This is a genomic window from Rhodobacteraceae bacterium IMCC1335, assembly GCA_039640495.1.
Lineage (GTDB): Bacteria > Pseudomonadota > Alphaproteobacteria > Rhodobacterales > Rhodobacteraceae > Thalassovivens.
Genome location: CP046864.1, coordinates 1,153,432 through 1,268,774, shown reverse-complemented (window position 1 = coordinate 1,268,774; position 115,343 = coordinate 1,153,432). Strand labels below are relative to the sequence as shown.

The window sequence follows — 115,343 nt, the reverse complement described above, 5'->3', positions numbered from 1 at the left end:
GTCGACTACATCTGTGGTCAACTTGGTGATGCAGGAGAGATATCTTCACGCAAGATGTTTGGTGAGTATGGCGTGTACTGCGGTGGAAAATTCTTTGGTGTGATCTGCCGCAATACCCTGTTTGTGAAAAAGACCAAATCGGGCGGGGCTCTCGCTGCCGAACTGGAACTTGCCGCTCCCTACCCGAGCGCCAAACCTAGTTTTGTCATTCCAGAAGAAAAGCTAGAATATTCAGATTGGCTTACGCGTTTTATCACCGCGACATGCGATGAGCTTCCAAACAAGAAGTAGTGTATAAGGTGCCCAAAAAGAACACATTATACAAGACGTTACGACACTCCATGAGTAAGCGTCCGGTCTGAGCGCCCTATTACGCATTAAACGAAAGTTCAAACTGTCTTGGCGTTGTTAATGCTGCTGAAATGACTGTTCGTTAAAACAGAAAACAGATTCGTCGAGTTTTTAGATCAATGCCTTAGAACTTGGTCGGGACGGCAAGATTCGAACTTGCGACCTACGGTACCCAAAACCGTCGCGCTACCAGGCTGCGCTACGCCCCGACTGGCGTGCCTTCTAACGAGTTCTCAGAAGATTGAAAAGAGGAAAGATCGCTTCAAACAAGCAATTTGGCCAGAAACTGTTAGAAACCGCCGCAACCTGGATCGGCGCCGGGTCCAATGCTGGGATGCGCGCTGCGATCCCCCTCTGATATGCCATATTTTGCTGCGCTTCCAGCATGTACTTCCAAAACATATTGAATATCAGATCCCCCATCAATCAACTGGGTCGAGAACGGGGTTGCACCATGCTTGATGCGCCGAACGATGCCGCCTTGATCAATGAACAGCATATCCAAGCCAAGCGGCGTATTTTTCATCCAAAACGAAACCGATTGCGGATTTGGGTAAACAAACAGCATCCCCGATTGATCTGGTAGATCTGTCACGAACATTAAACCCCGGTTGCGTTGTTCCGGTGTTCTTGCAAGCGTCACCTTAAACGCCGCTTGACCCCAACTGCCACTGATTATGAAATCTGCCTCAGGGCAGCTGGCTTGCGCGAAATTTGTAAAGGGCAGCATTGCAAAGGCGCAGAGCCATATTGCCTTATTCAGAGCTGCCCATTTCCCAAGAACACACATCAGCCGCCATTTTACCCCGCTTACCCTCCATAACGCGCAAAGCGATCGCTTCGCCAGCTTGCAAATTGGACAGGCCAGATCTGCGCAACACTTCGATATGAACAAAAATATCCTCATCATTGCCAAAAATATTGGCGAAGCCAAATCCTTTACCACCATCAAACCACTTGACCCGAGCGGCTTGCAGCGGCAACGATCTGATATCTTCAATATCGACGTCTTCAAAATCCTCTAGCGTGGACAATGAATCTAAAACCGGATCCACCGAGAGTATTTCGACCGCTTGGACGCCGCGCTCCGTGTAATGCGCCATAAACTCAATATGGGTATTTTCTGCGATAGAGCTTTGTCCAAATTTGCGCAGCACATTGGCGTGAATCAAAATATCTTCTTCGGTCTCATCGGATATGATAAAACCAAACCCTTTAACGCGATCAAACCACTTTATGTAGCCCGACTGTTTTTCCATATTCTCGTTGTCGTCGCTCACACGCATACCCACCCGTAAAATCTACCGCGCCGCGATAAAGGAACCGTTTTTTGATAAAAAAGCAAACAATAAAAACCCAGCGCGCAGGCGACAGACCCGAAAAACGATCCGGTCAGCGCTTTACGGGTTCAATCTTTGCACCGACCAAGGCGCAGTTACCTTGTTTCGTCTCCAGACTGCGCGGTCATGCAATCGAAACGCGCCATCTGACCAAAATTCAATCTCAAGCGGCGTGATTCTAAATCCACCCCAAAAAGGTGGCCGTGCTGGGTGGTCGCCCTTTTCATCGCGGATTTCATTTACCCGTTCAATCAACGCCTCTCGAGAGGCGAGTGGCCGCGACTGCTGCGAGGCCCAAGCCCCAATGCGGCTGTCTAGGGCCCGGCTGTTATAATAGGCATCCGCGATCGGCCCATCCTCTTTTTCAACCAGACCCCGCACTCTAATTTGCCGCGCGAGGCTTTTCCAATGCAACACAAAGGCCGCCTTGCCGCTGGCCAACAACTCAGTGCCCTTGGCGCTTTCATAATTGGTGTAAAAAACAAAACTATTCGCCTCGATATCTTTCAACAAAACAGTTCTTACATTCGGCATTCCGAAACGGTCCACGCTTGCTAATGCCATTGCGTTTGGATCGTTAATTTCAGCTGATTCGGCTTCTTTTAGCCAGGATTTTGCCAGCTCAAACGGGTCAGCCTTTGTAAACCCTTCATCCAAATCTAACATTTCCGCTGCTCCTTTTTCCGATCCCTGTTTAATCCTGACTGCCCCTCAGGGCCTCTGGGCTTGATGACGGCTGTGCAATCGCCTAAACCAACGCAACACAGGTAGATCGGAGAGGCAAGATGTCACATAATCTTATGCAGGGCAAACGCGGCTTAATCATGGGGCTGGCAAATGACAAATCGATCGCTTGGGGTATTGCAAAAGCCTGCGCCGAGGCCGGTGCGGAAATGTGTTTTTCATATCAAGGAGACGCGCTAAAAAAGCGGGTAGAGCCTTTGGCAGCGCAAGTTGGCAGCGATTTCGTTGTAGAATGTGATGTTGCGGATGCAAGTTCGATCGATACCTTGTTTGAAGAGATCAAACAGCGCTGGGGCAAGCTTGACTTTATCGTGCATGCGATCGGATTTTCCGACAAAAGCGAGTTGCGCGGCCGCTATGTCGACACAAGCCTGAACAATTTCAGAATGACCATGGATATCTCTGTCTATTCCTTCACCGCAGTGGCGCAGCGGGCCGAAAAGCTGATGACGGAGGGCGGGTCAATGCTCACGCTCACCTATTACGGCGCCGAGCAGGTGATGCCGCATTATAATGTGATGGGGGTGGCAAAAGCAGCCCTTGAAGCCTCTGTAATGTATCTGGCCGAGGATCTTGGCAAAGATAATATTCGCGTCAACGCCATCTCGGCTGGCCCCATTAAAACGCTTGCAGCATCGGGTATCGGTGATTTTCGATATATAATGAAATGGAATGAGTTGAACTCACCTCTGCGCAGAAACGTAACCACAGAGGATGTCGGCAAATCAGCGCTATATTTGTTATCAGATTTAGGGTCAGGGGTCACCGGAGAAACGCTGCACGTAGATGCAGGCTATCATATCGTGGGAATGAAGGCTGTAGATGCTCCGGATATTGATGCCGTAACGGGAAGGAAATGACCATGTCTGAACGTCTCCCCCATGAAAAAGGGTTCCATGTCAGCTGGGACCAGTTGCATCGCGACTCGCGGGCATTGGCCTGGCGGCTTGATGATCCAAAACTAACCGAAAACGGCTGGCGCGCGGTTGTCGCGATCACCCGTGGTGGCATGGCACCTGCAATGATCGTTGCGCGTGAATTGGACATTCGCGTTGTCGATACAATCAGCGTCAAATCCTATAATCACCAAAGCCAAAGTGAACCAAGGGTAATCAAAGCCCCGGATATGGACCATATCGGGGATGGCACCGGCGTTTTGGTGATCGATGATCTCGTGGATACGGGCAAAACCCTGGAAGTCGTGCGCCAACATATGCCCAAAGCGCATGTGGCAACCGTATATGCAAAGCCGCTGGGGCGGTCTCAGGTCGACACGTTTATAACAGAAGTCAGCCAAGACACTTGGATCTTTTTTCCGTGGGATATGGCCCTGCAATATGTTGAGCCGTTTCGCGGAACGGAGTAGCCGCGAATGGTGGCCTCGCCCCCACCTTCAAAACCGGTTTTGGCCGGCGCAACCGCGCGCACGGCACCCGCTCCGATTAAAGCCGCAAAAGCTTGGCTGGCAGGCCATGATCCGGCACCCGGCCTACCGGTATTAGACGTCTCGCAAGCCGCGCCAAGCGACCCGCCCCCTCAAAATATGCGCGATGCGATTGCGGATTTTGTGCGCCACGACCCTGAGGCGCATCTTTATGGCGCAATTTTGGGGGATGCTGAATTGCGCGTGGATTTTGCCGCGCATTGGTCACACGCTTACAAGGCGCAGGTAAGCGCCAGCCAAGTTGCCATAACCTCTGGGTGCAACCAAGCGTTTTGCGCGGTGATCACGGCGCTTTGCTCGGCTGGGGATAATGTGCTTTTGCCCGTACCTTGGTATTTCAACCATAAAATGTGGCTCGATGTGATGGGGGTAGAGGCAACGCCTTTGCCGACTGGGAAAAATTTGCTGCCCGATGCATCATTGGCCCGCCATTTGATCACAAAAAAAACCAAAGCCATTTGTCTGGTCAGCCCGAATAATCCCTCGGGCGTGGAATATCCTGACGCCGTGCTGAATGCATTTTATCAGCTCGCAAAAGACCATGATCTCACGCTTATTATCGATGAAACCTATAAAGATTTTCATAGCAATCCAAAGCGTCCCCACAGCCTTTTGGATGCGCCCGATTGGAAGCAGCATTTGGTGCAGCTCTATTCGTTCTCAAAAGCCTACCGGATGACCGGCCACCGCGTTGGCGCCATCATTGCCAATAAAGCCTTACTGGCCGAGGTTGAAAAATACCTCGACACCACCACAATATGCGCCTCGCGCGTTGGGCAATTCGCGGCGCGCTGGGGGCTTAACCATCTTCAACCCTGGTTGGCCGACCAGCGGAAAGAGATTTTACAGCGTCAAACCTTTCTTAAGCGCAATTTTGAAACGCTTGAAAGGCAAGGCTGGGAGCTGGTGGGCTGCGGCGCATATTTTGCCTATGTAAAGCATCCCTTTGCCAGCTCGGGCGCCGATTTGGCACAAAAATTGGTGGCAGAGGCGGGCGTCTTATGCCTGCCTGGCGATATGTTTGCACCCCCGGGCACTCGCAATGCGGCGAAGCATTTACGGCTGGCATTCGCAAATATCGATCAAACCAACTTGAAAGAGATGATAATACGGCTTTCAAATCTCACCTTCCAGCTTGCCCCCGACTGCTCAGAAGCGTAGACAGGCGGGAAAATATCAAGTCTACGAGGGATCTATGGCGTCACAATCAAAATCCATTTCCAAATATTTCGTTTGGATTCTGTTGGGGCTGCTCATCATTGGCCTGGGTGGGTTTGGCGCGTCGGGGCTGTCTGGCACCATGCGCAGCGTCGGCTCTGTCGGTGATCGCGACATTTCGATCGATGAATATGCGCGGGCCTTGCGCCAAGAGTTGGCGCAAACCGCCCAACAATTTGGTCAAACGCTTACCTTTGAGCAAGCCCAATTATTTGGGCTTCCGCAACAAACGCTCAGCCGCTTGGTACTTCAAAAAGCGATTGAAGTCGAAGCCGACCGGCTTGGCCTTTCCGTGGGCGATGAAGCGGTCCTGGAACAGCTGGTCAAAGTCAGTGCCTTTCGCGGTTCAGATGGTCAATTCAGCCGCGAGGCCTACACGTTTGCGCTAGAGAATAATCGCCTCAGCGAAGCTGAATTTGAAGATGGTATTCGCCAGGAAACAACGCGTAACATCGTGCAAGCTGCCGTGGTGACAGGCAATGTGATGCCTTCAGTGTTTACAGAGAAAATGATTGATTTTCTGTTAGAAACCCGCAGCTTTACCCATGTTCAACTGAACGAGGCAGACCTTGCCACGCCCCTTCAAGAGGCCACAGAGGCGCAACTGCAAGCCTATTATGACGAAAATATTGAGCGCTTCACCGTTCCGGAAAGCAAACAGCTTACCATTGCCTCTTTGGATCTTACCCAGCTTAGCGAAAAGATGACCGTGAGCGATGAGGCTGTTGCTGCTTTTTATGAAAAACAGAACGCGCTTTATAATCAGCCTGAGCGCCGGATCGTTGAAAGACTTGTGTTTTCAGATGCGCAAAGCGCCGATGCTGCCGCGGCAGCGCTGGAGAACGGAACAAGCGATTTCGACGCGCTGCTCGAGCAGCGCGGCCTAAGCGCTGCAGATGTGAGCCTGGGCGCAATAGACCAAAGCTTTTTTGGGCAGGGCACCGGCGCAGCTGTTTTCAATGCAGAATTGAACACGGCCATTGGGCCGTTTTCCGATGATTTGGGCGCTGCTATGTTTCGTGTAACAGAAGTTTTGCCTGCGCAATCTACTCCGCTTGAAGACGTTGCAGATCAATTGCGCCAAGAACTGGCGCTTGAACTGGCCGCGAAAGAAGTAGACGGGGTGAGCGCGCAAGCCGAAGACCTTCTGGCCGCCGGTGCAACTTTGGAAGATCTCGCGCTAGAAACCGATCTGGTGCTAAGCACTCTAAGCTATCACGCTGGTGTGGCTGAGGGCTTGGCCTCAGATCAAGCCTTTCGACAGGCTGCATTTGAAGTAAAAAGCGAGGATTTTCCCGAACTTATCCGCTTGGACAATGGTGGCTTGGCCGCCTTAAGACTGGATGAAACCCAAGCACCGCGCCCCCAACCCCTACCGGAAATACGCGAAGATGCGATGAAGGCTTGGCGCGTCGAAGCTTTGCGCAAAGCACTGCTTGCGCAAGCCGATGATTTGAAATCGCAACTCGAGGCTAAGACGGTGCGCATTGAGGAAATCGGCGGAATGCTGCGTCAGGAAACCGGACTCAACCGTCAAGAGCGCCCAGCCACGACAACCGCAAATGTGATTGAACGCGCCTTCGAACTTGCGCCAGATGCGGTGGATGTTTTTGATGATGCGGGGCAGATAACGCTTATACTTGTCACAGAGATTATGGCCGCAGATCGACAATCCGAGCTTGCCAAAGACATCATGCAAGAGATCACAGCTCAGCTTAGTGATGGCCTGTCACAAGATTTGTTTGAAGCCTATGTGGGACAAATACAGGCGCGCGCCGATGTGTCTTTAAACCAAGCGGCTCTCAATGCCGTTCATGCCAATTTTCAGTAAAGTCGTTGCTATGATAACGCCCGATCTTGATAATTTTTCGTGGCAATATGCGCTAAAGAAAAGCCAGGTTTTATTCACCCGATTGGCGGCTGACTTGGATACGCCCGTGTCTTTAAAGATGAAGCTCGCGGGGGATCAGAAAAATGCGTTCATGCTGGAATCTGTGACCGGCGGAGAAGTGCGCGGGCGTTATTCAATCATCGGTATGAAGCCGGATCTGATTTGGAAGTGCCAAGGCAGCGAAAGTTTTATCAACCGGGATGCGCGTTTCGATGATGAAGCGTTTACAGCGGTTCAAGCGCCCCCCCTAGAGGCGTTACGCGCGCTCTTGGCAGAAAGCTTTATCGACCTGCCCGAGGATTTGCCACAAGCCAGCGCCGGCCTTTTTGGATATCTGGGCTATGACATGATTCGGCTGGTCGAAAATTTGCCAGACATGAATCCCGATCCGCTTGCTTTGCCAGATGCGGTTTTTTTGCGCCCAAGTGTTGTGGCGGTTTTGGATGGCGTAAAAGGCGAAGTGATTTTGGTTGCGCCGGTTTGGTATGATCCAGCGATCTCGGCAAAAGCCGCCTATGCCAAATCAGCGGAACGTATTCAGGATGCGATGCGGGATTTAGAACGCCCCTTGCCCGATCCGCGCAGCCTTGGCGCGCCACAAGAGGCGCCCAATCCAAGGTCCAACTTCAGCAAAGACGCCTATATCGCTGCGGTTGAAAAAGCCAAAGACTATATTCGCGCCGGGGATATCTTTCAAGTGGTGCCAGCCCAGCGCTGGACGCAAGATTTTGCGCTGCCACCGTTTGCGCTCTACCGGTCTTTGCGCCGCACGAACCCCTCTCCCTTCATGTTTTATTTTAATTTTGATGGCTTTCAAGTGATCGGTGCCAGCCCAGAAATCCTAGTGCGTGTCTTTGGCCGTGAGGTGACTGTGCGCCCGATCGCAGGCACCCGTCCGCGCGGCGCGACCAGCGAAGAAGATAACGCCAATGAAGCCGATCTTCTAGCTGATAAAAAAGAATTGGCCGAACATCTAATGCTGCTGGATTTAGGGCGCAATGATGTGGGCCGGGTGGCCAAATTGGGCACGGTCAAACCAACCGAGGAATTTATTATCGAGCGCTACAGCCATGTGATGCATATCGTTTCAAATGTAGTTGGGGAATTGCACGAAAATCAAGACGCGCTATCCGCCTTCTTCGCGGGTATGCCGGCGGGCACCGTATCGGGCGCTCCAAAAGTGCGTGCAATGCAAATCATCGATGAGCTTGAAACCGAAAAGCGCGGGGTATACGGTGGCGGCGTAGGCTATTTCAGCTCTGGCGGGGATATGGATATGTGCATTGCCCTTCGCACCGCCATCGTCAAAGATCAAAAACTCTACATACAAGCGGGCGGCGGCGTGGTCTATGACAGCGATCCCGAAGCCGAATATATGGAAACGGTGCATAAATCCAACGCGATCCGCCGGGCCGCGGCAGATGCGGCGATGTTTGCATCTAAACCATCCTAAAAATCACAGGAAAGCCAGCCATACTGAGAATTTTGGCCGTAGAGCGGCGCATGACGGATCCAAAACCTGCGCTAAATCCAATGCAAAAAAGCGCCCAAGCTAGCGCATCACAACCGGAAGGCAGGCGGTGTTTCTTGCGACAAAGGTTTCGCAAAACGCCGAAGCCTCAGCCAAATCTTCAAGACCAACAACGCGCAAGCGATGAAAAATTCGCCCGTTCACTTCCGCTATTTGCACCACATGCTCCAAGCCGTTCAGCTGCTCTGAAAATTTAGCCGATAGGCGCTGCCATTCCTGTTCGGCAATATCGGCACTGCGGAACGCCCCGAGCTGTGCCAGCACAGTGCCCGAAGGAATGCTCGAGAAAGTTGAAGAGGTTGAGGCCAATGCGGATGCGGTTGGATCGGGATCAGGCGTAGATGAGCGGTTTTTCAAACTCTCCTCTGGCTCAGATTGTAAAACCGCCGCCCTATCAGAACTTGCTTCAGTTTTCGTCGCAATCTCCGGTGCGGGTAAAGATACTTCGGCCTTGGGCACAGCCTTATCCGCAACAGGGGCTGCTACGCTTGATTTATCAATGCTCGGCGCGGTTGACCGATCCAGCCCTGCTTGAGGTTCACTGGGCACGGGCGCGTCTAACATCATCTGGCTGGGAAAAACAGGCTGCGCAGGATCAAGATCAAAATTCAATCCAAAATCCGTGCTCGGAGGACCCGGCTGTACAAAGCCGTCGGCTGAGAGGGTCGGCTTTTCAGCGCTATCCGATAAAACTGGCAAATTGTTTTCGGTTTGTGGCAAGGTGCTCGTGCTTAAGCCTGTGAGCTTGTTTTTTGTGCTTTTAGGCACCGTTGCTGACGCGACATCCTCATTGGGGGCCACATCAGGCGCCACTGGTTGAGGCGCTTCGGCGGGCGTTTTGGCAAGCTGCTGCGGCGCCTCTACCGGCGCAGGTAAACGGGCAGCCTGATCTTCGCGCGAACGGGTGAATTCTGATCCGGCGGGCACCTCGAACGCCTCGGCCTCTGGCATCTGGATGCGCTCATAGCTCTGGAAAACCAGCCCGACAACGATCACAATGACGGCGCTTAACGCCCCCCAGACCAGCCCACTGAAAAATCCCCGCTTCACTACTCTTGCCCTCATTGACGCCGCGATTATTTGGCGTGATATAGACTTGTTTTTGCTTCCCGACCCTTGACGGTGACACCGAAGCCTGAGCAAGTATAGATCGATCTAAGGCGTGGGGGCCAGCCCCATTTAATACAAGGCAAAAGAAACGCAATGCTGCTGCTAATCGACAACTATGACAGCTTTACCTATAATCTGGTTCATTACCTTGGTGAACTTGGCGCGGATGTTATGGTCAAACGCAACGACGCGCTGGATGTTCAAGACGCTATGGCACTGCAACCAGAAGCCATTTTATTGTCACCAGGGCCTTGCGATCCTGATCAAGCCGGGATTTGTTTGGCGCTGATCGGCGCAGCCAGCGAAACCCGAACGCCTTTGATGGGCGTCTGCTTGGGGCATCAGTCAATCGGGCAAGCCTTTGGCGGCAAGGTTATAAGATGCCACGAAATCGTGCATGGAAAAATGGGAACGATGCATCACGAAGGCGAAGGTCTTTTTAAAGATATCCCTACCCCTTTTGAGGCTACCCGCTATCATTCATTAATCGTAGAGCGGGCCACCCTGCCCGCTTGCCTGACAGTCACGGCAGAATTAAGCGATGGCACCATCATGGGGCTTCAGCATAACAGCCTGCCGATCCATGGCGTGCAATTTCATCCAGAATCGATCGCTTCTGAACACGGGCATCATTTGTTGAAAAACTTTCTGAGCATTGCAGGACTGAGCTGATGAGCGATCTTATGAAACCCCTAATCTCGGCGGCTTCTGACCGCGAGTTAACAAAAAATGAAGCCGAGGCCGCCTTCCAGATTTTATTTGAAGGCGCCGCAACGCCAGCCCAAATCGGCGGGTTTCTGATGGCGCTGCGCACGCGCGGAGAAACCGTGACCGAATTTGCGGCCGCCGCCTCGGTTATGCGCGCAAAATGCAACGCGGTGTCGGCGCCCGCCGATGCGATGGATATTGTTGGCACTGGCGGCGATGGAAAAGGCACGCTGAATATCTCAACCGCGACTGCCTTTGTTGTTGCCGGTGCGGGCGTTCCCGTGGCCAAACATGGCAATAAAAATCTTTCTTCAAAATCCGGTGCCGCAGATGCGCTGGGTGAGATGGGCGTGAATGTGATGATCAGCGCCGATAAGGCACAGGCCGCTTTGCGTGATATTGGCATCTGCTTTATGATGGCCCCGATGCATCATCCTGCGATGAAACATGTAGGGCCTGTGCGCGCGGAACTGGGCGCGCGGACGATATTTAATATTTTAGGTCCGCTAACCAACCCGGCGGGCGTAACGCGCCAACTCACCGGCGCCTATAGCGCCGATTTAATTCGGCCCATGGCGGAAACATTAGGGGCATTGGGTGCGCATAACGCTTGGTTGGTTCATGGTGGTGACGGCACCGACGAGCTGGCGATCAGCGCCTCCAGCCACGTTGCAGCGCTTCATCCCGATGGCTCGGTTACGGAATTTGAAGTGCACCCAGAAGAGTTTGGACTACCGACGCACCCGTTTTCGGCGATTCTTGGCGGCGCCCCTGCAGAAAATGCGGTGGCGTTCCGCGCCCTGCTTGAGGGTGAAGCCTCCGCTTATAAAGATGCGGTTCTCCTCAATAGCGCAGCTGCATTGATTGTGGCCGGGCGCAGCACTGACAAACAAGAGGCGGTGGCAATGGCGCGCGAAAGTATCGACAGCCATGCCGCAAAAACAAAATTGACGCAGCTGGCCTCCTTCACATCGGATACCCTATGAGCACAACTATTTTAGACAGAATCAAAGCCTATAAGCTTGAAGAAATCAAAGCCGACAAAGCCAAACGCGCGCAATCAGATGTGGAAGCAGATGCCAAAACCGCAGCGCCCGTTCGCCCATTTGCGCAGCGCATTATTGAAGACAGCAAAACAGGCTATGGGCTGATTACAGAAATCAAAAAGGCCTCGCCGTCCAAAGGATTGATACGGGCTGATTTTAGCCCAGCAGACTTGGCCCAAGCCTATGAGGCTGGCGGTGCATCCTGCCTATCAGTTTTGACAGATAGCCCCAGTTTTCAGGGCGATAAATCCTTCCTGTCCCAAGCCCGGCAGGCCTGCGGGCTGCCGGTTTTACGCAAAGATTTTATGTATGACCCCTATCAAGTTGCCGAAGCGCGCATGTTGGGCGCGGATTGTATTTTATTGATCATGGCCTCGCTCGCGGATAGCCAAGCACAAGAGCTTGAACAGGCTGCATTTGCTTGGGGGATGGATGTTTTAATTGAAGTCCATGATGCAGAAGAATTAGAACGGGCCTTATTGTTAAGCTCACCGCTAATTGGAGTGAATAACCGCAATTTGAAAACCTTTGAAACCTCGCTGCAAACCACCAAAGACCTATCAAAACTGCTTCCAGCTGAGCGCGTTTTGATTTCTGAATCTGGGTTGAAAACGCAAGATGACTTGGCCGATATGGCGCAGCATGGGGCGCGTATCTTCTTAATCGGAGAAAGCCTGATGCGGCAAACGGATGTGGCGGCGGCAACGCGCAGCCTGCTATCGGATCCAAGGTAAGCTCGGATGCCCAAACTCACCCATTTTGACAGCTGCGGAAACGCCCATATGGTTGATGTTTCGCAAAAACAAAACACGGATCGCATCGCTGTGGCAAAAGGCTGGATCAGCATGCAGCCTGAAACGCTGGATCTCATCACCCAAGGCCTTGCCAAAAAAGGCGATGTGTTGGGCGTGGCGCGTCTTGCAGGGATCATGGCCGCTAAAAAAACCGCTGAGATCATTCCCCTTTGTCATCCATTGGCAATCACAAAAATCGCTGTCGACCTGGAGGTCGATCCCGATTTGCCGGGGGTGCGCATTGAGGCAACGGTAAAAACATCAGGGCAAACCGGTGTGGAAATGGAAGCGCTTTGCGCAGTGAATGGCGCGGCGCTGACTGTCTATGATATGTTAAAAGCCGCAGATCGGGCGATGCAGATCGGGGGCGTTCATTTGGCCTTAAAAGATGGCGGTAAATCGGGCCGCTACGAAGCGACATGATCTCTGTCCAAGCGGCATTAGATGCTCTTTTCGCGCTGGTCCAGAAACCGAATGTGGAAACGGTCGATCTCACCAAAGCCATGGGCCGCGTTTTAGCGCGTCCGATGAAGGCCTCGCGCGATCAACCGCCATTTGATGCCGCAGCCATGGATGGCTACGCGATCGCGCAGCCAGCAGCGAAACGCGGGGATAGTTATCAGGTGATCGGAGAAGCCGCAGCAGGACGCCGATTTGAAGGTGATTTGACACCCGATACCGCGGTGCGCATTTTCACCGGTGCCCCTGTGCCTGCAGGCACCAGCGCTATCATTATTCAAGAAAATGCGATCCGCATCGCAGATAGGATCGAACTGAGCGAAGATCCCAATGCCCAAAGCCATATCCGGCCAGCCGGCAATGATTTTAAAACCGGCAGTTGCCTAGATGCACCCAAACGGCTTAATGCGGCGGATATTGCCCTTTTGGCCTCAATGAATATGGCGCAGATCCCCGTGTATAAACGACCAACAATTGCTCTTCTGTCAACGGGTGATGAATTGGTAATGCCAGGAGAGCAGCCGGGCCAAGATCAAATTTTAGCGTCAAACACATATGGTCTGGCCGCTCTTTTGAACAGCCATGGCGCCGACTGTCGGATTTTACCGATTGCGCGCGACACTCGCGCCAGTTTGAAAGCCACCTTCGCGCTGGCTGCAGGCAGCGACATGGTCCTTACGATTGGCGGCGCGTCGGTCGGAGATCATGATTTGGTGGCGCAAGTTGCTGCTGATATCGGCATAAAACAAAGCTTTTACAAAATCGCCATGCGCCCGGGCAAACCTTTAATGGCCGGAGCTTGGGACGATACGATTATGATCGGCCTGCCCGGAAACCCGGTTTCAGCCTTGGTCTGCGGCCATATTTTTGTCATTCCAGTTGTGAACGCGCTTTTGGGTTTACCAAGATCCGCGCAGATCCGGCAATCCGCGCCCTTGGCGCAAGACGTCGCAGCCAACGGCCCCCGCGAACATTATATGCGGGCAAAGTTTCATGAGGGGCGCGTACATGTGTTTGAACGCCAAGACAGCGCTTTGCTAAGCGTTCTGGCAAAAGCCAATATTTTGGCCATTCGTCCAGCTTTTGCCGCCCCCGCAAAGCAAGGTGACAGGATCGAATATATCCCGCTTTAAAGCGGCAGCCGCGCAAGAAGCGGCCTCTTTCGCGGCAATAACTTGACACAAACCAAGAACATCTATAGAACAAAGCAAAATTATGCTCTGGAGGATGTGATGCTCACCCGCAAACAGCTTGATCTATTAAACTTCATCAATAAGCGCCTAACCCGTGACGGCGTGCCGCCTTCCTTCGATGAAATGAAAGAAGCGTTGGATTTGAGGTCAAAATCTGGAATTCACAGATTAATTTCGGCATTGGAGGAACGTGGTTTTATCCGCCGGCTTGCGCATCGAGCCCGGGCAATCGAAATCGTGAAGCTTCCAGAAAGCCTAGGGGGCGATCCCAGCGGATTTGCACCCCGCGTGATCGAAGGGGGACGGCCTGAAACGCGCCCGCCAAGCGCCACCCCGATTGAGGCGCTGCAGGCGCGGGAACTACCCGTTATGGGCAGAATCGCCGCCGGTGTGCCAATCGAAGCAATCAGCCAAGTTTCCCATAACATCGCCGTTCCAGGCCACATGCTGCGCGCGGGCGGCGAACATTATGCGCTTGAGGTAAAGGGCGACTCGATGATCGAAGCTGGGATCAATGATGGCGATGTTGTCGTGATCCGAGAAACAAAAACAGCCACCAATGGCGATATCGTTGTGGCGCTGGTTGAAAATCACGAGGCCACGCTGAAACGGTTTTTCCACCGCGGCGATGCGATTGCGCTTGAAGCGGCCAACCCAGCCTATGAAACGCGCATTTTGCCGCAGGGAAAAGTTAAAGTGCAGGGTCGTTTGGTTGGATTGATCCGCACCTATTAGCGCGGTGCAAAAGCGTTTTCCAATAAGGTTATTGGGGTAAGATCCAGCAATCGCGCAGGCCCGCTATCTTTGCTTGCTCCATAAGCGGGTAAAGCCGGAATTTATGTGTCGGATTTTCGCGGGCTTTCCCTGATGATCCAACCATATCGCGGTTGCACCATTGCGCTTTATGATATGATGAGACAGATGCCAGCATTCCCCGCTTATGCGGCGTTGCTGCGCCACAATATGCAGTTCTCCTGGAACGCAGGCAATTTCTAATCCTTTCTTTTTTTTCGACCAATGGTGATAAAGATCGATTTTCCGATCTTGCCACAAAGCATAGGCTTTTTCGCGTGGCATCGGCAACCCATCGTTTTGCGCCCATATGCGGGCCGAAAACGTTCCACCATTTGGCTTGGAAAGCGCCCGTCCCTCCGGCAAAAGAAGGCCGACAAGCACGCCATCTTTGGCGATCAAAATATCTGGTCGATCGCTTCCATGCCAGCCCATTAAAGCCGCGACAACGCCTAAAACGCCAAGCCCCTTCCCCCAGCCGCGCCATAAAATGATCCAAGCGCATGATGCACTGAATAAAGGTAAGATCCATGCATCTGGCTCTGTCACAAAGGTTACCGCGCTTGCTGGCTGCGCCAAAAAATGCGCCACAGCCAAAATCCAACGAAGGCCAAGATCCACCCCCCAAAGACCAACCGCCTCGGCGCCAAAAGGTATTAACATCATGGCCAATACTGCCGAGGGGGCCACAAGAAAGCTCATAACCGGAAGACTTAGAATATTTGCCAGCAAACCATAATGGCTAACTTGGTTAAAATGCGCCGCCGAAAAAGGCGCCGTGGCCAAGCCCGCCACCAATGAGGATAAAATCAACGAAATCATCGGCATCCGGCGCCAACGCGAAAACCCCGGTAAAGCAGGAATACGCTGAAACACGGTAACCAGCGCAATCGTGGCGGCAAATGACATTTGAAACCCCGCTGAACTTACATCTTCAGGTCGCCAAGCCAAAATCACCAAAGCCGCAAGAGCAACGCTGTGTAAACTCAAAGCGCGCCGATCGAAAAACACCCCCAGCATCACGATTGATACCATAATAAAGGCGCGTTGGGTTGACACAGCTGCCCCAGAAATCATCACGTAATAAAACCCGATCAAAATTGCAAAACCCGCGGCAATTTTTTTAGCGTTAAAATGCAAGAAGGCATTTGCATTCAATAAGCATAAGCGGCGAAAAACCCCAAACACCACGCCCGTTAACAAAGCCACATGCAGCCCCGAAATCGCTAGTAAATGCGCCAAATTGCTGCGCCGCAAATCCTGAAGCTGCGCGCGCGTCAGAGAAGAGCGGTCGCCCGTAATTATTGCCGCAGCTGGGCCAGATGCCGCCTCGGAGACACCGGCTTTAATCCGCGCAGAAAGCGCCATTCTTCTGTCAAAAAGCCGCGTAAAAATTCCTGATGACGGGCCAGAGGTGATATGCACGCCTTCTCGCGTATAACCCACGGCTCCAAGCCCTTGGAACCAAGCGTAACGCCGGAAGTCAAACCCCCCGGGTTCAGACGGACCCGGAGGTGGCATCAAAAAACCTTTGGTTTTCAAACGCCCCTGCGGCGTTAAAAGCTGCGCTGCAGGGCCGCTACTGATCGAAAGCCGCACTTTCTGGGGCGTGTTGCTTTTGGACATGTTTTCCAATTTCACTTGATCCAGCGTTACTCTTACCGCTCCACTGCGCGCCCGATCGACACCTATAATTCGCCCCTCAATCTCTCCGTAAAATCGGTAGGTAAGCGTGGGTGCCGCGACATAATAAGCCTTTCCGGCCACCGCAAAAAAACCAAGGCAGAACACCGCCAACAAAAGGAAAAACGGCGCCAAGCTGCATGTTTGAAAATGATAGCCCAGATAAAAAACTCCCCCGAGCAACGCCATCGCAACAAATAAATTTGGCGCGGGCTCCTGACGAAGCGACAGGTAACATCCAATCCCACTGGCCATGGCAACCGGCAGCCAGTAGAATAAAACAACCCGTTGCTTTTCCAGTTCGCATCGTAAAAATTTCTTGAGCGTGAGCATGCTTGTCCTTGCCTCGCAGGATCGCTAGACACGGGCAAAAATTAACGCGGTAAACTTGCGGAAAGGTTAATCTGTAATGTCACAGGTTGTTACGAGAATTGCCCCCTCACCAACGGGATATATGCATATAGGGACGGCGCGCACGGCATTGTTTAACTGGCTTTATGCCCGTGGGCGCGGTGGTAAATTTTTGTTACGCATTGAAGATACGGATCGACAAAGATCAACTCCGCAAGCCAGCGCCGCCATTTTGCGCGGATTAGATTGGTTGGGATTAGACTATGATGGAGAGGCTATCAGTCAATATGAGCGCGCCGAACGCCATGCCCAGATCGCTTGGCATCTTTTAAAGACGGGGCATGCCTATAAGTGCTTTGCGACGCAAGAAGACATAGAAGCCTTTCGGGAAGCGGCACGCGCCGAAGGGCGCTCGACGCTGTTTCAAAGCCCATGGCGCGATATTTCAGCATCAGAGCATCCCGATGCGCCATTTGTTATCCGAATAAAAGCCCCGCGCGATGGCGAGACGCATATCAATGACGAAGTGCAAGGCAAGGTGGTCATTCGCAATAGTCAATTGGATGATATGGTGTTGCTGCGCTCGGATGGTTCACCAGTTTACATGCTTGCGGTCGTGGTAGATGATCATGACATGGGGATCACGCATGTGATTCGCGGCGATGATCATTTAAACAACGCCGCGCGCCAAATGCTGATCTATAAAGCCATGGAATGGCCCCTGCCCATCTACGCCCATATTCCTTTGATTTTTGGAGATGATGGCAAAAAGCTTTCAAAACGTCATGGGGCCACCAGCGTCGAAGAATATCAACAGATGGGATATCCCGCGGTGGCGATGCGCAATTATCTGGCCCGACTTGGCTGGAGCCATGGGAATGATGAATTTTTTAGCGATGCCGAGGCGCAAGAGTGGTTTGATTTTAAGGGCATAGGCAAATCGCCATCGCGATTTGATTTCAAAAAACTAGAAAATCTTTCAAGCAAACATATCGCAGCTGCTTCAAATGCTGCACTGCTGCAAGATATAACCAATTATCAATCTGCCAACGGCGCTCCGCCATTCACTGACGCGCAGTTACAGGGGCTGGATACGGCCATGTATTGCCTAAAGGAAAGGGCCAAAACACTTCCTGAACTTCTTGAAAAGGCTCGCTTTATTTTACAAACACGCCCGATTTCTATCGATGAGCCCGCGCAGGCAACGCTTGACACTGTGTTCATCGGTATACTCAAATCATTGACGCCGCAGTTGCAAAATGTTACGTGGAGCGGGGAATATTTGGAAGCGCTTTTTCACGAATTTGTTGGCTCTAACGGGATCAAATTCGGGCAGCTTGCAGCACCGTTACGGGCTGCACTTGCTGGACGAAAAGCCTCTCCAAGCGTGTATGATATGATGGTTTTGCTGGGCCGCGACGAAACGATAGCGCGAATCAAAGACGCCATAGCAGAAAGATAATTCTGCTCACATCACGCATAATCAGAAAGAACAAGGCCATAGTGCCGATGGGAAAAGGAACGAATATGGCTGATACAAAACAAACCGCAGAATTGCGCTTAAACGGTCAAGTGTATCAATTGCCTATTCACCGCCCATCAGCCGGTCCTGATGTGATTGATATTCGCAGCCTTTATAAAGACGCAGGCGTTTTTACCTATGATCCCGGTTTCACCTCAACAGCCAGTTGTGACAGCACCATCACCTTCATTGATGGCGCCAAAGGTGAGTTATTGCACCGCGGATATCCGATTGATCAATTGGCCTCTAAATCGCATTATTTGGAAGTCTGTTACCTGCTGCTTTATGGTGAATTGCCCTCACCGGCGGAACTAGAGGATTTCGAAAGCCGCGTCACCAATCACACAATGATCCACGAACAAATGATGTATTTGTTCCGAGGCTTTCGTCGGGATGCGCATCCGATGGCCATTATGACAGGTGTCGTTGGCGCTATGTCAGCTTTTTATCATGACAGCATCGATATCTCTGATCCCTGGCAGCGAGAGGTGGCGTCGATCAGAATGATTGCGAAAATGCCAACGATTGCCGCCATGGCGTATAAATATACGATCGGGCAACCTTTCGAATATCCGCGCAATGATCTTGATTATGCCTCCAATTTTTTGCGGATGTGCTTTGCCGTACCGGCCGAGGATTACAAAGTAAATCCGATCCTGAGCCGCGCAATGGACCGGATCTTTACCCTGCATGCAGATCACGAACAAAACGCGTCAACATCCACCGTACGCCTGGCCTCAAGTTCTGGCGCTAACCCTTTTGCCTGCATTGCCGCGGGTATTGCCTGCCTTTGGGGCCCCGCGCATGGCGGCGCGAACCAAGCCTGTTTGGAAATGCTGCGCGAAATCGGAACCGTCGAGAATATCCCAACCTATATTGCCAAAGCGAAAGACAAAAATGATCCGTTTCGTTTAATGGGATTTGGTCACCGCGTTTATAAAAACACAGATCCGCGCGCCACCGTGTTAAAACAATCGGCAGATGAAGTTCTCGAATTGCTGGGAGTGGCCAATAACCCATTGCTGCAAGTCGCCAAAGAGCTTGAAAAAGTGGCCCTCAGTGATCCCTATTTCGTTGACAAGAAATTATTCCCAAATGTAGATTTTTATTCGGGAATTATTCTGGAAGCGATGGGCTTTCCAACGTCAATGTTCACACCAATTTTTGCTCTGAGCCGCACCGTTGGCTGGATTTCGCAATGGAAAGAAATGATTGCAGATCCGCAAATGAAAATTGGTCGTCCACGCCAATTATATCTGGGCGATACAGCGCGCGACTATGTAAATATTGAAGATCGCTAAGGCTATTTGGCACTTTGTAGCTTTGCCCGCAGGATAAGCCCCGCGCCCCGCCATCCATCATTTTTAATTGCGCGAGGGTTTTGGGTGTTTGGGTCAATTGCACAATAGCGATATAACCTTGCACTCAAAAGCGCCGTTGAACTACAAAGACCAACCCGTTACCTTGAGAAAAGCATTGATAGATCAGTGTTGTAGCGCCCGGTACAAACGGCCAAGAGACCCGGCTCTGATCTACTGTACTTTTGTGAAGGAGCAGCCATGCCCTACGAATTCGTTAGCCTTAGCACCTATGGCAAAGTCCTTTTGGTTACTTTAAACCGACCTGATGTTTACAACGCGATGCATGCGCCCATGCATGCAGAACTGTCAGACGTGTGGGACGGGTTTGCAGCTAACCCTGATCTCTGGGTCGCCGTTTTAACCGGAGCCGGAGAAAAAGCCTTTAGCGCGGGAAATGATTTGAAAGCCACGGCAAAGGGCGGCGCTGCCAGCATGCCCACAACCGGCTTTGCTGGCCTAACCCAAAGGTTTGACTTAGAAAAACCGGTCATTGCAGCCGTGAATGGCTTTGCAATGGGCGGCGGCTTTGAAACCGCCCTATCCTGCGATATTATCATCGCAGCGCAAACAGCCACATTCGCACTGCCCGAGGTAAAAGTTGGCTTCATGGCTGCCGCCAGCGGCATACAGCGCCTCAGCCGCTATATCGGACGCGTCGCAGCCCAGGAAATGATGCTGACAGGGAGGCGTATTTCGGCAAGTGAAGCGTTGAATATGGGCATTGTGAATGCGGTTACACCGGACAAAAAATTAATAGAAACCGCGTTGAACAAAGCCCAGGAAATTGCCTCTGTTTCGCCCTCGGCGGTGAAAGCCACCAAGCGGGTGTTGAACGATCTGGCCAAGCGCGAGAACCTGCCTGCCAGCTTAGAGTTTAGCCGCGAGGTTCTGGCTGACCTTCTGCAAACAGAGGATTTGCGCGAAGGCGTTGCGGCCTTCGTTGAAAAACGCGCGCCAAAATGGGTGAATAAATGACCGATCAGCGCTTCTTTTAAAAGGCATTTTGCGTTTTGCCCTTGCTCTAACGAAAGATAATAAAACGTGGATATCAAGAATAAAATTATTGTGGTTACAGGCGCAGGATCAGGGATCGGCAAAGCGCTTGCCATCTGCTTTGCCAAACAGGGGGCAAAGAGAGTTATTTGCAGCGATATTGACGCAATCAAAAGCAAAGAAACCGCTGATCTGATCGATGGGGTCAGCATAGAAGCCGATGTTTCAAAAGAGGCCGATCTGATCAATCTTATCGCGCAAAGCGAAGCCGAAATAGGCTCGATTGATCTGTTTTGCTCGAATGCTGGAATTTTACATCAGGCGGGACTTGGCGCCTCAGATCAAGACTGGCAGCGGGCTTGGGAAACCAATGTCATGTCGCATATTTGGGTGGCGCGGCATTTGGTACCCCGTATGATTGCGCGGGGCGGGGGCTATTTGCTGCAAACCGCCTCGGCGGCTGGATTGTTAAACCAAATTGGCTCTGCGCCTTACGGGGTGAGCAAGCACGCCGCGATCGGTTTTGCCGAATGGTTGGCCTTCACTTATGGCGATCAAGGGATCAAACTATCCGTGCTCTGCCCACAAGCCGTGCACACTGATATGATCGCCGGGCTGGACGGCCATGCCGCCAGCCTTGATGGCATTTTAAGTCCACATGTCGTGGCGCAAGCCTGCCTGCAAGGGCTTAAAGACGAACGCTTTCTGATTTTGCCGCATCCAGAAGTGTTGACTTATATGCGAAACAAAGCGTCCGATTATGACCGTTGGATTGGAGGTATGCGCAAATTAAACCGTGCAAATGATACCTCAAACACACCAAAGGGAAAATAGCTGGGCCGAGCAATGTAAACGCAATATGGCTAGATCCAGCTATTCAATCGTTTCGGATCCCGTCACAGATGGGGCGATAATGCGCATCACCTGCACGGTTGCCGCACCAAACCTTCCTGCGCCACGCTGGCTACCAAATTGCCGTCAGAGGCATAAATTGAACCCCGGTTAAACGCCCGCGCTCCCCCTGCGAAAGGGCTGTCCATCGCGTACAGATGCCATGTTTCAAATTGCGTCGGTCGATGGAACCAAATTGTATGATCAAGGCTGGCCACCATAACCCCGGGCTGAAACCAAGTCACAGCATGCGGGCGCAACCCGGATGCTAGCAGATTAAGATCCGAGGCATATGCCAATAAACATTGCTGCACTATTGCGCTTTGTCCAGCTACGGCCATCATCCGAAACCAAAGTTGATTCTTATCGCTGCAGGGATCAGGCGTAAAAGAATCGCGCGGTTGAACCTCTCGAACCTCAACAGGCCGCGGGCGTAGAAACTCTTCATGATGCGCTTCAGGCAAACGGTGCACCTCGGCGTGACGCAAGGCGCTGCGCGACGCCAATCCCTGAGGGCCCAGGCATGCGGGCATGGGGTGTTGATGCTCAATGCCGGCTTCTTGATGTTGGAACGACGCGCTCATCGTCAGAATTTCTTTACCCTGCTGGCGCGCAACGATACGCCGCGTTGTGAAGCTGCCGCCATCTCGCGTGCGTTCAACGTGATAGATCACAGGCACGGCCGGATCTCCTGCTCGGATGAAATAGGCGTTTAAGGAATGGCATATACGCCCCGCTAAGGTCAGATAGGCCGCTCTTAACGCTTGCGCGATCACATGGCCGCCAAAAATGCGCATTCTGGTTTCGCCGCCCGTTCCAACGCCTTGAAACGCATCTGTACCCACAGCTGTCAATTCAAGCATTTTTATTAAATCATGGCCCGGATCTGTCATTTTAACGGCATCCTATACGGGCACGTTTGAGGCAGCGCCCTTGCCGAACTATGTATTTCACAGCGGGATCTAAGCAAGCTTCAAAGCGTCATACTTTCCTACCAGATAACAAAAAGCCGCGCAGGGAAAGCCTCACCCGATCAAGTTGCGCATTGCGGGCCGCGTTTCAGGGCTAAACCAAGCCAAAGCGGGCGTAGCCTGCCGGTGTGCTCTATTTTTTTCGATGCGTTCAAACGCTTCAGCTCGCACCTGCATTTTAATCTCGGCATAAGTTCGCGGCGGCAATTCGGCATATTCCGCCGCCACGCTGTGAGCATGGCTCAAAAGCACGCCTGGCTCAACCAGCTCATCAATCAAGCCTGATGCTAACGCTTTATCTGCTGAAATAGCCGCTCCTCGCTGCATCAAGCGGCGCAGATCATTTGGGCTAAGTGCGGCGCGCGCGATCTCCATCGGACAAAAGGGTATCGTCACACCCACCTTCACCTCTGCCAATCCAAACTTAGCCTTCGCGGTGGCAATTCGATAATCTGCGCATAAAACAGGAAAAAGCCCCCCCGCAATAGCAGCGCCCGAAACCGCCGCAATCAAGGGTTTGGGAAACGAAAACAAAGCGCCAAAAGCTTGGTCCATCCCATCAACCACAGCGGTTTGCGCCTGAAGATCAAAATCGACCGCGTCTTTCAGGTTTAGACCTGCTGAAAAAACGGGCAATGCGCTGGCCAGCACAACCGCCCGCACCGCGCTATCCGCCTCTAAGTCAGCCATCAAATTGGTGAGAAGCGCTAAATTATCAGCCGTTAAGGCGTTTACCGGCGGGAATGATAATGTGATGCGGGTCACCCCACTCATATCATCTTCCCGGGTAAGCCAATTTTGGGTTTTCATAGCGCCTCGCCCTTTTTCATAAACACCAATTTAACGCTAGCTTATCCTTTAGTTGACAGAGATCAAATCGTAACGCTACGTTTCCTGCAAAGTCACTCTTTGAAATTGTTTTTAGTCGCTTTGGGAAAAAACGAATGAAGCTATATTATGCCCGCAACAGTCGCGCCGTTCGCGTGGCTTGGTTGCTTGAAGAACTTGACCTCGGCTACGAGATTGAAAGTTTTGAGCTTGGAAGCCCTGATATGCGCTCTGACACTTATCGGGCTTTGCACCCGATAGGCCGCGTACCCACGCTTGTTGATGGCGATATCACGCTTTTTGAAAGCGGCGCGATTATACAATATTTATTAGCCAAATATGGCAATGGAAGATTTATCCCGGATCTAAACTCGGGCGCGTTTGCAGCTTATTTGCAGTGGTTTCATTACGCCGAAGGCATGATCATGCCGCCGATGAACACCATCGTGGTCGAAACGATTCTATTGCCACCAGAGCGGCGCAATGAAGTAAATGTGAAGCGCGCTACAAAACTTTTGGGGCAGATGCTGACAAGCGTGGAGCAACAGCTTGCAGGGAAAACCTTTCTGCTTGGCGAGCACTTATCCGCGGCTGATTTCATGACCGGTCATGCGGTGATTATGGCAAAACGCTTGGGCGCGGATTTCAGTGACAAACCAAACCTCCGGCAATATAGCGAGCATCTGAGCCAACGCCCAGCCTTTCAGACAGCCTCATCCTTATGACGGCGCCGATTGTTCTGATCGTGGGCGCGGGCGATTATATTGGCGCCGCCATTGCGCGGCGTTTTGCACAAGGCGGATTTGTGGTTTGTTTGGCGCGGCGCAATGGCGATAAACTGACAGACCTGGTCGATGAGATTACCGCCTCTGGCGGGGTCGCCTATAAGTTTTCTATGGATGCACGCGATGAGGAGCAAACCGCGGATCTTTTCAAAACCATCGAACGCGATATCGGGGCCCTTGATCTGGTTATCTTCAATGTGGGTGGAAATGTTCATTTTCCAATTCTGGAAACGACCTCACGGGTTTTTAGAAAAGTTTGGGAAATGGCCTGTTTTGCTGGATTTTTAACGGGCCGCGAAGCCGCGCGATATATGGTTCCGCGCGGCAGAGGCAAAGTATTTTTCACAGGCGCTTCTGCCAGTTTGCGGGGCAAGTCGGGCTATAGCGCATTTGCGGCCGGGAAAGCGGGTTTGCGTATGGTGGCGCAAAGCATGGCCCGTGAATTGGGCCCCCAAAATATTCACATTGCGCATCTGATTATTGATGCCGCCGTTGACACTGAATTTATCCGTGAGCGATTTCGGGCGCAGGGCAAGGATCCGGATAGACTGCCCGAAGACAGTCTGATGAATCCAAGCTCTGTGGCGGAAGCGTATTGGAGCCTATATCATCAAAGCAAAGATGGCTGGAGCCATGAGGTGGATCTGCGGCCATTTTCCGAAACATGGTAACTTGGAGCCCTTTACCTGCCTAAGCAAGATTACAATCAACCTTTTCCGGCCTGCCCTGATCGTAAGGATGCAGGTAAGGTTTCAGCAGATTCTTTAAATCAACCTCTGCCTTAAGTCGACGCCCTAATAAATACAGGCCCGCCATTTTGCGCTGGATGTACAAAGTCTCAGGCGGCGGCAGATGCATCTCGCGCGAGCGCTCGGCCATCTGCAAACCGCGCTGTTGTAAGTCATGCGCCAGTTCATTTTGGCCAAATTGAAAAACCTGATCCTTTGCCAGCTCTGCAAAGGCAAGATGCATCATCTCGACAAACTCATCCTGCATACTCTGCGGCATGGCTTCATTTAAGAAACCCAACGTCAACGCAGCGCTGCACATGAGAGCTTCATTTCCTGCCAAACCTGCATTCAGATAGCGGGCATAAGCTGCACTCAGTGCCGCATTTACTGGGCGCGTTGCGCCAAAATCCAACAAAACCACCCGCTTTGACTTTGCGTCATAAAGAAAATTTGCAAAATTAGGGTCCGTCTGCATAAGCTTGAAATCAAACAGTTCTTTTAAACTCAGATCGATCAAGGCTTCCATAACAGCACGCCGATCCTCTGTTGGAAATTGAAGCAAATCTTCAATCGGCTGACCCGGCATAAACTCCATCGCCAATATATTTTCGGTGCTTAAATTCGCGTGCACTTGCGGCACTGCAAAGCGGGTATCCCCGCTTAAAAGGTCGCCAAAGCATAACAGCTGCTTGGCCTCGCGCGCGTAATCGGTTTCTTCGTGCAGCTGTTCTTTCGCCAAGGTCAGAAACGGGCCCAGATCGAGGCCGGGGGGCAACAGCCCCGACCATGCGATTAGGGCGGATACATTTTCAATATCGCTGTCAATGCTGTTGCGCACGCCTGGATATTGAACTTTTATGGCCAGGGCCTCGCCCGCCTTGGTCACTGCATAATGAACCTGCCCGATCGAAGCGGCCGCCATCGGGCGCACATCAAAGCGGGAAAATAGCCCCATCCAGCCCATTCCCCATTCTTGGTTCAGCACATCCCGCAATTGTTTCGGGGGCATAAAATCCGCCTCAGCCCGCAAGCGCTGCAAAATCATCGCCAGCTCTGATGGCAGAAAATCGCCGCTATCCATTGAAAGAAGCTGGCCCAGTTTCATCGCCGCACCGCGCATTTTTGCCAGTTTGCGCGCCAATAGGCTTATATTTTGAGGGCTCATTAAAAGCTGTGGAAGCGCCGACCGCCGACCGGAACCCAGCTCTTTCAAACCTTGGCCAGCAACATTCCCCATCACACCCAAAGAAAGGCCTCCAAGATGAGCAAGGCGCGCCGCGCGGCCACTTGGAACCTTTACAGCACGCCCGCTCACAGCCAAAAAATCTGGCTCTGAGCAGGCATCAACGCGCCTCTTACACATTTATCAAACTGGGTATTCATGAAGCTGGACATAGCGGGGCAGCGCCATAAAGAAAGGTCCGCCCCGCGCAGAAGGCCGTTTATTCTCTGCAATCGCGTCAGAAGCGGGCCAAACCAATAAAAAATGCTATGATGCAGCGCCAAAGGCCGGGCGTATGTGTTTTTCAAAGCGCGTGAAGATTGCGAATATGTTTTGCCAAAGCAGCGGTTTCTGGCCGAATAAGTTGCGCCTTTTCGGGTGGAGCATCGTAAAGTTGAGTTATTAAATCAGAGCTGGGGCGCAATTTGCGCTGCCAAGACAGGCTTTCAAGAACGCGCTGCGCGCCGCTTGGCAGCTCGATAAAAGGCGAACGATCGTTGAGAACCAACCAAAACCCAGCCCATAAGCGCGCCACCGTCCAAGGGTTATATCCGCCGCCGCCCGTCAGAATGACTTTATCGCACCTTTCCTTTAGGCGTTTTACGGCGTTCCACAGCGTGTAATTTGACAGCCCCAATCGCGAAAGAGGGTCATCGCAAACAGCATCAGCCCCACCTTGGATTATTATCGCTTCGGGGGCAAAGCGGGCCAATGCAGGAAAAACACAGTCTTCCATGAAAAGATTAAATTCTTCATTATTACAATTTTTTAACAGGGGTATATTCATCTGCTGATCAATTATATTTTCAGAGAGACCCCCTGTAAAAGGCCATCTTTTCGCCTCATGGGTTGAGATCATTAGAAGGTCACGATCCCCCGAAAACGCGGCCTGAACTCCATCGCAATGATGTGCATCCAAATCAACATAAGCAATACGTTCTACGCCAAGGCTGCGCAGCCGTAAGATTGCAAATACCAAATCGTTCAAAAAACAAAACCCATTTGCGCGATCGGTCAACCCGTGGTGTAAACCGCCGCCCATCGCATAAGCAACGCCACCATTTGCAACCAGTTCAGCAGCCAATAACGAACTTCCAACAGACGTGGCCGGCCGTGCAAACATACCCTTAAAAACCGGGTTTGAGACAGTGCCCAATTGGTATCTCTTCCGATCATGCTCTGATATTTTTTGCGTATCTTCAGCCCTTTTAAGCGCCTCAATATACTCTGGCGCGTGGAAGGTTTTCAAAAGCGCAGGCTTTGCCTGGGGCGCCGTGCAGTAGCGATCCAAACTGCGCATGTTCAACGAAGAGATAAGATCGAAAGCCGCTGCAACACGCGGAATAGCCAGCGGATGACTGCCGCCGTAACTCGAGTTGCGGTAGATCGAAGATGAAATTAAATACGGCCTGCAGGCTTCTGTTATTATGTCGTTTTCTTCTACAATCTTACAAACCTTTCACCACGTTAATGAAGTTTAAATCTAGCTCTTTCACACGGCAAATCTACCATCAGAACCGGCTTTGCACTATCAATGGAAAATTTAATCTTCTTGGCGTAGTTAAGAAGCGGTTCAAATTATCGCCACTCTCGCATCTAGCGCCGCAGCGCACTGCAATGCTCAGGCCAACTGCGCGCTTTGGCCTTGCAACCTTTCGCTTTCTCTGCACTGAACCCATCGAAAAGAAAGCTTTGGCGCATCAATTATATAAACAGTAACGAGTTTTGCCCCAGATACTGTAGCGCTAAAAAGCAACCCGTTAAAAGCTGCAGTTTTCCAACCCTGCCCGTCGCAGGTTTCGCGCCAATGCAATCGCCGACGATCTACGGCTGATAAAGTGAAAAACCATTTCTATCGTGACGGATCACCGCTGCAGCGCGCTGCCGGTAACAGCCTACACCTGCTGCCAGCCTTGCCGCAGCTCGCGCGCGTTAGCGCCAAATTCACCGCACGCAATCTCTCTTACATTTGGCTTTGGATTTAACCTTTAACAGCCTTCTGCAGCGCTCGCGCTCTGGGGGGTTGGCGCGACATCAAGAGCGCTCTATAAGGTGCGGCAAAGAGAAGGACAGAATTTCATGCGCAACGCAACCGTGAGCCGCAACACGGCTGAAACAAAAATAGAAGTCACGCTGGATCTGGATGGCACTGGTCTGTATGACAACCAAACAGGGGTTGGCTTTTTTGATCATATGCTCGATCAGCTGTCGCGCCATTCCTTGATCGATTTGCGCATCCGCTGCGAGGGGGATACCCATATTGATGATCATCACAGCGTTGAAGATACAGGCATTGCTTTGGGCCAAGCGCTCAGTCAAGCCTTAGGCGATAAGCGCGGCATCAATCGCTATGGCAGCTGTTTATTGCCGATGGATGATGCACAAATTCGCTGTGCTTTAGATTTATCTGCACGGCCTTTTTTGATTTGGAATGTGGCGCTGCCAAGCTCAAAAATTGGCGCTTTTGACAGCGAGTTATTGCGCGAATTTTTTCAGGCCTTTTCCACCCATGCCGGGATGACGCTGCATATTGATCAGATCCATGGCTTTAACAGTCACCATATTGCAGAAGCGGTTTTCAAATCGGTGGCCAAGGCGTTGCGAACAGCCGTTGAACATGACCCGCGGATGCAAGGTAAATTGCCATCGACCAAAGGCAGTCTGTAAAACATCATGCTGACCGTTATAATCGATTACGATAGCGGAAACCTACATTCTGCCAGCAAATCCTTTGAGCGTATGGCCCAGGAAACAAATGCAGGAGAGGTGCGCGTGAGCGCTGATCCAGCCATGGTTGCCAAAGCTGATCGCTTGGTGCTTCCCGGCGATGGCGCGTTTCCCGCATGCCGCAAAGCGCTGGTAGAATCTGACGTTTTTGAGGCAATGATCGAAGCCGTGCTCGAGCGCGGACGCCCGTTTTTAGGCATTTGCGTCGGCATGCAGATGATGGCGCAAAAAGGCTTTGAATATGAAGCAACCAGCGGGCTGGGTTGGATTGATGGGGAAATTCACAAGATCAAGCCGAACGAGCCCGCGCTTAAAATTCCGCATATGGGCTGGAATAATTTAAGCTTCGATCGACCGCACCCGCTTTTGCGCAATGTGCCCGATGGAAGCCATGCTTACTTTGTGCATTCCTATCACATGGAGCTTAATGCACTCTCTCAACGCATCGCCTGCGTTGACTATGGACAGCCGATTTCGGCAATTGTGGGCCGAGACACAATGGTTGGAACACAATTTCATCCTGAAAAAAGTTCTACCGCCGGCCTACAGATGATCGCCAATTTCTTATCTTGGTCCCCCTAGCGGTATTCAGGCACAGGGCAGGCTTCCATTGCACCCGCAACCTAGTTCAACGGCGGATGCAACAGATGCAGATCCCTTGATTGCAATTCGCGCTCTGACATGGCACATGCACCCCGTTAAGAAGGTTTTGAGAATAGAATGATCCTATATCCTGCTATCGACTTGAAAGACGGCGCAGCCGTACGGCTTTTGCGAGGTGATATGAACGCCGCCACGGTGTTTAATAAAGATCCGGCCGCCCAAGCCAAAAGCTTTGTTGACGCAGGGTGCAGATGGTTGCATTTGGTTGATCTGAACGGTGCTTTTGCCGGAAAACCCGTAAACGCCGAACCTGTTGAGGCCATTTTAAAGCAGTGCAACGTGCCGGCGCAATTGGGCGGTGGTATCCGCGATATGGCAACCATTGAGACCTGGATCGAAAAGGGGTTATCGCGGGTGATTTTAGGCACTGTCGCGGTTGAGAACCCCGCCCTTGTCCGGCAAGCAGCCCTGGCTTTCCCAGATAAAATTGCCGTTGGCATCGATGCCCGCAATGGCATGGTGGCCACCAAAGGATGGGCGGTTGAGACCGATACAGAGGTCACCGAGCTGGCAAAATCGTTTGAACAAGATGGCGTGGCTGCGATTATTTACACCGATATCAACCGCGATGGCGCGATGAAGGGACCAAATATTGAAGCCACTGCGGCTTTGGCGGATGCGATTTCCATTCCGGTGATCGCGTCAGGTGGAGTTTCCTCGCTGGCCGACTTATTGGCATTGAAAGGCTGCGGAACCGCTTTAAACGGAGCAATTTCGGGGCGCGCGCTTTATGATGGAGCGCTTGACCTCAGCGCTGCCCTGAAGGCGTTAGATGCTTAAAACGCGCATCATCCCCTGTTTAGACGTGGCCGATGGGCGCGTGGTCAAGGGGATCAATTTCGTGGATTTACGCGATGCGGGTGATCCGGTGGATGCCGCGCGCGCTTATGATGACGCGGGCGCGGATGAATTATGCTTTTTAGACATCAATGCCACGCATGAAAACCGCGCCACGATGTTCGATGTTGTGCGGCGCACGGCCGAGCAATGCTATATCCCCCTCACCGTGGGTGGCGGCGTGCGAAGCGCCGCGGATGTGCGGGCCCTGTTACGCGCAGGCGCGGATAAGGTCAGCTTCAACTCGGCCGCTGTCGCCGATCCGGATGTGATCAGCGCGGCAGCAGATCAATTTGGCAGCCAATGTATCGTCTGCGCGATCGATGCCAAAACAGTAGCTCCCGGACAATGGCAGCTTTTCACCCATGGTGGGCGCAAACCAACCGGCTTGGACGCGGTGGAATTTGCCATCAAAATTGCCCAAAAAGGCGCCGGTGAAATCTTGCTCACCTCTATGGATCGCGATGGTACGAAAGCCGGTTTCAATCTTGAAATGACGCGCGCGATCTCTGAGGCGGTTGATATTCCCGTAATCGCTTCGGGTGGTGTAGGAACACTGGATCATCTGGTGGATGGTGTACGTCTAGGGGGCGCCTCAGCCGTGCTTGCCGCATCGATTTTTCATTTTGGCGATTACACAATCGCTGAGGCCAAAGCGCATATGGCAGCCGCCGGCCTAGCCATGAGGATAGAAACATGACGTTGGAGCAGCTTGAAAATCTGATCGCGCAACGCTCATCTGCGTCATCCGGCGAAAGTTGGACCGCGCAATTGCTGGAAAAGGGTCCGGAAAAATGCGCTGAAAAATTCGGTGAAGAAGCCATCGAACTGATCATCGAAGCGGTTAAAAACGATTCCGACGGCCTGATCAACGAAGCGGCAGATGTGATGTATCATCTTCTCGTTTTGCTGAAATCGCGCGAGATCAGCCTATCACATGTCATGACAGAGCTTGAGCGAAGAACGGCTCAATCCGGTCTCACAGAGAAGGCAGCACGCAAAACATGATCCGACATATCGTCTTTTTCAACGCTAAAAACCCCGATGATATTGATGCAATCGGCGAGGGCTTGCAGCTTTTGGCCGAAATTCCAAACGCGCTGCGCTTTGAAGTGGCGCGCAATATCGGCAGCGACCCGATCGCACAAGATCGGGTTGATTGGGTCGTGTATGCGGAATTCAAAGATGAAGCCGCTTTGGCGGCGTATAAAGCCCACCCCATCTATCAAGCTTCAATCGCAAAAGTACGCCCCCTGCGCGAATTGCGGCTGGCAGTTGATTTTGAAAGCGCCTTACCGACCTGAGGCGCAGGCGTATAATTTTTGGACTCCGGCCCAAAAATGGCGATTTTTTGATTGCACCGGCGGAAAATCTAAGCTTTTTGAGCGCAGAAGAAAACCGTCTAAAAAGTGAGATTCAAAATGGCATCCATCGTAAACAGCTGGAATGAATGGGACCCTTTGAAACATGTAATCGTTGGTCGCGCCGATGATTGCCATATTCCCCCTGAAGAACCCGCATTAGATGCCAAAGTGCCCGAAGACAGCGACATGCGCGGCCAATGGGGCCGCCGCCCGCAGGAAACAATCGATCGGGCCAATGAGCTTCTCGATAATTTTGCCGCGCTGTTGCAAGCCCGCGGTATTCGCGTGGATCGCCCCACCCCGATTGATTTCTCAGCGCCAGCAATCACGCCAGATTTCCGCACCGAAAGCCAATTTGGATGTATGCCACCACGCGATGTCTTACTGACGGTTGGCTCTGAAATTTTGGAAGCCACAATGTCGTATCGCTGCCGCTGGTTTGAATATCTTTGCTACCGGCCGCTGATGCAAAAATACTGGGAAGAAGACAGTAATTTTCGCCATGAAGCGGCGCCAAAACCCCGCCTGACCAATGCCGATTATCATCCAGATTATCTATCGGATAAAATCGGAGTTGAAAAACGGCTCAAATGGGCGGAAGAGAAGTTTTTTGTCACCACAGAAGAAGAGCCGCTTTTTGACGCAGCTGACATTCTGCGCTTTGGCCGCGATCTCGTTGTGCAACATGGCTTTACCACCAATTTAAAAGGCATCGAATGGCTGCGCAGGCATTTCCCGGATCATCGCGTGCATACGGTGAATTTTCCTGGCGATCCCTACCCTATCCATATCGATGCTACCTTTACCCCTCTGCGCCCAGGTTTGATCTTAAACAATCCGCAACGCCGTTTGCCAACAGAGCAACGCGGCCTGTTTGAAAAAAATGGCTGGGAGATCGTGGATGCCGCGCAGCCCGCGCATAACAGCCCCCCGCCGCTTTGCTATTCATCGACCTGGCTCAGCATGAATGTTTTGGTTCTTGATCCGAAAACCGTCTGCGTTGAAAAATCTGAGGTCTATCAAGCTGAACAAATGGATAAGCTGGGCATGAACGTGATCGAGGTTGAGTTGCGAGATGCATATGCGTTTGGCGGCGGCTTGCATTGCTGCACTGCAGATGTATATCGCGAAGGCCAATGCGAGGATTACTTTCCGCATCAATAACGCAAATCCGCTCAAAAAGAGCTAGGATAGAACCCGCGCAGGGCACCAGTGTCATATCGCCCGTTAGCCGGGCTATATGCCCTGCCCGCGATTGCTATCCAGCGCTAAGCTGCGGCAAAATGCGCCTCAAGTTTGCCAGACGCGCGGAATAAACGCGTCTGGTCCACGCCCTATCGCAGGCCATCGGCTCGGCCAGCCGCGGGGCTTTATCGGCTCCGCTCAATCTAGCAAATCGTGCACTCGAAAGCCCTAAACGGGCCTAGTCGAACCAGGCGTCACTCGCTTACCGGAAGGTGGGCTTTAAGATTGAAAAGCCCCGCCTTTTGCGGCGCCAACCGATTTTAAAAACCAAACCTGACCAAGCAACCTGATAGTGCAACCGGATGTGTTAAGTGCATAAGGCCCACCAAATAAAACAATCAATGGGGCTGGTGGCGCTGATGAACGTGCTTCAACCAGGCAAATAAAAATCAGTTTTTTGCAGCACTCATCCGCGCTGAGTTTAGGCAGGCGCGTGGCTCGATTCGATTTAACTTCTACAAGCGTTTTAAGTTTTACCAAACCTAATGGGTTTAAAACCAAGGCAGACCGCTGCGCGGCTATGAGGGTCGAAAATTGACGAGGGCGCCGATCAGCGCGCGGCATTGGGAAAAAACAACTGCTCATCCCCAATTTTAAATGCCGCAATTTCCGCCTGCCCTTTTGGCCCAGTGATCCAATCCACAAATTGCTTAGCCCCCAGAGCGTTGACATGCGGATGCCGCGCTGGATTGACCGCGATCACCCCATATTGATTGAACAGCCGCCAATCATCCGAAAACAAAACATCCTGATTTCCCTTGCGCGCAAAGCTAATCCATGTGGCGCGGTCGCTCAATGTATAGGCATTCATGGCGGTTGACATCATCAATGTGGCACCCATTCCCAATCCGGCCTCGCGATACCAACTGCCCGAGGCTGCGGCCACATCAATGCCCGTTGCAGTCCAAAGCTTTTTTTCAGCTTTATGAGTGCCACTATCATCTCCCCGCGACAGAAAAGGCACCTGCAAGGCCGCAATCTTTTGCAGGGCAACGGTCACATCGGCGCTGGCGCGAATACCGGCAGGATCCAGCCGGGGGCCAATAATGACAAAATCATTATACATCACATCCAAGCGTTCAAGCCCCCAGCCCGCTTTGACAAAGACCTCTTCATCGTCTTTGGAATGCACCAAAAGCACATCGCCGTCGCCGTTCTTGGCATTCTTAATGGCCTGCCCCGTGCCCACAGCAACCACCCGGACAGCGATGCCGGTATCTTGGGTGAAAATAGGTAAAAGCGCGTCTAACAATCCTGAATTTTGTGTCGATGTGGTGGATTGGATGAAAATCGCGTCTGCGGCTTGAACTGGCGCGGTAACGCTGAACCAAAGCAAGGCTAAAGCCGTTAAAACCCGATTTTTCATTAGGTTTCGACCTCGGTATCCGAAATTTTATACCCTTGCAAAAACGCTTGTGTCCAAGGATTTTGAGACGAGCCAAAAAATAATGCTGCCCCCTCTTGCACTTTCACCTGCCCGCCCTCCATTAACAAAATCTCGCCGCCTAAGCGGCGCGCCTGTGCCCAATCATGCGTGATCATCACCACCTTGATACCAGCTTCTATTGCGCTGTTTATCAAAGCCTCGACATGTTGCGCGGCATTTACGTCAAGATGCGCGCAGGGTTCGTCCAAAAATAAAATCTCAGGGTTGCAACACAGCGCTCGGACCAACGATAGCCGTTGCTGCTCACCCCCGGAAAGCCTACGCGCGGGTTGGTCTGCCAAATGTGCCAATTGCCCCTGATGCATCCATTTTTCCGCCAGTTCAAATCGGGTTTGGCGCGCATATCCCGCCGCAGATAGGGCGAAACGCAAATTTGCGCGCACCGACCGGCGCAGCAGAACGGGCCTTTGAAACACCATCGCCTGTCTGGCTGTTTCACCTGAGATATGCCGCACTTGCACAGAGCCCGTATCAGGCGTTTGCAAAGCATGAAGAACCCGCAAGAAAAGGCTTTTACCCGCCCCATTTGGCCCCAAAATCATCGTTGGGCCCTGTGGATCCAAACGTAGGAATGGAATATCTAAGAGAGGGGCTCCCTCGATTGAAAAGCTTAGCTGGTCAATTTGAACATGTATCTCAGACATGGAAGGCCTCGCGGCGTTGCCAACCTAGAAATCCCAGCACCCCATTTACAGCCACCGCCAAGCCAACCAAAATAAGACCTAAAGCCAAGGCCAAGCTCAGGTTGCCTTTCGAGGTTTCCAAAGCGATCGCCGTGGTCATAACCCGCGTTAGATGGTTGATATTCCCGCCAACGATCATCACCGCCCCAACTTCTGCGATCGCGCGGCCAAACCCGGCCAAGACCGCGGTCAATAAGCCAAACCGCGCCTCCCAAAGCAGCACTGCAACGCGACGGCTCCCGCGCACGCCCAATGAGGTCAGCTGATCCCGATATTCTTCATGAAGCGGCTCAACCACTTGCCGACTCAGGGCGATTAAAATCGGCATAATCAATATTGTCTGTGCGATAATCATCGCGCTTGGGGTGTAAAGCAGCCCCAATACGCCCAGCGGGCCGGCGCTAGAGAGCATTAAATAAACCACCAAGCCCACAACGACCGGCGGCAAACCCATCAAAGCATTCACGCCCACCAAAACAGCGAGCCGCCCGCGAAATCGCAGGATCGCCAAGGCCGCACCCGCCGGTATACCAAACAGCCCCGCGATGATCACCGCGCTCAACGATACTTTTAACGAGAGCAAAACGATCGCCCAGAGACCCTCATCGCCCGAAACGATCAAAGCGGCAGCAATATAAAAAGATTCTGATAAACTTTGCATATTTATACCTAGGGCCCCGTGACAAAATATTCATCAAAAAAGGTAGGTTTCAATCTGAATTTAGAGCTAACTCGTCTCATCGCTGCGCCAATCACCCGGTTAGGGCTCGGCTAACGGATGTATCGACTCGCAACAGCTCAGATCAACACGCCGTTTTTTGCGCAGAAAGAACAGTTTTCCAATCCCGCGCCACGGGCCCGTTGAGGGGGCTTTGGGATCTATCGGATAACCCTGCTGCCAACCCTTCGGCAAAACCAAACCGTGGTTTTCGGCGCGTTCAAGCATCCAGATCAAAGGAATATTTGATAGTCGACGGGCCGCAAAAAAGCCCCCCAGATGGCCCCCGACATCACCGTGGTTGCCGCGGAACCAAACCTGCTGAACCCGGGTGTCCGGCTGCGCCGAGCATTCCCATTTAACCGGAGAAAACGCAATGCGCGCCTCATTAAGCGCCAAAGCTTGATATCCCGCCTTCACCACCGGGCTCAGCGCGTGATTGTGAAAACCATACCGGGCTTGCCTCCAGCGCGAGATAATCGGCAAGCCCAGCGCGCGCACCGTGTCCCAGACGCCTATCATTTCAATTTCGATCACATCATGGCAGTGGGCCGCGCGAAATTTTTCCAAAACGGCACCGGATATATTGGTTTGATAAAGGCGCCATGCTTGCTGTATGTGGCGCGGCGTCGCATATTCGCGCTTTAACAACCCCACATGATTGATCATTCCAGATAATGAGCGCACCGCATATGCCCCTCGCGAATATCCAAAAAGATATATTCTATCCGTGGGCCGGAATCGCGTTGCTAAGGCGCCATATGCGCGGCGGATCTGGGTATTCATATTGCCGCCGACCAAAACATCCCAGCCAGAGCGCAGATCGATCCATTGCTGCCCTGGCTGATAATACACTTTAACCTTCGGCGCTTGTGCCTCCAGCAATCGGTATAGCAAAGCCGCATTGGTTTCATGACCGGGCGCGTTGGAAGACATTGTGCCATCCAAAATCACCACATGATCTTGCGCCAGCCTCTGCCTTTGGGGCGGCTCCTCCAAGGCCTTTGGGCGAGGAAAAAACCACTGCAGAAATCGATTTGAGCTACTCAGCCGCGACATCTGCCTGATTTAAGGCCTCCCAAACCCGAAGCGGCGTGAAGGGCATATCAAGCCGCCTGACCCCACGGCAGGACAGAGCGTCATGCACGGCGTTTGAGACAGCCGCTAAAGCACCGACGGTGCCAGCCTCTCCGCACCCTTTCATCCCCATCACATTTGTGGTTGTTGGCAGCGGTTCGGTTTCAAACTGGTAGAATGGAACATCTTTCGCGCGCGGCACCGCATAATCCATAAAGCTCGCGCTCAACAATTGCCCTTGATCATCATAAACCACATGTTCGCTTATCGCTTGCCCAATGCCTTGGGCAACGCCGCCATGTACCTGACCTTCCACCAACATTGGGTTCAAAAGGTTTCCAAAATCATCCACCACAGAATACCGCGCCACCTCTACCGCGCCCGTATCGGGGTCAATTTCAACTTCGCAAATATGCGCGCCATTTGGAAACGATCGGCTGTCCAGCACCGCATAAGCCGAGTGCTGCATCAGATCATCACGGCCCGCAGCACGCGCCATATCCGCCACTTCCAAAAATGTGGGAGACAGGTTCGAACCGGGCGCGCGAAAGCGCTCATCATCAAACACAATCTGATCCGCATCCACTTCCAGCTTATCAGATAAAAACGCCCGAAACGCCTTCTGCATAACCGCAACAGTTTGCAACGTTGCGTTGGCTTGCACCGTGCCCGAGCGCGATCCACCCGTCCCGCCGCCGCGGGCAATCAGATCGCTATCGCCTTGAACAACCCGGATATGATCCGCCGGTATTCCGGTTTGATCCGATAAAAACTGCGCAAAAACGGTTTCGTGACCCTGCCCGTTGGATTGCGTTCCAACCAGAATATCTACCATCCCGTCATCCTGAAAAATCACCTTGGCGCTTTCATCCTTATCGCCCAAAATACTTTCTATGTAATAGCATAAGCCCAACCCGCGCAATTTGCCGGCCACAGCACTTTTGCGTTTGCGATCCGCAAAGCCATCCACATCTGCTGACGCTTCTGCATGCGATAAAACTTTGGCAAATTGTCCAACATCATAAACCTCGCCCGTAGCCGAACGATAGGGAAAAGCGTCAGGCGCGATAAAATTCTTCCGGCGCAACGCTAACGGGTCCACGTTTAATTCACGCGCCGCATGATCCATCAACCGCTCTAGCACAAAGATCGCCTCGGGACGCCCAGCGCCGCGATAGGCGTCAACTTGCGTGGTATTGGTGAACACGCCTTTCACCGCCAGCCATGTGGTCTGCACATCATATGTGCCCATTAAAACCTTTGCGAATAACTCGGTTTGAATGGGCTGTGCATATTGCGAATTATAGGCGCCTAAATTGCACTTAGAGGTCACCCGATAGGCGAGCATTTTGTGATTTTCATCGAACGCCAATTCCGCCAAGGATGTCAGGTCGCGCCCGGCATTATCGCTCAGCATTGCCTCGGTACGCTCTGACATCCAGCGCACCGGGCGCTGCAACACCCGCGCTGCATGCGCGCAAACAAAGGTTTCGGGATAATTCATTCCTTTCATTCCAAAACCGCCGCCCACATCCGGGTTCGTCACCCGCACTTGCTCTGGGGAAAGCTTCAACATTTTCGCCAAACGCGATTTGGTTGGCCAAACGCCTTGACCATTGACCGAAACGTGCAACCGATCTTCTTCCCATTCGGCAAAACAGCCGCGCGGCTCGATCGAGGCTACGATAATCCGATTATCCGCAATATCCAAAGCGATGCGATGCGCCGCCGTTTCAAACACTGCCTCGGTGGCGGCTTGATCACCCATACCCCAGTCAAAAGCGATATTATCTGGCGCCTCTTCATGCAAAGGCTCGCCACCGGCCTCCAGTGCCAAATGAACCGGTAAATCTTGATACTCGAACACGATATTTTCAGCGGCATCGCGGGCCTGTTCCAGCGTTTGCGCAATGACCATCGCGATCGGCTCACCCACAAAACGCACCCGCTCAGTTGCCAAAACTGGTCGCAAAGGATCGGCCGCCCGCGAGCCGTCAAGGTTCGTTAAAATCGTTGCCTCGATGTGCAAATCAACATCGGCTGCGCGCAGATCCTCTGCGGTAATAACGGCCTGCACCCCGACACAGCTGCGCGCCGCAGACACGTCCAGCTGCGTGATAATCGCATGGGCCACGGGCGAGCGAAACACGAAGCCATGCAAGGCATGCGCCGGTGCGATATCATCAACATAACGCCCGGTTCCTTTTAAAAACCGCACATCTTCAACCCGCATAACCGACTGGCTTTTTCCGAATTTTTCCAATTTGCAAACCTCTAAACAAATACCCATAACAAATAAAGCTTTCAAGGCATTTGTCTAGACCGTCCAATGAGGAAACGTAGCAATTTGAAGCGGGTGCGCCCTGCTCTGACACAGCTAGCCAGCGCCAGTTACAAGTGCCAACATTCTATAAATGCTGTAGCAGAGGCTAGGATAATGATCGCCGAAAAATAAATGCCGATGAAATCGCTTGCTTTCTAAGAAATCTCTGGCGAAGGTTTTCACATGTTTTAAAGGAGGGGAATGACAATGCCTAAACCGCTTAAACTCAACGCTGGCCGCCTGCGCCAACAGGATATCAAGCGCTATTGGGAAGACGGTTTTTTATTTCCCATTCCCGCGATCAGCCCGGATGCCGCGTTGGAGTTTCGCCGCCAATTAGAAATGATTGAAACAGAATGGACGCACAAAAGTTTGCCCCAGCCTCTGAACACCTACAAACGCGTCAACGCGCAATGCGTGATGCCTCTGGCGTATCAGATTGGCGCAGAGCCGGGCATTCTCAACGTTGTTGAAGGCATTCTAGGCCCAGATATTCTGATATATGCGGTTGAATTTTTTATCAAAGAGCCGAACACTCGCCATAAAGTGACAATGCATCAAGACCTCACCTATTGGGGGCTGGGCGCCACATCTGAAATGGTCACTGCTTGGCTGGCCCTATCACCTGCGACGCGGCAAAGCGGCTGTATGGATTTTGTGCGCGGCAGCCATAAAAACCCGATACTGCCGCATAAGGACAGTTTTGCCAAAGATAATTTGCTGTCGCGCGGCCAAGAAGTTCAGGTTGACGTGGCCGAGCAAGATAAAACCTCAATCGAAATTCAACCCGGCGAAATCTCATTGCATCACGGCTTAACCATTCATGGTTCTGGGCCCAATGTAAGCGATGACCGGCGCATCGCGGCAGTGATCCGATACGTGACCCCGAATGTCGCCCAAGAAATTGGCGCCCGCGATTATGCCATTCTCGCAAGGGGGTCAGACAGGCAGGGAAATTTTATTCATGTTGCACCGCCTAAAGGCTTATTTAATGCCACCGACTTACAATTGCATGAAGAAATCCGTGTTGCGCAGGCCGCAGCCAAAATGAAAAACGCCAAAGCAAAAAAAGGGCTTTTTGCATGATTAATAAGGTGAAATTTACACAAATGAAAGACGGCGATAAAGAAGATTATGATTTCTTAACCGAACATGAAATCGCCTTTTCAAATGGCACCGCGGACCGGCTGCTAAAGGCATTGGTCGAGCTGGATGAAAGTCTGTCGGGCTATCAAGTGACCCGCCTTGAGCATTCCCTGCAAGCGGCTACACGGGCTTGGAAAGACGGCGCAGATATCGATTGGATCGTTTCTGCCTTGCTGCATGATATAGGCGATATTTACGCGCCCTATAATCACGACGAATATGCCGCCAGTATTTTACGGCCCTTTGTGCGCGAACAATGCAGCTGGGCGGTGGAAAAACACGGGGATTTTCAGATGCTGTATTATGCCCATCATGTGGGCGGCAATCCAGACAAACGCTTGGCTTACAAAGAGCATCCGTATTTTGAAGATTGCGCAACATTTTGCGAACGCTGGGATCAAGCCAGTTTTGATCCAGCTTACGCCAGCCAACCGCTTGAATTTTTTCAAGACATGGTGCGCGAGGTATTTGCGCGCAGCGCCTATGATCCAGAAGTTTTACGCGCCGGAAAGCGTGAGCCGCTTAGCACATGATCTTGACCCCGTTTTAGATTTTCTGCCGGCCAAGGGTTTGGCGTGCGATATGTGGCAGCTTCTGGAACGCATAAATTCCAAGATGACCCGTTTAATATTGCGCGCGGCCCCTTTCCCTTTGTCGTAATAAAAGTTATCTCGGCGCAAAATAATGCAAGACGGGACAGCTCTGATGGCTTTGGACAAAAACTTCGATGCGCAAAAGGCAGAAAGCCGGCTTTACCAAGCTTGGGAAAAAGCGGGTTGTTTTAAGGCCGGTGCGAATGCGAAACGCTCCGAAACATTCAGCATTATGATCCCGCCACCCAATGTAACGGGCTCGCTGCACATGGGGCATGCGTTCAACAATACTTTGCAAGATATCCTGATCCGCTGGCACCGCATGCGGGGGTTTGACACGCTTTGGCAGCCCGGCACGGATCATGCGGGGATCGCGACGCAAATGGTGGTTGAGCGGCAATTGGCGGCGGCGAAACTGCCAAGCCGGTCTGAAATGGGCCGCGCCGCATTTTTGAACAAAGTTTGGGATTGGAAATCGCAATCTGGCGGTACAATCATCAACCAACTGAAGCGCCTTGGTGCCAGCTGCGATTGGGATCGCACAGCCTTTACGATGTCCGGCGCGCCCGGCGCGCCGGAAGGCGAGTCGGGAAATTTTCATGATGCCGTGATCAAGGTTTTCGTTGAAATGTATCACAAAGGCCTGATCTACCGAGGCAAACGCCTGGTCAACTGGGACCCGCATTTTGAAACCGCGATTTCAGATCTTGAAGTAGAAAACATCGAAACCGCGGGCCATATGTGGCATTTCAAATATCCGCTCGCGGGCGGCGAAACCTATACCTATATCGAAAAAGACGCGGATGGAGCCATCACTTTCGAAGAGGAACGCAGCTATATTTCCATCGCCACCACGCGCCCCGAAACGATGCTTGGCGACGGCGCTGTCGCCGTTCACCCTTCGGATGCCCGCTATGCCCCGATCGTGGGCAAGATGTGCGAAATCCCCGTTGGGCCGCAAGCCCAACGCCGTTTGATCCCAATCATCACCGACGAATATCCCGATCCCGATTTCGGCTCGGGAGCGGTAAAAATCACCGGCGCGCATGACTTTAACGATTACCAAGTGGCCAAGCGCGGCAATATTCCAATGTATTCTTTGATGGACACAAAAGGCAAAATGCGCGCTGATGGACGGCCCTATATAGAAGAGGCAAGCGATGCGAAAGCGATTGCCGCAGGGGAAAAGCCATTCGATGAGGCCAGCATTGCCGCGATGAATTTGGTGCCCGAGGCCTATCGCGGCCTCGACCGTTTTGAGGCCCGCCAACGGATCATCGAGGATATCACCCGCGCAGGTTTGGCCGTGATGACGATGGTCGAGAGCAAAAATGCGGAAACTGGCGAAATCAACGTCAAAAGCGTGCCGCTGGTAGAGAATAAACCAATTATGCAGCCCTTTGGCGATCGCTCAAAAGTCGTAATCGAACCTATGCTCACCGATCAATGGTTCGTGGATACCGATAAAATCGTGGGGCCAGCGCTTGATGCCGTGCGCAATGGCGATACCGAAATCCTGCCAGAGCGGGATAAAAAAGTGTATTTCCATTGGTTGGAAAATATCGAACCCTGGTGCATTTCGCGCCAACTTTGGTGGGGGCACCAAATTCCCGTGTGGTTTGACGCCGAGGGCAATCAATATTGCGCCGCCACTCAGGCCGAGGCACAGGCGCAGGCGGGGCCAGATGTACCCTTAACCCGCGATCCAGATGTGTTAGATACGTGGTTCTCATCTGGGCTGTGGCCCATCGGCACTTTGGGCTGGCCCGAAAACACTGAAGCGCTCCGAAAATACTTTCCCACAAGCGTCTTGATCACAGGCTTTGATATCATCTTTTTCTGGGTCGCCCGCATGATGATGATGCAATATGCGGTGATGGGCGAAAAACCCTTTAGCACCGTTTATGTGCATGCGTTGGTGCGCGATGAAAAAGGTAAGAAAATGTCCAAATCTTTGGGCAATGTCTTGGATCCCTTGGAACTCATCGATGCTTATGGCGCCGATGCTGTGCGCTTTACCTTAACCGCAATGGCCGCGATGGGGCGCGATTTAAAGCTCAGCACCCAGCGCATCGCGGGCTATCGGAATTTTGGCACAAAACTTTGGAACGCAGCCCGGTTTGCCGAGATGAATGAAGTTTATGCAACGCTGGACTCGGCAGGCAAAAGCCAATTGCCAGCGCAACTTCAACAAACGCTGAACAAATGGATTGTCGGCGAAACCGCCAAAGTGCGCGAAGCGGTCGATGCCGCGCTAAGCGCCTATCGCTTTAATGACGCGGCGAACCTGCTTTACGCCTTTGTTTGGGGCAAAGTCTGCGATTGGTACGTTGAATTTTCCAAACCGCTCTTATCCGGTGAGGATGAGGCCGCGCGCGCAGAAACCCAGGCGATTATGGCTTGGGTGATGGACCAATGCCTGATTTTGCTTCACCCCATCATGCCGTTCATCACCGAAGAGCTTTGGGGCAGTTTGACCAAACGAGAGACAGCGCTGATCCATACTGACTGGCCCAGCTATAGCAGCACGCTTATAGATGCCGCAGCTGATAAAGAAATGAATTGGGTGATTGGCTTGATCGAGGAAATTCGGTCTGTGCGCGCGCAAATGCACGTGCCTGCGGGCGCCAAAGTCAACTTGCTGGTCAGCGCGCTTGACGCGGCAGGTCAAGACGCTTGGGAGCGAAATCAAGCGCTGATTATGCGCTTGGCGCGGATCGAAACCCTAAGCGCTGTTGATACATTTCCCAAAGGATGCGCCAATATTTCAGTCTCCGGTGGAGATTTTGGGCTGCCTCTGGCCGATCTGATCGATATCGGCGCAGAGACGGCGCGCCTGAACGCCGCGCTCGGAAAGCTTGCCAAAGAACTGGGGGGATTGAAGGGGCGACTCAATAATCCAAAATTTGTGCAAAGCGCGCCGCCTGAGGTGGTTGAAGAAACCCGTGAAACTCTTGCCTTGCGTGAAGAGGAAGAGGCCCAATTAAAAGCTGCTTTGACACGTCTTACCGAGTTGGGGCAGTAATTGAGGGTTTGATGGCGGCAGATCAGCATTCATCGGGCGCGCCCTGGCGCAATTTTTACGGGCGCTTTAAAGGCAAAACGTTGCGCCCTGGCCAAGAAGAAGCGCTGGAAAGCGACCTTGCGCAGCTTTCTTTGGGCCCGGTCAGTTGGACTGAGAATCCTGATCGCACCGCGCTGGATTTGACCCAAATATTCAACGCCAGCGAGGTATGGCTTGAAATTGGCTTTGGGGGCGGCGAGCATCTGGTGCATCAAGCCGTTCAAAATCCCGAAACCGGTGTGATCGGATGCGAGCCTTATATCAATGGGGTGGCAATGCTGCTGCAAAAAATTCGCCGCGCAGAGGCACAAAATATTCGGATTTATCCGGGCGATGCACGGCATCTCTTTGATGTGTTACACCCAGCCTCAATCTCCAAAGCGTTTCTACTCTATCCCGACCCTTGGCCAAAACGCCGCCACCACCGCCGCCGTTTCGTAACGCCCGAGCATCTGGCTCCGCTGGCGCGGGTGCTAAAACCGGGGGCCGAGTTTCGCGTGGCAACGGATATTGTCGATTATGTTCGCCAAACTCTTTTGGAAGTGCCCAAACAGGGCTTTGCCTATCAGAACCAAGATCCCAAAGGCCGCAACCCGGCATGGTCGGATTGGATTGCAACCCGCTATGAACAAAAAGCCCTACGCGAGGGTCGAATGCCGCATTATTTAACGTTTCATCGCCTTTAAACGGGCTTTTAAAACCCAACCAACCGGGTGGAAATCTCATAGACGCTGGCAGTGGCTTAGGATATGACGCTGCGGAAAATGTAAGGAACCAAGCCATGTCCTCTCACGCTGTTGCACGACCGATGATTGCTTACAAATCCGGCCCCTTAACCGGAGAGGCGCATGTGCCCGGTGATAAATCAATTTCGCATCGCTCGCTCATCTTAGGGGCGCTCAGCGTCGGCACCACCACGATTAAAGGCTTGCTTGAGGGGGATGACGTGTTGGATACGGCCAAGGCCATGCGCGCATTTGGCGCAACCGTCACCCAGCATGCTGCGGGCAATTGGAGCGTTGACGGCGTGGGCGTGGGGGGCTTTTGCGAGCCCGATACCGTCATCGATTGCGGCAATTCGGGAACCGGCGTGCGCTTGATCATGGGGGCAATGGCAACGCATCCAATCCGTGCAACCTTCACCGGCGATGCCAGTTTAAACAAACGCCCAATGGCCCGCATAAGCGATCCTTTGGCGCTGTTTGGCGCGCAAACCTATGGCCGCAGCGGCGGCCGTTTGCCAATGACCATCATTGGCGCCGAAACCCCCACACCCGTGCGCTACGAAGTGCCTGTTCCATCGGCGCAGGTGAAATCAGCGGTTTTATTGGCAGGTCTAAACACCCCAGGGAAAACCATGGTTATTGAACAAGAAGCCACGCGCGATCACACCGAACGCATGTTGCGCGGGTTTGGCGCTGAAATCAGCGTGCAGATCACCGATGCGGGCCGCGAGATTACTCTGACAGGGCAACCAGAATTGCAGCCTCAAGACATCACCGTGCCGCGCGATCCAAGCTCAGCAGCTTTTCCGGTTTGCGCAGCCTTGATCACCGAAGGCTCGGATGTATTGGTGCCAAATATCGGCCTGAACCCAACCCGCTCTGGTTTATTTACCACGCTGCTTGAAATGGGAGCCGATCTTGAATATGAAAATGAGCGGGTTGAAGGCGGCGAACCGGTCGCCGATCTGCGGGCGCGGTTCTCTCCAAATATGCGGGGCATTGAGGTGCCACCCGAGCGCGCCGCCAGCATGATTGATGAATATCCCATTCTGTCCGTTGTCGCTGCCAATGCGCAGGGCGATACCGTGATGCGCGGCGTGAAAGAACTTCGGGTCAAAGAAAGCGATCGGATCGACGCTATGGCAACGGGCCTGCGCGCGAATGGCGCCACCGTAGAGGATGGCCCGGATTGGTGGATTGTATCTGGATGCGGCGCACAAGCTGTGCCCGGTGGCGCCAAATGCGCCAGCCATCTTGATCACCGTATCGCAATGTCATTTTTGATTTTGGGAATGGCCAGTAAAAACCCTGTCTCCATAGATGATGGCAGCCCCATCGCCACCTCTTTTCCGATTTTCGAAAGCCTGATGGCTGCGCTTGGCGCACGGCTTGAACATAGCCAAGAAAGTTAGGAATTAAAGTGGCTTTTACAGTTGCAATTGATGGCCCTGCAGCCGCTGGCAAAGGCACAATCTCGCGCGCCGTTGCGCAGCATTTCGGGTTTGCTTATTTAGACACTGGAGTGCTCTACCGCGCCGTGGGATGGCTGCATCTTCAGGGCCAGGATCCCCTTGCAGCGGCCCACAACCTGGACCTGAGCAGCATCGATATCACCGCGCTGCGCACCGCCAAGGTCGCCGAGGCTGCCAGCAAGCTGGCCGCGATACCCGACATAAGGCAGGCGTTGAGCGAATTTCAAAAAAGCTTTGCCCGTGCGCCCGGTGGCGCGGTTCTGGATGGTCGCGACATCGGAACGGTGGTTTGCCCCAAAGCCGAGGCAAAATTATTTATCACAGCACGAGCAGAGACACGCGCCCAGCGCCGCTTTGCTGAATTGAAGCGCAGCGACACGACCGCGCAGTATAGCGATGTTCTAAAGGCCGTATTAGAGCGCGATGCGCGCGATGAAACCCGCGCCTCGGCGCCGTTGCAAGCCGCCCCTGACGCCTATCTTTTAGACACCAGCGATTTAACGATCGAACAAGCCTGTTCAGACGCGATCACTTATATCGCCAAAATCCGAAAAGACGAGGCGTAACCATCCTAAGATTATCGGGATTTATACCTTGTCAGCTTGGTAAAATTAGCCTAAAGACGCGGTTGTTGTGACGGTAAACATACCGCAAAGCGCTAAAGATCGAGCAGGGTCGGACCATCCGGCCCTTTTGCGTTTTGGAAAAACCGGATCAGCCAATGAACCCCAAGACCGGCGGAGACAACCGCGCGGCCAGAAAAACCAGTAAAGGAAACTGAGACCACATGGCTCAAAATACATCGATGGAGGAATTCGAAGCCCTCCTGAATGAAAGCTTCGAAATTGACACACCCCAAGAGGGCTCAGTTGTCAAAGGCAAAGTCATCGCGATCGAAGCGGGACATGCCATTATCGACGTTGGTTATAAAATGGAAGGCCGCGTTGAATTAAAAGAATTTGCAAACCCAGGTGAAGAGGCCGAAGTTGCCGTTGGAGAAGAAGTCGAAGTCTTCTTGCGGCAGGTTGAGAACACCAAAGGGGAAGCAGTTATCAGCCGGGAAATGGCGCGGCGCGAAGAAGCTTGGGATCGCCTCGAAAAAGCCTATGCCGAAGAAGCGCGGGTTGACGGCGCAATCTTTGGACGCGTCAAGGGCGGCTTTACGGTGGAATTGGGCGGCGCGGTTGCGTTCTTGCCCGGCTCGCAAGTGGATGTGCGCCCCGTGCGCGACGCGGGCCCATTGATGGGGCTGAAGCAACCTTTCCAAATCTTGAAAATGGACAGACGCCGGGGCAATATCGTTGTATCTCGTCGCGCGATCCTGGAAGAAAGCCGTGCCGAACAGCGCGCAGAAGTGATCGGTAACTTGGCCGAAGGCATGTCGTTGGAAGGCGTTGTGAAGAATATCACAGAATATGGTGCCTTTGTGGATCTGGGCGGCGTTGATGGTCTGTTACACGTGACCGATATGGCGTGGCGCCGGGTAAACCACCCGTCCGAAATCTTGACGATTGGCGAATCGATCAACGTTCAAGTGATCAAAATCAACAAAGACACGCATCGCATCAGCCTTGGCATGAAGCAGCTGCAAGAAGATCCTTGGGATCGTGTGGCCGCCAGCTACCCGCTGGAATCAGTCCATCAGGGTGTGGTGACAAATATCACCGATTACGGTGCCTTTGTTGAGCTGGAAGCCGGAGTCGAAGGCTTGGTTCACGTTTCAGAAATGTCATGGACGAAGAAAAACGTGCATCCAGGCAAAATCGTTTCAACCAGCCAAGAAGTGGAAGTTATGGTTCTTGAGATCGATGGCACAAAGCGCCGCGTCTCTCTGGGCCTTAAGCAGACACAGCGCAATCCTTGGGAAGTCTTCGCTGAAAGCAATCCAGAAGGCACGCAAGTTGAAGGTGAAATCAAAAATATTACTGAATTTGGCCTGTTTGTCGGGTTAGACGGTGATATTGATGGTATGGTTCACCTGAGCGATATTTCTTGGGATGAACGCGGCGAAGACGCGATCCAAAACTTCCGCAAGGGTGACCTTGTTCAGGCCGTGGTGTCTGAAGTGGATGTTGAGAAAGAGCGTATCAGCCTGTCGATCAAAGCCTTGGGCGGTGATAAATTTGCCGAAGCCACGGGTGGCGTAAAGCGCGGCTCGATCATCACGGTTGAAGTTACCTCAATCGAAGATGGTGGGATTGAAGTGGAATACGAAGGCGCAAAAGCCTTTATCCGCCGCTCAGATTTAAGCCGCGATCGCGCAGAACAGCGCCCCGAACGCTTCTCTGTGGGCAATAAGGTAGACGTGCGCGTAACCAATATTGATAGCAAAACGCGCAAGCTTGGTCTATCGATCAAAGCGCGTGAAATTGCCGAAGAAAAAGAAGCCGTAGAGCAATATGGATCGTCAGATTCTGGCGCTTCATTGGGTGATATTTTGGGCGCCGCGCTGAAAGGCGACGAATAAGTTCTACCACATAAATTGATAAGGCCCCCGCACTCCCATTGGAGCGCGGGGGTTTTTTTATGCGCCGCTTAGAAACGATTCGTCCGTTTTAACGTAAACGCTAAGACATCTCTTTCTTCGCCCGTAAAAATGTCCCAAGCAAAAACAGAAACTGGTAACGATCATTAAATACCTCAAAAAAGCGGATAATTTTGCGCCACAGAAAAACAAAGCATTTCCAAACAGGATGATTATTTTGTAACCTGACGTTATTAAAATCAAAACATAGGGGGAGGCCACGTGATTAGATCGGAACTAATACAGATCATAACGGACCAAAATCCGCATTTGTACCAACGCGATGTTGAGAGAATTGTTAATACCGTATTCGACGAAATTACCAATGCAATGACGAATGGCGATCGGGTGGAATTGCGCGGCTTTGGTGCGTTTTCTGTCAAACGCCGGGATGCGCGCGTGGGTCGCAACCCGCGCACCGGTGCCTCAGTGGATGTTGAGGAAAAGCACGTCCCGTTTTTTAAGACTGGCAAATTACTGCGCGATCGTCTGAACGGGAAAACGTAAGTCATGAAATATCTGCGCTATGCCTTTCTTATAAGCCTGGCGCTTGTTCTTATTATCGTTGCAGTGGCGAATAAAGCACCGGCCGAACTTGCCTTCCTACCGCCTGATCTTGCAAATTTGATCGGGATGAATTGGTCAATCACATTGCCCGTTTTTCTTGTGTTTTTCTTGGGTATTATCTTTGGAGTTCTCGTCGGCTTTATATGGGAATGGTTGCGAGAATATAAATTGCGGTCGGAGGCTGCCGCAAATGGAAAAGCCTTGCGGCAGGCTGAACGCGAACTGAAAAAGCTCAAACAAGAAAAATACGCAGATCAAGACGATGTCTTGGCTCTGATCGATGAGGTAAGCTGAGCATGACCCAAAGCCCAACGCGGGTGAAAATTTGTGGCCTTACCAGCCCCGAAGCCATAAAGGGCGCAGCTCAAGCCGGAGCAACGTACGGAGGGTTGGTATTTTACGAAAAATCACCCCGCCATTTAAGCTTGGCAAAAGCCCGGGAAGTGGCCTTAGCAGCGCCCCCAGGCTTCGCCAAAGTGGCCTTGGTTGTGAACCCCCAAGATGCGTTTCTAGAGGAAATGTTGTCACAGGTTCCCATCGATATTCTGCAATTACACGGAGCAGAACAGCCACAGCGCGTTCAGCAAATCAAGCAAAGCACAGGCCTGCCGATTATGAAAGCGCTCGGGATCGCAACGGCTCAAGACTTACGCGAAATTGATCGATACGCTGAAATTTGTGATCAATTGCTGATCGACGCAAAGCCTGCCCCCGGGGCCAAATTGCCGGGGGGAAACGGGTTGGCCTTTGATTGGCAACTTCTTGAAAATCACACCTGGAAAATACCTTGGATGCTCGCAGGTGGTTTGACACCCGATAATGTGGCCCAAGCCGTACGCGTAACGCAGGCGCGGCAGATTGATGTCTCCTCTGGCGTAGAAAGCGCTCCGGGCACCAAAGACATGGAAAAAATGCGTAACTTCGTGGCTCAGGCCCGCCTCTGAGGCAAAACATCACCCTTTCACCTTTATATGATGTACTCTCTTTACCCGCCGGGGTTACAAAGCTACATCTTGCAAAAGCCGATTTTTGGAGGGGCGCATGCCAAACGATCTTTTTAACAGCTTCATGACCGGACCCGATGAAAAGGGCCGGTTTGGTCAATTTGGCGGAAGGTTCGTTTCAGAAACATTGATGCCACTTATTTTGGAATTGGAAGAGCAATATAACATTGCAAAAACCGATGATAGTTTCTGGGCCGAGATGAATGATCTTTGGACGAATTATGTTGGCCGGCCCAGCCCGCTTTATTTTTCTGAACGGCTCACAGAGCATCTTGGCGGCGCCAAAATCTATATGAAACGCGACGAACTTAACCATACCGGCGCGCATAAGATTAACAACGTATTGGGTCAGATTATTTTGGCGCGCCGCATGGGAAAAACACGTATCATCGCCGAAACTGGGGCTGGTCAGCATGGCGTTGCCACAGCGACAGTTTGCGCAAAATTCGGTTTGAAATGCGTGGTCTATATGGGCGCACATGACGTAGAACGGCAAGCGCCAAACGTGTTTCGGATGCGGCTTTTGGGCGCCGAAGTTGTGCCCGTCACCTCGGGGCGCGGCACTTTAAAAGATGCTATGAACGATGCGTTGCGCGATTGGGTAACCAATGTACGCGATACCTTTTACTGCATTGGTACCGTTGCTGGGCCGCATCCCTACCCCGCCATGGTACGCGATTTTCAAGCCATTATCGGCAAGGAAACCAAAGACCAAATGCAGGCCGCCGAAGGCCGCCTGCCCGATACCATCATTGCCGCGATTGGCGGCGGCTCGAACGCGATGGGCCTCTTCTTTCCGTTTTTAGACGATAAAGACGTGAATATCATCGGTGTTGAGGCTGGCGGAAAGGGCGTAAACCAAAAAATGGAACATTGCGCCTCGCTCACCGGGGGGCGTCCGGGCGTGCTCCACGGCAACCGCACCTATCTTTTGCAGGATGATGATGGGCAAATTCTCGAAGGATTTTCGATTTCGGCCGGCTTAGATTATCCCGGGATCGGCCCCGAGCATTCTTGGCTGCATGAAATCGGCCGCGCAAAATATGTGGCTATTACCGATGCAGAGGCGCTTGAGGCCTTTCAGCTGTGCTGCGCGCTTGAGGGGATCATTCCCGCCCTCGAGCCAAGCCACGCGCTGGCCCATGTGATGAAAATTGCGCCCGAGCTGCCCAAGGACCATATCATCTGTATGAATATGTGCGGGCGCGGCGATAAAGATATCTTTACCGTGGCCAAACATCTGAATTTTGATATGGGCGCGCTTGGATAATCCACAGGTCTCAAAAGAAAAAACCGCCCTTGGTCTGGGCGGTTTTTTTGTTTTTCGACGCTTGTTTTTGAACAGCTATTTCAGCGCATCGTGAAGCGCATCCACCAAATCTGTGCGCTCCCAGCTGAACCCACCATCCGCCTCCGGCTGGCGACCAAAATGCCCATAGGCTGCCGTGCGTTGGTAAATGGGTTTGTTCAGCGCTAAATGCTGGCGAATGCCCCGTGGAGTCAAATTCATGCAAGCAGCAATAGCCTGTTCGATGGCAGCGGCATCAACCGCGCCCGTGCCAAACGTATCGGCATATATCGATAAAGGCTCTGCAACTCCAATCGCGTAGGAAAGCTGGATTGTGCAGCGTTCGGCCAAGCCAGCCGCCACAACATTTTTGGCCAGATAGCGCGCTGCATAAGCGGCCGAGCGATCAACTTTTGTCGGATCTTTGCCCGAAAACGCACCGCCGCCATGCGGCGCGGCGCCGCCATAAGTATCCACAATGATTTTCCGCCCAGTGAGGCCTGCATCTCCATCCGGCCCGCCGATCACAAACTTACCTGTCGGGTTCACATGCCAATGCGTGTCAACATCAATCCAACCATCGGGCAGCGTTTCGCGGATATAAGGCTCAACAACGGCGCGCACATCTTCGGAGGTCATTTGGGCGTCCAAATGCTGCGTTGAAAGCACAATCGAGCTGACCCCAACTGGTTTGCCGCCTTGATAGCGCACCGAGAGCTGCGATTTCGCATCTGGCCCTAAGCTTGCAGCGCTGCCATTTTTACGCGCTTCGGCCAAGCGGCGTAAAATTGCATGGCTATACTGGATCGGTGCCGGCATTAATGCATCGGTCTCGGTGGTTGCATAGCCAAACATGATTCCCTGATCGCCGGCGCCTTCATCTTTGTTTTCAGACGCATCAACACCCTGCGCGATATGCGCAGATTGTTCATGCAACAGGTTGGTGATCTCAACCGTCTCATGATGAAATTTCTCTTGCTCATAGCCAATATCTTTTATGCAGGCGCGCGCGATTTGATCGATGCGCCCCATATAATCTTTGAGCTTTATGGCATCTGACAGACCAACTTCGCCCCCGATCACCACCCGATTGGTGGTGGCAAAGGTTTCACAGGCAACGCGGGCCTCAGGCTCTTCGCCGATAAAAACGTCTAAAACCGCGTCTGAGATACGGTCGCACACCTTATCAGGATGCCCCTCTGACACGGATTCAGAGGTAAAAATATAGTCTTGTCTTATCATGAAATCGCTCCGATTTGAAAAATCCGCCACGTCAGGAAGCCGTTGTGGCGATAGGGGCAGTGGTATTAAAACGCCCCCGGAAGGTCAACCGCTGATTTGACGGCGGCAGATCAAACTGAGCATAAGGATGGCAAACAAAAGGGCAAAAACTGTCCAAATTTCAAAGCGGCGATAGAGGGTGGCCGACGCGGGCTGCGGCACCTGTGCATCGATAAAACCCGCTGTATTCAGACCCAGCTGTTTAAGGCTGCGGCCGTAAGGGTCAATCATTGCGGAAATACCCGTATTGGCCACCCTAATCATCGGCAAGCCCTGCTCAATGCTGCGCATTTTCGCTTGCGCCAAATGCTGCTGTGGCCCGGCAAAGCGGCCAAACCAGGCATCATTGGTCAATTGCAGCAAAACTGTCGCTTTTTGTGACGCAAACGAAACATCTTGCGGGAATACGGCCTCATAACAAATCAAAGGCATAATGGCCCCCAATGGCGCTATATTTATGAGTTTCGGACCCTCGCCGGCGGCAAAGCCGGTTCCAAATAAATCAGATGTGAACCCAAGCCCGATCCGCTCTAGCCAACGCTCAAAGGGCAGGTATTCTCCAAACGGCACCAAATGATGTTTGTCATAAACCACTTCGGCACTGCCATTTTGATCCATATATACAATTGAATTCAGCACTTTTTCATTTTCAAGTCGCAGCGCCCCCAACAGCAAAGCCGTGCCATCTGCTGCCACTGCGATTTGTTCGATCAAAGTTTCAGCATTTTCAAAGCTAACGGGCAGAGCGCTTTCTGGCCAAACCACAAGATCGACAGAGGGCTCTGCAGCTGTAAACGCAAGGGAGCGCTCAAAAAATGAACGCGAAAAAGCGGGATCCCATTTTTGATGTTGCGGGGCGTTTGGTTGCACCAATCGCACCGTTCGCTCGGTTAAAGCAGATTTTTGCATCGTCAGACGCATATCGCCCCCGATCCAAGCCACTGGCCAAACCCCAACCAAAACCAAAACCATCCAGAAAATCTGTTTTCGTAAAAACAGCCAATGAACGCATGCCGCCCAAAATACGGTGATTACGCTCAGCCCATAAAGCCCGATCCAAGCCGCACTTTGCGCAACCGGCGTGTCAGCCCAAATATATCCCAAAGCCCCCCATGGAAATCCCGTCAGCGTATATCCGCGCGCCAACTCGAAAAACCCAAGCGCAAATGCCAGACCAAACGGCGTTTGCAGTCGCAGCGCCAGCGCGAAAGCGCAGCCCCAGAAAACCGACAACCCACCGGCAAAAAGAAGAAGAGCAAACGGAGCCATCCAACCATGCGCCGCGCTGTCCACCAGAAATGGCTCTACAATCCAATGCATCGAAACGGTGAAATATCCCATGCCGAGAGACCAGCCGCGCCCAAAGGCTTGCGGCAGCGAATCATTCAAAGATTGATGCGTTTCCAGCCAAAAAACTGCGAGTAAAGACAGCAGTGCCAGCGGCCAAAGCGATACAGGCGGTTGACCAAACGCCAAGCCAACCCCTAAAATTAAGACAATCAAGAGCCGCCCAGAAAACCTGCTGCCCAACCTCATTGCAGGATCATTCTGCGGCTTGGGCCACATTTGGCAGACGCACCCGCAGGCGTTTAATACGGCGCGGATCCGCATCAAAAATTTCAAACTCTACGCCTTGCGGGTGTAAAATTACTTCGCCACGCGCGGGAACGCGGCCCGCTAACATAAACACCAACCCGCCAAGCGTTTCGATCTCTTCGCCGTCAATCGTATCATCGCGGGTTAGATCAAGCCCGGTTTCCGCACAGAAATCTTCCATCGGTGTTTTGGCCAAAGCCAAGTAATATCCCGGTTTTAACAAGGTCCAAAAACTATCTTCTTCCAGATCATGTTCATCTTCAATATCGCCGATGATCTGCTCAATCAGATCTTCGATCGTTACCAATCCGTCAACCCCGCCATACTCATCGATCACCAAAGCCATATGGCGCCGTTCGGTTTGCATTTTTGTCAGCAAAACGCCAATGGGCATCGATAAGGGCACGTATAGAAGCGGGCGTAACATTGGCGCCAATTCAAACTCATCCGAAAGCGCATCAAATCCATATTTCAGCGCGAAATCTTTTAGATGCGCCATTCCGACCGGAGTGTCCAAAGTGCCAGTATAAACGGGCAATCTGGTCAAACCGCTATCACGAAACACGGCTGCAAGATCATCACGGGAAATGGTGTCAGACACCGAAACAATCTCAGCTTTGGGGATCGCCACATCCTCTACGCGCTTGCGGCGCAAATTCATCATGCCGATATGATCAGGCTGGCGGATTAAATTTTGCGTTTGGGAGGCACCGGCCGGCTCATGTCGCGCGCTATCGCGATTACCGCGGTCAAATCTGAACCAACTCCAAAAACTTTTGTCTTGCCTGAAAGGCTGCGCGCTTTGCGCCGCCCTAGCAGATCCGTCGCTATCGTCCATAACTCTCTTTCAAAAAGGCACCTACACCTAGGTTATTTCTTTATATGGGTTATTCACACCCAGTTTGCCAAGTATTTCAATTTCTAAACCCTCCATAAGCGTGGCATCTAAGTCACGCTTATGATCATATCCGAGCAAATGAAGCATCGAATGAACCAGTAAATGCAAAATGTGATCGGAAAATACCAAGCCCGCCGCATCTGCCTCGGCCCGACAGGTTGGATAAGACAAGGCGATATCACCCAAGCTTGGATCATCGGCAACTTGATCAAACGGGTTTGGATCTGCGCCATCTTCTTGTGCTCTACGCTCTTGGCTGGGCCAGCTTAAGACATTTGTTGCGTTTGCGTTTTCTCGAAAATCTCCGTTGAGCTGGGCAATACGCGCATCATTACAGGCCAAGATATCAATCTCAAACCGTTCCGACCTTAGGTTAAAATGCGCCAGCACCGCCTGCAAAGCCTTCACGCTTAAGCGCTCAAGTTCCGCCTGCTCCCAGCGGCGATCCTCGATCACCACCTCAACGTTCATGAAGCTCGATCCGCTCCAGCGCGCCGCTGTGGCTTCTGTGCAGCTTCCGGATCTTGATCATATGCATCAATAATCGCAGCCACCAAAGGATGCCGAACCACATCTTTGGAGGAAAAATAATTAAAGCGGATCTTCGGGATGTGCCTCAACAAACGCTCAGCATCGGCCAAGCCTGAGGTGACGCCGCGCGGCAAATCCACTTGCGATCGGTCCCCGGTGATAACCATCCGCGACCCTTCTCCAAGGCGCGTTAAAAACATTTTCATCTGCATAACGCTGGTGTTTTGCGCTTCGTCCAGAACCACGAAAGAATGGGCGAGCGTGCGCCCGCGCATAAAGGCAAGCGGCGCGATTTCAATACGTTTTTCTTCGATCAGCTTGGCCAATTGCTTGCTGGGCAAGAAATCATTCAACGCATCATAAAGCGGCTGCATATAAGGATCGACTTTGTCCTTCATATCCCCCGGCAAATATCCAAGCTTCTCCCCGGCTTCAACGGCGGGGCGACTTAGCACAATACGATCCACTTCACCTGATATAAACTTTGTAACCGCCACTGCCACCGCTAGATAAGTTTTACCGGTCCCTGCCGGCCCAATCCCGAACGCCAATTCATTTTTCATCAGAGATTCAACATAGGCTTTTTGCGCCGCCGTCCTTGGTTCGACGGGTTTTTTGCGGGTTTTGATCTCAAGCTTTGCGCCGGTAAAAAGTTCCATTTGCGGAAGCTCTTTCGCTTCCATGCCCACCGCCGACCCATCGCTCATGCGGATTTCACGGTCAACATCGCCGGGTTCAACGCTGCGACCGCCCTCTAGCCGCTGATACAGGCCCCTCAGTACAGACAGCGTATTTTGGCGCGCCTCCTCTTCCCCGAAAACGACCAATTCGTTGCCGCGGCGAATGATCTGCACAGCCATTTTCTGTTCGATATCTGCTAGATTTCTGTCAAATTCGCCGCAAAGGTCGATCAACAATCGATTATCGGGAAACTCTATAAGGCTTTGCGGCGGTTGTCCGCCTTCGGTCGGGGTAGAAAACAATCCTGACGCCACATATTACTCCTAAATAACTTTCTAAAACCCTGCCAAGAGCAGCTTTGGAACGCAAGCGCATCTGGCGAGGTACGGACAAATAAAACCACAAATACGGGATATACTGCCCATGGAACGCTCAAATTGGACCGCAAAGGGCTAAAAACACGCTTTGTCAGCGCCGCGCGTTTGGTCGATCAAAGCAATTCACCGGTTAAAGAATTGGTCAGGCTTTCGACGATCCGCACCTGGCGCAACTCGCCTATCTCAACATCCGGCGCATAAGCATGGACGGCATGCAGATGCTCTGATTTACCGACCATTTGCCCCGCATCGCGGCCCGCTTTTTCAAACAACACCGATACTTCGCGCCCCACCATGCGTTTTTGTAAGCCGCGCTGCTGCGACCAAAGCAGATCTTGCAAACGATGCAACCGCTCTGTTTTTACAGCTTCTTCTACTTGTGGGCGTTCTGCGGCGGGCGTTCCCGGGCGGGTGGAATATTTAAAAGAATAGGCCTGTCCATATTCGACGGCGCGCACCAAGTCCATCGTGGCTTGAAAATCTTCTTCGGTTTCTTCAGGAAACCCGACGATAAAATCACCTGAGAGTAAAATATCGGGGCGCGCTTTACGGAGCTTTTCAATCACCCGCAGATAACTGTCAGCGGTATGGGCGCGGTTCATCCGTTTCAGAATTTTATCCGAGCCCGATTGCACCGGAAGATGCAAATAGGGCATCAATTTTTTGCAATCGGCATGCGCCTCAATCAGCGCATCGCTCATCTCATTTGGGTGGCTGGTGGTAAAGCGAATACGCTCCAATCCATCAACCTCATCCAAGGCCCAAATCAACCGCGCCAAACTCCAGCTGGCCCCTTCAACACCTTCGCCGTGATAGGCGTTCACATTTTGGCCCAATAAGGTGATTTCGCGCACCCCGCGCTCAACCAATTCTTGAGCCTCGCGCAAGATCCGCGCCGCCGGACGAGAGACTTCGGCACCGCGGGTATAGGGCACGACGCAAAAGGCACAGAATTTATCACAGCCCTCTTGTACAGTTAAAAACGCGGCCGGTGCGCGGCGAGTTTTAGGCCGCTCTTTTAGAACTTCAAACTTATCCTCTGGCGGAAACTCGATATCAATCGCTTTACTGCCCTGCCCCGCTTGGGCCTCCAATGCAGCCAAATTATGATAGCTTTGCGGTCCAACCACCAAATCCACCATCGGCTGGCGCCGCATAATTTCTTCGCCTTCCGCCTGCGCCACGCATCCCGCCACGCCTATTTTCAAATCCGGCTTTTCATCTTTCAGCGGTTTAAAGCGACCAAGCTCCGAATAAATTTTTTCTGCGGCTTTCTCGCGAATATGGCAAGTGTTCAGCAAGATCATATCCGCATCATCCGGCGTTTCGGTCTCAACATAGCCAGAGCGTCCCAAAGCCTCTACCATACGCTCACTATCGTAGACATTCATCTGACAGCCATAGGTTTTTACGAATAGTTTTTTTGGCGCGCTCATTGCTTAGCCCTCTAACCTTGGAATAGAGGCAGCACATACACTGATTTTAGGCGCTTTTGCAATGCGCTGTTTCCGCGCTTTCGATGAAGCTCAGGGAAAAATAACGCAGCCCTAAAAAATTTAGACGGTTTTGCCGTGATATCCTTGCTCGGGGCGCTGCGGCGGCTATAGATTTTCCGGTTGCGGCATTCCAAGCACGTGAAATCCACCATCGACGCGTATGATCTCCCCGGTCGTGCAGGCACCCGCTTCCGAGGCCAGATACACCGCCGTACCGCCCACCGCCTCTAAAGTTGCGTTAGAGCCAAGCGGAGCATTAAGATCGGTGAATTTATAGGTTTTGCGCGCCCCACCAATCGCGGCGCCAGCCAAGGTTTTCATCGGGCCGGGTGATATCGCGTTGACCCTAATACCATCGGGGCCCAGATCATTTGCCAGATATCGCGTGCTGGCTTCCAGCGCGGCTTTGGCAACGCCCATCACGTTATAAAATGGCGTAACGCGGTTAGAGCCTTGATAGGTCAGGGTCAGCAAAGAACCGCCTTTGTCTTGCATGAGCGGATGCGCCCGCCGGGCCACTTCGATGAAGGAATAGGCCGAAATATCCAGCGAATTCTTAAAATTCTCGCGCGAGGTGTTGATAAACCGGCCCGTCAATTCGTTTTTGTCGGAAAAGGCAATGGCATGCACCAAGAAATCAAGCTGGTCCCAACGTGCTTCAATTGCGGCAAAGGCGCGATCAAGCGAGTGATCATCTGTCACATCAACATCCACCATGAAATCGCTGCCAACGCTTGCGGCAAGGGGTGCAAGGCGCTTGCCAAATCCCTCTCCTTGATAGGTAAAGGCCAGCTCTGCGCCCGCATCCGCCATCGCTTTGGCAATGCCCCAAGCGATCGAGCGCTCATTGGCAACGCCCATGATCAGGCCACGTTTTCCCTTTAGCAAATCTGACATGTCATCACCCGTAATATTTGCTCATGATCATTGATCCATTGGTGCCACCAAATCCAAAAGAATTGGTCATCACCGAATCCAGCCCCGCATTTTCGACCAGATCGGTCACGATTTCGCCAGCATGGATCGCGGGATCCAAGCTCTCCACATTGATCGATGGGATTAAGAAATCATGCTCTAAGGCCAATAAACAATAAATCGCCTCTTGCGCGCCCGTGGCGCCTTGGCTGTGGCCCGTCATCGATTTGGTTGATGAAATAGGAGGCGTGCTACCCTCGCCAAAAACCCGGCGCACCGCTTCAACTTCCCCTACATCACCAACCGGAGTTGAGGTGCCATGCGCGTTGATATAGCCGATGGCCCGGCCTTGAGGCAACGTTTCAAGCGCCATCCGCATGGCCCGCTCGCCGCCCTCGCCCGAGGGGGCGACCATATCATGGCCATCTGACGTTGCACCATATCCGGTAATTTCGGCATAGATCTTTGCCCCACGGGCTTTGGCATGACCAAGCTCTTCTAAAACCAGCATCCCGCCGCCACCGCCGATCACGAAGCCATCACGATCGGCATCAAAGGCCCGCGACGCTTTTTCAGGCGTGTCATTATATTTGCTCGACATCGCATTCATCGCGTCAAACAAGCAAGAGAGGGTCCAATCCAGCTCTTCCCCGCCGCCTGCAAACATCACATCTTGCTTGCCAAGCATGATTTGCTCAGACGCATTGCCAATACAATGCAACGAAGTTGAACACGCAGATGTAATCGAATAATTCACCCCTTTGATCTTAAAGGCCGTCGACAGATTAGCAGAAATCGTGGATGACATACATTTGGGCACGGCAAATGGACCGATCCTTTTCGGGGCTCCAGAGTTCAACACCACCTGATGCGCCGTTAGCATTGCGCTGGTCGAGGGGCCACCAGACCCAGCCACCAATCCGATGCGCGGATGCGAGATTTCCTCAAGGGTCAACCCCGCATCTTCAATGGCCTGCTGCATCGCAATATAGGCATAGGCAGCGCCGCGCCCCATGAAACGTAGGGTTCGCTTATCAACATAATCTGCAACATCCAATTTGACATCGCCAGCAATTTGGCTGCGAAACCCATGCTCTTGCATCGCTACATTTGCCGTGATCCCGGATGTTCCAGCTTTCAAGCTGGCCAGCACCTCTTGGGTGTTATTGCCGATAGACGACACAACGCCCATGCCGCTCACCACAACTCTGCGCATCAATATTCTCCTTAAGTTTTGAAAATAACATCAAGTTTCAGACAAGGCGACTTTCATGTCTTTGACCTGATAGATGACTTCCCCGTCGGCTTCAACGCGTCCGTCAGCCACGCCCATCGTCAAGCGCCGCGTCTGAATAGCCTTTGAAAATGAAACAAAATATTTCAGTAATTTACGATCTGGCCGCACCATCCCGGTCAGTTTTACCTCGCCCACGCCCAAAGCATATCCGCGCCCCTGCCATCCGCGCCAGCCTAGATTGAACCCGGTGAGTTGCCACAAGCCATCCAGACCCAGGCAGCCAGGCATGATCGGGTTTTTCGGAAAATGACAGTCAAAAAACCATAGGTCCGGCTTTATATCAAACTCTGCTACCACATGGCCTTTACCATAGGCACCACCATCTTCGGAGATATCGGTAATCCGATCCATCATCAACATGGGAGGCTCAGGCAATTGCGCGTTGCCTTCGCCAAACAACTCGCCCCGCGCACATTTCAGCAGATCATCACGATCAAACTGGGTTGGAAAATTCGCCATACTGACCCTCAATATTTTTGTTGTTTTGAGACCTTTGTAGCATTGCGACAAACCGGCTTGCAAGTCTTGGCGCCAAACATCGCGCCGCGCAGAATTAAAAACATTGAACTTCGGAGCAGAAGCAACATATACTGAGGCGACGATCGGGTGACGGGATGACATCAACTTCTTATAACAGGGCCAGCAGATGGCTCGCCTCCGCAGGGTTACGACCAACTCGGCAGCGTATGGCGCTTGCTGATGTGCTCGTGGGGGATGGTGGCCACCGGCATGTGACTGCCGAAAGTTTGTTTGAGCGAGTAAAAGATGCTGGCGACAAAGTATCCCTTGCAACGGTTTACAATACGCTTGGCGCGTTTTGCGATGCGGGCTTGATGCAAGAAATCACGGTGGACGGATCAAAAAGCTACTTCGATACAAACACCCATGAACACCCGCATTTCTTTTGGGAAGACACGACAACCTTATCCGATGCCCCGGCAGAGCAGCTGCAAATCGCCCAATTGCCAAATGCACCTGATGGCGCTGAAATCGTTTCGGTCGATGTGGTGATACGTTTGCGCAAAAAAACCACACTCAAACCATAAAAGAGCTGTTATGCGTGCAATGGTCTATAACAGGTTCGGGCCTGCGAGCGATGTTCTTGCGCTGAACACTTTGAAACCCACCCAGCCCGCAGAAGGGGAAGTGCGGGTCAAATTGGCTTATTCGGGTGTCAATCCTTCAGATGTGAAAGCCCGTGCCGGCGCCAGACCAGGGGTGGTGAAACCCGCCTTCGATCTGATCACGCCGCATTCTGACGGCGCGGGTATCATCACCGATCTTGGCGCAGGCGTCAGCAAAAAGCGGTTGGGAGAGCGGGTTTGGATTTGGAACGGGCAATGGGCGCGGGCCCATGGCACTGCGGCTGAGTATATCACGCTTCCGGCAACTCAGGCAGTGGCCCTGCCCGAAGCGATCAGTTTGCAAACCGGCGCAGTCTTAGGAATTCCTGGCCTTACCGCGGCGCATTGCGTGCTTGGCGGCGGCGCTATATCTGGAAAGACCTTGTTGATTTCCGGTGCAGGCGGCACGGTTGGACATCTTGCCGTTCAACTGGCGAAAGCCGGCGGCGCGCAGGTTATCGCAACGGCTTCACCGCCGCATTTTGAACGCGTTTTGGCCGCCGGCGCAGATCACGTGTTTGATTATAAAGCCCCCGATCTTGGGCAAGACATCAAAGCGTTATGCAGCGCCGGCGTTGATCGCGCCGTAGAGCTTGAATTCGGGCTGAATGCACCGCTTTTGGCCGATGTAATGCGGCCTGAAGGCGTCATCTCTGTTTATGGATCTGCGCTGGATATGAACCCCAGCTTGCCCTTTGGGCAATTTTTATTCAAAGCGCTAAAAATCGATATCGCCCTCATCTACATTCTGAATGAAACCGATCGTCAAAACGCGATAGACAGCTTGCATAAAGCCTTAACCGCGGGGGATTTACTGCCTCAAATCGATCAGATTTACCCTTTGGAAGAATGTGCATCGGCGCATCAGCATGTTGAGCGCGGTGGCCGGCGCGGCGCGGTACTATTGGAAATTAAATAGCAAAAACGCTGCCCCCTCTCTTTTGCCAGCGATGCTCTTCTCAGCAACGAAGTGCTGCGCCGATTATCAAGCCGGCTATAAAGATCAAACTGAAATGGGTTTTGGGCTTTTCAGACCGCGCCGCGCGTGCCAGTTTGTTGCGAATCTAAGGACCCGCATATGCCCATCACAACCTGTGTTTTCGATGCCTATGGCACTTTATTTGACGTTGCTGCCGCCGCCCGGCTTGCAGCGCAAGAAGGCAATGACGCCGCCTTAGAAAATCAATGGCAAAAGCTTGCGGAAATCTGGCGCGACAAACAGCTGCAATACACTTGGCTAAGAGCAATCACTCACGAGCATTGTGATTTTTGGCAGGTCACGCAAGATGGGCTTGATTTTGCCCTCGAAGCGCTATCGCTTGATAAAAATGATGCGCGACGCGAACGGCTTTTGCAGCTTTACTGGGAATTACAAGCCTATGACGAAGTGCCCGATATGCTGCGCCGTCTGAAGAAAATGGGGATGAAAACGGCCATTTTATCAAATGGATCCCCCGCTATGCTTGACGCAGCCGTGGCTTCTGCAGGATTGGGCGGATATCTCGACGCTATTTTATCGGTTGAACGCGTTGGCGTTTTCAAACCAAACAGCCGCGTCTACGATCTTGTTGGGCAACATTTCAACTGCGGCCCACAAGAGGTTTTATTTGTCTCGGCAAATGGCTGGGATGCTGCGGGCGCCACCGGATACGGGTTTGAAACGGCCTGGGTCAATCGAAACAATATTCCGCTTGATCGGCTTGCACACACGCCAAAGCATAAGCTGAATACACTGCATTCTCTGCCAAAACTGGCGCAAAGCTGATGCCACGTTTCACCAGCTCAGATGGTCTGTCGCTTTTTTATACCGATACCGGCCATGGTCGGCCTTTACTTTGCCTGTCCGGCCTGACGCGCAATCTGGATGATTTTGATTTTGTCAGCCCGCATCTGTCGATGTTCCGGCTGATTAAGCTTGATTATCGAGGTCGAGGCCGTTCAGATTGGGCGGCAGATTACAAAACTTACATGGTGCCGCGCGAAGCTGCGGATGCGCTTGAACTTCTTGACCATTTGAATATTGAAAAAACCGCAATTCTGGGAACATCACGGGGTGGCATTATTGCGATGTTTCTTGCCCATATCGCCAAAAATCGCCTCAGCGCCGTGGCGCTCAACGATATTGGACCAGAATTGCAGTCAACTGGCTTGGACGATATTTTTGCCTATTTGGGTCGCCCTCCCGCCGCAAAAACGCTGGAAGAGGCAGCCCGGATGCGCGCAGCCCATAGCCCGGGATTTGAACATGTACCCAAAGAACGCTGGCGCGCCGAAGCGGCTAATCTCTACGTAGAAACCCCGCTTGGGTTAGACCTTCGCTATGATGCAAAACTGCGCAATGCAGTGATTGAGCAACAAGCCGCATTGCCCAATCCTGACCTTTGGCCTCTGTTTAAGGCTTTGGACGGTCTGCCTTTGGCCTTAATTCATGGTGTGAATTCAGACCTTCTAAGCGCCGCATCGGTAGAAAAAATGCAGGCATATCGGCCCGATATGATTTTGGCTAAAGTCCCGCACCGAGGGCATATTCCCTTTTTAGATGAACCCCAAGCGCTTGACGCGTTGCACAAATGGAGCACGTTAATAGAAAATGGACCTTGATCTTATCAAAGCTGCCGCGGGGCGCCTGCGCGGCCATGCGCGGGAAACGCCATTGCTCAACTCGCCCTTTTTAGATGAGATCGCAGGCCGCCCCATCTGGGTAAAAGCTGAATGTTTACAGCATACTGGCAGCTTCAAATATCGGGGCGCGTTTGCGGCCATTTCGGCTTTAAACGAAGCCCAGCGGCGCAAAGGCGTGTTGGCGTTTTCTTCGGGCAACCACGCGCAAGGCGTGGCCCTCGCCGCGAAACAGCACGATACTTCCGCCTTGATCATAATGCCCGAGGATGCGCCACGAATTAAAATCAACAATACCATAGCCTTAGGTGCTGAAGTGCAGCTTTACGATCGGCATAAGGAAAGCCGCGAAGCGATTGGCGCAACCTTGGCCGACCAACGTGGGTTGACCTTGATCAAACCTTATGATGAGCCGCAGGTCATCGCGGGCCAGGGCACGGCCGGGCTGGAAATTGCCGATCAATGCGCCGCTTTAAACATAGAGCGCGCCGATATTCTTGTGTGTTGTGGCGGTGGCGGGCTGACCAGCGGCATCGCGATTGCGCTGGCCGATGCCGCGCCGCAGATGCAGGTCTTTCCCGTAGAGCCCGAAGGTTTTGATGATACCGCACGCTCATTGGCAACTGGCACGCATCAGCATAATGCGCCGCAAGCACGCGGTATCTGTGATGCCATTGTAACCCCGACACCGGGCGATCTTACATTTCCAATTTTGCAGCGATATTGCAGCCAAGGGCTTGTTGTTTCTGAGCAACAGGCGCTGGAAGCGATGGCGTTGGCCTATGCGCGCTTGAAAATTGTTCTCGAGCCGGGCGGGGCAGTTGCCTTGGCAGCGGCATTATTCAACGCCCCTGAACGCGCGCAGCACCCCGTGATTGCCGTGGCCTCAGGGGGCAATGTCGATACGGAAATGTTCCAAAACGCCTTGCGCCACGCGCCCAGTCGCTAAGCAAGGTAAAAACCCGCTGCAGCGCGCTGCAGATATTGAATGATCCAATCAGGAATGTTAGCCCGTAATCCAAGCGCTTAAAAAGAAAAAGCGAGCGCAAGGGGAGAGATGTTGGATGCGTTATGCGGATCTCACACATATAAAACTGCATTACCGCGAAGATGGTGATCCAAACGGGCCCGCTTTGGTCTTTTCAAATTCGCTGGGCACAGATTTGCGGCTTTGGGATCCTATTCTGCCTTATCTTCCGAAAGATTTTAGGATTATCCGATATGACAAGCGCGGCCACGGGCTGTCCGAATGCCCCTCTGGCCCCTATAGTATGGGCGCGTTGATCCGCGATGCAGAAGCTCTGTTAGACCATTTAAACGTTTCAAATTGCGTTTTTATAGGGCTGTCAATCGGCGGTATGATCGCACAGGGATTGGCCGCCAAGCGTTTGGATCTGGTGCATGCTTTGGTGTTATCGAATACGGGTGCGAAAATCGGAACATCGCAGCTGTGGCAGGGCCGTATAAAAGCGGTTGAGCAAGGCGGGATTGAAGCCCTTGAAAGCGCTATTATGGAGCGCTGGTTCAGCGCCGGTTTTCGCGCAACAGCGCAATTAGATTTATGGCGTAATATGCTGATCCGCCAGCCCCGTGAGGGCTATATAGGATGCAGTGCGGCGATTGCGGGCAGCGATTTTTTGGCCCCCACCTCTGGGTTGCGATTGCCCTGTCTTGGTATAGCGGGCAACGAAGATGGCTCTACGCCGCCTGATTTGGTGCGCGAAACGATTAATTTAATCCCCGGCGCGCAATTTCAGCTGATCAAAAAAGCAGGCCATCTTCCCTGCGTCGAGCAGCCTGAGCTTTATGCCAAAATTCTGCTCCAGTTTTTGCAAGATGTTGGCTATGCAACCGATAATTAACCCAATGATACAAGCGTCGCTTGCCACTCAACGCGGCCCAGAGGGCGCAGAAGGCCCATTGGTGCAACACGCGTTAAACCGCGTGAATAGAAAAAGAGATACCCTTACATCGCAGCGCATAAAAAAAACGCGCAGCGCGGGTTTAGCAAAAGCGTCAAGGCATGAGTGAAACCCCCGCAAGCAGCGTAAAGGTCACCCGCCTCACGATCGTGTTTCTGGTGATGACCGTGGTGCTCGATTCAATGGGCATTGGCATTATTATCCCCGTCACACCTGCCCTGCTCACCGATGTTCTTCCCGGCGCCAGCCTTGCAGAGGCGGCGATATGGGGGGGGCTTCTGGCATCAATTTATGCCGCGATGCAATTTGTTTTCGGGCCTATTTTGGGCTCTTTATCGGATCGGATCGGCCGCAAGCCAATTTTACTGGTCTCGCTTGTGGTGATGGCGTTTTATTATCTGGCCATGGGCTTTGCACAAACCATTTGGCTGTTATTTGTAGCCCGCATTATCGGGGGAATCACATCCGCCACGCAGCCCACGGCCTCGGCCTATATGGCCGATATTTCAAAGCCCTCTGAAAAAGCAGCACGGTTTGGCCTGCTGGGCGCCGGGTTTGGGATGGGCTTCGTGCTGGGTCCGGTTTTGGGCGGCTTCTTGGGCGAATGGGGGCCGCGCGCGCCGTTTTTTGCCGCGGCGGCTTTGGCCGCCTTGAACGCGGTGATGGGGATTATCATCCTACCCGAAAGCGTGACGGATAATATACGCAGCAATTTTAATTGGCGCCGGGCCAACCCATTTGGGGCTTTGAAAACCGTCGCGGGTTTTCCGGGCTTAAGGATGTTCTTAACAGTCACTCTTCTTTACGGCATTGCCACCTCGGTTTATGCCGCCATATGGCCGTTTTTTACCGTCGAGCGGTTTGACTGGTCGCCCGGCATGATCGGCGTTTCCCTAACGATCTACGGCGTATTTTTTGCGATCGTTCAAGGCGGGCTGGTGCGCCCCGCCATTGCAAGATTTGGCGAGACAAAAACGGTGATCATCGGGTTTTGCTTTGAACTTTTGGCGATGATTATGCTGGCTTTGGTAACCAATGGTATTTTATTGCTGTTTTTGATCCCCGTTGCATCGCTTGGGGTGATCGGCCAGCCTGCCCTGCAATCCATTATGTCTCAAGCAACGCCAAATGATACGCAAGGCACGCTTCAAGGCGTTTTAGGCAGCTTGCATTCTATTTCAATGGTGATCACGCCTTTGACCATGACATTCGTTTTTTCGGTCTTTACCGCCCCCACGGCGCCGTTCTATTTCCCTGGGGCTCCGTTTATCTGCTCGGCGGTTTTAATTGGTCTGTGCCTGGTTATCTTTCTACGCCGCAGCGCGCAACCTGTTGCACCCAATACTGCTGGCGAATAAAAAAGCACATTCTGCCTTGCACCTTCCAGAAAGCTTGACACACTGCGACCAAAGAGGAGATTTCAATGCCATTGGTCAATGCCGCTATTTGCCATGAATTCGGAACCGATTTAAAAATCGAAACGATTGAACTGCGTGCTCCCATAGAGGGCGAAATAGAAGTTACATTGGGTGCTGTGGCGATCTGTCATTCCGATATCTCATATATTGACGGAGCTTGGGGCGGGACGCTGCCCGCGGTCTATGGGCATGAAGCGGCGGGCATTGTTTCGGGTTTGGGCGATGGCATATCAGGCTTTGCCATTGGCGATCATGTGGTCGTAACGCTGATCCGAGCCTGCGGGCATTGTGGAAATTGCAGCACCGGAGCGCCCACAGTTTGCGAAACCCGCTATGATGGCGATTATGGCCCGATCAAAACAGCCACGGGCGGCAAGCTGCATCAGGGCATGGCCTGCGGCGCATTTGCTGAAAAAGTTGTTATAGATCAAAGCCAAGCCGTAAAAGTTGCAGATAATTTAGGGTTTGATGTGGCCGCGTTATTAAGTTGTGGAGTGATCACCGGAATTGGCGCGGTGGTCAATGCGGCGCAGTTACGCCCCGGCCAAGACGCCGTGATCATTGGCGCAGGCGGGGTCGGCCTGAATGCGATTCAAGGGGCGAAACTGGCTGGTGCACGACGCATCGTTGCTGTTGATATGAACCCTGAAAAATTAGACATTGCGCGTGAATTTGGCGCAACTGATGTGGTGTTGGCCAGCGAGGCAAAGCCCTGGCAAAGCGTTAAAAAGGCGCTAGGACGGGGCGTCGATGCGGTCTTTGTGACTGTGGGCATCGGCGCAGTTTATGACACGGCGGCCCGTTATCTTGCCTATGGCGGCAAAGTGATCATGGTTGGTATGCCACAAAATGGCGATAGCTCAACCTTTGAACCGGTGAAAATGGCGGCTGTCAACCAAGGCATGATCGGCTCAAAAATGGGCAATGTGGTGATCCGTCGTGATATCCCGTGGATGGTCGATTTATACCATCAAGGCCGCTTAAAGCTGGACGAATTGATCTCTGGGCGTTTTCGCTTTGAGCAGATCAATGAGGCCATCGCTGACACCAAAACCGGCGCAGCGCGGCGCAATGTGATTGTATTTGATATTAAGGGCTGAAGATGAAGCTTACCGATCTTGATATTATCGTCACGGCGCCGCCAGCCCCGGGATGGGGGGGGCGCTATTGGATTTTGATCAAGCTTACCACTGATACGGGCCTGATCGGTTGGGGGGAAGCCTATGCCTCAAGCGTGGGCCCGAGCGCGATGCAGGCGGTCATTCAAGATGTTTTTGACCGGCACTTTTTCAATCAGAACCCCGAAAACATTGAGGCTTTGTTTCGAAAAACCTATTCTTCAGGCTTTACCCAACGCCCCGATCTAACTGTCATGGGGGCATTTTCGGGTTTGGAAATCGCCTGTTGGGATATTTTAGGCAAACAACGTGACCGCCCCGTCTGGGCCTTATTGGGGGGCATGGTCAACGAAAAACTGCGCGCTTATAGCTATCTTTACCCGTTACAACACCACCCAGAGGATGCCTTTTGGAGCGATGCCGATATGGCCGCCGAAAGCGCCGCGGCCTTGGTAGATCGCGGTTATACCGCTGTTAAATTTGATCCGGCCGGCCCCTATACCCAATTTGGGGGCCACATGCCTTCACGATCTGACATCTCCCGGTCTGTTGCGTTTTGTGAAAAAATTCGTGCCGCTGTCGGGGATAAAGCAGATTTGCTGTTTGGAACGCATGGTCAATTTTCCACCGCCGGGGCAATTCAACTGGGAAAGGCCCTGGAAAGGTTTTCACCCATGTGGTTTGAAGAGCCTATTCCACCCGACAATCTGCTTGAATTTGCGAAAGTTGCGGCGGCGCTGCGCATACCCATCGCAACCGGAGAGAGGCTGACCACGAAAGCCGAATTTGCCACCCTGCTCAGAACCGCAGGCGCTGCCATCATGCAGCCGGCATTGGGGCGCGCCGGGGGTATTTGGGAAATGAAAAAAATGGCAGCTATCGCCGAAACCTTCAACGCTCAGGTCGCGCCACATCTTTATGCAGGCCCGATTGAATGGGCCGCGAATATTCATTTGGGCGTTTCCATTCCAAATTTCTTGATCGCCGAAACGATCGAAACCGAGTTTCATAAAAACTTGATTGCATCCAGCATCACTGTGGAAAACGGATATATTGCAGCGCCATCCCAATCTGGCTTGGGGATCGAGGTGAATGAAGCGCTGGCGCGGGCGCACCCCTATACCGGTACCAAGCTGCATCTGGAAATGAGCCCCTTGCCCAATACCTATCAGAGTCAATAACCGCGCATAAGCGCGGCGCCCTCTTTGGGTGCTATGACCACATTGCTCCAAAGCGCATCAAGGCGTTTTATCTGCTCTATATCAAAGCGTTCCAACTCTTCCCAATAACGCCCTGACGCAACATAATAGGCCAGCTCTTGCTCGCGGGCGAGCGCATGGGCTTTTTGCACCTTATCTATCTCAAAGGGTTTCGGACGCGGTTCTAACAGGCTGCGCCGGGGCGCGATCAAGCGGCTGGTCTCTTGTGACAGATTGGTGATTTCGCAACCCTGCGCAAGCGCAAGCGCATAAAGCCGCGCAGCTTTTGCCTCAAGCGAGATCAGCGTGATATCCTCGCGCAAAGGATCGGCCGTGCCGGTGCCATAGAAATGCGTTTTGCTGCTTTTGGGATAAGACATATCGCATCCCAAAAAAGCGATTTCCCGCGGGTTGTAATGCCCCAAAACCCAATAGGCGGTGGTGAATGCCATGGTTGCACCCGCATAGACAAACCCACCATATTGATTTTGTACGGGAACAAACTCGGCCTCGCCAATCAAGCGTTGCCGTGGCTTTAAATTTGTCGGCTGCCGCTCGGGCGGAAAATCATATGGAAAAACCAGGTCATCCCAATCCGGGCGCACTTGCCACGCGTTGTTGATCACCACAAGCTTATCAAACGGGTGTTCTGGCCAATCTCTTGCCGCCATCACATTTGGACCAGAGCCAAGAATCGCAACGGACGGACGGTGTTCTTCTGACATTACAAAGCCCCTCTATCCGCTACCATTTGCATAACCAGTTCAAGCGCAACGCGCTTTTATCAAGCGCTCTAAGAGCCCATTCCAAAAGCAATTCGGCGCTGCCCGCGGCTTTATGCGCGGCGCCACGTATTCGCAAAGCCGCCCAGCACAGCCGTAATCTCGCCATCGCTGGCCTCGCTGGAAACGCATGCGATCATTCCAAGTTGCTTATCATCGCGCACCTCAACCACTGAAGCCTGTAGGCCCGCGTCACTCAAAGCTGCGTTAAAGATTCGTGTGATCGCGCGCTTGCGCAGATCAGGTTTAAAGACTTTGCCCACCGCCGTTTTTGGAAGCTCGTCCAAAATCTCAACATATTTTGGATGCGCGGCCCGCTCTGGCACATGCTCTTCACAAAATGCCTTCAATTCATTGGGCGTCACCTCACCATCGGCCACCAATTCAACATAAACGCAGGGCAATTCCCCTGAATGCACATCAGGTTGTCCAATCGCTCCTGCAAAGGCAACACTGGCATGGCCCAAAAGCGCTTCTTCAATTTGAGCAGGATCTATATTATGACCCCCGCGTATGATCAAATCTTTGGCGCGGCCTGTAATCCACAGATATCCATCCTCATCCAAGCGACCCAGATCACCGGTTCTTAAAAACTTATCTTCGTAATAAAGATCTACGTTCTTGGCCGCTTCCGTATAGGTATTACCAGGCCACACTCCGGGGTTGGAAACGCAAATTTCACCAATTTCATTGGCCGCACATTCGACCAACGCATCTTCCTCTTTTTTTACGACTTTAATCAGGCAATATGGCAAACGAACACCGACAGAGCCAATTTTTTTGGTTCCGTCAATCGGATTGAAGGACACTAAACACGTGGCTTCGGTCAGGCCATATCCCTCTACGATATTTACACCGCTAGCCTCTTCAAAACGCTTGTATAACTCAATTGGCAAAGGCGCCGACCCTGAAAAAGAGCTTTTTACAGAGCTGATATCAGCATCTACCGGGCGTTGCATAAGAGCAGAAATTGCCGTCGGCACCCCAACAATAAAGGTCACCTTCCAACGCGCGATCAATTTCCAGAAATTATCAAATACGCCCTCACCACGATACCCTGCTGGGGTTGGAAAAATGACATGCCCGCCGGATGACATCATTGACATTAAAATAACATTGCAGGCTAGAACATGAAATAATGGCAGTGGGCACATAACCTTATCATATTCATCAAAGAGTAGTGTACCTCCAAGCCAGCCGTTATAGATCATCCCCGAATAAGTATGCTGCGCTACTTTGGGCATGCCTGTGGTGCCACCTGTATGGAACAGCGCCGCCACCCGGTCTTTTTGAATATCTTCGAAATTTAAGGTTGTGGCTTGCTGTGATAGCTTTTCGGTGAAATCCATCACCTCCGCATTATGCGAGACGGGGTTTTTTGGCCGTAGCAACGGCACCAACCATTTTTTAGGAGGCGTTAGATAACGGTTGAGATCAATTTCTAACACCGTTTTCACATTCGGCGCCTGCGCAACAGCCGCGGCTGTTTTTTGCCCGACATCGGTTTTGGGAAACGCCTTTAGGGTCACCACAACTTTGGCATTGGTTTCGCGCAAAATTGAAGAAATTTGATCCACGTTCAGCAAGGGGTTGATCGGGTTTACCACCCCTGCCACGACCCCGCCCAAAATAGTAAGGGCGGTTTCGTTACAATTGGGCAAAACAAAGGCCACCACATCTTCAGGCCCTACACCCAAGGCCCTGAACATATTCGCCGCCTGCGCGGTTTTCTGCTGCAAGCTGCGCCAGTTCAGAGTTTCCGCTTTATCCTGCGGACCCGAAAGCAACTGATAACTGATCGCCGGGCGCTCGGGAAATTTATCGGCGGTTTCGCTCAACAGCCCAAAGAGCGTTTTGGCCACATCTCTTTGTTCCCAAGACATTTCTTTTTCAAGCGCTAGTGAGTCTTCGATCGAAGCAAAGCCCATAAAATTCTCCCAATTTTATATATTTTTATCCCAGATAATCTTGCGGGAAGCGGGCTGGTTTTTCAAGAACTATAAGCTTTACACCGCAGTTTCTATCACCTCCCCATCGGTGAATTGCAATTTTGCCAGCCTGGCGTAAAGCCCCCCTTGGCCCACCAGATCGTCATGCGTGCCAGTTGCAACCACGCCGCCTTGATCCAAGACAAGAATGCGGTCTGCTTTCTTCACGGTCGCCAAACGATGCGCCACAATCAGGGTCGTACGGTCGCGGGCCAGTTCATCCACTGCCAGTTGTACTGCCCGTTCGCTTTCCGCATCCAGCGCGCTGGTGGCTTCATCCAGCAAAAGCACAGGGGCATCGCGCAAAATTGCACGCGCAATCGCAATCCGTTGCTTTTGCCCACCCGACAGCAAAACCCCGCGCTCTCCCACATAAGTATCAAAACCTTGCGGTAATTTTTTTATAAACTTGGCTGCAGCAGCGGCCTGAGCAGCTTTCAAAACCTCTTCATCGGTAGCATCAGGGCGACCAAATCGAATATTATCGCGCACCGAGGCAGCAAAAATAACAGGGTCTTGTGGCACCACGGCCATACGCTTGCGAAACGCGCTGCGGGTCAATTCGTTAAGGTTGATACCATCAAATAAGATCGCCCCATTTTGTGGATCAAAAAAGCGTAGCAGCAATTGGATAATGGTCGACTTCCCCGCTCCAGAAGGGCCTACAAGCGCCACCGTTTCACCTGGTTCCACCTCAAACGAGATATCCTTTAAAATCTGCGCTTCCGGCCGCATTGGATAGCGAAAAGAGACGTTTTGAAAACTTAATTTTCCTTTCGCATTCGCCGGAAGCGCCGTTGGAGACACAGGGTCCAACACATGATCCTGCGATGACAGCAGGTCGACAAGTCGCTCTGTTGCGCCAGCGGCGCGCTGCAATTCGCTCCAAATCTCAGACAGCGCGGCAACTGATCCTGCCACCATGATCGCGTAGATCAAAAACTGGATCAACGTGCCAGGGCTGATCAGATCGCTTCTTACGTCGCGGGCCCCAATCCACAAAACGCCGACGACGCCCGAAAACACCAGAAAAATGACAATCATCGTCATCAAAGCGCGCGTATTCACCCTTTGAATGGCAACCAAATAGCTTTTTTCGGTGACATCCGCGAAATCGGCTTGGGTTTGCGCTTCATGGGTAAAGGCTTGAACCGTTTGTACGGCGCCAAGCGATTCCGACGCGGTGCCAGAGCTGGCGGCGATCCAATCTTGATTGAGCTTGCTGAAGCGGCGCACACGCCGGCCGAGCGTTAAAATCGGAATGACCACGGCAGGAACGATCAACAACACCAACCCCGTCAGCTTTACCGAGGTGAGAAACATCAACGCCAAGCCCCCGATAAAGATCAGTAAATTGCGCAAAGCGATTGAAATCGATGAGCCTAAGACCGATAGGATTAGGGTCGTATCGGTTGTGATGCGGCTCAGCACCTCTCCGGTAAGTATGTTGTCAAAAAAAGACGGGCTCATCATGATCACGCGATCAAAGACTGCCCGCCGGATATCTGCCACAACCCGCTCGCCAAGGCGCGTGACCAAGGAATAGCGCAGCGCGGTTCCCAAGGCCAAAAGGGCCGCGATGCCAAGCGCCGCCGCAAAATATTTATCCAATGTGGAATCGTCTGGAATACCGAAATTATCCACCACCCGACGCACTGCCAGTGGCAAGGTTAACGACACGCCTGCGGTCAGAATAAGCGCCAGAAATGCGGCGCCCATCAAAGCTTTATAGGGCAACAGAAAAGGTAATAAACCCTGCAATGCTGACAGTTTTTTTGATTTAGAGCGTTCTGTTTCTGCGAATTGGGGCGCGGTCTCTGCTGCCATGTGGTGGTATCCTAAAGTTGCTTGAGCCTTGTAAAGCCGTAAGGCTGGGATAAGGTCAAGCAAAACTAAAGCCAGCGCGGCTGTAACTGCAATTTCCTGCAATCTTAGACTCGGCTAAGCCGTATAACAAAAGCGCCTAAGCGCTGTGATCACCACATCCCAAAACTATCAAAGACGACATGAGCCTCGTTGAACTCTGACGGATCAAGCCCGCTTAGAAGAATGCCGCGCCCGGCAAAATCGATCCAAAGATCCTGATGATGGGCTTGCATATTCAGGTTATCAAACCCCGCTTGAGCAGCTTTACCATCGCGGGTCAGAAAGCAAAGCTGGTCTAAATTAGGATCAAAATCCTTTATAATATCAATCTCATTGCCCGATGGTGGCGCGAAAACAAAGCAATCTCTACCAGCCCCGCCGACAAGATAATCATGCCCTTCGCCCCCAAAAAGAACATCTTCTCCGGCTCCGCCAAACAAGCGATCATAGCCAGACCCACCTGATAAAAGATCATCTCCTCCGCCTGCTAACAAAATATCGTGCCCGCTCAAGCCCAGTAATGCATCAGCGCCCTCATTGCCGGCCACCGTAACGCCGGAATGGTCCCCGACCAAAGGCAACTGATGCGCAGGGGCTACGGGCGTGTCCCAGTTGGAGCTTAACGAAAAGACCTCAAAAACGGCGTGCATAAACGAAACGCCGCTTGCTTCTGCCTCAAGCGCAGATAAAATCTTGGGCAAAGCTGCAACCTCTGAAGATGGCAGCGGAAACACGGTTTCCGGCTGAGGCGCCGCAAGCGTCACGCCGGGCTTTAACGCCGGATCCGCGGGTGCAGGCTCACTGCTGAGCCTTTCAGCCAATTCAACATCAAAATGCGATGCAAACTGAACGTCGATGCTTTTAAGATCCGCCTGCTGCAAGATCTGCCCTGCTACGGTCTTTAATGTAAGGGTTTCATCTCCATGGCCGAGCCGCGCGCCATCAACCAGCGCATCAAAGTCCAATTGATCTACGCTGTAAAGCTCTGGCCAGAATGATAAATCCAATTGATCTACGCGAGGATCAAAATCAACGATCACGTCATGCGCGGCGTCTGCCCTCATCACGAAGCGGTCAGCACCCGCCCCCCCCGATAATGACTGGGTATAAGCTGCATCGATCAAAATATCCGCGCCTGCCCCGCCATAAAGATATCGATCATTGGCGCTGGCAATCAAAATATTATGATCCTGATTCCCTTGAATGCCCTCTGATTTTTTCTGCCCCAGTTCCAGCTGGAAAAGGCCAATACCCGTTTGACCAGAAGACCGGCTTAACAACAGAAACTCGGATCCATTTTGCACAAACTCCAATTGCGAAACCGCCCCTAGTGCCCCGCCCTCGGCGGAGGAAAGGAATGTGCTTTGATGTAATAGAAGACCATCGGGCAAAAGCTCAAATACGCTGAGCCCGTTATCAGCCCCCGACACCGCAACGAAGCCGCGCCCGTCAAATTCGGCATAACTCAGCGCTGATGGATTAGAAAACCGCATCAGATGATCATCCAACAGGTGATCCACGGGGCGTAAGTGACCATTTTCGGCCACCCGCATGACGCTAACAGAATTGGTACCCTGCGCGGCTATTATCAAAAACCGTGCCCCATTTAACGAGGCAGCTTCAACATGCGTGATCCCAGCAATCGGCAAAGATTGCTTGGCTCCAATATCTTGCAAGAATGATATGTCATGGCCCGCGCCGAGATGAAAGCTGGACAGGCCTGCCTCAACCCCAGAGGCGGCATAAATAAAATAGCCTGACTCGCTACGAATGGCAGCAAGATCAACCACATGATCGAGATAGTGGTGGGCTTGATCAGGAATTGATGCCCAAACCGGGCTTTCTTTCTGGCGCGGGTCATCCAGTAAGGCAAACCCATTTCCGGCGCGGGACCCAAGCGCAAACTGACTTGCGTTATCTTCAGCCAATTGAAGAATATGGGCACTTTGATTGAACTGCCCGCTCCCAAGGTTATGCCAAAAAAAGCTATTTGAAACACCAGAACCGCCGTCATGCCGATGACTGGCCGCCTGCAAATATGCCTCATCTATCCGATGCTGGATACCTGCGACCTGAAACTCATGATAATGCTCTGATTTCAACGCCCTTATGGTGCCCGTGTCAGAGGCCCCGTTTTGCAGCGAAAACACAAATTCTTTGGCGTCTTGAAAATCCAACGCGTGCAAATTGCCTTTAGCTGGGTCAGCCCAAAATCCGATCGGCCGTCGATCCGGTTCAAATTGCGTTGCCCCAAACGCACCCTTCCAGTGAATATTAATCAACTCCCTACCCCCAAGCGTCCCCACGCATGGCTGTCAGGCTGAAGAAAACCCCCGCAAAAAGGCTTAATGAAACACGGCAATATTGCGGCACTTGCAAAAGATTAAATTTAACTTGTTACAGCTTCGCGCAAGATGGTGCAGATATCGGACAGCCAGTAGCGTTTGAAAACCGCCCTCGATATAATATATCGTGGCTCTGAATTTCAAAAATCTGAAACGCACGCGGCGCGTGAACGCTGCAAAATGCGGGTGCATTTCGAAAAGCCGAGGGCGGCCCAATCTGTAATCCCGGCTTTAAAGGCCAACCCGCCTGTCAGATCCGAAAGCCGGCAAGACGGGCCAACATGTAAAAACCTATTAAGCCTTGGTTAAGGATGCGCGCCGCGCGGAGAGAAAGATTTAACCAGTTATCTAGCACTTTAGGCGTTGATGCTCCTTATTGACTGGCTGAAGTATGTTTGAACACTCGCCCCGCCTGACCCTCCCTTATATACAACCCGCGCAAGCCCAAAAACACGTAACGCATAATCAAGCCATTCGCCAAATTGACGGATTAATCCACATGAGCGTCGTTTCGGATGCGCTCAGCACGCCGCCCACAGAGCAGGAAGAGGGTACGTGTTATCTGGTGCCCCCAAACGCCCAAGATGGCTGGCAAGGCTGGGCGCATCACGTCGCGATCTGGCAAGATGCCGCCTGGATGTTTTTAACGCCCAAAACCGGTTGGCGGCTCTTTGTTTCGGATCAGAAAAAACTGATGGTTTATCTCGGGTCCGCCTGGGTCATTTTGGCAGATGCCAATCCGCATCACTCCCTTGAGGCGCTTTCGATCCATGCCACGACCACCGAAACCCAAAGGCTCGCGGTACAATCCCAAACAATCCTTTGGACCAGCATCAGCCAAAGCGATGACGTGGCAGGTGGTGTTATACACATTTTGAATAAAAATGCGGAGTCGCAAGATAACGGATTGGTTTTTCAAAATAATTACAAGCCGCATCTTAGCATGGGGTGTTTTGGCTCAAATGATTTTAAAATCAGCCGTATAGATGAGGCGGGGACGCATCAAGACAGCCTGACCCTTGACAGCCAGAGCGGGATTTTATCAAGCCCCACATTGCCGCGCTTTGACGCCGTGCTGAATTACGACTATCCGCTCCAGGAGGCCATTTGGCAACGCGTCCCCGTTAACGAAAGCAAATATAATGACCAGCTATGCTTTGATTCTGAGGCAAATCAGTTTCGCGCGCCCAGCGCTGGAACCTATTTCTTTTCAGCAAATGTGTTCTTGAACAATACAGATGCGGTAGAACAAAGTTGCCAGATCAGATTTGACTGCCCGCTTGAGGGGGAAAGATCCCGCTCATTGCGCGTATTACCCGATCTTAAAAGCCACTCATCCGCAACGCTTTCAACCCAAAGCCTCGCGTATCTGGAAGAAGGTGATACCGTCGCGCTTCAGGCGCAATGCGCGCAAACAGGCGCAACTCTGCTTGCTGGGGCAACTGGGTTCTTGGGCTTTAAAATCGGATAAACCAGCAGGACCGGGCTTTTCATTCGGTCCAACGCGGCTCGATTTCAACAAGATTTTCTTCGTTTTGATCCGTTGATTTCAACAATTCCGGTAAGGAAGTTCGCACCGAATACCAGCGCGCAGGCACCGCACGATCTTTGGAGATATAAGATCGCAGAACCGGACCGTCGCAAAAATACAGTTCCATTTCCACCTCAAGCAACACATCCAACCAATAATCTTGCCGTAAAATTGTGAAGGCGCCTTGTTCATTTTTTTGATCAAACAAATATTGAATTTGATCAAGACAGCGCAAGCTGCTCTCATAGTTTTTTTCTGCAATCAGCAACGGGTAAAAGGGAAGTTGCTGGGCAACAATTTCGCGCAGGCTTTGTTCTTCAACGGGCTCTTGTATCTCTTCTTGCCAAGGCGCAATGACGCTCTCTTGGCCCGCGTTTGCGGGCTGCTGTGTTTGACCAAACAATTCGCTTAAAAAGCTGCCTTGTTGCGCAGACACAGGTTGGGCGCATAAGAGGCCAACCAATATAATCCGTTTTAAGCGTCTCACTTGGGCATTCCGTGTCTTTACCACTTCTCTGAACGCTACATCTAAAGCAAGGCGCTGCTAACGACCAGCCAGAAACAGTCTCTTCTTTGCTCAAATTCTCAAAACACATTGGTTTTTATGATCCTGCAGAAAAGCCTCACCCAAGGCGCCCTCAGCTTCTTGCGCTTAAAAGCCTAGCGCCATAAACGTTGGTTTTAAATTTTGCGCCCTCTCATTTTGCGCTATACTTACTCTCTGAAATTGTCACTTTCAAAAAGGCCGCTTTCCCTATGACTGAATTTTCCCAAAAGATCTGCGTGGCATGCCAACCGGATGCCGAACCTGCCAGCGCGGCAGAATTGGCTGACTTTTTGGCCAAGAACCCAAATTGGGCGATGACCCATCGCGATAGTGTCAAACGCATCGAGCGGAGCTATAACTTCAAGAACTTTCAAGACGCGCTCACCTTTACGAATGCGGTGGGCGAGGTGGCCGAGCAAGAAGGCCATCATCCCAGCATTCAGACCGAATGGGGCAAAGTGATCGTTATCTGGTGGAGCCATAAAATTGCAGATTTACATTTGAATGATCTGATCTTGGCCGCGCGCTGCGATAGACGCTACGATCTTCAAATGGCAAAACAGCCCGTTTAAACCGTCAGAGCCATCCAATCCCCAGCGTGGGCGCTTGTGCATATTAAAGAGACTCTGTGCTTAAATTGAACAGTCCTCATTTTACGATTTTTATGCTATAGGTCTTAAATGGGGGAGAAAACATGTCAAACGAGCAGGGAAATTTAAAGGGCGCAGGCATCTCACTGATCATCATTATCGCAATTATGGTGGTTTTTCCACTTGTGGTAAATCTCATCACGACTTCCTATTGATGGATCTGTGAAAGCGCCAGATAAGGCCCAAGACTGAAACGCAGCCGTGATCGATGATCAATAAGGCAAGAAGCGACAAGACCGCTTCAAATGCGCCTTCGCAGCGATAAAAAACGGATTGGGGGCCGCCCAGAGGCGCCCTTGCTTTCGTGATCTTTAGCATTAAGCTTCTCTAGACCGGCACTAAAGGATCTCAACAGGGCAAGCGCGCCCGAGGGGCACCAAAGCACTGCCTAAAGAGCCCCGCTGGATGAGAAAGGCACAGCGTGTACGCAGTAAAACTGGTCTTAAATATAATAAGCCTAGCCTTGAACACGGCTATTTTTGTCTTGATTGCTCTGCCAATTATCGACCGCAGCGGTTTTTTACAGGTTGACTGGCGGCCAGAGCTGACCTTTGCGACAGAGTTGGCTCTGGCACCTGCAATCAAAAGCCAGGCCAGCGCACCGCCAGCCCAATTCGATCAACGCATTTCTCTTCCCATTGCGCGATTAGAGGCGCCCCAACTGGGCCAACATCAAACGGTCTCTTCTTATACCAGCGAAGCCTCTTCCCTACGCCGTCTGCTTGATAAGGCCCAGCAACCAGCGCAGCGCTGGGTTTCCATTGAAGATCAAACTGACACCGCTTTCATGCAGGCCAAACGCCATAAACCACCCTGCCCAACCTCAAACTTTGCACCCTGGAGCGATTGCTTCGGCCGTTTTGAATTGCCCTGGGGGGCGATTTATCAGGGCGTCTGGCAGCAGGACCAATTTAATGGCATAGGCAAATTATTATTGGAAAATGGCGAATTATTTCAAGGCTATTTTAAAAACAACCGCCGCCACGGGCTGGGGGTTTTGCTTAAACAAGATGGCAGCCGCGTAAGCGGCACCTGGCAAAATGGAGGATTTCTAAAATGAGCGCTTTACCAAAGCGGGCACTCCAGACTAACCTGTGTAACCGGTTATTTTAACAGGCCTCAAACTGGGCCTCAAACGCCGTTTGCTTGCGCGAAGCGAGACCAAAAACAAAGGACTAAATGTGACACGCTATAAAGTGTTTGCGGGGGCGTGCTTAACCCAATTTATCGTGATCGGATTTTTGTTTTCTTACGGGGTGTTTTTTAGCGCGTTTGAAACGGAATTCGGCTGGTCGCGGACGCTGCTGTCAAGCTGCTCGGCATTGGCGTTTTTCGTCATGGGGGTGTTGGCGATTATCGCGGGGCGTCTCTCTGATCGCTATGGCCCTCGGCTGGTGTTAGGCTTTACCGGGCTGATGTATGGGCTTGGATTTATTTTAATGTCCCAGATCACGCAGCCGTGGCAATTGCTCATGATCTTCGTCGTCTTTATTGGTTTGGGGATGGGCACCCATGATGTCGTAACCCTCTCAACCGTGGCGCGATGGTTTCCCAAAGGGCGCGGTTTCATCACTGGTCTGGTAAAGCTGGGAACCGCGGCGGGGCAAATGACCTTGCCCCCGATCGCCGCTTTTTTGATTCTCAGCTATGGCTGGCGCCGCAGTTTGGTAATTTTAGGCCTATTGGCAGCTCTGAGCCTTCTGGCAGCCGCCCTATTAATGTCGCGCCCGGAAAACGAGAAGCCAACAGCTGCGCAAGCCAAACTTGCAACTGCCTCATTTCAAGACGCCAAACGCAGTTTGACGTTCAAAAAACTTTGTCTGATACAATTTTTATTTTTCCCCACTTTGATGACAATCCCAACCCATATCGCGGTTTATGGCATGGATATGGGCATGACCGGCGCGCGTGCGGCCTTGTTGCTAACTGTGATTGGCGCCGCCAGCATGGCCGGCCGGCTCGCGACGGGATATTTCCAAGATCGCTTGGGAAGCCAAGCCGCCTATAGCGCCTGCTTTATTCCGATTTTAATCAGCCTTAACGCCCTGCTTTTATGGGAAAATCATACCGCTTTATTCGTGTTTATGGCGCTTTACGGTTTTGGCCATGGTGGCTTTTTTTCCGTCGTCTCGCCCACCGTTGCGGAATATTTTGGGATGCAATCGCATGGAGCGCTGTTTGGCATTATTTTATTTTTTGGCACGATCGGCGGTGCCATTGGGCCAATACTTGCTGGTATGGTGTTTGATTATTCAGGCAATTATGATAGCGCCTTTATTACCTTGGCGGTTCTCATGGCCTTGGGCTTGATCTTGGTGCTCACGCTGCCAAAAACCCAAGCCACAGCTGCTTAGGCAAACCGAAAAAGCTCAGTTCATCAGCCGCGTGCGCGCCGCATCAAAGCGCTCTTTGATGAAGTCAAATTTATCATCTGGATCGTCGATCGGCAGATCCTCATTCACCGCCCAAGCAATATGATACATATAGCTTTTTAATTCGCTCTGAAACGTTTCGGGCAGCGCCTCATAATAAATGTTTACATCACCCAAAAAGCTGCGCATAAAGTTTGGAATATAAACCTCTTGGTGCTGCATTGTGATCTCCTGACCGATTTCAACACCTTATATACGGCCAAAATTTGCGATATTTAGAGATCCGCTGCTGTTCGCAGGAAGTGCATTATTTTGCCACTTCTCGCCCAAATATAGGGCGCTAAGCGGCAGCTCCCGCAACCTGCAAAGAATGGCCTATTTTCTGCGCCATCTGGCAAAGCTGCTCTCCGATTTGAGCGCGGCGGTCTTTGGTGAAGCGGCGTACCGGCCCGGTGGCGCCAATGCTGTAAAGCGCCCCAACCGATCCGATTTGCACCGGAGCCGCAACCGACGATACCCCCAGTTCGATTTCCTGTACGCATTCGGCATAGCCGCTGCTGAGAATCTGATCAAACTCGCGCGACAGGCGTTGCGGATCACAGCGCGTATATTCGGTAAAGGAGCGCATCGGGCCAGATAAAATATCTTGTCGAAACGTATCATCCGCAAAGGCTGCGATGACTTTTGAGCATGAACAAGCATGCATCGGGCGAAACCCGAGCCCTGGATGCACGAATGAGCGTTTTGCATCGCCCGGCACTTCCACATGGATAATTTCAACGCCCCTATTGCGAAAGCGCGATAAAAAGACCGCCTCGCCCAAATCATCGGCAGCGCGCTGCAATTTTGGCGCAGCGCTGCGGCAAATATCTACATCTGTTTGCCCCAAAAGCGCCAAGCGCACCAAACTTTCTCCGACGATGAACCGCCCTGAAGAAACCTCATCCAGCAATTGCTCCGCCTGCATTGAGTGCAACAACCGATAGCAGGTGGGTCGCGGCAGATCGGTCAATTGCTGCACTTCTGAGGCCGTAACTGGCCGACCCGCCATGGCCACAGCCTCCAATACTTTCATCACGCGCGCCAGATGCATAAATTCTCACTTTACAGACATTTGTCTCATGTAATAAGAATAACGTAAGAAAAGTCAAGCATCTCGAATCGGTCTGGAGAAAAGAATGGAATGTTGCGGCCCCGGATATGCCTCCCCTGCCGAAGCGATGAAGGCACCTCGTGAAAAGCTGCTCTACACAATCGCCATCTACACGGGCACGGGCATCCAAAAACCCGATTATCTGGCGACAATCGATAATGATCCTGACAGCCCCACCTATTCGCAAGTGATCAGCCGCTGCGAAGTGCCCGGGATTGGCGATGAACTGCACCATATGGGCTGGAATGCCTGTTCTTCTTGCTTTGACGATGCCTCAATGGCGCGTAAATATCTTTTGGTGCCCGGCGTGCGCTCTTCCAATATCCATATCATCGATTGCGCCACAGACCCGCGCAATCCAACGCTGTTCAAGGTGATTGATGGGGCCGATATCAAAGCCAAAACCAATCTCAGCGCGCCACATACAATCCATTGCTTGGGTTCGGAAATCATCATTTCAATGCTAGGCGATGCGCAAGGCAACGCGCCGGGAGGTTATTTACACCTTAACAAAGACTTCGAAATCGTTGGACGTTGGGAAAACTCGATGGGCGATATCAAATTCGGCTATGATTTTTGGTATCAACCGCGCCACAACGTTATGGTCAGCTCTGAATGGGGCGCGCCCAATACCTTTATGCCTGGTTTTGATCTGGAAGAAGTGGGGCATCTCAAATACGGCCGAGAAATCCATTTTTGGGATTTTGAAAAGAAAGAGCCGATCAAAAGCATGTATTTGGGTGAAGATGGACTGATCCCATTGGAAGTGCGTTTTCATCACGATCCGGACAGTTCACATGGCTTTGTCGGCGCCGCGCTCAGCGCAAATATTATTCATTGGTGGAAAGATCAAAATGACGAGTGGCAATGGGAAAAAATTGTCGATGTTGAAAATGAACCGCATCCGGAATGGCCGATCCCAGTTCCCGGGGTAATTTCGGTTATTCTTTTATCCATGGATGATAAATATCTTTACCTGTGCAATTGGCTACATGGCGATATACGCCAATATGACATCAGCGATCCGCATCATGCAAAGCTTACCGGCCAGGTGTGGATGGGGGGCTTGCTGGGCAAAGCACCAGAGGTGAACGGCGTGAAAGTCACCGGCGGTCCGCAAATGATTCAGCTCAGTCTGGATGGTAAGCGGCTCTATGTCACCACCTCTTTATTCAGTACGTGGGACAATCAGTTTTATCCAGAAATCCGAACCAATGGTGGCTGTATGTTGATGGTGAATTGCGACACTGAAAATGGCGGTATGGAAATTGATCCGAATTTCGTGGTGGATTTTGGCAAAGAGCCCAACGGCCCAAGCCGGTGCCACGAAACCCGCTATCCCGGTGGCGATTGCACAAGCGATATCTGGCTATGATGCATAAAATCACGTTGGCAAACCGCGATGGCGCCACCTATGAGGTGGATCATCGCAAACCGCTGCTCGACAGCCTGCGCGACCAAGGCGTTGATTTGCCTTATGGCTGTAAATATGGCGGTTGCATCACCTGCGCGGCTAAGCTCACCACAGGCCGGGTGAATCAAGCGCCGCAAGTGGCGCTGAACAATCGCCAGATTACGGATGGCTATGTCATTTTATGCGTCGCCCGCCCGCTCAGCGATTGCACGTTTGAAATTGGCGTTGAAAGCCATGACAAGCTCTATCGCAACCCCTTCTTGGATCCGCTTGCCCCGCATGAATTGAAAGCCGATATCGCCACAAAATTGGAGAAAGCTCCATGACTTATATGGACCACGATGCCCCTTACCCTGACGGGTATTTAAATGACATCCTATCGTCGGTTAAAACCATCGCCATGGTGGGTGCCAGCCCCGATAAAACCAAGTTCAGCTATGGCGTTTTAAGGGTACTCAGCGAAACCGGCTATGATATGATCCCCATCAATCCACGCCCCGGTTTGAAAGAAATCCGCGGATTAAAAGTTTACCCATCACTGGATGCGATTGACCGCCCTGTGGATATGGTGGAGGTGTTTCGCCGCCCCGAGGATTTATTGGGAATCGCCCGCGAAGCGATTGCCATCAAGGCCAAAGTGCTTTGGGGACAAATTGGTGTGCGCAATGATGACGCCGCGCGGCTTGCCGAAGAGGCGGGGATGAAAGTGGTGATGAACCGTTGCCCAAAAATAGAACTTTTCCGGCCGTTTTGGAAACCCAAACTGCATTTAGGAATTTAACCATGGCGCAAAAAATAACCAAAGGTATCAAGGCATTGCTCGCAGAAGCCAATGCTGTCGTGCCCAGTATATCCGTTGAAGAGGCCGCCGGCCTATTGGACAGCCAAGATCACGTCTTTATCGATTTACGGGATATTCGCGAGCTGCAGCGCTCGGGAAAAATACCAAATGCGTTTTCTTGCCCGCGCGGAATGTTGGAATTCTGGATTGATCCAGAAAGCCCCTATCATAAAGAACTGTTCAACCAAGATAAAACCTATGTATTTTATTGTGCCAGCGCTTGGCGGTCAGCCCTAAGCGCACAGGTCGCGCAGCAAATGGGATTATCTCCAGTCACGCATATTGCCGGGGGATTCACGGCTTGGCAGAAAGCCGCTGCGCCAATAGAGCCGGTGGAAAAGAAGTAATGCGCCGCCCCGCGCCTGCACTATAGTGGGCCGATGTAAATATCCTGAAAGCGAGGCAGAGCAAATGGCGGATTTTGGCGAAAACCCAGATCAAGGGAAATTCTGGAACGAAGAACCTGGCCTGTCTTGGGTGGAAAATGACCGCTTGATGAGCGAGCGGCTGGAGTCCATCAGTCAATTGCTTCTGGAAAATTTGGATCTTCGCCCATCCGGCAGGATTCTTGATATCGGATGCGGCGGCGGGGGCACCACGCTTGCGCTTGCAAAACGCGCCCCACCAAGCGCGCAGATTACTGGCTTGGATATTTCAAAACCACTTTTAGATTTGGCCGCGCAGAAATGCGCGAATCACGAAAACATCAACTTTGTCTTGGCTGATGCGCAGGCGCATCGCTTTGCGTTACAAAAATTTGACACGGTGATCTCACGATTTGGCGTTATGTTCTTCGAAAACCCGGTGAAAGCCTTTCAAAACATCAAATCCGCACTCACCGTTGAAGGCAGGTTACACTTTGTTTGCTGGGCCCCTTTGGAGGAAAACGAATTTTTTTATGCGCCGTTGCAAGCCGCCTTGCAGCATACAGATCAGCCTTTTATCGCCCCCGGCCGCGCGCCGGGGCCTTTGGCGTTCAGCGATGCCGCATATCTGCGCAGCCTGCTTGAAGAGGCCGGTTTTCAGCAGATTGAGATCGCAAAAACCCCCACACGAGTAACCACCAAAGACAGCCCCGAAGAAGATGCCAAGCTGCTGATGCAGATCGGCTTAGCCACGCGGATTATGACTTTAGCCGAAATGGGGGAGGCTGAGCGCGCCAAAGTGTTCCGCTCGATGCTGGCGCAATCCGCAGCGCGCCAGAAAGACGGCAAAATTTCCTATGACGCCACGGTTTATATCGTAGCCGCGCGCGCCTAAAAAACCGGTGCAAAACGCGCCAAAGCCAGGTTACAATGGGGCGATATCTCCTGCCGCTCTCTGAGAATAGAACTCGGCTTCAAAACTGGCAAAACGACCGGCTGCAATCGCCGCGCGCATATCGGCCATTAAATCCTGATAATATTGCAGATTATGCCAGGTGAGCAGCATCCCCGAAATCATTTCTTGCGAACGAAAAACATGATGAAGATACGCCCGCGAGTAATTTTTGCATGCCGGGCAGCTGCAGGCGCTGTCAAGCGGGCGCGGATCGTCCTGATGACGGGCGTTTTTGATATTCACCACACCTTGGCGGGTAAAGGCCTGCCCCGTGCGCCCCGAGCGCGAGGGCAATACACAATCCATCATATCGATACCCCGTTTCACCGCGCCAACGATATCATCCGGTTTGCCAACCCCCATCAGATAGCGCGGCTTATCCTGCGGCAACATATCAGGGGCATAGTCAAGCACCGAAAACATCGCCTCTTGCCCTTCGCCCACCGCAAGCCCGCCAACCGCATAGCCATCAAACCCAATGGTCTTCAAAGCCTCGGCGCTTTCGGCGCGCTGCTCGGGGAACACGCTGCCCTGCTGAATACCAAATAAAGCATGCCCCGGGCGATCCCCGAATGCCTCTTTGGAACGCGCCGCCCAGCGCATTGACAATTGCATACTCTCCAAGGCGGTTTTCTCGTCAGCGGGAAAGGGCGTGCATTCATCAAAACACATCACAATATCGCTACCCAAAAGGCGTTGGATATCCATCGAGCGTTCGGGGGTAATCTCGTGCTTGGATCCATCAACATGCGATTTAAAGGTAACGCCCCGCTCCGTCAGTTTGCGCAAACCGGCCAAAGACATCACCTGAAACCCGCCACTATCGGTTAGAATTGGGCGCTGCCAATTCATAAACCTGTGCAAGCCCCCCAAAGCATTCACCCGCTCGGCCCCCGGCCGCAGCATCAAATGATAGGTATTGCCAAGCAGAATATCTGCCCCCGTTGCTGCCACGCTTTCTGGCATCATCGCCTTCACCGTGGCCGCCGTACCCACTGGCATGAAGGCAGGCGTGCGGATATCGCCTCTCGGGGTCGAAATCTTTCCCGCCCGCGTTTTGCCATCGCGCGCCGCAACCGAATATGAAAACCGATCCGTCATTCTACTACGTTATCAACCCTTACATTCATTAAGGCCCAATACCCCCACCTATTTTTGGACATTTGAGCCGCGCCAATTTTTTCAGCCCTCTTAACAAACAAAGCCCACCGCAAACAGGGTGGGCTTTGATAAAGAGCATCGATAAAATCAAAAAATCAGCTATCCTCAAGCGCCTCTACTGCGGCTTGTAACGCATCCTTCGTTACCGTCTTTTCGGTAATTGTTGCCAATTCAAACACATAATTCACAACTTTATCTTCAAAGATTGGCGCGCGAATCTGTTGCTGCATAGCTTGGTTTTGTTGAACAAATTCAAAAAACTGCCGCTCTTGACCCGGATATTGCTGGGCCTGCTGCATGATGGCTTGCGACATTTCAGCATCGGTCACTTCAATGCTGGCTTTCATGCCGATATCGGCCAATAGCAAGCCAAGACGCACCCGGCGTTCGGCAAGCGTAGTATGTTCGGCAGTGGCTTCCACCTCTTCATGATCATGCCCTTCGACATCCGGGTTGTCTTCATGCCAAAGTTGATGCGCGATCTGCTTTGCCTCGGCTTCAACCAACGAAGGTGGCAAATCAAAATCTACCATTTCATCAAGCGCGTCCAGCAAGCCCCGTTTGGTAATAGCCCGGGCCGCGCCGGCATATTCATTTTCGAGCCGCTCGGACACTTGAGTCTTCAACGCCTCAAGATCATCGGCGCCAAATTTAGTGGCCAGCTCATCGTTAATTTCCGCGGCAACCGGCTCTTGCACCGATTTCACGGCACATTTAAACAGCGCATCTTTGCCAGCCAAATTCTCGGCGCCATAATCGCCGGGGAATGTCACGTTAACGTCCAGTTCTGCGCCGGCTTTCACGCCCACAAGCTGATCTTCAAACCCTGGGATGAAGCTGTTTGAGCCCAAAACCAAAGGATAATCTTCGGCAGAGCCACCTTCAAATTCTTCGCCATCAACTGAGCCAACAAAATCGAACACAACTTGATCGCCATTTTTGGCTTTCGAGCCTTTCCGGCGGTCTTTGAAATTCTGCGATGACGCGGCCAGATTGTTCAACGCCTCATCAACGCTGTCTGCATCAGCTTTGGCCACCATACGCTCGAGCTCGACAGTTTTAAAGTCAAGCTCGGGAATCGTCGGAAGCGCTTCATATTTTAGGTCGACATGAACATCGTCGCCCTCTTTCCAGTCTTCGTTTGACATTTTAACGTCAGGCTGCAGCGCTGGCCGTTCGCCACTTTCATCAAAATGCTGGTTCATCGCACCATCGATGCTTTCCTGCATCGCTTCGCCCAGCAACCGCTTTCCAAACTGCTTTTTGAGCAGTGCGAGCGGCACTTTGCCCTTCCGAAAGCCCTTCAATTCAACTTCGGGCTGCGCTTCTGTCAATTTCTCATTGACCTTCGCGTCAAGCTCACCGGCGCTTACCACGATCGAATATTCGCGTTTAAGGCCTTCTTTGAGGGTCTCAGTGACCTGCATATCTGTCTTGTCCTTTTATAATATTTGGTGCGGGTGGAGGGACTTGAACCCCCACGCCTCGCGGCGCTAGAACCTAAATCTAGTGCGTCTACCAATTTCGCCACACCCGCAGTATTTTTAAGGCTTGATTATGACAAACCCCTGAATTGCGAAACCCTCTATCAAAACATTTAAACAGATGCGAGCAGAAAATGAGCCTTGTTAAGCGACAATCAATCTACAGCGTCAGCAAGGGCGAAGATGGCCCATGTTTCAGCCCCGCCGCATAATGCAGACTCGCTTCAACCACTGTGCACGGAACTCTGCCTGACATCATCCGATCATGGGTCGCCGATTCAATTTTGATTAAATTTTAACCACTACGATTAATTTTTAATCTTTTATTGCCCGATCAACCCTCCGAGGGGCGTGATTGAACGCTCTTAGATTGAGTGTGTCGTCGCTCTATGTTCGTAGCAAACAAACCTATTAGGGAGGCGAACGTGAAGAAAATAGAAGCCATCATAAAACCCTTCAAACTTGATGAGGTGAAAGAAGCCCTGCAAGATTTGGGCGTTCAAGGGCTGAGCGTGATCGAGGTAAAAGGCTTTGGTCGCCAAAAAGGTCATACTGAATTATATCGCGGCGCCGAATATGTTGTCGATTTTTTGCCTAAAGTGAAGATCGAAGTTGTTTTGGATGACGATCAAGTCGATGGGGCCATTGAAGCCATCGTCCAAGCCGCAAAGACCGATAAGATTGGCGACGGAAAAATATTCGTTAGCTCAATCGAACAATCCATCCGCATTCGGACCGGCGAAACCGGCTCGGACGCGCTTTAAACCCACTCAAGACAAAAGGAATTAGTGGAATGAGTACTGAAAGCGTTCTCAAAACCATCGCAGATGAAGATATCGAATATGTAGATATTCGATTTACGGATCCGCGGGGCAAGCTGCAGCACGTAACCGTAATGTCGGATCAAGTCGATGCGGACTTCATTGAGGAAGGGTTCATGTTTGACGGCTCCTCTATTGCCGGATGGAAATCAATCGAAGCCTCAGATATGAAATTGATGATGGATACCAACAGCGCCTATGTCGATCCATTCTATGCAGAAAAAACGCTTTGTGTTCACTGCTCTGTGGTTGAGCCCGATACCGGAGAAGCGTATGAGCGAGACCCGCGTGGCACGGCCCAGAAAGCAGAAGCCTATCTGAAATCATCTGGAATTGGTGATGTGGCTTATTTTGGACCAGAAGCCGAATTTTTCCTTTTTGACGATGTGCGGTTTTCAAACTCAATCAACAAAGTATCTTATGAAGTCGACGCTTTAGACGCCTCATGGAACACCGACACTGAATATGAAGCGGGCAATTCGGGCCATCGACCTGGCGTAAAAGGCGGATATTTTCCCGTAAATCCCATCGATGACGGACAAGATATCCGCTCTGAAATGCTATCGACAATGAAACGCCTAGGCATGAAAGTTGACAAACATCACCACGAAGTGGCCAGCTGTCAGCACGAGCTGGGCTTGATTTTTGGCAGCCTCACAGAACAGGCAGACGAGCTGCAGAAATACAAATATGTGATCCATAATGTGGCGCAGGCCTATGGCAAATCAGCCACATTCATGCCCAAACCCATCGCGGGCGATAATGGAACCGGCATGCATTGCAATATGTCGATCTGGAAAGACGGCAAACCGCTCTTCGCAGGTGATAAATACGCAGATCTCAGCGATGAGGCCTTGTATTTCATCGGCGGTATTTTGAAGCATGCCAAATCTTTGAATGCGTTCACGAACCCCTCAACAAACAGCTATAAGCGTTTGATTCCAGGCTTTGAAGCACCGGTTCTGCGCGCCTATTCGGCCAGAAACCGCTCGGGCTGCGTTCGAATCCCATGGACAGAATCGCCGAAAGCGAAACGCGTCGAAGCGCGCTTTCCCGACCCTTCAGCCAACCCATATCTGTGCTTTGCGGCCCTGCTGATGGCTGGCCTTGATGGAATTAAAAACAAAACACATCCGGGCGAAGCGATGGATAAGAACCTGTATGATCTTCCGGCAGAAGAGCTGGCAGATATTCCAACAGTGTGCGGATCTTTGCGCGAAGCGATGGAAGAGCTGCAAGCAGATCACGATTATTTACTGGCGGGTGACGTGTTCACAAAAGATCAAATCGACGGCTATATTGAGCTGAAGATGGAAGAGATCGAAACCTATGAGCACACCCCGCATCCGGTTGAATTCGGAATGTATTACAGCTGCTAAAATGGCGGTTGAACAGGGGTAAAAAGGGCGCCGTTCTCGGCGCCCTTTTTTATTTTTGGCGCAAGCAAAGCGCGCTTACCCTTTATCTGCCTTATAGGCTTGATTTCGCAAAACAAACGTATGAATGCCAAACACCACGGCGCCAGTTTCGGGCAGACGGCATAAGGTTTGGCGTTCGCTGCGAATATAAGGGCCTGCACCTTCTGACACGCCGCTGCGCGGATCAGCTTCAATGCGCGGATGAAACAGGTCAGGCGCATCATAATGCAGATAATTGCACCGCCAAAGCGGCCGGCCAACTTGAATTCCATTGAATAAACGCTGCACGCGTTTTGTTATATTGGCATCATAACTCGGCACGGGAACATGGATCCTTGATAAAGGGCGCATGAATTTTTCCGCAAGCGTCCAGCTGGCGGGAAAACATAATATGGCCCCCGTCAATATATGTTCTGCACCGCGCGGTTGCAAAAGGCAAAAATCATTTTGCAACGCGCGCCCCAAAGTGGCCAGCGGATCCTGATCATCGACCAACACCATGCGGCCATCGGGGCAAATAATCCTATCTTTGTGTCTCTCAAATCCCAAATGGGCAGTGGCAAACCCAAGCGCCATCTCCAGCAATTCTTGCGCTGCCAGGAAAGCTTCTGGGGCCAAGCGCAGCACTTTGTCGCGCTGGTGCGTTAATAGGGTTTCCCGCAGCTGGATTTGGGCCGAATAAGCCTCATCCACGATCAACCACGCCTCCGGCGCCAAAGGGGAAACCCCCGGCAGGGCGCGATGATGTGACACATCATACGGCAAATCATTTTGTAAAATCTCAGTCATAAGGATCAGTTTTCGCCAAAACCACGCGCCCTGCAAGTCGCAAACGCACAAATACGATGTCGCAATTGTTTTTGACCCATTTCAAACCATGACTCAACGTAGTGCAGACATTCGTTTCATTAAAGCGGGGCTACAAATGGGAGAGGTTTATCGAGACAAGCGCAAAATTGATCCGGCGCGGGGGGCGGTTTTGGGCGATAATACACCTAATGATCAAAATCGCGTTGAAATCGGCCCAACGCAACTGGCCTATCAGGAATGGCAGCGGGCCGGATTGATCCTGCCCGATCTGCAAGCCATGCGGCGCTATCGCTGGAACCGCCTCACCCAGCATATTGTAGATCGTGATTACGGCGGGTTGCTGATCTTTGACCCCTTAAACATTCGCTATGCAACCGACAGCACCAATATGCAGCTTTGGAACAGCCATAACCCGTTTCGTGCTGTGTTGATTTGCGCAGATGGCTATATGGTAATCTGGGACTACAAAAACGCCCCGTTTTTATCTAAGTTTAACCCGCTGGTGCGCGAGCAGCGCGCTGGCGCTGATTTATTTTATTTTGACCGCGGCGATAAGATCGATATCGCAGCCGATGCCTTTTCAAATGAAATACGGCAATTGATCAAACAACACGGGGGTGGCAATCGTCGGTTGGCGGTGGATAAAATTATGCTGCATGGTCTGCGCGCATTAGAGGCGCAGGGCTTTGAAATAATGGAAGGTGAAGAGCTCACCGAAAAAGCCCGCTCGATCAAAGGTCCGGATGAAATTTTGGCAATGCGCTGCGCCTCGCATGCCTGCGAAACCGCCGTCGCGGTGATGGAAGACACGGCGCGCGCAGGGGTGGCACGGCGCCAAATGAGCGAGGATGATATCTGGGCGGTGCTGCATGCTGAGAATATCCGGCGGGGTGGTGAGTGGATTGAAACGCGCTTGCTCACATCGGGCCCGCGCACCAACCCTTGGTTTCAAGAATGCAGCGGACGGATTGTGCAAAATAACGAAATCCTCGCCTTTGATACAGATCTCGTTGGATCCTACGGGATCTGCGTTGATATCAGCCGAACATGGTGGATCGGAGATCAAAGCCCGCGCCCAGATATGATTTCTGCTATGCAGCACGCCCATGAGCATATCATGCAGAATATGCAAATGCTCAAACCCGGTGTAATGATGCCGGAGCTAACGAGAAACGCCCATAAGCTGGCGCCAGAATATCAAAAGGGCAAATATAGCTGCCTGATGCATGGTGTGGGGCTTTGCGATGAATGGCCTTTGATTGCCTATGCGGACACTTTCGTCGAGGGGGCTTATGATTATCCTCTTGAAGCGGGTATGGTGCTCTGCGTTGAAGCGTTAGTCAGCCCCGAAGGAGGCGATTTTTCGATTAAGCTGGAAGATCAGGTTTTGATCACACCTGAAGGCTTTGAGAACCTATCGGCCTACCCGTTTGACCTAAAACTAATGGGCATAGCCTAGACAATAGACCGGGCCGAGCGCAGCATTAAAGGCCCGCTTCGCGCGCAAAGCCGCCCCCCTTGCCCCGACAAGAAAGCAGCTCTAAAAGAAGCCATCTTTTCTTCAAGCAAGGCTAAATTTTATGATCCCTCGTTACTCCCGCCCAGACATGGTTGCCATCTGGTCACCCGAAAGCAAATTTCGCATCTGGTATGAAATCGAAGCCCATGCCTGTCAGGCGATGGCAGATATTGGAGTGATCCCGCAAGCCAATGCAGATGCGGTTTGGCGGGCAAAAGACGTTGAATTTGATATCGCGCGTATTGATGAGATCGAAGCCGTTACGAAACATGATGTGATCGCATTTCTCACCCATCTGGCAGAGCATATCGGATCTGAAGAAGCCCGTTTCGTACATCAAGGAATGACCAGCTCAGATGTGTTGGACACTTGCCTCAACGTTCAATTGGTACGCGCGGCAGACCTTCTGATTGCGGATGTTCAAGCGCTTCTCGCGGCCCTGAAGCGGCGCGCTCACGAGCATAAAATGACCATCCGCATCGGGCGTAGCCATGGCATCCATGCCGAGCCTACCACGATGGGCCTGACCTTTGCGCGCTTCTACGCTGAAATGGAGCGTAACCTTGAGCGGTTGCGTATCGCGCGCGCCGAAATTGCAACGGGCGCAATCTCTGGCGCCGTGGGTACATTTGCCAATATTGATCCGCAGGTGGAAGAGCATGTCTGCACGAAGCTGGGTCTGACACCAGAACCGATCAGCACGCAGGTGATCCCGCGCGATCGCCACGCGGCATTTTTTGCCGCTTTGGGCGTTGTCGGCAGCAGCATCGAGAACATCGCCACTGAAATTCGCCATATGCAGCGCACAGAGGTGCTTGAAGCGGAAGAGTTTTTCTCAAAGGGGCAAAAAGGCAGCTCTGCAATGCCACATAAACGCAATCCCGTTTTAACGGAAAATCTTACCGGGTTGGCCCGTCTGGTCCGCATGGCCGTGGTGCCGGCGCTGGAGAATGTAACGCTTTGGCATGAACGCGATATTTCGCATAGTTCGGTCGAACGAAATATCGGGCCAGACACAACGATCACCCTAGATTTCGCCCTGAACCGCTTGACACAAGTGATTGATAAATTGGTCATCTATCCAGATAACATGCTGGCCAATATGAATAAGTTCCGCGGACTGGTGATGAGCCAACGGGTGCTTCTGGCATTAACGCAAGCCGGCGTAAGCCGTGAAGATTCATATCGGTTGGTGCAACGCAACGCGATGAAGGTTTGGGAAGATAATAAAGATTTCAAAACCGAGCTCTTGGCGGATGATGAAGTGCGCGCCGCGCTGAGTGAGGCTGAGATAGAAGAAAAATTTGATCTGAGCTATCACACAAAGCACGTTGACACAATTTTCAACCGCGTATTTGGCGCCGGTTAACGCCGCAATCAGTCAGGTTTCAAACGCTTTTGGTGCCCGCATTGATGGCAGGATTGGCGCAGGCCAAACCCGAAACCGGTGGTGAGCAGAGTATTTGAACACCGCAGGCTGCGCCAGATCCGGGATGGATGATTTGTGGTTTACGGCCGCAAAAATTAGCGTTCTTTTCACGTTTTCCAGGTAAAATTGGCGCCTAACGATCGATGGACGCCGCGTGTCAGAACCAACAGCAGACAATTCTAATTCTAACCCGGCGGCAGCATCATCGCGCGTTATAAGTCAGGCTGAAAAAGCCGCGATCGTGGTCAGCGCGATGCTGCGCAGTGGCTTGGAAATACCGCTCGATGACCTCAGTGTCGACGCCCAAGCACAATTGGCAAAAGAATTGGCCAATTTACAATTTGTTGAGCGCAATCTGTTAACAGAAGTGATTGAAGAATTCTCATCCGAAGTCACCTCGATCGGGTTAAATTTGCGCGGCGGTGCGGCGCAAACACTGAACCTGCTGGAAGGTAAAATCAGCACTGAAACGGCAGAGCGGTTGCGCAAAGAAGCCGGCGTGCGCAAATTCTCAGACCCTTGGGATCGATTGAATATCAGCGATATCGATGAATTGATCGCCATAATCGAGGCAGAGAGCATAGAGGTCAGCGCAATTATTATTTCAAAGTTGGATGTGTCAAAAGCAGCGGCGCTGCTGGGGAAATTGCCCGGAAAACACGCACGCCAAATCAGCCATGCAATTTCAATGACCCATCATGTCACCCCGCAAGCCATTTCACGGATCGGTCAAAGCCTTTTAGCGCAGCTCGATAACCTACCTGATCGTGCATTTGCGCTATCGCCGGAAGAGCGGGTGGGATCTATTTTAACCGCAACCACGCAAGCGCTGCGCGATGATGTTCTAGATGGCCTTGATGAAAGCGACCCCGCCTTTGCGCATCGGGTTCGGCAAGTGATGTTTGCCTTTAAAGACATTCACAAGCGGCTTCATCCCAGCGATATTTCCCAGATTACCCGCAGCATAAACACCATCGAGCTTGCAACCGCGCTGGCCTATGCACAAAAAGCCGGTCCAAACGCCACGGCAACTTTTATCCTTGAAAACCTGCCTCGCCGGATGGCCGAGAACCTATCGGACGATATCGCCCATATGAAGGCAATCCAATATGAACAAGGCGAGGCAGCTTTGAACGCGGTTGTCCAAGCCATCCAAGATTTGGTAACAAGCGGCGTCATCGCCTTTCGGCGCGAAGATGAAACCGCAATCTCGAGCGCGTAAACGCGATAATCGCGCAAGTTAAGCTTGCCCCTGCCGAGCGCTTTATGATTTACCCCTCACATGCACAGATAATAGGGATCGCATGCCAAAAAACCCAAAGCAGACGGGCAGCTTGGCCGAGTGGCTGACAGATTGGGCTATTCGGGTCTTGATCCGCAGCGCACGCACTCTGCCTCTTGCAATGCGATTGCAGTTTATGGGGTGGTTTATGCGCCGCGTTCTGGCCCCCCTCACGGGCTATCAAAAACGGGCTTTGGCCAATTTGGACTACATATATCCGGAAAAGCCTTCGAATGAAAAACTGAAGATTGCACGGGGCGCTGCCGATAATGCAGGGCGAACATTTATCGAAAATTATGATATTCTTGCGCTTCGCAAGCGCTTGGAAAAGGCCAAGATCACCGGTCCAGGATTTGCCGCGGCTCTTGAGGCAAAAGACAGCGGCACGCCGGTTGTTTTTGTCACAGGCCATTACGGAAATTTTGAAGCGCCACGGGCCGCTTTGGTCGCCCAAGGGTTTCAAATTGGGGGCTTATACCGACCGATGGCCAACCCTTATTTCAACCAGCATTATGCCCAAAATATGCATGAATTATCAGGGCCGGTATTCGAGCAAGGCCGCAAAGGCACATTGGGCTTGCTGCGCCACATCCGCCAAGGCGGCATGGCGGTGTTATTATTTGATATTTACGACGGCGCCGGTGCGCCCCTGCCGTTCTTGGGAAAGCCCGCGCCAACCGTTACGTCCGTGGCAGATATCGCGTTAAAAACCCAAGCGGTGGTGATCCCATTTTTTGGCATACGGCGCGCCAATGGCGTTGATTTTGATATCGTGTTTGAAGAGCCCATCGCGCCCGATGCGCCCATGCAAATGATGCAACAGATTACGCAGCGTTTGGAAAAGCGCATTGAAGAAGATCCCAAGCAATGGTTTTGGATCCATAGGCGCTGGAAACCAGACCGTCAGCGCGCCCGCGCCGCGGCTAAGACAGCGCCGTGATTTGCCTGCTGCGCCACCACGACAAGCTGCATATCTGAGCGCGGTTGAAAGGTTTTTGACCATACCCCTTTGCCGTTCCAAACCCCCAATGGTGCGATCTCAACCACCACATTTGAATAGGTCAATGTCTGCCCAGCATTCTCGCCCGCTTGGATCGCAACTTTTCCCTGTGGCTTATAATAAAATGCAAACACATCTACCGCAGCTCCAGTTCCAACCGCATTGCCTTTAAGCGTGGCTGTGATTAAGTGCGATGCTTTAAGCAATGTAAGCACCGCGCGGCGGGGGTTTTGCGCCGCCCGCGCGACCGCATCATTGATCGCCTTTGCGTTTGAGCCCACAACATGCTCTTGACCATTCACGATCACCTGCGGTGTGTAAACCGATTTACGCCCAGCGCGCTGCGCGTAGGTTTTTTGTCTGGTGGTGAATTGACGTTTGGCAAAACTGTCTTTCCAGCCGATATAATCCCAATAATCGACATGTAAAGAAAGCGTTAATAGATCTGAACGTTTGCTCAGAACTTCGCGAAACAAAGCATCCGCGGCAGGACAAGAGGAACATCCCTGCGAGGTAAACAACTCGAGTAAAACCGCTGGCCGATCCTGTGCAACCGCAAAACCTGCACAGGTCATCCATATCCCAATCCAGAATTTCAACAAGTTTGCGCGCAAAGCAGGACCCTCTTTTTCAAATCCACCTAATCAAAATACGGCAGATAAAATCAATTGACCATTGAAACTTGGTAACGGTGGATCACCTTTCCGTTTAATTTTGTACACAATTGCATACAAAGCACCTTTTACCCCCTTGAACAGAAGTAAAACTTGGGTCAAAAGCACGGCAGCAAAGTGACCATACCGTCGCAGAAGGGTAAAAAAATGACCATCATCGTAGGACATGACACCGCAAAAACGCGCAAAACGCTCAGTATCAATGGGAAATCAATCTCCTTTTATTCAATCCCGGCAGCCGAAAATGCCGGTTTGGGTGAATTTTCCAAACTGCCCGTAGCTTTAAAAGTTGTGTTGGAAAACATGCTGCGCTTCGAGGATGGCAAAACCGTATCGCTCGAGGATATCAAAGCCTTTTCGATATGGGGCGCGAATGGTGGCAAGAACCCGCGCGAAATCGCCTATCGTCCGGCCCGCGTTCTGATGCAGGATTTCACCGGCGTTCCGGCCGTTGTAGATTTGGCTGCGATGCGCGATGGATTGGTAGCTTTGGGCGGCGATGCAGAAAAAATTAACCCGCTGAACCCAGTTGATCTGGTCATCGACCATTCGGTGATGATTGACGAATTTGGCAATCCCCGCGCCTTCCAAATGAACGTAGATCGCGAATATGAACGCAATATGGAACGTTATACCTTTTTGAAATGGGGTCAAAATGCGTTTAACAATTTCCGCGTCGTTCCCCCGGAACAGGGATTTGTCATCAGGTAAACCTTGAATATCTGGCCCAAACCGTTTGGAGTGATACGGATCAAAACGGCGATGAAGTCGCCTATCCTGATACATTGGTGGGCACGGATAGCCATACCACGATGGTCAATGGCATGGCCGTGTTGGGCTGGGGTGTTGGTGGTATCGAAGCCGAAGCGGCGATGCTGGGACAGCCCGTCTCGATGCTGATCCCCGAAGTGGTTGGGTTTGAATTAACCGGGGCCATGATGGAAGGCACAACAGGCACTGATTTGGTTCTGAAAGTGGTGGAATTGCTGCGTGCGAAAGGCGTGGTTGGCAAATTTGTTGAGTTTTACGGCGAGGGCCTAGATCGCCTGCCGTTGGCCGATCGTGCAACGATCGCAAATATGGCGCCAGAATATGGCGCCACCTGCGGCTTCTTCCCCATCGATGACGAAACTTTGCGCTACCTACGCAATACCGGGCGCGATGAAGATCGCATTGCTTTGGTTGAAGCCTATGCAAAGGAAAACGGGTTTTGGCGCGATGCGGAATATGCCCCGATTTATACCGATACGTTGCATTTGGATATGGGCACGATTGTGCCCGCCATTTCAGGACCCAAACGCCCGCAAGATTTTGTAGCGCTGAGCGCGGCAAAAGCCGCTTTCAGCTCTGAAATGAAAGACACGTTCCAGCGCCCGATGGATAAAGAGGTTGCCGTTGAGGGCGAAGATTATACCATGCGCTCTGGCAAAGTGGTTATAGCTTCAATCACCTCCTGCACCAATACCTCCAACCCTTATGTGATGATCGGAGCCGGATTGGTGGCCCGCAAAGCGGCAGCTTTGGGGCTGAACCGCAAGCCCTGGGTGAAAACATCGCTCGCGCCTGGCTCGCAAGTCGTGAGCGCCTATTTGGAAGCGGCAGATCTGCAAAAAGATCTTGATGCTGTTGGGTTCAACTTGGTGGGCTATGGCTGCGCCACCTGCATCGGCAATTCTGGCCCCTTGCAGCCTGAAATCAGCCGCGCCATATCCGAAGGGGATCTGGTTGCAACCGCAGTTCTCTCAGGCAACCGCAATTTTGAGGGGCGTATTTCGCCAGATGTGCGCGCCAATTACTTGGCCTCACCGCCGCTTGTGGTCGCCTATGCGCTGGCCGGCACTATGGATATCGATCTAACAAGCCAACCTTTGGGGCAAGATAAAAATGGCCAAGACGTCTTTTTGAAAGATATCTGGCCAAGCTCGCAAGAGGTTGCAGAGCTGGTCGAGCGCACGGTCACGCGCGAGGCCTTCCAATCCAAATATGCAAATGTGTTCAAGGGCGATGAAAAATGGCAGGGCGTAAAGACGACGCAAAGCCAAACCTATGATTGGCCCACCAGTTCAACCTATGTTCAGAACCCGCCTTATTTTCAGGGCATGAGCCCGGAACCAGGCGTTATTACGAATATTGAAAACGCCAAAGTACTTGCAATTTTGGGCGATATGATCACCACAGATCACATCAGTCCGGCAGGCTCGTTCAAAGACACCACCCCCGCCGGTCAATACCTGATCGAACGACAGGTGCCCATGCGCGAATTCAACAGCTATGGTTCGCGCCGGGGCAATCATGAAATCATGATGCGCGGCACATTTGCCAATATCCGGATCAAGAATGAAATGCTTGATGGGGTTGAGGGCGGATATACCAAAGGCCCCGATGGTAAGCAAAGCGCTATTTTTGATGCTGCAATGGAATACCAAAATAACGGCACCCCGCTGGTGGTATTTGGCGGTGAGCAATATGGCGCAGGGTCAAGCCGCGACTGGGCGGCAAAAGGCACCGCCCTGCTCGGCGTTAAAGCCGTGATTGCGAAAAGCTTTGAGCGTATCCACCGTTCAAACCTGGTTGGTATGGGGGTTATTCCCTTAGAATTCACCAATGGAGACACCCGCAAATCGTTGGGCTTAACCGGCGAAGAAACCGTTACAATCACAGGATTGGACAGCGTTGAACCTTTGCAGGCTTTACCCTGCCATATCACTTTCGCGGATGGCAGCGTGAAAGAAATTTCTCTGAAATGCCGGATCGATACCGCGATTGAAGTGGAATATATCGAGCATGGCGGCGTGCTGCATTACGTTCTGAGAAACTTGGCCAAAGCCGCTTGAATTTTGTCCGTGGCAGAGCCTTTGGCGCCGCCGCGAGCTTCCCTTGCAAAAAATCGCGGATGAGAGCGCGCAAATCCAGCCTCTCTTATTCCGCCTATGAAGATCGGCCGCTTTGGCGCGAACTGGCTTATTGGCCCTGCGCCTGCTGCAAGGCGGGCACAAACCGCTGCGCATAATCGCTACCGACCAAAGGCCCTGCAAAGCGGAACAGCACGGTGCCTTTTGCATCCAAAATAAAGGTTTCTGGGGGCGCGGTGACCCCCCAATCTATCGCAGTGCGCCCCGCCGGATCATAGGCAACCGCGCGGAACGGATTGCCATCTTTGGCCAGATACGCGGCTGCATTTTCGGCGTCATCCTTGAAATTCACTCCTATAATCGGCATACCAGCTTCCGCCATTTCCAGCAGTTTGGGGTGTTCAGCGCGGCAAGGCGGGCACCAACTGGCCCAAAAATTCACCAAGGTTACGCCGCCTGAAACCAGCTGGCTTTGTTCAAATTCTGGAAAATTCGATAATCGCGCGGTCGTGATTGGCGGCGCAGCTTGGCCAATCAAAGTCGAAAGCAAGCGGTTCGGGTCTTCTCGCTGCATTCCGGTGTAAAACAGCAGCGCCAACCCTAAGAAAATCAGCGGCGGCAGAAACAGCAACCAAGGGATTTTACCCATCGCGCTGACTTTCAGCGGCCTCTAACTCGTCCAAAGCGCGCGTATTTCTGCGCAATATTCCAAAGATCAAAAGCGCCAATATGCCCAAAGACACCCCATAGGCAGATAACACTGCCGCTGCATATTTTCCAAGCTCTGGCATCATGCTGCCTCCCGTCGCGCGCGCAGGGCATGCGCGCGACGCAATCTAATTTCCGTGCGCGTGCCCACCAACACCAATGCCAAAAACAGCAGAACAAACCCGGCGATTGAAAACAGCAAAGGTTGGTAAAATACATCCGCGACATGCTCTTCTTTATCCAATGACAAAGAGGCCCCTTGGTGCAATCCTTGGCTCCAAAAATTAACCGCATAGCGGCTTAAAACCGCAAAAACGGATCCCACAATACATAAGACAGAGGTCAGATCAGCCGCGGTATCCGGGCGTTCAATCGCCCGCCACAGCGCCATATAACCAAGATAAAACAGGAATAAAGTTAAAAACGAGGTGAGCCGCGGATCCCAAGCCCAATAGGTGCCCCACATAGGCTGGCCCCAGATCGCCCCCGTGAATAAGGCAATCAACGTCATCGCCACGCCCACCGGGGCTGCGGCTTTGGCGGCCAAAGCGCTGACATGATGGCGCCGGATCAACCAAATCAACGAGGCGACAAGCATCATGAACCACGCGTTAATCGCCATCAATGCAGAGGGCACGTGCAAATAAATTATCTTAACCGTCGAGCCTTGGCGATAATCATCCGGCGTGAAGAAAAACCCCCATACCAGCCCAACGCCCAAACAGGCCGCGGCCCCAATCGCAATAAATGGCAATATTCGCGTTGAGACACCCAAAAATTTTACGGGATTCGCATATTCCCAAAGTGACATTTTATTTCCATCCCATCACGGCGGGCTTAATCCCTGTGACGTCTGCATCAGCCGACGGTTTCTGTTTCATGGCGTTTGCCGCCCGTGAACCTTAAGATAATTTCAAACCTACTGCCAGACCCCAATATGAATATCTAATGGCGCATCAAAGCGGATTATTTCAGCAGCGCTGTTTCTTTTGCAAGTCCGCGAAACTATTCATGTTGTCAACCTCGGCGGCGCAGAATAGCGTGGGGCAAAAGGGGAAATAACATGACAATCCGTAGTACAAATGGCCGCGGCCAACTATATGGTTCGGTTCTGGACACGATCGGCAACACACCTTGCATTCGCATCAATAATTTGGCGCCCGAGGGCGTTACAATTTACGTAAAAGCCGAATTTTTCAATCCAGCAGGATCGGTAAAAGACCGCTTGGCGGTGAATATATTAGAAGCTGCAGAGCGCGAAGGCCGGTTGCAACCCGGGCAAACAGTGGTAGAGGCCAGCAGCGGCAATACGGGCATCGGCCTGGCGATGGCCTGCGCCCAAAAAGGATATCCTTTGGTGGTGATAATGGCCGATAGCTTTTCAATTGAGCGGCGCAAACTGATGCGCATGCTGGGTGCAAAAGTGGTGCTGACCCCGCGGGCACAAAAAGCCATGGGCATGTATAACAAAGCTGCAGAACTCGCTGAAACCAATGGCTGGTTCCTAGCGCAGCAATTTGAGACCAAGGCCAACGCCGATATTCACGAGCACACTACAGCCCGCGAAATCATCGCTGATTTTGAAAATGAGCGGCTGGATTATTTCGTAACGGGCTATGGCACGGGCGGCACAGTTTCGGGCGTGGCGCGTGGCTTGCGCACCGCCCGCCCCGAAACCAAAATCATTTTAACCGAACCGGCAAATGCCGCCTTGCTGGCCAGCGATATCGCGCAAGAGCGGCAGGCAAATGGCGCGCCACAAAGCGGCCATCCCGCTTGGGAACCCCATCCTATTCAAGGCTGGACCCCCGATTTCATTCCACTGGTTCTGCAAGAAACCATTGATAAAAAATCATATGATCAATTGTTGCCGGTGAATGGCGCTGACGGGATTGGCTGGGCACAAAAACTTGCCAAAGAGGAAGGCATCCTTACGGGCATTTCTGGCGGCTCGACCTTTGCCATCACGATGCAGATTGCCCAAAGCGCCAAAGCGGGATCGGTGATTTTATGCATGCTCCCAGATACCGGCGAGCGCTATATGAGCACGCCTCTTTTTGAGTCGATTGAAGCAGAAATGAACGCAGAAGAAGAAGCAATTTCCCGCTCTACCCCAACAGCGCAAATGGAGTAGCTAAGCCAAACAGGCCTAACGCGCTTGCAAAGCCTGCCAGCGCTTCTAAGCCTGCCCGCAGCGGCCACGTAAACGTGGCCGCCAACCGATAAACAGCTGATCATTAGCGCAGATTGATACGCAAACACGCTGCCGCAGCGATCGGTAATAATGCCACCGAGGCCAAAGATATTGCCGCGAGCAGCAGCGCGGGCGTGGCAAGCGGAAGACCCTCTACCCCGCGCCGCGCCACCTCTGCGCCAAAAATCAACGTCGGGACGTAAAGCGGTAAAACCAAAAGGGACAAGAGCAGCCCCCCGCGTTTCAACCCTACGGTCAATGCTGCGCCAAAAGTGCCAATCATACTAAGCGCGGGCGTGCCCAGCAGCAAAGAGCCCACCAGCCAGGGAAATCCTGCAACCGGCAGATCCAACATCAAACCAAGCAGGGGGGCAATAAACGCCAATGGCAAGCCAGTGGTCAGCCAATGCGCCAGGGCTTTAACAGCTGCAACGGTCTCTAAGGGAATGGGTGCGGTTGCCAGTAAATCCAAAGACCCATCTTCAAAATCCAAAGCATAGATGCGATCGAGCGACAGCAAACAGGCCAATAAAGCCCCGATCCACAGCAACCCGGCCGCCGCTTGAGACAGCAAGGCCGGATTTGGCCCAAGCCCAAAGGCAACCAATAGAGTCAAAATTAAGAAAAACGCCAAACCAAGCCCGAAACCGCCCCCGGCTCGGATTGATAGCCGAAGATCCCGCAGCAAAAGCGCGTTCATAAAAAAGCCTCATCTGCGCGTTCCAGCGCTGCGCCCTTAGCCTTGAACTGTGCCAAATCCAAGATTTGCGCCCGTGCATCCAAGCCTAAGTCAATATGCGTGGCAATCACCGCCGCGCCCCCGGCCTGAAGATGCGCGCCAACCATAGCTGCAAATTGCCCCACCGCCTGCTGATCCAACGAAACCGTGGGCTCGTCCAATAACCACACGCGCCTTTTCGCAAGCCACAGGCGTGACAGCCCCAGGCGGCGTTTCTGACCCGCGGATAAACTGCCTGCAAGGCGCGTCTGCAGCGCCTCTAATTCGAAAAGCCTCAAACTGTCTGTGATTGTCTCTGTTCCAAAAATATCCGCCCAAAAGCGCAGGTTTTCTACAACTGATAATGTGGGCTTCAAGCCATCCGTATGGCCCGCATAAACAGCCGTGTCGGGATCCAAATGCACCCGCCCTGACAGCACAGGCTGCAGACCAGCCAGGGTGCGCAGCAAAGTTGTTTTTCCAAAGCCGTTTGGCGCTTTTAAAATCAAGGCGGCGCCCGGCTCTAGGGCAAAGGTTACGTGTTTCAACAAGACCTGACCACCGCGCGCCACGCTGACATCTTCGACTTGCAAAATAGGATGACCCGACACCGCCATGGCACTTAACTCTGATCGGCAGCTTGATCGGCGCCACCCACGGGCAGCAGCGCGGCCGCGATGCGGCGCCCCTCAGACAATAAAATATTATATGTCCGGCAGGCGGACGGGCTGCTCATCACTTCAACCCCAATGCCAACCTCTTCCAATGGCCTGCGAAACTCGGCCGGAATATATGAGATTTCTGCCCCCGTCCCAACAAGTAGCACGTCTATTTGGCCCGCCAGTGATAGAATTTGAACCACATCTTCGAAACCAGCCCAAGCGCTGGTGCCCGCGCCACTGAGCAAAAGCGCATCATGGTGCACCTTGCCGCCAACGCGAAAAAAGCCCGGCCCATAACCATCAATCGGGCTGGCATCATTATAACTGATTTCATTTAACCTCATGGTGCGTCTCTATTCCCAAATTGGCAGGCTATGTATGGCAGAAAATGCGATCAGACAAAAGGCTATGATGCGGTAGATCTTTTCGTATTCAGGATTGAAAATCTTGGCCCCTGCCAAATTGCCCAAAGCGATGGGCGCGGCCAGCATCAGCCCGATGAGAATTGGAACAAACTGCAGATATGCGCCCAAAATCATCACCATCAAGATTAAAACATCAAACGAGAATAGATAAATCAACGTATTGGCCCGCACGCGATCCGCCGCATAAGGGCTGGCCATAAAATAAAAAATCACCGGCGGGCCAGGCAGCCCTGCCAATCCCCCCGTCGCGCCGGAAATAGCTCCCACCATATATAATAGCGGCTTGGGCAGGTTAGCAGGCAAACGCAGCCCACTTAAAAGCAAAGCCAATAAGGCAAGCGTCAAACCTGAGACCAGATAACGAAATAAAATTGGCTCGCTGCGGCTGAGCACCCAAAGCGCCAGCGGCAGCACAAGCAGCATGGCTGCGATCAAGCGAATTAAATCGGTGGCCACCACCTTCTTGCTCGCGGCGCGCAATAAGGGCAAAGGCCCGAATAAATCCATCACCGCCAAAATCGAAAGCGCCCAGATCGGTGATACAAACTGCCCCGCAACGGGAAGAAAAACCATCGCAGAGCCAAACCCTGAAAAGCCACGGATCAAGCCTGCTAGAAACGCCGCCAAGACCAGCCATACCAAGCCATCTAACGCGACCGCCTCGGCGAGCCCGGCGGATAGCATTATTGGGGCACCTGTGTCCCTGCTTCGGCATTGGGTTTAGACCAATCGCGCTTTACCCCAAGGCGCAACAGCATTACAGACGCCACGAATACTGAGCTATAGGTGCCAACCAAAACGCCCCAGATCATCGCAAAAACAAACCCGCGGATGACATCCCCGCCCAACACAAAGAGCGCGATCAGCGCCAGAAAGGTGGTCACAGAGGTCATCAATGTGCGGCTCAGGGTTTCATTTATAGACAGGTTTAAAACGTCTTGCAGAGCTTTTTTCTTATATTTGCGCAGGTTCTCACGCACGCGGTCAAACACCACCACCGTATCGTTCAGGGAATAGCCAACAATGGTGAGCAATGCCGCAATAATCGCCAAATCAAACTTGATTTGAACCACCGAAAACACACCGATCGTAAGCAACACATCATGTACCAAAGCCGCAACGGCGCCCAGCGCAAACTGCCACTCAAAGCGCAACCAAATATAAATCAAAACAGCCACAATCGCCAAAATCACTGCCAAAACGGCCGTTTGAACCAGCTCACCCGACACTTTTGGCCCCACGCTTTCAACCGAAACAAACGCAATATCAGGCGCTTCGCTCTGCAATGCCGCCAAGGCATTTTGGATGATATCGGCGGATACGGATTCTTCGCCGTCTTGGGCTTGTATTCGGATCATCGCCACATTTTGATCATCTTGGAAACTGGGGTCATACACTTCAGAGATGGTGACATCGCCCAAGTTCAATTGCCCAAGGGTAGACCGGTAGGCCGCAACATCCACCATTTGCACGCTTTGGGTCCGAATCGTTGTGCCGCCACGAAAATCGATCCCGAAATTCAATCCTTGCATCAAGAAAGAGGTCAAAGAAACGATTAGTAAGATCGCGGACACTGCCAGCGACATTTTGGTTTTCCCAAAAAAATCCCAATTTGTATTTTTAGCAACGAGTCTTAGGCGCATCTTTACACCTCCAATGTTCTGGGTCGACGCCGCTCAAACCACATCACCACCAACAGGCGGGTCACGAAGATCGCGGTGAAGACAGAGGTCAAAATGCCCAAGCCAAGCGTGATCGAAAAGCCACGTACCGGACCCGATCCCATCACGAACAAAATGACCGCTGTGATAAAGGTGGTAATATTGGCATCGATGATGGCGCTCAGGGCTTTTTCATAGCCCAATTCAATCGCACGCGCGGGGCCTTTGGCTGATACAAGTTCTTCGCGGATGCGCTCAAAGATCAAAACATTCGCATCTACCGCCATCCCGATGGTCAGAACAATTCCCGCAATCCCGGGTAAAGTCAGCGTTGCGCCGACCAAGCTAAGAAGTCCGAAAATCAACCCCACATTCACGATCAAAGCCACATTGGCAAATAAGCCGAACAGCCCATAGCTGAGAACCATGAAGACCAGCACAGCGGCAAAGGCGACGATACAGGCGATTTTACCGGCGCGAATACTATCCGCGCCGAGCTCGGGCCCGATCGTGCGTTCTTCTAAAAATTCCAACCCCGCGGGCAGCGCGCCTGCTCGTAACAGCACCGCCAAATTGGTGCTTTCCTCAACCGAAAAGTTTCCCGTGATAATCCCAGAGCCGCCGGATATGTGACTTTGGATCGTTGGCGCACTGATCACTTCGCCGTCCAAAACGATGGCAAAAGGGCTGCCAATATTATCCGCTGTGTAATCCCCAAAACGGCGCCCACCCGATGGATTGAACCGAAAATTTACCGCAGGTCGTCCATTTTGATCAAAGCTAGGCTGCGCATCAACCAGATCTTCACCTGTCACAACCGGCGCCGCCTCAAGCACATAAAACTGATCGGCATCGGTCAGATCGGGCAGCACCTCATTGCCATATCCAGGATCAACATCAGGATTGCCGCTGCGCGAAATAACCGGTTGGAAGGTCAGTTGAGCGGTTGTTCCAATCAACTCTTTTAATTCTGACGCCGAGCCGATGCCTGGCACTTGAATTAACACCCGCCGCGCGCCTTGGCGTTGAATAGTTGGTTCGCGCGTGCCCACTTCATCAACGCGGCGCCGGATAATTTCCAACGCTTGCTGCAAAGTGCGCTGATCGGTGAGCGCACGCTCAGCCTCGGACAAAGTAACAATCACAGTATCACCATCGCTGATGACCTCAAGGTCGCGCGCGCCAGCATTGCTTAGAGAAACAACGGGTTTGCTCAATGTTTCTGCGGCAGAAACCGCATGGGCAATCTGGTCAGCTTGTGAGATTTTCACCCGCAATTGATCGATGGGACCTTTTTGCAGGCGGATCGTACCGATCTTTGCCCTTTCGGCGCGCAACGCATCGCGCAGATCCGGCCACAGCGCCTTCATGCGGGCCGCATAGACATCCTCAACCTGAACTTCAGCCAAAAGATGCGCACCGCCGCGTAAATCAAGACCCAAATTCACCAAAGATGCGGGTAAAAAACTTGGCCAGGAGAAGCCGTCTTGCGCGGCATCGGCGGATATTAACCCAGCCTTGGTATCATTATAGCCCTCAACACGGGTGTAAAACGCATTCGGAAGGGCAAGGAACAAACCGATAATGCAAAGCCCCCAAATAACGATCCGTTTCCACAGATCAATTTGTAACATAGTCGGTTCCCTCTAAACTTTTGCGATCGTCAAACGCTTTATCGGCGCTTAAGCGTCATTCGCGGGCTCTGTTTTGCTGCGCACATCGGCAAGTGTGCTTTGCACAACTCTGACCTTCACTCCATCAGCAATTTCAACTTCAAGCTCATTATCTTCTTTTACTTTTGTCACTTTTCCAATCAAGCCGCCTTGGGTCACAATTTGATCCCCGCGGCGCACCGCACCGACCATAGCCTGATGTTCTTTTACCTTCTTTTGCTGCGGGCGGATCAGCAGAAAATACATTATCGCAAAAATAAGAATTAAGGGTACAAATTGAGCAATGGCGTCCATAATGATTTCCTGTCTGGCTGCGTGTTTGGCGGAACCTATGCGCTGGTCCAACGCTTTGCAAGGGATCGGCTCCGCATAAGCGCAAGAACTTGAACAAATACATCCTCAAACCCCTCTACACTTGGCCGCGCAACTGGTGCATAAGAGCGAGCACGCGAGTCACGAACCAAAGGAAGCCTGACATGCACGATATTCGCATCATCCGTGAAAACCCCAGCGCGTTTGACGCCGCGCTTGCGCGCCGAGGCGATGCACCGGTTTCCTCAGAGCTTTTGGCGCTTGACGAGGCGCGGCGCGCAAAAATTCAGGCAGCAGAGAGTGCACAGGCCGAGCAAAACAAAGCCTCAAAAGAGGTGGGCGCTGCAAAGGGCCGCGGCGATGATGCCGAATTTGAGCGTTTACGGGCCTTGGTTGCCGCCAAAAAGGCCGAGGTTGCCACGATGCAAACCGCGGCCAAAGATCTAGATGCGCAATTGAGCGATCGTTTGGCCCGGATTGCAAATCTGCCCGCCGAGGATGTGCCCGAAGGCCGCGATGAAAACGAGAATGTTGAAATCGCCCGATGGGGTACGCCAACTGCGTTTTCTTTTGCGCCAAAAGAGCATTTCGATATCACCGCGGTAGCCGCAGCTATGGATTTTGAAACAGCGGCAAAAACCAGCGGTAGCCGGTTTGTGAACCTGTCAAAAGGCGTGGCGCGACTTCATCGTGCTTTGGCGCAATTCATGCTCGATACGCATGTTGACCAAAATGGGTTAACGGAAATGCAAACCCCGGTTCTGGTGCGCGATGACGCCATGTATGGCACGGATAAACTGCCCAAATTCGGGGAAGATAGCTATCAAACCACCAATGGCTGGTGGCTAATTCCCACCTCGGAGGTCACCTTAACCTATTCGGTTGCAGGCGATGTATTAGACGAAAGCGCGTTGCCGATCCGGATGACAGCGCATACGGCTTGTTTCCGTTCTGAAGCGGGCAGCGCGGGCAAAGACACCTCTGGCATGCTGCGCCAACACCAGTTTGAAAAAGTAGAAATGGTGTCAATCACCCATCCAGAGACGTCTGATGACGAGCAAAAACGGATGCTGCGCTGCGCCGAAGATCTTTTGGAACAGCTGAATATTCCCTATCGCACCATGCTGCTATGCACTGGAGATATGGGGTTTGGCGCCAAGCGCACCTATGATATCGAAGCGTGGTTGCCCGGGCAGAACACATATCGCGAAATCAGTTCGGTTTCGACGACCGGCGCGTTTCAAGCCCGACGTATGAACGCAAGGTTCAAACCCTCCGGGGGCGGCAAACCGGCCTTTTTGCATACTTTAAATGGCTCTGGGTTGGCGGTAGGGCGCTGCTTGATTGCCGTGCTTGAAAATGGCCAGCAAAGCGATGGATCGGTGGCATTGCCGGCGGTGCTGCATCCCTATCTGGGCGGGAAAACAAGCCTAAACACTGAGGGTCAGCTGGCATAAGTGCCGCCTCAGCCAATCGCTACAAATGTTTCTTCAACCGCGAGGGCGCAGATTTCTTGCGATCTTTATAGGGGTTTTTATCCGCCTGTGAGCGCAAAGTGAGTCGGATCGGCGTTCCGGGCATGTCAAAATCCACGCGCAGCGCATTCACCAAATAGCGCGAATAACTTTCCGGCATTTTATCCGGATTCGAGCACATCACGATAAACCCCGGGGGGCGCGTTTTGGCCTGCGTCATATAGCGCAATTTGATCCGGCGCCCATTAGGTGCCGGGGGGGGATGCGCCTCTATCATGCCGCTTAACCAACGGTTTAGGTTCGCGGTACTGACGCGGCGGTTCCAAACCCGATGCGCGCTCATGATCGCAGCTTGCAAACGGTCTAAGCCTTTGCCGGTTTTGGCAGATACTGTGATCAAGGGGGCGCCGCGCAATTGAGGCAAAAGGCGCTCAAAGGATTCTTTTAAATCTTTCAATTTTTGCTGCTTTTGATCTTCGATATCCCATTTATTGATCGCCACGATCACCGCACGGCCCTCGCGCTCTGCCAGATCAGCAATCCGCAGATCCTGCTGCTCAAAGGGAATCGCCGCATCTAACAGCACCACCACAACCTCGGCAAATTTCACCGCGCGTAATCCATCGCTCACAGAGAGTTTTTCGACCTTATCCTGAACCTTCGCCTTTTTGCGCATACCAGCGGTATCAAAGACCCGCATCGGCACGCCGCCCCAGGTAATCTGTAGCGAAATCGCGTCGCGGGTGATACCGGCCTCTGGGCCGGTCAACAAACGATCTTCTCCCAAGATCTGATTGATAAGGGTGGATTTTCCAGCATTTGGACGACCGACAACCGCAACTTGCAATGGTTTGCTCGCTGTGGGCGCGCGATAAGCATCCTCAGCGTCAGACTCTTCGATATCAATATCCGTATCAGCCGCCTCATCCCGCGCACGCTCTTTGAAGTCATCGGCCAATGGCATCAAACATCTTAGCAGATCGGTCATCCCTTCGCCATGTTCAGCCGATAAGCGCAACGGCTCACCAAGACCCAAAGCCCAAGCCTCAAGAACACCGGCATCTGCGGCAGCACCCTCACCTTTATTGGCGCCCAAAATCACGTGTTTTGCGCGTTTCCGCAGGATATCGGCAAACATTTCATCGGTTTGGGTCACGCCAACGCGCGCATCAATCATAAACAAACAAACATCCGCCATATCCACAGCGCGTTCAGTCAAGCGCCGCATACGGCCCTGTAAACTATCATCGGTCACTTCTTCCAGACCCGCCGTGTCAATCACCGTGAAGCGCAGATCGGCAAGACGCGCTTGACCTTCGCGCAAATCGCGCGTGACCCCGGGTTGATCATCAACCAACGCCAACCGTTTGCCCACAAGGCGATTGAACAGCGTTGATTTTCCTACATTGGGCCGGCCAACAATGGCAAGTGAAAAACTCATTTTTTGCTCCAAAAAGCGGCCTGAACGCTGTTACACCACCTAATGGTTCAGCGATAGGCCCTTAACTTACCATCCCTACACAAGACATATAGGATACCATCAGCAACAATCGGATTGGCCGTCGCGCCTGATCCGAGGCGTATGGCGCTGCGCTCTGCGCCGGTTTCGGGATCAAATTGGCGTAACAAACCATCGCCCGAGGCAAGCAGCAACCGCCCACCGGCCAAAACCGGCCCGTGATGGGGCACAACATCTTTACTTTTTGTTTGCCTCAGTGACACAAAGCCCGGCAAATCAACCGACCAAACTTTTGAGCCATCGGTTGCATCCAACCGCATCAATTGACCCAGGTCATTCACAAAAAACAGCGAGCCGCCGGCCGGCCAAAGTAGCGATCTTGCACCATAAGGCGCTGTCCATAGGCGCGCTCCGCTATCAAGGTGCATCGCGGCAATCCGCCCCGAACTGTTCGCTGCAAAAACTGTCGAGCCACTGATCACCGGGCTTGTCGCGATATCATCAATAGTGGCCACCGCACGGCCGCTGCGCCCGCCGGCCAATGTCGCGTTCCAAAGGGTCAGGCCTCCGCCCCGAAAGGCAGCTTGTAAATCTCCCGCGCCAAAGCCAAATACCGCTAATTTTTCCGATATGGCAGGCCCCGTTGACCCGCTCATATTATTGACATCGCTCAGATGGTCCAATTGCCAGCGAATTCGCCCTGTTGCAGCTTCGATCGCCCAAGCCACCGAATCTTGGCTGACCAAATAAACAACACCGTCAAAATAGCTGGGCCGCCCATTGCCCGAGCCTTTGAGCTCTTGTTTCCAAAGCGCACTGCCGCTCTTGGGATCAAGCGCATGCAGCACCCCATATCCGGTAGATACAAAAACAACACCATCCCCATAAGCAATTCCGCCACCATCCGCATCGCCCGCGCGCTCAAAGCTCGGCGTCAAATCACGCGACCAAAGCCGGCTGCCAGCGGTGGATGTTGCCGTCAACACAGAAAGGCTGTCTAAGGTGAAAACGATGCCTTCGGCCACAATCGGATCCGCGGTAATCCGATTTCGAGCCCGATCGCCGGTCCCAACGCTAAGCGTCCAAAGCAGCTTTGGCGCCGCGGACAGAGCCGCATGAACAACTTGAGTAGACGGGCTTGCATGGCCTTGCGGCCAAGCCAGATTGTTTTTTTGCCTTGGCATCGCGAAGGCTTTAGGGGTCGATAGGGTGCCGGCACCCTCAGTTGCCGATGGCTCTGATTTTAATATCGGCTCGCGCTTGCCCGGCAAGATGACCTCACGGTCACTGCAGCCTGCCAAAACAATGCTGGACACAAGCGCTAAAGCTATACCGAAGCGATGGCTGATTACCTGCATCACTGCTCGGCCACCAGTTTAACCATCCACTGCGTTAGGGTCTTGCCCCAACGCAACCATCAGTTGGCTTAACCGTTGCCTTAAATTCTGCGTCATCTCCGCATCCTGCAACAACTCTTTTAACCGCTTTACGGCTGCGATCTCGTCATTCTCTTGAAGATCCAACAACGCCAATTGCTCTTGGGCAAGCAACCGCAGAGGATTGCCCGCAGCTGACAATTGCTTAAACCCAGAGCGGCGCGCTGATGCATCCAGCCCACTTTCTTCCAGCAGCAGCTGTTTGAACAGAGCCAAATCGCTATAGAAGTCCGAGATACTTTCTTGCGATATAAGTGCAGCCAAAACATCCGAGGCCGCGGCGGCATCTTGCATCATCACAAGCTCGCTCGCCCGAAACAGCCCGACAAGCGCTGAAACCTCGCTGCCTTCGGTTGCAATCTCGCCCAACGCGGCGCTCCGGCTTTCGCCCGTATCCGTTTCCAGAGCCTGCAAAATCGCATCGCCCCGCTGCTGCGCAAGCGCCAGATCCGACGCGCGTCGATATTCGTTGAAAGCGGCCCCGCCGACGATCGCCAGAACCGCCAAAATGGCAATCCAGCCATACCGGCGCAGCGCACCATAGAGCCGGTCACGGCGGACCTCTTCGTTCACTTCATCGATAAAACTGTCGGTTTCACTCACAATATGCCTCTTTTTTCTTCACCGCCTCGTCTTACCTTGTCTTCTGGCAACTGCCAAGAGCGAAAGACGGGCGCAAACCTTGCAACATGTATAACAAAGGCCTATTTGAAATCAGAAGGTCTAAATACCGTGTTGCACAGGATATAAACCATGCATTGGCCCTTTTAAGTGTTCTGTACAAGTAGGAGTTGTTGAGCATGCGCGTGATATCATTATTATCCGCTATTATTGTGGCAGGGGCGCTATATCTGCTGGTTTTTGAGCGCGACGCGGTGATTAAAGTCTCAAAAGGGGCTCCAATTAAAACCTTGCTCGATGCAGCCCTTCCCACCGATCAGGCAGGGGGCGACTCTGCCAAGGTAACGCCCGGCGATGATCTGACAAACATCGCTGAAACCCAACAGCCAGCCACCGCACAAGCGCAGCAAAAGGCGCAAGAGGGTGAAGAAGCCGAGCAAGATCTAGCAATCAAAGTGATTGCAATCAAATCCCAAGCCGTTGAATTCGACAGCGCGGTGATTTTACGCGGGCAAACCGAGGCGGCGCGGCAAGTCGAACTGCGCGCGGAAACCACGGGTCAAATAATTTCAGAGCCCCTACGCAAGGGCAGCCAGATAACCAAAGGCGATATTCTATGTCAACTGGCCCCCGGCACCCGCAACGCGCAGCTCACAGATGCAAAGGCACGGCTGGCCGAGGCGCGCGGCAAGGTTGCGGGCAATCAGGCAAACCTCACCGAAGCACAAGCCAAGCAGCAAGAAGCCGAAATCAACCTTAATGCGGCCGAAAAGCTATCAAAAGGCGGCTTTGCCTCGGAGACCCGTGTTGCGGCAGCAGAAGCCGGTATGCGCACAGCCGAA

The 115,343-nt window shown here is 52.3% G+C and carries 110 protein-coding genes, 2 tRNA genes, 1 pseudogene and 1 riboswitch (2 of these 114 only partly in view); of the genes and pseudogenes, 64 read left to right on the top strand and 49 right to left on the bottom strand.

Annotated features, from left to right (window positions below; all coding sequences use genetic code 11):
- On the top strand, positions 1 to 291 hold the 3' portion of the coding sequence (locus tag GN241_06030; GenBank protein XAT56967.1) for a competence protein TfoX. It extends 21 nt beyond the left edge of the window; 291 of the gene's 312 nt are visible here — the last part of the coding sequence; its start codon lies off the left edge, out of view; its stop codon occupies positions 289 to 291.
- A 192-nt stretch (positions 292 to 483) separates the two neighbouring features.
- On the opposite strand, the gene GN241_06025 is transcribed toward GN241_06030, so the two are convergent.
- From GN241_06025 to pdxH, 4 genes are all read right to left on the bottom strand, one after another.
- Positions 484 to 560: transfer RNA gene (locus tag GN241_06025), tRNA-Pro, on the bottom strand.
- Positions 561 to 640: 80 nt separating this feature from the next.
- On the bottom strand, positions 641 to 1,081 hold the full coding sequence (locus GN241_06020) for a DUF192 domain-containing protein (protein XAT59191.1): 441 nt from the start codon (positions 1,079 to 1,081) through the stop codon (positions 641 to 643).
- Positions 1,082 to 1,106: 25 nt separating this feature from the next.
- Positions 1,107 to 1,631 (bottom strand): cold shock domain-containing protein, encoded by a 525-nt coding sequence (locus GN241_06015; GenBank protein XAT56966.1) that lies wholly within the window; start codon positions 1,629 to 1,631, stop codon positions 1,107 to 1,109.
- A gap of 120 nt (positions 1,632 to 1,751) precedes the next feature.
- Positions 1,752 to 2,357, bottom strand: a complete 606-nt coding sequence (gene pdxH, locus GN241_06010) for a pyridoxamine 5'-phosphate oxidase (GenBank protein ID XAT56965.1) — start codon at positions 2,355 to 2,357, stop codon at positions 1,752 to 1,754.
- A gap of 119 nt (positions 2,358 to 2,476) precedes the next feature.
- Here pdxH and fabI point away from each other — a divergent pair, with 119 nt between their 5' ends.
- Genes fabI through GN241_05985 form a run of 5 tightly spaced genes read left to right on the top strand, consistent with a single transcriptional unit; the run spans position 2,477 to position 8,441 of the window.
- On the top strand, positions 2,477 to 3,295 hold the full coding sequence (fabI, locus tag GN241_06005; protein XAT56964.1) for an enoyl-ACP reductase FabI: 819 nt from the start codon (positions 2,477 to 2,479) through the stop codon (positions 3,293 to 3,295).
- Positions 3,296 to 3,297: 2 nt separating this feature from the next.
- A complete protein-coding gene (locus GN241_06000; protein XAT56963.1) occupies positions 3,298 to 3,801 on the top strand; it encodes a xanthine phosphoribosyltransferase in 504 nt (167 codons plus the stop codon).
- A 6-nt stretch (positions 3,802 to 3,807) separates the two neighbouring features.
- Positions 3,808 to 5,040 (top strand): aminotransferase, encoded by a 1,233-nt coding sequence (locus GN241_05995; protein XAT56962.1) that lies wholly within the window; start codon positions 3,808 to 3,810, stop codon positions 5,038 to 5,040.
- A 34-nt stretch (positions 5,041 to 5,074) separates the two neighbouring features.
- Positions 5,075 to 6,928 (top strand): peptidylprolyl isomerase, encoded by a 1,854-nt coding sequence (locus GN241_05990; GenBank protein ID XAT56961.1) that lies wholly within the window; start codon positions 5,075 to 5,077, stop codon positions 6,926 to 6,928.
- A gap of 10 nt (positions 6,929 to 6,938) precedes the next feature.
- Positions 6,939 to 8,441 carry an anthranilate synthase component I gene (locus GN241_05985; protein XAT56960.1) on the top strand — a complete coding sequence of 501 codons (1,503 nt, stop codon included), beginning with the start codon at positions 6,939 to 6,941 and terminating at the stop codon, positions 8,439 to 8,441.
- Positions 8,442 to 8,540: 99 nt separating this feature from the next.
- On the opposite strand, the gene GN241_05980 is transcribed toward GN241_05985, so the two are convergent.
- Positions 8,541 to 9,584 carry a hypothetical protein gene (locus GN241_05980; protein ID XAT56959.1) on the bottom strand — a complete coding sequence of 348 codons (1,044 nt, stop codon included), beginning with the start codon at positions 9,582 to 9,584 and terminating at the stop codon, positions 8,541 to 8,543.
- Positions 9,585 to 9,722: 138 nt separating this feature from the next.
- Between GN241_05980 and GN241_05975 the strand changes: the two genes are divergently transcribed.
- The 6 genes from GN241_05975 (at position 9,723) to lexA (ending at position 14,564) form a co-directional block, all read left to right on the top strand.
- Positions 9,723 to 10,301, top strand: coding sequence for an aminodeoxychorismate/anthranilate synthase component II (locus GN241_05975; GenBank protein XAT56958.1), 579 nt, complete (start codon positions 9,723 to 9,725; stop codon positions 10,299 to 10,301).
- Positions 10,301 to 11,323 (top strand): anthranilate phosphoribosyltransferase, encoded by a 1,023-nt coding sequence (gene trpD / locus GN241_05970; protein XAT56957.1) that lies wholly within the window; start codon positions 10,301 to 10,303, stop codon positions 11,321 to 11,323. The genes GN241_05975 and trpD overlap by 1 nt, the downstream gene beginning before the upstream one ends.
- Entirely contained in the window at positions 11,320 to 12,117 is a 798-nt protein-coding gene (gene trpC / locus GN241_05965; GenBank protein ID XAT56956.1) for an indole-3-glycerol phosphate synthase TrpC, read from the top strand. The genes trpD and trpC overlap by 4 nt, the downstream gene beginning before the upstream one ends.
- 6 nt (positions 12,118 to 12,123) lie before the next feature.
- Positions 12,124 to 12,600 carry a cyclic pyranopterin monophosphate synthase MoaC gene (moaC, locus tag GN241_05960; protein ID XAT56955.1) on the top strand — a complete coding sequence of 159 codons (477 nt, stop codon included), beginning with the start codon at positions 12,124 to 12,126 and terminating at the stop codon, positions 12,598 to 12,600.
- On the top strand, positions 12,597 to 13,769 hold the full coding sequence (locus GN241_05955) for a molybdopterin molybdenumtransferase MoeA (GenBank protein XAT56954.1): 1,173 nt from the start codon (positions 12,597 to 12,599) through the stop codon (positions 13,767 to 13,769). Before moaC ends, GN241_05955 begins: the two co-directional genes overlap by 4 nt.
- A gap of 99 nt (positions 13,770 to 13,868) precedes the next feature.
- The gene (lexA, locus tag GN241_05950) at positions 13,869 to 14,564 is read left to right on the top strand and encodes a transcriptional repressor LexA (GenBank protein ID XAT56953.1); all 696 of its coding nucleotides are present in this window, start codon (positions 13,869 to 13,871) and stop codon (positions 14,562 to 14,564) included.
- A gap of 63 nt (positions 14,565 to 14,627) precedes the next feature.
- Here the strand turns inward: lexA and GN241_05945 are convergent, their stop codons facing one another.
- Positions 14,628 to 16,637, bottom strand: coding sequence for a DUF4131 domain-containing protein (locus GN241_05945; protein XAT56952.1), 2,010 nt, complete (start codon positions 16,635 to 16,637; stop codon positions 14,628 to 14,630).
- A gap of 76 nt (positions 16,638 to 16,713) precedes the next feature.
- Between GN241_05945 and GN241_05940 the strand changes: the two genes are divergently transcribed.
- The 4 genes from GN241_05940 (at position 16,714) to GN241_05925 (ending at position 21,365) form a co-directional block, all read left to right on the top strand.
- Positions 16,714 to 18,117 (top strand): glutamate--tRNA ligase, encoded by a 1,404-nt coding sequence (locus GN241_05940; GenBank protein XAT56951.1) that lies wholly within the window; start codon positions 16,714 to 16,716, stop codon positions 18,115 to 18,117.
- Positions 18,118 to 18,182: 65 nt separating this feature from the next.
- Positions 18,183 to 19,478, top strand: coding sequence for a citrate (Si)-synthase (gene gltA / locus GN241_05935; GenBank protein XAT56950.1), 1,296 nt, complete (start codon positions 18,183 to 18,185; stop codon positions 19,476 to 19,478).
- A gap of 258 nt (positions 19,479 to 19,736) precedes the next feature.
- The gene (locus GN241_05930; protein XAT56949.1) at positions 19,737 to 20,513 is read left to right on the top strand and encodes an enoyl-CoA hydratase; all 777 of its coding nucleotides are present in this window, start codon (positions 19,737 to 19,739) and stop codon (positions 20,511 to 20,513) included.
- Between the two features lie 66 nt (positions 20,514 to 20,579).
- On the top strand, positions 20,580 to 21,365 hold the full coding sequence (locus GN241_05925; GenBank protein ID XAT56948.1) for an SDR family NAD(P)-dependent oxidoreductase: 786 nt from the start codon (positions 20,580 to 20,582) through the stop codon (positions 21,363 to 21,365).
- 86 nt (positions 21,366 to 21,451) lie between these two features.
- Here GN241_05925 and GN241_05920 read toward each other — a convergent pair whose 3' ends face one another.
- Both GN241_05920 and GN241_05915 read right to left on the bottom strand, forming a co-directional pair.
- Entirely contained in the window at positions 21,452 to 22,315 is an 864-nt protein-coding gene (locus GN241_05920) for an acyl-CoA thioesterase II (protein XAT56947.1), read from the bottom strand.
- A 132-nt stretch (positions 22,316 to 22,447) separates the two neighbouring features.
- Positions 22,448 to 23,203: an enoyl-CoA hydratase/isomerase family protein gene (locus GN241_05915; protein ID XAT56946.1), complete on the bottom strand. Its 756-nt coding sequence runs from the start codon at positions 23,201 to 23,203 to the stop codon at positions 22,448 to 22,450.
- A 134-nt stretch (positions 23,204 to 23,337) separates the two neighbouring features.
- Here GN241_05915 and GN241_05910 point away from each other — a divergent pair, with 134 nt between their 5' ends.
- Both GN241_05910 and GN241_05905 read left to right on the top strand, forming a co-directional pair.
- Positions 23,338 to 23,946 carry a glutathione S-transferase family protein gene (locus GN241_05910; protein ID XAT56945.1) on the top strand — a complete coding sequence of 203 codons (609 nt, stop codon included), beginning with the start codon at positions 23,338 to 23,340 and terminating at the stop codon, positions 23,944 to 23,946.
- Positions 23,943 to 24,677 carry an SDR family NAD(P)-dependent oxidoreductase gene (locus tag GN241_05905; GenBank protein XAT56944.1) on the top strand — a complete coding sequence of 245 codons (735 nt, stop codon included), beginning with the start codon at positions 23,943 to 23,945 and terminating at the stop codon, positions 24,675 to 24,677. Before GN241_05910 ends, GN241_05905 begins: the two co-directional genes overlap by 4 nt.
- Positions 24,678 to 24,696: 19 nt before the next feature.
- On the opposite strand, the gene GN241_05900 is transcribed toward GN241_05905, so the two are convergent.
- Together GN241_05900 and GN241_05895 are read right to left on the bottom strand one after the other, a co-directional pair.
- The gene (locus tag GN241_05900) at positions 24,697 to 26,100 is read right to left on the bottom strand and encodes an AarF/ABC1/UbiB kinase family protein (protein ID XAT56943.1); all 1,404 of its coding nucleotides are present in this window, start codon (positions 26,098 to 26,100) and stop codon (positions 24,697 to 24,699) included.
- A gap of 163 nt (positions 26,101 to 26,263) precedes the next feature.
- Positions 26,264 to 27,259, bottom strand: coding sequence for an acetoin utilization protein AcuC (locus tag GN241_05895; protein ID XAT56942.1), 996 nt, complete (start codon positions 27,257 to 27,259; stop codon positions 26,264 to 26,266).
- 779 nt (positions 27,260 to 28,038) lie between these two features.
- Here GN241_05895 and hisB point away from each other — a divergent pair.
- From hisB to GN241_05860, 7 genes are all read left to right on the top strand, one after another.
- Positions 28,039 to 28,626, top strand: a complete 588-nt coding sequence (gene hisB / locus GN241_05890; protein ID XAT56941.1) for an imidazoleglycerol-phosphate dehydratase HisB — start codon at positions 28,039 to 28,041, stop codon at positions 28,624 to 28,626.
- A gap of 6 nt (positions 28,627 to 28,632) precedes the next feature.
- Positions 28,633 to 29,268 (top strand): imidazole glycerol phosphate synthase subunit HisH, encoded by a 636-nt coding sequence (hisH, locus tag GN241_05885; protein XAT56940.1) that lies wholly within the window; start codon positions 28,633 to 28,635, stop codon positions 29,266 to 29,268.
- 138 nt (positions 29,269 to 29,406) lie between these two features.
- The gene (gene hisA / locus GN241_05880) at positions 29,407 to 30,129 is read left to right on the top strand and encodes a 1-(5-phosphoribosyl)-5-[(5-phosphoribosylamino)methylideneamino]imidazole-4-carboxamide isomerase (protein XAT56939.1); all 723 of its coding nucleotides are present in this window, start codon (positions 29,407 to 29,409) and stop codon (positions 30,127 to 30,129) included.
- On the top strand, positions 30,122 to 30,886 hold the full coding sequence (gene hisF / locus GN241_05875) for an imidazole glycerol phosphate synthase subunit HisF (protein ID XAT56938.1): 765 nt from the start codon (positions 30,122 to 30,124) through the stop codon (positions 30,884 to 30,886). The genes hisA and hisF overlap by 8 nt, the downstream gene beginning before the upstream one ends.
- Positions 30,883 to 31,194: a phosphoribosyl-ATP diphosphatase gene (locus GN241_05870; protein ID XAT56937.1), complete on the top strand. Its 312-nt coding sequence runs from the start codon at positions 30,883 to 30,885 to the stop codon at positions 31,192 to 31,194. Before hisF ends, GN241_05870 begins: the two co-directional genes overlap by 4 nt.
- Positions 31,191 to 31,490 carry a Dabb family protein gene (locus tag GN241_05865; protein XAT56936.1) on the top strand — a complete coding sequence of 100 codons (300 nt, stop codon included), beginning with the start codon at positions 31,191 to 31,193 and terminating at the stop codon, positions 31,488 to 31,490. The genes GN241_05870 and GN241_05865 overlap by 4 nt, the downstream gene beginning before the upstream one ends.
- Positions 31,491 to 31,607: 117 nt before the next feature.
- A complete protein-coding gene (locus tag GN241_05860) occupies positions 31,608 to 32,714 on the top strand; it encodes a serine/threonine protein kinase (protein ID XAT56935.1) in 1,107 nt (368 codons plus the stop codon).
- A 631-nt stretch (positions 32,715 to 33,345) separates the two neighbouring features.
- Here GN241_05860 and GN241_05855 read toward each other — a convergent pair.
- From GN241_05855 to GN241_05835, 5 genes are all read right to left on the bottom strand, one after another.
- Positions 33,346 to 34,161, bottom strand: a complete 816-nt coding sequence (locus tag GN241_05855) for a sulfate transporter (GenBank protein XAT56934.1) — start codon at positions 34,159 to 34,161, stop codon at positions 33,346 to 33,348.
- On the bottom strand, positions 34,161 to 34,886 hold the full coding sequence (locus GN241_05850; GenBank protein XAT56933.1) for an ATP-binding cassette domain-containing protein: 726 nt from the start codon (positions 34,884 to 34,886) through the stop codon (positions 34,161 to 34,163). The genes GN241_05855 and GN241_05850 overlap by 1 nt, the downstream gene beginning before the upstream one ends.
- Positions 34,879 to 35,586 carry an ABC transporter permease gene (locus GN241_05845; protein XAT56932.1) on the bottom strand — a complete coding sequence of 236 codons (708 nt, stop codon included), beginning with the start codon at positions 35,584 to 35,586 and terminating at the stop codon, positions 34,879 to 34,881. Before GN241_05845 ends, GN241_05850 begins: the two co-directional genes overlap by 8 nt.
- Before the next feature lie 99 nt (positions 35,587 to 35,685).
- On the bottom strand, positions 35,686 to 36,702 hold the full coding sequence (locus GN241_05840) for a DUF2235 domain-containing protein (GenBank protein XAT56931.1): 1,017 nt from the start codon (positions 36,700 to 36,702) through the stop codon (positions 35,686 to 35,688).
- The gene (locus tag GN241_05835) at positions 36,686 to 38,983 is read right to left on the bottom strand and encodes a molybdopterin-dependent oxidoreductase (protein XAT56930.1); all 2,298 of its coding nucleotides are present in this window, start codon (positions 38,981 to 38,983) and stop codon (positions 36,686 to 36,688) included. Before GN241_05835 ends, GN241_05840 begins: the two co-directional genes overlap by 17 nt.
- 267 nt (positions 38,984 to 39,250) lie before the next feature.
- On the opposite strand from GN241_05835, the gene GN241_05830 reads away from it, so the two are divergent.
- From GN241_05830 to trpB, 11 genes are all read left to right on the top strand, one after another.
- On the top strand, positions 39,251 to 40,129 hold the full coding sequence (locus GN241_05830) for a phytanoyl-CoA dioxygenase family protein (protein ID XAT59190.1): 879 nt from the start codon (positions 39,251 to 39,253) through the stop codon (positions 40,127 to 40,129).
- Positions 40,126 to 40,722 (top strand): HD domain-containing protein, encoded by a 597-nt coding sequence (locus GN241_05825; GenBank protein ID XAT56929.1) that lies wholly within the window; start codon positions 40,126 to 40,128, stop codon positions 40,720 to 40,722. The genes GN241_05830 and GN241_05825 overlap by 4 nt, the downstream gene beginning before the upstream one ends.
- Before the next feature lie 172 nt (positions 40,723 to 40,894).
- Positions 40,895 to 43,807, top strand: coding sequence for a valine--tRNA ligase (locus GN241_05820; protein XAT59189.1), 2,913 nt, complete (start codon positions 40,895 to 40,897; stop codon positions 43,805 to 43,807).
- Between the two features lie 11 nt (positions 43,808 to 43,818).
- Positions 43,819 to 44,532, top strand: a complete 714-nt coding sequence (gene trmB, locus GN241_05815) for a tRNA (guanosine(46)-N7)-methyltransferase TrmB (protein ID XAT56928.1) — start codon at positions 43,819 to 43,821, stop codon at positions 44,530 to 44,532.
- Positions 44,533 to 44,627: 95 nt separating this feature from the next.
- Positions 44,628 to 45,983, top strand: coding sequence for a 3-phosphoshikimate 1-carboxyvinyltransferase (gene aroA, locus GN241_05810; GenBank protein XAT56927.1), 1,356 nt, complete (start codon positions 44,628 to 44,630; stop codon positions 45,981 to 45,983).
- Between the two features lie 8 nt (positions 45,984 to 45,991).
- Positions 45,992 to 46,609: a (d)CMP kinase gene (locus GN241_05805; GenBank protein ID XAT56926.1), complete on the top strand. Its 618-nt coding sequence runs from the start codon at positions 45,992 to 45,994 to the stop codon at positions 46,607 to 46,609.
- A gap of 221 nt (positions 46,610 to 46,830) precedes the next feature.
- Positions 46,831 to 48,510, top strand: a complete 1,680-nt coding sequence (gene rpsA / locus GN241_05800; GenBank protein XAT56925.1) for a 30S ribosomal protein S1 — start codon at positions 46,831 to 46,833, stop codon at positions 48,508 to 48,510.
- Between the two features lie 279 nt (positions 48,511 to 48,789).
- A complete protein-coding gene (gene ihfB / locus GN241_05795; GenBank protein XAT56924.1) occupies positions 48,790 to 49,074 on the top strand; it encodes an integration host factor subunit beta in 285 nt (94 codons plus the stop codon).
- 3 nt (positions 49,075 to 49,077) lie between these two features.
- Complete coding sequence (locus GN241_05790) at positions 49,078 to 49,428, top strand: DUF1049 domain-containing protein (protein XAT56923.1); 351 nt, start codon at positions 49,078 to 49,080, stop codon at positions 49,426 to 49,428.
- 2 nt (positions 49,429 to 49,430) lie between these two features.
- Entirely contained in the window at positions 49,431 to 50,078 is a 648-nt protein-coding gene (locus GN241_05785) for a phosphoribosylanthranilate isomerase (protein XAT56922.1), read from the top strand.
- Positions 50,079 to 50,175: 97 nt separating this feature from the next.
- On the top strand, positions 50,176 to 51,408 hold the full coding sequence (gene trpB / locus GN241_05780; GenBank protein ID XAT56921.1) for a tryptophan synthase subunit beta: 1,233 nt from the start codon (positions 50,176 to 50,178) through the stop codon (positions 51,406 to 51,408).
- 75 nt (positions 51,409 to 51,483) lie between these two features.
- On the opposite strand, the gene GN241_05775 is transcribed toward trpB, so the two are convergent.
- From GN241_05775 to fabA, 9 genes are all read right to left on the bottom strand, one after another.
- The gene (locus tag GN241_05775) at positions 51,484 to 52,668 is read right to left on the bottom strand and encodes a methionine adenosyltransferase (protein ID XAT56920.1); all 1,185 of its coding nucleotides are present in this window, start codon (positions 52,666 to 52,668) and stop codon (positions 51,484 to 51,486) included.
- 5 nt (positions 52,669 to 52,673) lie between these two features.
- Positions 52,674 to 52,722, bottom strand: a riboswitch (SAM riboswitch).
- 30 nt (positions 52,723 to 52,752) lie between these two features.
- Entirely contained in the window at positions 52,753 to 54,330 is a 1,578-nt protein-coding gene (lnt, locus tag GN241_05770) for an apolipoprotein N-acyltransferase (GenBank protein ID XAT56919.1), read from the bottom strand.
- Positions 54,251 to 55,141 (bottom strand): CBS domain-containing protein, encoded by an 891-nt coding sequence (locus tag GN241_05765; GenBank protein ID XAT56918.1) that lies wholly within the window; start codon positions 55,139 to 55,141, stop codon positions 54,251 to 54,253. Before GN241_05765 ends, lnt begins: the two co-directional genes overlap by 80 nt.
- A 27-nt stretch (positions 55,142 to 55,168) precedes the next feature.
- A complete protein-coding gene (gene ybeY / locus GN241_05760; GenBank protein XAT56917.1) occupies positions 55,169 to 55,672 on the bottom strand; it encodes an rRNA maturation RNase YbeY in 504 nt (167 codons plus the stop codon).
- Positions 55,669 to 56,727 (bottom strand): AAA family ATPase, encoded by a 1,059-nt coding sequence (locus tag GN241_05755; protein ID XAT56916.1) that lies wholly within the window; start codon positions 56,725 to 56,727, stop codon positions 55,669 to 55,671. Before GN241_05755 ends, ybeY begins: the two co-directional genes overlap by 4 nt.
- A 176-nt stretch (positions 56,728 to 56,903) precedes the next feature.
- A complete protein-coding gene (miaB, locus tag GN241_05750) occupies positions 56,904 to 58,226 on the bottom strand; it encodes a tRNA (N6-isopentenyl adenosine(37)-C2)-methylthiotransferase MiaB (protein ID XAT56915.1) in 1,323 nt (440 codons plus the stop codon).
- 165 nt (positions 58,227 to 58,391) lie between these two features.
- A complete protein-coding gene (locus tag GN241_05745; protein ID XAT56914.1) occupies positions 58,392 to 59,183 on the bottom strand; it encodes an SDR family oxidoreductase in 792 nt (263 codons plus the stop codon).
- 4 nt (positions 59,184 to 59,187) lie between these two features.
- The gene (gene fabB, locus GN241_05740) at positions 59,188 to 60,417 is read right to left on the bottom strand and encodes a beta-ketoacyl-ACP synthase I (GenBank protein XAT56913.1); all 1,230 of its coding nucleotides are present in this window, start codon (positions 60,415 to 60,417) and stop codon (positions 59,188 to 59,190) included.
- Between the two features lie 30 nt (positions 60,418 to 60,447).
- On the bottom strand, positions 60,448 to 60,957 hold the full coding sequence (gene fabA, locus GN241_05735) for a bifunctional 3-hydroxydecanoyl-ACP dehydratase/trans-2-decenoyl-ACP isomerase (GenBank protein ID XAT56912.1): 510 nt from the start codon (positions 60,955 to 60,957) through the stop codon (positions 60,448 to 60,450).
- 155 nt (positions 60,958 to 61,112) lie between these two features.
- On the opposite strand from fabA, the gene GN241_05730 reads away from it, so the two are divergent.
- The 9 genes from GN241_05730 to GN241_05690 all read left to right on the top strand — a co-directional run bounded on the left by GN241_05730 (position 61,113) and on the right by GN241_05690 (position 69,880).
- The gene (locus tag GN241_05730) at positions 61,113 to 61,544 is read left to right on the top strand and encodes a transcriptional repressor (protein ID XAT56911.1); all 432 of its coding nucleotides are present in this window, start codon (positions 61,113 to 61,115) and stop codon (positions 61,542 to 61,544) included.
- A gap of 10 nt (positions 61,545 to 61,554) precedes the next feature.
- Complete coding sequence (locus tag GN241_05725) at positions 61,555 to 62,541, top strand: zinc-binding dehydrogenase (protein XAT56910.1); 987 nt, start codon at positions 61,555 to 61,557, stop codon at positions 62,539 to 62,541.
- A gap of 159 nt (positions 62,542 to 62,700) precedes the next feature.
- Positions 62,701 to 63,387 carry a haloacid dehalogenase type II gene (locus GN241_05720; protein XAT56909.1) on the top strand — a complete coding sequence of 229 codons (687 nt, stop codon included), beginning with the start codon at positions 62,701 to 62,703 and terminating at the stop codon, positions 63,385 to 63,387.
- Positions 63,387 to 64,223, top strand: a complete 837-nt coding sequence (locus GN241_05715; GenBank protein ID XAT56908.1) for an alpha/beta fold hydrolase — start codon at positions 63,387 to 63,389, stop codon at positions 64,221 to 64,223. Before GN241_05720 ends, GN241_05715 begins: the two co-directional genes overlap by 1 nt.
- Positions 64,213 to 65,190 carry a pyridoxal-phosphate dependent enzyme gene (locus GN241_05710; protein XAT56907.1) on the top strand — a complete coding sequence of 326 codons (978 nt, stop codon included), beginning with the start codon at positions 64,213 to 64,215 and terminating at the stop codon, positions 65,188 to 65,190. Before GN241_05715 ends, GN241_05710 begins: the two co-directional genes overlap by 11 nt.
- Before the next feature lie 115 nt (positions 65,191 to 65,305).
- Entirely contained in the window at positions 65,306 to 66,103 is a 798-nt protein-coding gene (pcaD, locus tag GN241_05705) for a 3-oxoadipate enol-lactonase (GenBank protein XAT56906.1), read from the top strand.
- A gap of 161 nt (positions 66,104 to 66,264) precedes the next feature.
- Complete coding sequence (locus GN241_05700; GenBank protein XAT56905.1) at positions 66,265 to 67,521, top strand: MFS transporter; 1,257 nt, start codon at positions 66,265 to 66,267, stop codon at positions 67,519 to 67,521.
- 65 nt (positions 67,522 to 67,586) lie between these two features.
- Positions 67,587 to 68,681 (top strand): zinc-binding dehydrogenase, encoded by a 1,095-nt coding sequence (locus GN241_05695; protein XAT56904.1) that lies wholly within the window; start codon positions 67,587 to 67,589, stop codon positions 68,679 to 68,681.
- 2 nt (positions 68,682 to 68,683) lie between these two features.
- On the top strand, positions 68,684 to 69,880 hold the full coding sequence (locus GN241_05690) for a mandelate racemase/muconate lactonizing enzyme family protein (protein ID XAT56903.1): 1,197 nt from the start codon (positions 68,684 to 68,686) through the stop codon (positions 69,878 to 69,880).
- Here the strand turns inward: GN241_05690 and GN241_05685 are convergent.
- From GN241_05685 to GN241_05670, 4 genes are all read right to left on the bottom strand, one after another.
- Positions 69,874 to 70,623 (bottom strand): hypothetical protein, encoded by a 750-nt coding sequence (locus tag GN241_05685; protein XAT56902.1) that lies wholly within the window; start codon positions 70,621 to 70,623, stop codon positions 69,874 to 69,876. The two genes, GN241_05690 and GN241_05685, sit on opposite strands and share 7 nt — an antisense overlap.
- 110 nt (positions 70,624 to 70,733) lie before the next feature.
- Positions 70,734 to 72,608 carry an acyl-CoA synthetase gene (locus GN241_05680; GenBank protein ID XAT56901.1) on the bottom strand — a complete coding sequence of 625 codons (1,875 nt, stop codon included), beginning with the start codon at positions 72,606 to 72,608 and terminating at the stop codon, positions 70,734 to 70,736.
- Between the two features lie 78 nt (positions 72,609 to 72,686).
- Complete coding sequence (locus tag GN241_05675; protein ID XAT56900.1) at positions 72,687 to 74,495, bottom strand: ATP-binding cassette domain-containing protein; 1,809 nt, start codon at positions 74,493 to 74,495, stop codon at positions 72,687 to 72,689.
- A 149-nt stretch (positions 74,496 to 74,644) separates the two neighbouring features.
- Entirely contained in the window at positions 74,645 to 76,816 is a 2,172-nt protein-coding gene (locus tag GN241_05670) for a hypothetical protein (protein XAT56899.1), read from the bottom strand.
- 454 nt (positions 76,817 to 77,270) lie between these two features.
- Between GN241_05670 and GN241_05665 the strand changes: the two genes are divergently transcribed.
- On the top strand, positions 77,271 to 78,350 hold the full coding sequence (locus GN241_05665) for a DUF2793 domain-containing protein (protein XAT56898.1): 1,080 nt from the start codon (positions 77,271 to 77,273) through the stop codon (positions 78,348 to 78,350).
- 19 nt (positions 78,351 to 78,369) lie between these two features.
- Here GN241_05665 and GN241_05660 read toward each other — a convergent pair whose 3' ends face one another.
- Positions 78,370 to 78,897: a hypothetical protein gene (locus GN241_05660; protein XAT56897.1), complete on the bottom strand. Its 528-nt coding sequence runs from the start codon at positions 78,895 to 78,897 to the stop codon at positions 78,370 to 78,372.
- Between the two features lie 269 nt (positions 78,898 to 79,166).
- Between GN241_05660 and GN241_05655 the strand changes: the two genes are divergently transcribed.
- The 3 genes from GN241_05655 to GN241_05645 all read left to right on the top strand — a co-directional run bounded on the left by GN241_05655 (position 79,167) and on the right by GN241_05645 (position 81,961).
- Positions 79,167 to 79,529, top strand: a complete 363-nt coding sequence (locus GN241_05655; GenBank protein ID XAT56896.1) for a 4a-hydroxytetrahydrobiopterin dehydratase — start codon at positions 79,167 to 79,169, stop codon at positions 79,527 to 79,529.
- 499 nt (positions 79,530 to 80,028) lie between these two features.
- Positions 80,029 to 80,667 carry a hypothetical protein gene (locus GN241_05650; GenBank protein ID XAT56895.1) on the top strand — a complete coding sequence of 213 codons (639 nt, stop codon included), beginning with the start codon at positions 80,029 to 80,031 and terminating at the stop codon, positions 80,665 to 80,667.
- 46 nt (positions 80,668 to 80,713) lie between these two features.
- Positions 80,714 to 81,961, top strand: a complete 1,248-nt coding sequence (locus GN241_05645) for an MFS transporter (protein XAT56894.1) — start codon at positions 80,714 to 80,716, stop codon at positions 81,959 to 81,961.
- Positions 81,962 to 81,976: 15 nt separating this feature from the next.
- Here GN241_05645 and GN241_05640 read toward each other — a convergent pair whose 3' ends face one another.
- Together GN241_05640 and GN241_05635 are read right to left on the bottom strand one after the other, a co-directional pair.
- The gene (locus GN241_05640) at positions 81,977 to 82,201 is read right to left on the bottom strand and encodes a hypothetical protein (protein ID XAT56893.1); all 225 of its coding nucleotides are present in this window, start codon (positions 82,199 to 82,201) and stop codon (positions 81,977 to 81,979) included.
- Positions 82,202 to 82,319: 118 nt separating this feature from the next.
- Positions 82,320 to 83,072, bottom strand: a complete 753-nt coding sequence (locus GN241_05635) for a helix-turn-helix domain-containing protein (protein XAT56892.1) — start codon at positions 83,070 to 83,072, stop codon at positions 82,320 to 82,322.
- An 85-nt stretch (positions 83,073 to 83,157) separates the two neighbouring features.
- On the opposite strand from GN241_05635, the gene GN241_05630 reads away from it, so the two are divergent.
- The 5 genes from GN241_05630 to GN241_05610 all read left to right on the top strand — a co-directional run bounded on the left by GN241_05630 (position 83,158) and on the right by GN241_05610 (position 86,647).
- On the top strand, positions 83,158 to 84,507 hold the full coding sequence (locus GN241_05630; GenBank protein XAT56891.1) for a selenium-binding protein: 1,350 nt from the start codon (positions 83,158 to 83,160) through the stop codon (positions 84,505 to 84,507).
- Entirely contained in the window at positions 84,507 to 84,872 is a 366-nt protein-coding gene (locus tag GN241_05625; GenBank protein XAT59188.1) for a 2Fe-2S iron-sulfur cluster binding domain-containing protein, read from the top strand. The genes GN241_05630 and GN241_05625 overlap by 1 nt, the downstream gene beginning before the upstream one ends.
- Positions 84,869 to 85,327, top strand: coding sequence for a CoA-binding protein (locus GN241_05620; GenBank protein XAT56890.1), 459 nt, complete (start codon positions 84,869 to 84,871; stop codon positions 85,325 to 85,327). The genes GN241_05625 and GN241_05620 overlap by 4 nt, the downstream gene beginning before the upstream one ends.
- A gap of 2 nt (positions 85,328 to 85,329) precedes the next feature.
- A complete protein-coding gene (locus GN241_05615) occupies positions 85,330 to 85,734 on the top strand; it encodes a rhodanese-like domain-containing protein (protein XAT56889.1) in 405 nt (134 codons plus the stop codon).
- Between the two features lie 64 nt (positions 85,735 to 85,798).
- Positions 85,799 to 86,647, top strand: coding sequence for a methyltransferase domain-containing protein (locus tag GN241_05610; GenBank protein XAT56888.1), 849 nt, complete (start codon positions 85,799 to 85,801; stop codon positions 86,645 to 86,647).
- Between the two features lie 30 nt (positions 86,648 to 86,677).
- Here the strand turns inward: GN241_05610 and tgt are convergent, their stop codons facing one another.
- From tgt to GN241_05595, 3 genes are all read right to left on the bottom strand, one after another.
- Positions 86,678 to 87,808 carry a tRNA guanosine(34) transglycosylase Tgt gene (tgt, locus tag GN241_05605; GenBank protein ID XAT56887.1) on the bottom strand — a complete coding sequence of 377 codons (1,131 nt, stop codon included), beginning with the start codon at positions 87,806 to 87,808 and terminating at the stop codon, positions 86,678 to 86,680.
- A 155-nt stretch (positions 87,809 to 87,963) separates the two neighbouring features.
- Positions 87,964 to 89,295, bottom strand: a complete 1,332-nt coding sequence (locus GN241_05600; GenBank protein XAT56886.1) for a trigger factor — start codon at positions 89,293 to 89,295, stop codon at positions 87,964 to 87,966.
- A gap of 25 nt (positions 89,296 to 89,320) precedes the next feature.
- Positions 89,321 to 89,405: transfer RNA gene (locus GN241_05595), tRNA-Leu, on the bottom strand.
- A gap of 372 nt (positions 89,406 to 89,777) precedes the next feature.
- Between GN241_05595 and GN241_05590 the strand changes: the two genes are divergently transcribed.
- Together GN241_05590 and glnA are read left to right on the top strand one after the other, a co-directional pair.
- Positions 89,778 to 90,116 carry a P-II family nitrogen regulator gene (locus GN241_05590; GenBank protein XAT56885.1) on the top strand — a complete coding sequence of 113 codons (339 nt, stop codon included), beginning with the start codon at positions 89,778 to 89,780 and terminating at the stop codon, positions 90,114 to 90,116.
- 29 nt (positions 90,117 to 90,145) lie between these two features.
- Positions 90,146 to 91,552 (top strand): type I glutamate--ammonia ligase, encoded by a 1,407-nt coding sequence (gene glnA, locus GN241_05585; GenBank protein ID XAT56884.1) that lies wholly within the window; start codon positions 90,146 to 90,148, stop codon positions 91,550 to 91,552.
- Between the two features lie 75 nt (positions 91,553 to 91,627).
- On the opposite strand, the gene GN241_05580 is transcribed toward glnA, so the two are convergent.
- Positions 91,628 to 92,380, bottom strand: a complete 753-nt coding sequence (locus GN241_05580) for a DUF3445 domain-containing protein (protein XAT56883.1) — start codon at positions 92,378 to 92,380, stop codon at positions 91,628 to 91,630.
- Positions 92,381 to 92,516: 136 nt separating this feature from the next.
- On the opposite strand from GN241_05580, the gene GN241_05575 reads away from it, so the two are divergent.
- From GN241_05575 to GN241_05560, 4 genes are all read left to right on the top strand, one after another.
- Positions 92,517 to 93,860, top strand: a complete 1,344-nt coding sequence (locus GN241_05575; protein ID XAT56882.1) for a M24 family metallopeptidase — start codon at positions 92,517 to 92,519, stop codon at positions 93,858 to 93,860.
- A 121-nt stretch (positions 93,861 to 93,981) separates the two neighbouring features.
- Positions 93,982 to 95,289: an adenylosuccinate lyase gene (locus tag GN241_05570; GenBank protein ID XAT56881.1), complete on the top strand. Its 1,308-nt coding sequence runs from the start codon at positions 93,982 to 93,984 to the stop codon at positions 95,287 to 95,289.
- A 214-nt stretch (positions 95,290 to 95,503) separates the two neighbouring features.
- Complete coding sequence (locus GN241_05565) at positions 95,504 to 96,571, top strand: flagellar motor switch protein FliG (GenBank protein XAT56880.1); 1,068 nt, start codon at positions 95,504 to 95,506, stop codon at positions 96,569 to 96,571.
- Positions 96,572 to 96,653: 82 nt separating this feature from the next.
- The gene (locus GN241_05560) at positions 96,654 to 97,571 is read left to right on the top strand and encodes a lauroyl acyltransferase (protein XAT56879.1); all 918 of its coding nucleotides are present in this window, start codon (positions 96,654 to 96,656) and stop codon (positions 97,569 to 97,571) included.
- Here the strand turns inward: GN241_05560 and GN241_05555 are convergent.
- The gene (locus tag GN241_05555; protein XAT56878.1) at positions 97,535 to 98,245 is read right to left on the bottom strand and encodes a DUF1223 domain-containing protein; all 711 of its coding nucleotides are present in this window, start codon (positions 98,243 to 98,245) and stop codon (positions 97,535 to 97,537) included. The genes GN241_05560 and GN241_05555 overlap by 37 nt on opposite strands.
- Positions 98,246 to 98,452: 207 nt before the next feature.
- Here GN241_05555 and acnA point away from each other — a divergent pair.
- Positions 98,453 to 101,139, top strand: a pseudogene (acnA, locus tag GN241_05550) (aconitate hydratase AcnA).
- Positions 101,140 to 101,266: 127 nt separating this feature from the next.
- On the opposite strand, the gene GN241_05545 reads toward acnA, so the two are convergent.
- The 3 genes from GN241_05545 to GN241_05535 are packed head-to-tail and all read right to left on the bottom strand — an operon-like array spanning position 101,267 to position 102,676.
- Positions 101,267 to 101,806, bottom strand: coding sequence for a DsbE family thiol:disulfide interchange protein (locus tag GN241_05545; GenBank protein ID XAT56877.1), 540 nt, complete (start codon positions 101,804 to 101,806; stop codon positions 101,267 to 101,269).
- Positions 101,799 to 101,951 carry a heme exporter protein CcmD gene (gene ccmD, locus GN241_05540; protein ID XAT56876.1) on the bottom strand — a complete coding sequence of 51 codons (153 nt, stop codon included), beginning with the start codon at positions 101,949 to 101,951 and terminating at the stop codon, positions 101,799 to 101,801. Before ccmD ends, GN241_05545 begins: the two co-directional genes overlap by 8 nt.
- The gene (locus GN241_05535; protein XAT56875.1) at positions 101,948 to 102,676 is read right to left on the bottom strand and encodes a transcriptional regulator; all 729 of its coding nucleotides are present in this window, start codon (positions 102,674 to 102,676) and stop codon (positions 101,948 to 101,950) included. The genes ccmD and GN241_05535 overlap by 4 nt, the downstream gene beginning before the upstream one ends.
- Positions 102,677 to 102,928: 252 nt before the next feature.
- Here GN241_05535 and GN241_05530 point away from each other — a divergent pair, with 252 nt between their 5' ends.
- Positions 102,929 to 103,999, top strand: a complete 1,071-nt coding sequence (locus GN241_05530) for a pyridoxal-phosphate dependent enzyme (GenBank protein ID XAT56874.1) — start codon at positions 102,929 to 102,931, stop codon at positions 103,997 to 103,999.
- A 103-nt stretch (positions 104,000 to 104,102) separates the two neighbouring features.
- Here GN241_05530 and ccmB read toward each other — a convergent pair whose 3' ends face one another.
- Genes ccmB through yajC form a run of 7 tightly spaced genes read right to left on the bottom strand, consistent with a single transcriptional unit; the run spans position 104,103 to position 109,492 of the window.
- Complete coding sequence (gene ccmB, locus GN241_05525; GenBank protein ID XAT56873.1) at positions 104,103 to 104,759, bottom strand: heme exporter protein CcmB; 657 nt, start codon at positions 104,757 to 104,759, stop codon at positions 104,103 to 104,105.
- Positions 104,756 to 105,394 (bottom strand): heme ABC exporter ATP-binding protein CcmA, encoded by a 639-nt coding sequence (gene ccmA, locus GN241_05520; protein ID XAT56872.1) that lies wholly within the window; start codon positions 105,392 to 105,394, stop codon positions 104,756 to 104,758. Before ccmA ends, ccmB begins: the two co-directional genes overlap by 4 nt.
- 5 nt (positions 105,395 to 105,399) lie before the next feature.
- Positions 105,400 to 105,783, bottom strand: a complete 384-nt coding sequence (locus GN241_05515) for a hypothetical protein (GenBank protein ID XAT56871.1) — start codon at positions 105,781 to 105,783, stop codon at positions 105,400 to 105,402.
- 9 nt (positions 105,784 to 105,792) lie between these two features.
- The gene (locus GN241_05510; GenBank protein XAT56870.1) at positions 105,793 to 106,548 is read right to left on the bottom strand and encodes a TSUP family transporter; all 756 of its coding nucleotides are present in this window, start codon (positions 106,546 to 106,548) and stop codon (positions 105,793 to 105,795) included.
- Positions 106,548 to 107,507, bottom strand: coding sequence for a protein translocase subunit SecF (gene secF / locus GN241_05505; GenBank protein ID XAT56869.1), 960 nt, complete (start codon positions 107,505 to 107,507; stop codon positions 106,548 to 106,550). The genes GN241_05510 and secF overlap by 1 nt, the downstream gene beginning before the upstream one ends.
- 2 nt (positions 107,508 to 107,509) lie before the next feature.
- The gene (gene secD / locus GN241_05500) at positions 107,510 to 109,159 is read right to left on the bottom strand and encodes a protein translocase subunit SecD (protein XAT56868.1); all 1,650 of its coding nucleotides are present in this window, start codon (positions 109,157 to 109,159) and stop codon (positions 107,510 to 107,512) included.
- Positions 109,160 to 109,207: 48 nt separating this feature from the next.
- Positions 109,208 to 109,492, bottom strand: a complete 285-nt coding sequence (gene yajC / locus GN241_05495) for a preprotein translocase subunit YajC (GenBank protein ID XAT56867.1) — start codon at positions 109,490 to 109,492, stop codon at positions 109,208 to 109,210.
- 182 nt (positions 109,493 to 109,674) lie between these two features.
- Between yajC and serS the strand changes: the two genes are divergently transcribed.
- On the top strand, positions 109,675 to 110,967 hold the full coding sequence (serS, locus tag GN241_05490; GenBank protein XAT56866.1) for a serine--tRNA ligase: 1,293 nt from the start codon (positions 109,675 to 109,677) through the stop codon (positions 110,965 to 110,967).
- Positions 110,968 to 110,986: 19 nt separating this feature from the next.
- Here serS and GN241_05485 read toward each other — a convergent pair whose 3' ends face one another.
- The 3 genes from GN241_05485 to GN241_05475 are packed head-to-tail and all read right to left on the bottom strand — an operon-like array spanning position 110,987 to position 114,483.
- Positions 110,987 to 112,426 carry a ribosome biogenesis GTPase Der gene (locus GN241_05485; GenBank protein XAT56865.1) on the bottom strand — a complete coding sequence of 480 codons (1,440 nt, stop codon included), beginning with the start codon at positions 112,424 to 112,426 and terminating at the stop codon, positions 110,987 to 110,989.
- A gap of 47 nt (positions 112,427 to 112,473) precedes the next feature.
- Positions 112,474 to 113,802 (bottom strand): PQQ-binding-like beta-propeller repeat protein, encoded by a 1,329-nt coding sequence (locus GN241_05480; protein ID XAT56864.1) that lies wholly within the window; start codon positions 113,800 to 113,802, stop codon positions 112,474 to 112,476.
- An 18-nt stretch (positions 113,803 to 113,820) separates the two neighbouring features.
- Positions 113,821 to 114,483: a hypothetical protein gene (locus GN241_05475; protein XAT56863.1), complete on the bottom strand. Its 663-nt coding sequence runs from the start codon at positions 114,481 to 114,483 to the stop codon at positions 113,821 to 113,823.
- A 197-nt stretch (positions 114,484 to 114,680) separates the two neighbouring features.
- On the opposite strand from GN241_05475, the gene GN241_05470 reads away from it, so the two are divergent.
- Positions 114,681 to 115,343 carry the start of an efflux RND transporter periplasmic adaptor subunit gene (locus GN241_05470; GenBank protein XAT56862.1) on the top strand. 675 nt of this gene lie beyond the right edge of the window, so only the first 663 of its 1,338 coding nucleotides appear in the window; its start codon is at positions 114,681 to 114,683; the stop codon falls past the right edge of the window.

Bases quoted from the DNA above. Each gene is read 5' to 3' on its own strand.
- GN241_06020 (XAT59191.1), bottom strand. From the start codon at position 1,081: ATGCTGCCCTTTACAAATTTCGCGCAAGCCAGCTGCCCTGAGGCAGAT.
- pdxH (XAT56965.1), bottom strand. From the start codon at position 2,357: ATGTTAGATTTGGATGAAGGGTTTACAAAGGCTGACCCGTTTGAGCTG.
- fabI (XAT56964.1), top strand. From the start codon at position 2,477: ATGTCACATAATCTTATGCAGGGCAAACGCGGCTTAATCATGGGGCTG.
- GN241_06000 (XAT56963.1), top strand. From the start codon at position 3,298: ATGTCTGAACGTCTCCCCCATGAAAAAGGGTTCCATGTCAGCTGGGAC.
- GN241_05995 (XAT56962.1), top strand. From the start codon at position 3,808: ATGGTGGCCTCGCCCCCACCTTCAAAACCGGTTTTGGCCGGCGCAACC.
- GN241_05990 (XAT56961.1), top strand. From the start codon at position 5,075: ATGGCGTCACAATCAAAATCCATTTCCAAATATTTCGTTTGGATTCTG.
- GN241_05985 (XAT56960.1), top strand. From the start codon at position 6,939: ATGATAACGCCCGATCTTGATAATTTTTCGTGGCAATATGCGCTAAAG.
- GN241_05980 (XAT56959.1), bottom strand. From the start codon at position 9,584: ATGAGGGCAAGAGTAGTGAAGCGGGGATTTTTCAGTGGGCTGGTCTGG.
- GN241_05975 (XAT56958.1), top strand. From the start codon at position 9,723: ATGCTGCTGCTAATCGACAACTATGACAGCTTTACCTATAATCTGGTT.
- trpD (XAT56957.1), top strand. From the start codon at position 10,301: ATGAGCGATCTTATGAAACCCCTAATCTCGGCGGCTTCTGACCGCGAG.
- trpC (XAT56956.1), top strand. From the start codon at position 11,320: ATGAGCACAACTATTTTAGACAGAATCAAAGCCTATAAGCTTGAAGAA.
- moaC (XAT56955.1), top strand. From the start codon at position 12,124: ATGCCCAAACTCACCCATTTTGACAGCTGCGGAAACGCCCATATGGTT.
- GN241_05955 (XAT56954.1), top strand. From the start codon at position 12,597: ATGATCTCTGTCCAAGCGGCATTAGATGCTCTTTTCGCGCTGGTCCAG.
- lexA (XAT56953.1), top strand. From the start codon at position 13,869: ATGCTCACCCGCAAACAGCTTGATCTATTAAACTTCATCAATAAGCGC.
- GN241_05945 (XAT56952.1), bottom strand. From the start codon at position 16,637: ATGCTCACGCTCAAGAAATTTTTACGATGCGAACTGGAAAAGCAACGG.
- GN241_05940 (XAT56951.1), top strand. From the start codon at position 16,714: ATGTCACAGGTTGTTACGAGAATTGCCCCCTCACCAACGGGATATATG.
- gltA (XAT56950.1), top strand. From the start codon at position 18,183: ATGGCTGATACAAAACAAACCGCAGAATTGCGCTTAAACGGTCAAGTG.
- GN241_05930 (XAT56949.1), top strand. From the start codon at position 19,737: ATGCCCTACGAATTCGTTAGCCTTAGCACCTATGGCAAAGTCCTTTTG.
- GN241_05920 (XAT56947.1), bottom strand. From the start codon at position 22,315: ATGACAGATCCGGGCCATGATTTAATAAAAATGCTTGAATTGACAGCT.
- GN241_05915 (XAT56946.1), bottom strand. From the start codon at position 23,203: ATGAAAACCCAAAATTGGCTTACCCGGGAAGATGATATGAGTGGGGTG.
- GN241_05910 (XAT56945.1), top strand. From the start codon at position 23,338: ATGAAGCTATATTATGCCCGCAACAGTCGCGCCGTTCGCGTGGCTTGG.
- GN241_05905 (XAT56944.1), top strand. From the start codon at position 23,943: ATGACGGCGCCGATTGTTCTGATCGTGGGCGCGGGCGATTATATTGGC.
- GN241_05900 (XAT56943.1), bottom strand. From the start codon at position 26,100: ATGTGTAAGAGGCGCGTTGATGCCTGCTCAGAGCCAGATTTTTTGGCT.
- GN241_05895 (XAT56942.1), bottom strand. From the start codon at position 27,259: ATGCGCAGTTTGGATCGCTACTGCACGGCGCCCCAGGCAAAGCCTGCG.
- hisB (XAT56941.1), top strand. From the start codon at position 28,039: ATGCGCAACGCAACCGTGAGCCGCAACACGGCTGAAACAAAAATAGAA.
- hisH (XAT56940.1), top strand. From the start codon at position 28,633: ATGCTGACCGTTATAATCGATTACGATAGCGGAAACCTACATTCTGCC.
- hisA (XAT56939.1), top strand. From the start codon at position 29,407: ATGATCCTATATCCTGCTATCGACTTGAAAGACGGCGCAGCCGTACGG.
- hisF (XAT56938.1), top strand. From the start codon at position 30,122: ATGCTTAAAACGCGCATCATCCCCTGTTTAGACGTGGCCGATGGGCGC.
- GN241_05870 (XAT56937.1), top strand. From the start codon at position 30,883: ATGACGTTGGAGCAGCTTGAAAATCTGATCGCGCAACGCTCATCTGCG.
- GN241_05865 (XAT56936.1), top strand. From the start codon at position 31,191: ATGATCCGACATATCGTCTTTTTCAACGCTAAAAACCCCGATGATATT.
- GN241_05860 (XAT56935.1), top strand. From the start codon at position 31,608: ATGGCATCCATCGTAAACAGCTGGAATGAATGGGACCCTTTGAAACAT.
- GN241_05855 (XAT56934.1), bottom strand. From the start codon at position 34,161: ATGAAAAATCGGGTTTTAACGGCTTTAGCCTTGCTTTGGTTCAGCGTT.
- GN241_05850 (XAT56933.1), bottom strand. From the start codon at position 34,886: ATGTCTGAGATACATGTTCAAATTGACCAGCTAAGCTTTTCAATCGAG.
- GN241_05845 (XAT56932.1), bottom strand. From the start codon at position 35,586: ATGCAAAGTTTATCAGAATCTTTTTATATTGCTGCCGCTTTGATCGTT.
- GN241_05840 (XAT56931.1), bottom strand. From the start codon at position 36,702: ATGTCGCGGCTGAGTAGCTCAAATCGATTTCTGCAGTGGTTTTTTCCT.
- GN241_05830 (XAT59190.1), top strand. From the start codon at position 39,251: ATGCCTAAACCGCTTAAACTCAACGCTGGCCGCCTGCGCCAACAGGAT.
- GN241_05825 (XAT56929.1), top strand. From the start codon at position 40,126: ATGATTAATAAGGTGAAATTTACACAAATGAAAGACGGCGATAAAGAA.
- GN241_05820 (XAT59189.1), top strand. From the start codon at position 40,895: ATGGCTTTGGACAAAAACTTCGATGCGCAAAAGGCAGAAAGCCGGCTT.
- trmB (XAT56928.1), top strand. From the start codon at position 43,819: ATGGCGGCAGATCAGCATTCATCGGGCGCGCCCTGGCGCAATTTTTAC.
- aroA (XAT56927.1), top strand. From the start codon at position 44,628: ATGTCCTCTCACGCTGTTGCACGACCGATGATTGCTTACAAATCCGGC.
- rpsA (XAT56925.1), top strand. From the start codon at position 46,831: ATGGCTCAAAATACATCGATGGAGGAATTCGAAGCCCTCCTGAATGAA.
- GN241_05790 (XAT56923.1), top strand. From the start codon at position 49,078: ATGAAATATCTGCGCTATGCCTTTCTTATAAGCCTGGCGCTTGTTCTT.
- GN241_05785 (XAT56922.1), top strand. From the start codon at position 49,431: ATGACCCAAAGCCCAACGCGGGTGAAAATTTGTGGCCTTACCAGCCCC.
- trpB (XAT56921.1), top strand. From the start codon at position 50,176: ATGCCAAACGATCTTTTTAACAGCTTCATGACCGGACCCGATGAAAAG.
- GN241_05775 (XAT56920.1), bottom strand. From the start codon at position 52,668: ATGATAAGACAAGACTATATTTTTACCTCTGAATCCGTGTCAGAGGGG.
- GN241_05765 (XAT56918.1), bottom strand. From the start codon at position 55,141: ATGGACGATAGCGACGGATCTGCTAGGGCGGCGCAAAGCGCGCAGCCT.
- ybeY (XAT56917.1), bottom strand. From the start codon at position 55,672: ATGAACGTTGAGGTGGTGATCGAGGATCGCCGCTGGGAGCAGGCGGAA.
- miaB (XAT56915.1), bottom strand. From the start codon at position 58,226: ATGAGCGCGCCAAAAAAACTATTCGTAAAAACCTATGGCTGTCAGATG.
- GN241_05745 (XAT56914.1), bottom strand. From the start codon at position 59,183: ATGTCAGATTTGCTAAAGGGAAAACGTGGCCTGATCATGGGCGTTGCC.
- fabB (XAT56913.1), bottom strand. From the start codon at position 60,417: ATGCGCAGAGTTGTGGTGAGCGGCATGGGCGTTGTGTCGTCTATCGGC.
- fabA (XAT56912.1), bottom strand. From the start codon at position 60,957: ATGGCGAATTTTCCAACCCAGTTTGATCGTGATGATCTGCTGAAATGT.
- GN241_05730 (XAT56911.1), top strand. From the start codon at position 61,113: ATGACATCAACTTCTTATAACAGGGCCAGCAGATGGCTCGCCTCCGCA.
- GN241_05725 (XAT56910.1), top strand. From the start codon at position 61,555: ATGCGTGCAATGGTCTATAACAGGTTCGGGCCTGCGAGCGATGTTCTT.
- GN241_05720 (XAT56909.1), top strand. From the start codon at position 62,701: ATGCCCATCACAACCTGTGTTTTCGATGCCTATGGCACTTTATTTGAC.
- GN241_05715 (XAT56908.1), top strand. From the start codon at position 63,387: ATGCCACGTTTCACCAGCTCAGATGGTCTGTCGCTTTTTTATACCGAT.
- GN241_05710 (XAT56907.1), top strand. From the start codon at position 64,213: ATGGACCTTGATCTTATCAAAGCTGCCGCGGGGCGCCTGCGCGGCCAT.
- pcaD (XAT56906.1), top strand. From the start codon at position 65,306: ATGCGTTATGCGGATCTCACACATATAAAACTGCATTACCGCGAAGAT.
- GN241_05700 (XAT56905.1), top strand. From the start codon at position 66,265: ATGAGTGAAACCCCCGCAAGCAGCGTAAAGGTCACCCGCCTCACGATC.
- GN241_05695 (XAT56904.1), top strand. From the start codon at position 67,587: ATGCCATTGGTCAATGCCGCTATTTGCCATGAATTCGGAACCGATTTA.
- GN241_05690 (XAT56903.1), top strand. From the start codon at position 68,684: ATGAAGCTTACCGATCTTGATATTATCGTCACGGCGCCGCCAGCCCCG.
- GN241_05685 (XAT56902.1), bottom strand. From the start codon at position 70,623: ATGTCAGAAGAACACCGTCCGTCCGTTGCGATTCTTGGCTCTGGTCCA.
- GN241_05680 (XAT56901.1), bottom strand. From the start codon at position 72,608: ATGGGCTTTGCTTCGATCGAAGACTCACTAGCGCTTGAAAAAGAAATG.
- GN241_05675 (XAT56900.1), bottom strand. From the start codon at position 74,495: ATGGCAGCAGAGACCGCGCCCCAATTCGCAGAAACAGAACGCTCTAAA.
- GN241_05665 (XAT56898.1), top strand. From the start codon at position 77,271: ATGTTTGAACACTCGCCCCGCCTGACCCTCCCTTATATACAACCCGCG.
- GN241_05655 (XAT56896.1), top strand. From the start codon at position 79,167: ATGACTGAATTTTCCCAAAAGATCTGCGTGGCATGCCAACCGGATGCC.
- GN241_05640 (XAT56893.1), bottom strand. From the start codon at position 82,201: ATGCAGCACCAAGAGGTTTATATTCCAAACTTTATGCGCAGCTTTTTG.
- GN241_05635 (XAT56892.1), bottom strand. From the start codon at position 83,072: ATGCATCTGGCGCGCGTGATGAAAGTATTGGAGGCTGTGGCCATGGCG.
- GN241_05630 (XAT56891.1), top strand. From the start codon at position 83,158: ATGGAATGTTGCGGCCCCGGATATGCCTCCCCTGCCGAAGCGATGAAG.
- GN241_05625 (XAT59188.1), top strand. From the start codon at position 84,507: ATGCATAAAATCACGTTGGCAAACCGCGATGGCGCCACCTATGAGGTG.
- GN241_05620 (XAT56890.1), top strand. From the start codon at position 84,869: ATGACTTATATGGACCACGATGCCCCTTACCCTGACGGGTATTTAAAT.
- GN241_05615 (XAT56889.1), top strand. From the start codon at position 85,330: ATGGCGCAAAAAATAACCAAAGGTATCAAGGCATTGCTCGCAGAAGCC.
- GN241_05610 (XAT56888.1), top strand. From the start codon at position 85,799: ATGGCGGATTTTGGCGAAAACCCAGATCAAGGGAAATTCTGGAACGAA.
- tgt (XAT56887.1), bottom strand. From the start codon at position 87,808: ATGACGGATCGGTTTTCATATTCGGTTGCGGCGCGCGATGGCAAAACG.
- GN241_05600 (XAT56886.1), bottom strand. From the start codon at position 89,295: ATGCAGGTCACTGAGACCCTCAAAGAAGGCCTTAAACGCGAATATTCG.
- glnA (XAT56884.1), top strand. From the start codon at position 90,146: ATGAGTACTGAAAGCGTTCTCAAAACCATCGCAGATGAAGATATCGAA.
- GN241_05580 (XAT56883.1), bottom strand. From the start codon at position 92,380: ATGACTGAGATTTTACAAAATGATTTGCCGTATGATGTGTCACATCAT.
- GN241_05575 (XAT56882.1), top strand. From the start codon at position 92,517: ATGGGAGAGGTTTATCGAGACAAGCGCAAAATTGATCCGGCGCGGGGG.
- GN241_05570 (XAT56881.1), top strand. From the start codon at position 93,982: ATGATCCCTCGTTACTCCCGCCCAGACATGGTTGCCATCTGGTCACCC.
- GN241_05560 (XAT56879.1), top strand. From the start codon at position 96,654: ATGCCAAAAAACCCAAAGCAGACGGGCAGCTTGGCCGAGTGGCTGACA.
- GN241_05545 (XAT56877.1), bottom strand. From the start codon at position 101,806: ATGGGTAAAATCCCTTGGTTGCTGTTTCTGCCGCCGCTGATTTTCTTA.
- ccmD (XAT56876.1), bottom strand. From the start codon at position 101,951: ATGATGCCAGAGCTTGGAAAATATGCAGCGGCAGTGTTATCTGCCTAT.
- GN241_05535 (XAT56875.1), bottom strand. From the start codon at position 102,676: ATGTCACTTTGGGAATATGCGAATCCCGTAAAATTTTTGGGTGTCTCA.
- GN241_05530 (XAT56874.1), top strand. From the start codon at position 102,929: ATGACAATCCGTAGTACAAATGGCCGCGGCCAACTATATGGTTCGGTT.
- ccmB (XAT56873.1), bottom strand. From the start codon at position 104,759: ATGAACGCGCTTTTGCTGCGGGATCTTCGGCTATCAATCCGAGCCGGG.
- ccmA (XAT56872.1), bottom strand. From the start codon at position 105,394: ATGGCGGTGTCGGGTCATCCTATTTTGCAAGTCGAAGATGTCAGCGTG.
- GN241_05515 (XAT56871.1), bottom strand. From the start codon at position 105,783: ATGAGGTTAAATGAAATCAGTTATAATGATGCCAGCCCGATTGATGGT.
- GN241_05510 (XAT56870.1), bottom strand. From the start codon at position 106,548: ATGCTATCCGCCGGGCTCGCCGAGGCGGTCGCGTTAGATGGCTTGGTA.
- secF (XAT56869.1), bottom strand. From the start codon at position 107,507: ATGCGCCTAAGACTCGTTGCTAAAAATACAAATTGGGATTTTTTTGGG.
- secD (XAT56868.1), bottom strand. From the start codon at position 109,159: ATGTTACAAATTGATCTGTGGAAACGGATCGTTATTTGGGGGCTTTGC.
- yajC (XAT56867.1), bottom strand. From the start codon at position 109,492: ATGGACGCCATTGCTCAATTTGTACCCTTAATTCTTATTTTTGCGATA.
- serS (XAT56866.1), top strand. From the start codon at position 109,675: ATGCACGATATTCGCATCATCCGTGAAAACCCCAGCGCGTTTGACGCC.
- GN241_05485 (XAT56865.1), bottom strand. From the start codon at position 112,426: ATGAGTTTTTCACTTGCCATTGTTGGCCGGCCCAATGTAGGAAAATCA.
- GN241_05480 (XAT56864.1), bottom strand. From the start codon at position 113,802: ATGCAGGTAATCAGCCATCGCTTCGGTATAGCTTTAGCGCTTGTGTCC.